Here is a 115,343-nt window from a genome sequence, read left to right as displayed (position 1 = left end):
ACGAACACCGCCGGGCGCACCAGGCTCCGCGCGTGCGGCCGCAGGCGTGCGACGACGCGTTCGGGCGGGGGCTCGGCGGTCATGGCGTCATGCATACCGCAGGTGGGTGACGTCCCCCACGGCGACGCCCCTGGTCGAGCCGTCCTGATCCCGGATCGTGATGCGGCCCTCGTCGTCGATGCCGGTGGCGTCGGCCTCGACCACGGAGCCGTCCGGCAGCTCCAGGCGCACCCGCGCGCCGATCGTGCCGCAGTCTGCGCGGACGTGCGACCGGACCGCCTCGGCAGCCGCGCCGCCGCTGGCGAGGGCGACCACCGCCTCCCGGACGCCCGTCCAGAAGGCGGACAGGACCGCGTCTGCCAGCGTGCTCGCGTCGCCGGTCGCGCCGGACGCGAGCAGCGAGGTCGACGTGGGGGTCGGCAGATCGGCTTCGGGGATCGTCAGGTTGACGCCGGCGCCGACGACGACGGAGCCGTCGGCGGCGACCTGGCAGAGGATGCCGCAGATCTTCCGACCGTCGACCAGGACGTCGTTGGGCCACTTCACGGTCGTCCTGGAGGCTCGGCTCGTGTCCGCGGCGTCGGGCACGTCGTCCGGTGCCTGGTCGGGCACGTCGTCCTGTACCTGGTCGGGCACGTCGTCCGGCACCGGCTCGAGTGCCGCGCGCACCGCGTCCCGCATCGCCGCGCCCGCCACGAGCGGCAGCCAGCCGCGGTCCCGGTCGTCGAGCGGCGCACGGACCAGCAGGCTCGCCGCGAGGGTCTGCCCGGCCGGCGCCGTCCACGTGCGGTCGAGGCGGCCGCGCCCCGCGGTCTGGTCGAGCGTCACGACCACGCTGCCGTCCGGCAGGGTCGGGGCCGCGTCCAGCAGGTCCGCGTTCGTCGATCCGGTGGTCGGCCGGAGATCGAACACGGCGCCGGTGGACTCGACTGCGGCGCGCGAGGCCGGGAACGCGGGTGTGGACATGCACGCAAATGTACGGGCAGGAACCGTGGGGGTCCTCCAACCGGCGGGCACAGCCGCCCCGGTAGGGTGAGCGGGTGACTTCAGGCGACACCCCCGATCTCTCCACGACGGCCGGCCGGCTCGCCGACCTCCGCGTCCGGTACCACGAAGCCGTGACCGCCGCGGGCGAAACCGCGATCGCGAAGCAGCATGCCAAGGGCAAGATGACCGCGCGCGAACGCATCGAGCTGCTCCTCGACGAGAACTCCTTCGTCGAGCTCGACGAGTTCGTCCGGCACCGCACGCACGCCTTCGGCATGGAGTCGAAGCGGCCCTACGGTGACGCGGTCGTCACCGGGCTCGGCACGATCCACGGCCGGCAGGTCGCGGTCTACGCGCAGGACTTCACCGTCTTCGGCGGCTCCCTCGGCGAAGTCGCCGGCGAGAAGATCGTCAAGGTGATGGAGCACGCGCTGAAGACCGGCGTGCCGATCATCGGGATCCTCGACTCCGGCGGCGCCCGCATCCAGGAAGGCGTGGTCGCGCTCGGCAAGTACGGCGAGATCTTCCGCCTCAACACGCAGGCGTCCGGGGTCATCCCGCAGATCTCCATCGTGATGGGCCCGGCAGCCGGCGGTGCGGTGTACTCCCCCGCCCTGACGGACTTCGTGATCATGGTCGACAAGACCAGCCACATGTTCGTCACCGGCCCCGACGTCATCAAGACCGTCACCGGTGAAGACGTCGGCTTCGAAGAGCTCGGCGGCGCGCAGACCCACAACGCGGTCTCCGGTGTCGCGCACTACCTCGCCGACGACGAGAACGACGCGCTCGACTACGCCCGCTCGCTGATCGGGTTCCTGCCGGACAACAACCTCTCCGACGCCCCGGCCTACGACGTCGCTCCCGAGCTCGAGACCACCGACGCCGACCGCGAGCTCGACGTCGTCATCCCGGACTCCACGAACCAGCCGTACGACGTCACCCAGATCATCGAGCACATCGTCGACGACGGTGACTTCCTGGAGGTGCAGCCGCTCTTCGCGCCGAACATCCTCATCGGGTTCGGCCGGGTCGAGGGCCGCACCGTCGGCATCATCGCGAACCAGCCCCAGGCCATGGCCGGCACGCTGAACATCGACGCCGGCGAGAAGGCCGCGCGCTTCGTGCGGTTCTGCGACGCCTTCGGGATCCCGATCCTGACGCTCGTCGACGTCCCCGGCTACCTTCCAGGCACCGACCAGGAGTGGACCGGGGTCATCCGCCGCGGCGCGAAGCTCCTCTACGCCTACGCCGAGGCCACCGTGCCGCTCGTCACCGTCATCACGCGCAAGGCCTACGGCGGCGCGTACATCGTGATGGGCTCGAAGCAACTCGGCGCGGACATCAACCTGGCGTGGCCGACCGCGGAGATCGCCGTGATGGGCGGCCAGGGCGCCGTGAACATCCTGTACCGCTCGGAGATCAAGCGCGCCGAAGAGGCCGGCGAGGACGTCGCCGCGGTCCGCTCCCGGCTCGCGAACGAGTACACGTACAACGTCGCCTCGCCGTACCTCGCCGCGGAGCGCGGGGAGCTCGACGGGATCATCCAGCCGCACGCCACCCGTGTCTCGGTGATCAAGGCGCTGCGGGCACTGCGCGGCAAGCGGGCGACGCTGCCGCCGAAGAAGCACGGGAACATCCCGCTGTGAGCGGCCGTCACGCCGCAGCGGTCCCCGCGGGGGCGCCCACCCCGGTCGCCGACGTGCAGGTCGTCTCCGGTGACCCCACCCCTGAGGAACTCGCGGCGGTCGTCGCCGTGCTGCAGCGGCAGGCCGACGAGGCCGCGGCTGCCGGGCGTGCCCAGGTCGAGGTCTCGCCGCGCGTCGGGTGGGAGACCTCCGCTCGTGGGCTGCGGAAGCCGCTGCCGCACGGGCCCGGCGCCTGGTCGCGTTCGCTGCGCTGAGCCGCTTGCGTCCCGGCGCGCGCGCTCCCCTGGTGGGACCCGTCCCCCGATGTACCCCTGAACTGGTGGACCGCATCGCCGTTGCAGGGTGCACTTCCTGGTCGGTCTCCCCTCACACGGGGGGCACAGTTTCTGGATGGGGACCGAAAAGGTCAGAATTGTCCCCCATAATGACGACTGACACGAGGCTTGGTAGTCGGCATAGTTACTGGTGTTCGGTGTCCTTCAACGAAAGACATCGCCGGACGGTGACCGACTAGGGTACGACGTCACTGTCCGCTGCGAGCCAGGGCGATATTCGGGTTGTCGCTCTGCCTCGGGTCGTGAACGGGCCGGTCGGGTTTCCTGACCGGCCCGTTCCCCCGTTTCCGGGCGCTCGCGCTGCCGCCGCTGCGTGCCGCCGCCGCGGCTGCGTGCCGCCGCCGCGTGGTGCTGCCGCTGCCGCCGCCGCGTGGTGCTGCCGCTGCCCCGCCCGCCCCGTGGTGCTGCCGACGCGGAACGACACCGTCGCTGTCGTACGACAGCGGTCCTGTCGCTCCCGCGCGTCCGCAACAGTTGCGCACGCCCGACACCGACGAGCTCGCTGTCGTACGACACCCGCGATGTCGCTCCTTGCGCACGCAACGATCGACACGGCGCCAGTCGATCGACTTCTGCGGTGTCGGAACATGCGGACGGATCAGCTGCGTCCGCATGCATCGACATCGCGCCAGTCGATCGACCGTTGCCGTGTCGGAATCTGCGCACGCAAGCACACGCAAGCACGGCAGACGGGCACCCGGGCGCGCCCGGCGCGGGCTACGCGGGCTCGTGCCGCGGGATCTCGAGCCAGAGCGCCACGGAGTCGTCCTCGTCGCCGTCGTCCTCGTCGTCGTGGAGTCCGGCGCCGAGCGCTGCCGACTCGCTCGCCTCGCCGTCGAGCCGCAGCCCGACGACGGTGACCGCGGCGCCCGAGCCCTCGGGGACCGTGCGCACGATGACGTTGTCGGCGTCGTGCGCCTGCCGGAGCGCGTCCGCCAGGCGCCCGTGGATGCGACGGATGTCGTCGACCTCGAGCTCGTCGAGCCCGCCGTCGTCGTGCAGCTGGACGACGGCCCCGCGACGGCGCAGGCGCATCACCTCGTCGCGGACGTCGTCGGAGAGCAGGGAGCGTCCGCGGATCTCGTCGCGGATGGCCTGTTCGAGGTGCAGGCACTCGGTCCGCTCGGCCTCGCTGAGGTCGCCGCAGGAGTCGATGATCCGCTGCAGCATCGGCAGCGCCATCCGGGTGGTCTGGCTGAGACGGAACTGGCGCTCGAACACGTGGGCGTCCTGCGCGGCCTGCCAGTCGGCGGTCTCCTGTTCGGCACGGACGAAGTCCCGGGTGATCCGGGTGGCGCGGTTCATGGCCGCGGCGAACGCCGTCGCGACGAGGACCCAGGAGATGCTGCCCAGCACGCCGAGGGAGCCGAGCGCGCCGACGCCGGCCCAGGCGACGGTGTGCAGCGCGAGGAAGCCCACGCCGACCCAGGCGAACGGCCCACGCCCCCGGACGACGAGGATGACCATCAGCGTGCCGACCGCGGCGATCCACCACGTGGCGTACCCGGGTGCGTCGCCGAGCTCCACGACGGGTGCGGCGACGACGGGCATGACGACGGCCGTGGCCAGTGAGAAGCACGCGGCCCACACCGGCAGCGCACGGCCCTTGACGAACAGCACGACGCCCGTCGCGGCCGCGTAGAGCGCCATGCACGCGACGACCGGCCCGGCGTCGGACACGCGCGTCAGCGTCGTCGCGGCGAGGACGAGGTGGTAGACCGAGAACAGCGCCGCCAGGCCGGTGGCGATGCCGGCCGGGATGGAGACCTTCACGCGGACACCCCCGGCGCACCCGACGAACCGGACGACGTCGACGCCGCCCCTGACAAGGGCGCGGACGCTTCCGGTGCCGGCCAGGTCAGCGTGATCCGGGTACCGGCTCCGGGCGCGGTGGTGATCTCCGCGAGGCCGCCCGCCGTCGCGACCCGCTCGATGATGGAGCGGCGGACGCCGAGCCGCTCCGCGGGGATCGCCGCGACGTCGAAGCCGGCGCCGTCGTCCCCGATCTCGACGCGGACGACACCGCTGCGGTCCTGCTCGACGGTCACCCACCGGGCGACGTCCGCTCCGGCGTGCTGCACGCTGTTCACCGCGGCCTGCAGCGCGGCGGAGGCCATCGCGTCCGCGACTGCCGCCGGCAACCGTCGGGAGCCGAGCACCCCACTGCGGACCGTCACCGGGGCGGCGAGCGCCGACACCGCCGAGGTGATGCGCTGCCGCAGTTCGACGAGGGGGACGGGAGGGACCTCGCCCGGGCCGTCGGACGCCGCAGCGGCGAGGTGGTCGATCGCGTTCCGGGCCATCCGGGCGGAGAGCGTCTTCGCCTCCACGGTGTCGGCACGCGCGGCGGAGAGCAGCGTCGTGAGGACGCTGTCGTGCACGATGGCGTCGACCTGCACCCGCTCGACCTCGGTCGCGTGCTCACGGATCGCCCGGGAGTACCGCCGCACCGCCGTCGCCTGCGCGGTGTCGACGGCGGCGGCAGCACGTCGGAGCACGACGATGAGCACGAGCGCCGCACCGCCGAGGATCGCCGTGTACACGCCGTCGAGGAGCGCGCGGGTGATGCCGACCTCGCCGCCAGCCGGCGTCAGACGGATCACGATGTAGACCGCCGGCACGAGCGCGTTGTACACGGTCGCCCGCCACGTGGCGAACCCCATGGCGGCGGCGATCGTGCCGACGTTGCACAGCCACCACGGCCACGGCAGCTGCGTCGACGGCAGCGCGTCGCGCACCGTGGACGGCCACGTGACCAGCACGACGAGGAACAGGACGGCGCAGATGATCTGCGCCGGCTGCGCGAGCCGCTGCACGAAGGCGGAGACGCCGACGAGCAGGAAGGACGCCCCGACGGCAAGTGCGGAGACGGGTCCCCACACCGGGTCGAGGTACGGCAGCTGCGCGACCACCGACGGCGCGAAGGCCGCGCCGAACCCGATCGCCGCGACGGCGAGCAGGATCGCGAAGGCGCGCTCGGTGGACCCCTGCGTGATCGTCGCCCGGACGCTCCGCGCGGGGTCGGCACCGAACGGCGAGACCTCGGTCGTCATGGTCGTGACCGCGTCAGCGCCCGTCGCCGTCCGGGTCGATCCCGGAGTCGAGGCCCGGCAGGATGCCGTCCTCCACAGCGCGACGGAGCAGGTCGACCTTGGTCGGTGCGGGACGCCCGACCTCGACGTACTTCACGCGGATGCGGTCGAGGTACTCGCGCGCCGTCGAGTAGCCGATGCCGAGCTGCTGTGCGGCGAGCTTCAGCGGGAGTCCCGATGCGTAGAGGTGCAGGATCTCGCGCTCACGGCGCCCGAGCTGGGCCTTCGCGAAGTCCCGGTCGGCGTCGATCGCGCTCGCCCACTCGAGGTTGTTGAGCACGTCCCCGCGCGCGACGGTCGCGACGGCGGCCATCACGGTCTTCGTCGCGGAGGACTTCGGGATGACGCCGGCGGCCCCCGCCGCCAGTGCCTCTCGCACGTTCGCGACGCGGTCGGCGATGCTGTGCACGAGCACGGCCGAGCCGGTCCCCTGCACGCCCTTGACGTTCTCGGTCACGGTCGAGCCGTCTCCGAGGGACAGGTCGAGGACGACGACGTCGACTTCCCGCCCGTCGAGGTTCGCGATGTACTCCGGCACGCTCGCGGCGGTCAGCACGACCTCGAAGCCCTCGTTCTGGCATGCGGCCTGGATGCCGAGCCGGACGGACTCGTGGTCGTCGACGATCGCGACGCGAACCGGCCTCGTGGTGAGTCCGGTCGTCCCTGGTGTTGTGGTCGTGTCTGCTGGCACGGTGACCTCTCGTTCCGACGCGCCCGGCCCCTGAAACCGGACTGCCGTCAGAGGCAAGGATACCCAGGTCGGACCCAGGTTCCGTCCCCGCCGCACAAGTGGCCGCTACGCGATCGGCACCAGGCGCGCGACGGCCTCCACGTGGTGGGTGTGCGGGAAGAGGTCGAAGGCCCGCAGCGCCTCGAGCCGGTAGCCGAGATCGGCGAACGTGGCGACGTCCCGGGCGAGGGCGACGGGGTCGCAGGCGACGTACACGACCTGCGCTGGCTGGAGTGCGGCGATCTGCACCACGACCTCTCGCCCGGCACCGGCGCGCGGCGGGTCGAGCACGATCGTGCCCGCGCGGTACCGCTGCTTCTCGGCGGCGGTCGCGGCGGACACGGTGCGGGCGAGCCAGCGGTCGACCCGTCCGGTCTCGGCGCGGGCACCGATCCACTCGGCGAGGTTCTCCTGCGCGTGCTCGGTGGCGCGCCCGGAGCTCTCCACGCTCGTGATGCGGGCCTTCGGGCCGACCAGGTCGCCGAGCGCCGCCGCGAGCAGCCCGACACCGCCGTAGAGGTCCAGGTGCGTGCCGTCGGCGTCGAGACGGTCGCGGTCGACGAGGTCCTGCACGGCTCCGGTCAGCACCTCGGCGGCACGGTGGTGCACCTGCCAGAAGCCGTTGTCGTCCACCTGGAACGTCCGTTCGCCGACGGTCTCGGTCACGATCGTGGGGGTCTGCGTGTCGATGACGAGGCGCGCGCCCTCGGAGTCCGACGGCGCGACGACGTCGACGACGGACGCGCCGGGCATCGAGCCGCGACCGAGCGGGGCGCTCGCCTGCACGGCGGCGGTCGCGAGCGGGAGCGCGGTCACCGGGACGACGTCGTGGGAGCGGGCCGCGAACGGTCCGGGGGTGCCGTCCTCGGCGACGTGCAGGCGGACGCGGGTGCGCCAGCCGAGGCCGTTCGCCTCGTCGTCGCCGGGTGCCGCCTCGACGATGACGTCGTGCCCGAGCACCTCCGCGAGGTCGATGTGCCCGAAGCGTGCGAACGAGTCCACGAGCACGTCGTGCTTCAGGGTGCGCTGGTGGGCGAGTGCGATGTGGCCGAACTCGGCGCCGCCGGGTCGCTCCGCCGGGTCGCGGTCGAGACCGGCTTCCGGCCAGACGTGGTCGACGCGGTGCTCGCTCGGCGTGATGACGCTGACCGTGTCGGCGCGCCAGAACGACTTCTTCCGGTCCTCCGTCACCCGCGCGACGACACGCTCCCCCGGGATCGCGTCCGAGACGAACACCACCCGCCCGTCGTGTCGTGCCACCGAGATCCCGCCGTGGGCGATCCCGGTGACGTCGAGCTCGAGCAGCGTTCCGACCGATTCACCCATGGTTCGATGTTCCCATGCGTCTGTACCTCGCGAGTACCTCCCCCGCCCGCCGGGCCCTCCTCGCCCAGTCCGGGATCGAGCCGGTGCTCGTGTCACCGGGGGTCGACGAGGACGCCGTCGGGGCGGCCGCCGCGGCGGAGCTCGGCCGTGACCTCACCGGTCCGGAGCTCGTCTCGCTGCTGGCGGTCGCGAAGGCCTCCGCCGTCGCGGACGCCTCCGTCGCCGGGTCACCGGTCGACGGCTTCGTGTTCGGCGGGGACTCCGCGTTCGAGGTCGACGGGCACCTGTACGGCAAGCCGCACGACCCGGCCGTCGCGCGGGACCGGTGGCGGCAGATGCTGGCCGCCGGCGGCGGCACGCTCTGGAGCGGCCACTGTGTGCTCGACCGGCGCCGGGACCTGGACCCGACCACACACCGGCCTGGAGGCTCGGATCCGGCCCGCACCGAGCCTCCCGTCCGGCACGTTGTCGGCCCCGTGGCCACCGTGCCGCTCCTGGGGGACGTCGCGCCCGGCGGATCCGCCCTGGCCGTCGACGGCGACCGCGTGGTCGCGGTCGACAGCGCGGTGCTCACCTTCGCCGACGACGTGTCCGCGGACGAGATCGACGCGTACGTGGCGACCGGCGAGCCGCTCGAGGTCGCCGGTGCGTTCACCATCGACGGGCGCGCCGCGGCGTACATCACCCGCATCGACGGTGCACCGTCCGCCGTCGTCGGGCTGTCGCTGCCCGTGCTGCGGTCGATGCTGCTGCGCGGCTTCGGCGTCTCCTGGCACGACCTCTGGGCGCTGTAGACATCCACCTGCATTTGCCCGGCTTTCTTGTCGATGCCGGTCAATTCGACCTGCTCCGGCGCGAATACGCTGATGTGTCATGCCCCGTATCAGCAAGGTCCTCATCGCGAACCGCGGCGAGATCGCCGTCCGCATCATCCGTGCGGCCCGCGATGCTGGCAAGGCCTCGGTCGCGGTCTACGCCGACCAGGACCGTGACGCCCTGCACGCCCGCCTCGCTGACGAGGCGTACGCGCTCAACGGCACCACGAGCGCCGACACGTACCTGGTGATCGACAAGATCATCTCGGTCGCCCGCCGCTCCGGTGCCGACGCCGTGCACCCCGGCTACGGCTTCCTCGCCGAGAACGCCGACTTCGCCCGCGCCGTCATCGACGCCGGGCTGACCTGGATCGGGCCGTCGCCCGAGTCCATCGAGCGTCTCGGTGACAAGGTCTCCGCGCGCCACGTCGCCGAGAAGGTCGGCGCGCCGCTCGCACCCGGCACCATCGAGCCCGTGCAGGACGTGTCCGAGGTCTTCGACTTCGTCGACCAGGTCGGCCTGCCCGTCGCGATCAAGGCCGCGTTCGGCGGTGGCGGCCGTGGGCTCAAGGTCGTGCGCGACCGGTCCTCGGTCGAGGAGCTCTTCGAGTCGGCGACGCGCGAGGCGATCGCGGCCTTCGGTCGTGGCGAGTGCTTCGTCGAGAAGTACCTCGACAAGCCGCGCCACGTCGAGACCCAGTGCCTGGCGGACGAGCACGGCAACGTCGTCGTGGTCTCCACGCGCGACTGCTCGCTGCAGCGCCGCCACCAGAAGCTCGTCGAGGAAGCCCCCGCGCCCTACCTGACGCCCGCACAGGAGTCCGCGCTGTACTCGGCGTCGAAGGCGATCCTGCGCGAGGTCGGCTACGTCGGTGCCGGCACCTGCGAGTTCCTCATCGGGGCCGACGGCACGGTGTCCTTCCTCGAGGTGAACACCCGCCTGCAGGTCGAGCACTGCGTGTCCGAAGAGGTCACCGGCATCGACCTGGTGCGCGAGCAGTTCCGCATCGCCGAGGGCGGCGTGCTCGACTACTCCGACCCGATCCCGCGCGGTCACTCGTTCGAGTTCCGCATCAACGGCGAGGACCCGGGTCGCAACTTCTTCCCGGCACCCGGCCCCGTGCACGTGTTCCACGCGCCGTCCGGCCCCGGCGTCCGCGTCGACTCGGGCGTCGTGTCCGGCGACGTCGTGTCCGGCTCGTTCGACTCGATGCTCGCGAAGCTCATCGTCACCGGCGCCACGCGTGCCGAGGCGCTCGAACGCTCGCGGCGCGCACTCGCTGAGTTCGAGGTCGCCGGACTCCCGACGGTCATCCCGTTCCACCGCGCGGTCGTGTCGGACCCGGCGTTCGCCACTCCCGACGACGTCCCGTTCAGCGTGTACACGCAGTGGATCGAGACCGACTTCGACAACGACATCCCGGCGTGGAGCGGTTCCCCCGAGGAGCTGCCGGCGCCCGCGTCCCGCGACACCGTCGTGGTCGAGGTGCAGGGCAAGCGCATCGAGGTCACCATGCCGTCGATCGTCGGCGGCGGTGCCGGCGCGGCCGCAGGTCGTCGTCCGGCCGGACCGTCCGCTCCCCCGCGTCGCCGCACCTCGGCCGTCCGCGGTGGCCGCACCGTCTCCGGGTCGTCCGTGGCGTCGCCGATGCAGGCCACCGTCGTGAAGCTCGCGGTCGCCGAGGGCGACACCGTCGTGAAGGGCGACCTGCTCGTGGTGCTCGAGGCCATGAAGATGGAGCAGCCCGTGCAGGCCCACAAGGACGGCGTCGTCACCGGGCTGAACGCCCCCGTCGGCCAGACGATCTCGTCCGGCCACGTGCTGCTCGAGCTCGCGTAGCGCGCCGCGCGCCGCGCGCCGCGGGCGCCGGGCGCTGCGCGCGCTACGCGCCGCGCTGCGCCGCGGGGCGCTGCGCGCGCTGCGCGCCGCCGCGCGCGCTGCGCGCCGCGGCGCGCCGCGGCGCCCCGTGGTGCCGTTCGGCAGCGCACCACCGAAACCGGTTCGAACCGCGGATGTCCGTGGTTCGAACCGGTTTCCGTTGTGCGGTGACGATCGACATCGTTCAGCGCACCGTGCGGAACGAGCGTTCGACCATCGGGACCCCGCACGAGCGGAGCAGAGCGCGGAGGAGTTCTGCGTCGTTCGCCTCAGTCCAGCCGAAGCGTCCGATGCCGTTCACCCCCGGAACCCGACGGAGTCGGTCCTCGCGCCGCTTCTCGGCGTAGACGACATCGGCCGCAGTGGTGCCCGCGTCGCGCATCGACGCGTCGGTGTACTTCGCTCGGCCGTCGAACTCGAGCACGACGCCCTGCTCCGGGAACCAGAAGTCGACGCGCGCGACGAACCCCGCATCGTCGTGGAACTCGCGCTGGAGCTCGGGCCGCGGCGCCCCGACCTCATCGAGCGCGACCCGGGCGACCGACTCCCCGGGAGAACCGCTCAGTGCGTCCGCGAGCTCGATCGCGGCGGTGGCGCGAGCACGACCGTGCACCGCCGATCGCCCTGCGAGCTCCGTGGTGAGCGCAGCCCGATCGACGCCGCGTCGGAGAACCACGTCGAGGATCGGGACGGACAACCGCAGTTCGTGCGCGATGGCGATGTCGATCGCCGTCACCACGATGTCGGTCACGCGCCGCCCCGTCGTCGTCATCCTGACGGTCTGTAACGAGCGGTTCTGTCCGGGATGTTTCCGGACGGACCGGAGTGACTGGGTCGTGGTCCGCTGCGTGTCGATCACCTCCACCACATCCGGGAACTCACCCCGCCAGGGGAGCCCGTGGAGCGCGGCCGCCGAGGCGTGCGACACGATCAGTCGTTCGGAGAGTCGACCGTGGACCGCTCGGACCCGCGCGACGTGTCTCGTGCCCGGGTCCGCTCGACGCCAGGCGTCAGCGTCGACATAGCGCGCAGGTGCCAGGCGGAGCAGCCGGCCGGTGTCCGCCGCGGCGCTCAGCCGTGCACCGCGGCGCCCGGTCGTGTCCGCAGCCCCACCCACGAGGATCTCGAGACGTTCCATCCCCGCATCGTCTCGGGGACCGCTCAAGACGGGTGCTCGCGCGCCCGATCTGTGCACAACCTCGGCCGGCCGACCCCTTGTGGAGGACTCCCCCACGCGTCCTCCGCGCGGAGCTCGCACAACCGAAAACGGCTCGAACCGCGAATGACCGTGGTTCGAGCCGGTTTCGGTTGTGCGCTGCCAAGACGCACCGCGGCCGGCACGTCAGCGCCGGGCGCGGCGCGCGGCAGCGGCGCGCGGCAGCAGCGCGCGCAGCGCGCTACGAGACGCGGGGGCGGATGCCGGCGGCGAGGGCGTCGACGAGCGACTGGGCCTCGGCGGGGGTGGCCGCGACCGTGTCGATGTAGACCTTCACCTTGGGCTCGGTGCCGCTCGGGCGGACGATGACCCGCGCCTCCCCGGCGAGGTCGTATCGCAGGATGTCGGACGGCGGGAAGCCCTCCACGCCGGACTGGTAGTCCGTCGTGGCGAGGACCTCGATGCCGCCGAGCGACGTCGGCGGTGCGTCCCGGAGCGCGGACATGATCGCGCCGATGCGGGACAGGTCGTCGACGCGGGTCGCCACCTGCCCGGACGCGAACGCGCCGAACTCCGCCGCGAACGCCTCCAGCTGCCCGGCGATGCTCGACCCCGATGCCGCCAGCGACGTGGCGAGCGAGAGCAGCTCGAGCGCCGCGGAGATGCCGTCCTTGTCGCGGACCACCTGCGGGTCGACGAGGTAGCCGAGCGCTTCCTCGTACCCGAAGAGCAGGTCGGGCACGCGGGAGACCCACTTGAACCCGGTCAGGGTGTCCCGGTACCCGAGGCCGTGCCGGGCCGCGACCCGGGACAGCGCCGGCGACGACACGATCGACGCCGCGAGGACCCCGGACCGCCCGGCCTCGACCGCCCGCGACGCAGCACGCCAGCCGAGCAGCCAGCCCACCTCGTTGCCGGACAACCGCCGGTACTCGCGCGGACCGGACCCGGGGGCACCCACCGGGATCGCCAGGGCGAGCCGGTCGGCGTCGGGGTCGTTCGCGATCACCAGGTCCGCGCCGACCGCGACACCGCGGGCGATCGCGAGGTCCATCGCGCCCGGCTCCTCCGGGTTCGGGAACGACACCGTCGGGAACGCCCCGTCCGGCTCGATCTGTTCCGGCACGACGGCCGGCTCGGCGAACCCGGCCGCGGCGAACACCGCCCGGGCGGTCTCCCACCCGACGCCGTGCATGGCCGTGTAGACGACGGACGGCTGCGATGCGACCGGGAGGGCCGGTGCGGGCACGATCGCGGCCGTGGCGGCCACGTAGGCGTCGAGGACGGCAGCCGGGGCGACCGTGTAGTCCGTCGCGCGCGGCAGGGCGGCGATGGACCCCGCGGCGACTGCGTCGATCGCGGCCGCGATGGCGCCGTCGACCGGCGGCACGATCTGCGATCCGTCGTCGTCCCCGCCGAGGTACACCTTGTAGCCGTTGTCCCGCGGCGGGTTGTGGCTCGCGGTCACCATCACGCCGGCACCGACGTCGAGGTGCCGGACGGCGAACGCCAGCACGGGTGTCGGGAGCGCGGACGGCAGCAGCGTGACGTCGAGGCCGAGGCCCCGCATCACCTCGGCCGAGTCCCGGGCGAAGACGTCCGAGTTCACCCGGCCGTCGTACCCGATGACGACGCTCCGCTGCCGGCCGGTGTCGATGAGGAACCGCGCGAGACCGGCGGCCGCCTGGGTCACCACGACCCGGTTCATCCGGAGCGGACCCCAGCCGAGCTCGGCGCGGAGCCCGGCGGTGCCGAACTCCAGACGCCCGGCGAACCGTTCGGCAAGGACCGACATGGCTTCCTCGTCGCCCGACGACGCGCGCGCGACCACGGCGTCGAGCGAGCCCTGTGTTTCGAGGTCCGGGTCCTGCGCGAGCCACGCCCGCGCGACGTCGAGCACGTCCGAGGTCACAGCGCCGCCACCACGCGTGCGAGCAGGTCCGCGATCACCGGCTCGGCATCCCGCCCGGCCTCGAGCACCTCGGTGTGGGACAGCGGGGTCTTCTGGATGCCGGCGGCGAGGTTCGTGATGAGCGAGAACCCGAGGATCTCCATGCCGGCCTGGCGGGCGGCGATGGCCTCGAGCGCGGTGGACATGCCGACGATGTGGCCGCCGATGGTCTTCGCCATCTGGACCTCCGCCGGGGTCTCGTAGTGCGGACCGCGGAACTGCGTGTAGACGCCTTCGTCGAGGGACGGGTCGATCGTGCGGGCGACGGCGCGGAGCCGCGCCGAGTACAGGTCGGTGAGGTCGATGAAGGTCGCGCCCTCGAGCGGGCTGTCCGCGGTGAGGTTGATGTGGTCGCTGATGAGCACGGGCGTGCCCGGCTTCCAGTGCTCCTTGATGCCGCCGGCACCGTTCGTCAGCACCATCGTGGTGGCACCGGTCGCGGCGGCGGTGCGGACGCTGTGCACGACACGACGGACCCCGTGGCCCTCGTAGTAGTGCGTCCGGGCCCCGATCACGAGCGCGTGGCGCCCGTCGGGCAGGCGGATCGAGCGCACCGTGCCGGAGTGCCCGGGGACGGCGGAGGCGCTGAACCCGGGGACCTCGGCGGCGGGGATCTCGGAGACGGTCTCGCCGACGAGGTCGGCGGCCTTCCCCCACCCGGATCCGAGTGTCAGAGCGATGTCGTGCCGCTCGATGCCGGACTTCGCTGCGATGACGGCTGCGGCATCACGGGCGACGTCGAACGGGTCGACGGCGGGGTCGTTGAGCGGGTTGGAGTCGGTGGTCGTGCTGGCCATGGGCCAATGCTACGGGTCACCGAGCGCAGCGCCGTGCGCCCCGCTCCGGGGCACCCAGCGCAGGTCCGTGCGCCCCGCTACGGCGCCGGTGCCTCGCCCAAGGACCGCTCGACGGCGGCCGTGATCTCGCTCTGGTCGAAGTGGTTCCGGATCACGATGACCTCGGCGTAGGTGTCCCCGATCGCCTCGACGAACTCCTGCGAGGTGAGGATCACGTTCGCGTCGTCGGACACCGCGCGCACCGAGGCGACGTCGGCCGCCACGACCTCTGCCGTGAGCCCGAGCGCCGACAGGGCCTTCTCGGCGTTCACCTTGAGGATCGCGCTCGACCCGATGCCCGCACCGCAGATGGTCACGATCTTCATGCCGACACCCCCATGATCGAGCGGATCTCCGCTGCGGACCCGGCCGCGGCGAGCCGGGACGTCACCGAGGCGTCGTTGAACAGGTTCGCGATCTCGCCGATGGACTCGAGGTGCGTCCCGACCCCGGCGACGGCGAGCCCGAGCACCACCGAGACGGGGTCGTTGTGCGGGTGCCCGAACGACACGGGCGTGGACAGCGTCACGACGGCGAGGCCGTCTCGGAGCACCGACGATCCCGGCCGTGCGTGCGCGAACGCCAGCCCGGGCGAGATCACGATGTACGGCCCGTGTTCCTCCACCATGGCGATCATGGCGTCGGTGTAGGCGTCCGTCGCCGCTCCCGACGCGACGAGGGCGCCACCGGCGAGCCGGAGCGCGTCACGCCACGTCGGCGCGGACGCACCGAGCACGACGGCGTCGTCGGAGAGCGGCGGCAGACCCATGCGATCAGGCCTCCGCGTAGCCGGACGTGATCAGCGCGATGATCTCCTCGCGGTCCTCGAGCGGCAGGAACGAGCCGAGGGCGGCGTTGATCTGGAACGCGGCGAGGTCGTCGAGGTCGTACCCGAACGTGCCGGCGAGGAGTGCCAGCTCCTTGGTGAGCGTGGTGTTGCTCATCAGGCGGTTGTCGGTGTTCACGGTGACCCGGAAGCCGAGCTGGTAGAGCACGTCGAACGGGTGGTCGGCGAGGTCGTCGCCCCACGCGGCGATCGCGCCGGTCTGCAGGTTCGAGGACGGCGAGAGCTCGAGCGGGATCTCGCGGTCACGGACCCACGAGGCGATCTCCCCGAGGGACGCCAGCGTGGAGCCGTCACCGGCGTCGGAGAGGGTGACGTCCTCGAACAGGCGGACACCGTGGCCGAGGCGGAGCGCGCGACCGTCGACGAGGGCCGAGCGGATCGAGGCGAGCCCGTCGGCTTCACCCGCGTGCACGGTGACGGGGAAGAGCTCGGAGGCGAGGTAGTCGAACGCGGCGCGGTGGTTCGAGGCGGGGAACCCGGCTTCGGCCCCGGCGATGTCGAACCCGACGACGCCACGGTCACGGTGGCGGACGGCGAGCTCGGCGATCTCGAGCGCGCGGTCGGCGTGGCGCATCGCGGTGACGAGCTGTCCGACGCGGATCGCTCCGCCGGCGGCGTCGACCGCTTCCTCGATGCCGGCCTGCACGGCCTCGACCGTCTCGTCGAGGGTCAGCCCGCCCTGCAGGTGCTGCTCGGGCGCCCACCGGATCTCGCCGTACACGACACCGTCGGCGACGAGGTCCTCGACGAACTCCCGCGCGACGCGGGTCAGGCCGTGCGCCGTCTGCATCACGCTCGTGGTGACGTCGAACGTCTTGAGGTACTCGACGAGCGACCCGGAGTTCGACTGGTCCGCGAACCACTGGCCGAGCTCGGCGGCGTCGGTGGTGGGGAGCGCGATGCCCGCCGCGTCGGCGAGCTCGATGATCGTCGCGGGGCGGAGGCCACCGTCGAGGTGGTCGTGCAGCGAGACCTTGGGCAGGTCGTTGATCACGGCGCCCGCGTCGGGCAGTCGGTACGTGGGTGCGGCGTCGGCGCTCATGTCCACCAGGCTATCGGTGGTCACCCCCGCCTCGCAGGCGACGTCCCACAGGTTCGTGGAGAACTGCCTGGAGGCTCCCTACATGTGGACAGACGACCTCACGTCAGGCGTTCACGCACGATCGGCCCCCGCGCCGGAGCGGACGATCCGATCGACCAGGCCCCGTCGAGCACCTCGAGCGCACGCGGGATCCGCGATTCCTCGTCGGTGTGCAGCGTCCAGAGCGGCTGCCCCTCGGTCACGGTGTCGCCGGGCTTGACGTGCAGCTCGATGCCGGCCCCGGCCTGCACCGGGTCCTGCGCACGGGCACGACCGGCGCCGAGCCGCCAGGCGGAGACACCGAACGGCAGCGCCTGCTGCTCGACGAGCACGCCGGACGACGGCGCCGTGACGACGTGCTGCTCGCGGGCGACGGGCAGCGCGGCGGCCGGGTCCCCGCCCTGCGCCCCGATCATCCGGCGCCAGGTGTCCATCGCGCGGCCGTCGGCCAGCGCCGCAGCCGGGTCGGCGTCCGGCAGCCCCGCCAGGCGGAGCATCTCGGAAGCGAGCGAGAGCGTCAGGGACACCACGTCCGCCGGGCCGCCGCCCTCGAGGACCTCGATCGACTCCCGCACTTCGAGCGCGTTGCCGATCGTCAGCCCGAGCGGGACCTCCATGTCGGTCAGCAGCGCCGAGGTCGCGACCCCGGCGTCCTTGCCGAGGTCGACCATCGTCTGCGCGAGCTCCCGGGACGCTTCGTACGTGGGCATGAACGCCCCCGACCCGAACTTCACGTCGAGCACGAGCGCACCGGTGCCCTCGGCGATCTTCTTCGACATGATGCTCGACGCGATGAGCGGGATGCACTCGACGGTCCCGGTGATGTCGCGGAGCGCGTAGAGCTTCTTGTCCGCGGGTGCCAGGCCCGAGCCGGCCGCGCAGATCACGGCCCCGACGTCGTCCAGGATCTCGAGGAGCCGGTCGTTCGACAGCGATGCCTGCCACCCCGGGATCGACTCGAGCTTGTCGAGCGTGCCGCCGGTGTGGCCGAGCCCGCGCCCGGAGAGCTGCGGCACGGCGACCCCGAACGACGCCACGAGCGGCGCGAGCGGCAGGGTGATCTTGTCGCCGACCCCACCGGTGGAGTGCTTGTCCACGGTCGTCTTGCCGAGCGAGGAGAACGACATCCGCTCCCCCGACGCGATCATCGCGAGCGTCAGGTCCTTGATCTCCCGGCGCTCCATCCCGTTCAGGAAGATCGCCATCGCGAGTGCGGCCATCTGCGGGTCCTCGACGTACCCGCGGGTGTACGCGTCGACGAGCCAGTCGATCTCCGGCGTGCTCAGCGCGGAGCCCGACCGCTTGGTGCGGATGAGGTCGACGGTGTCGAACGGTTCGACGGCCATGGTTCAGTGCTCCTGCTGGTACGTGACGAGGGTGCGGGGCCCGAAGGCATCCGGCAGGACCTCGTCGATGGTGCGGATGCCGGAGACGGTCTCCAGCAGCATGCCCTCGGCCGAGTGCTCGAACAGCAGCTGCCGGCAGCGGCCGCACGGCATCAGGGTGGCCCCGTCGCCGTCCACGCACGTGAACGCGACGAGCTTGCCGCCGCCGGTCATGTGCAGCTGCGAGACGAGCGAGCACTCCGCGCAGAGCGTCACGCCGTAGGACGCGTTCTCCACGTTGCAGCCGGACACGATCCGGCCGTCGTCGGTGAGCGCAGCTGCCCCCACCGGGAACGACGAGTACGGCGCGTAGGCGTGCCGCATGGCAGCCGTGGCCGCGTCGCGGAGCGACGCCCAGTCGCGTTCGGACGGGAGGCTCGTGGCGGGGTCCTCCCCGGCGGTGGCGGCGACCGCGTGGTCGGCCGCAGGGCCCGTTTCGGTCATGTGCCGTGCCTCCCGGCTAGCTCTTGGTGTACGGCTTGCCGGACGCGGCGGGACCACGCGACTGCCCGACCAGGCCGGCCACCGCGAAGATCGTCACCACGTAGGGCAGCATCAGCAGGAACTCGCTCGGGACGGGCGAGTTGATCGACCCGAGGACGTTCTGCAGGTTCGACGCGAAGCCGAACAGCAGCGCCGCGAGCGTCGCCTTGATCGGGTCCCAGCGGCCGAAGATGACGGCGGCGAGGGCGATGTAGCCCGCGCCGGCGGTCATGTCCTTGGCGAACGGTCCGACGGAGCCGAGCGTGAAGTACGCGCCGCCGAGGCCGGCGATCGCGCCTGCCAGGGAGACGTTCCAGAAGCGCGTGCTGAGCACGTTGATGCCGACCGTGTCCGCGGCCTGCGGGTGCTCGCCGACCGCACGGAGGCGCAGGCCCCAGCGCGTCTTGAAGAGCGCGAAGGTGACGACGGCCACTGCGACGTAGGCGATGTACACGATGACGTTCTGCTCGAAGAACACCGGGCCGATGACCGGGATCTGGTGCAGCACCGGGATCGGCAGCACCGGGAACCGGATGCCGACGTTGAGCGTCTGCTCGGCGGGCGAGAGCACCTGCGAGTAGAGGAAGCCGGTCAGGCCGGACACGAACGCGTTGATGACGACGCCGACGATGACCTGGTCGACGAGGTACTTGATGCTGAACGCTGCGAGGACGAACGACACGAGCACCCCCGCGACGAGGGCACCGATGAGGCCCACCCACGCCGAGCCGGTGAGCGAGCCGATCATCGCGGAGACGAACGCGCCGGCGAGGAACTGGCCCTCGATCGCGATGTTGACCACACCGACGCGCTCCGAGATCACGCCGCCGAGGGCACCGAACACCAGCGGGACGCTGAGCCCGAGGGCACCGACGAGGAGCCCGGGCACCGGGATCGTCGCACCGGCCGCGGCCCATGCGAGGAACCCGACCACGAAGAACAGCGCGAACAGCGAGGTCACCCAGAGCGGGGTCTTCTCGTAACGGCTGGCCTGGACGAACGCGTACACGGTGGCCAGGGCGAGCACCACGATGACGACGATGCCGGTGCCGGTGGCGGGCAGCGGCACGTCGGGCAGCTGCACGAAGTCGCCGGCGTTCGCGAGCCGGAACGTGGCGTCGCCGGCACGGTGCAGGAACCCGAAGAACACGAGTGCGACGACCGTGAACACGGCGAACGCGATCGGGAGCTTCCAGCTGCGGGTGGACTCGACGGCGCGGTCGGCCGTCGGGGCGGGCATGGCCGCTGTGGGGCTGAGGGTGCTCACGCGGCGACTGCCTTCCGCTCGGACTTCTTGGAGCTCTTGCGGCGCGCGCCCGGCTGCGGGATCCGGAAGATCGCGCGGACGAGCGGCGGGGCCGCGATGAACAGGACGATGAGGGCCTGGATGACACCGACGATGTCGATCGGGATGCCGTTCGCGGCCTGCATGGCGTAGCCGCCGTTCTTCAGGACGCCGAACAGGATCGCCGCCCAGAAGGTGCCCCACGGCTTCGAGCGGCCGAGGAGCGCGACCGTGATCGCGTCGAAGCCGATGCCGGCGTCGATGTTCGAGGTGAAGCCGCTCGTGACGGCACCCTGCACCTGGTACGCCCCGGCGATGCCGACGAGCGCACCGGAGATGACGAGCACCCAGATGGTCAGCGACGGCACGCTCATGCCGGCGACCCGAGCCGCACGCGGGTTCTCACCGATGGTGCGGAAGCGGAAGCCGAGCGAGGACTTGTTCACGAGCCACCACACGACGACCACGGCGATGAGCGCAACGACGAAGCCGAGGTCGATGCCGAAGCGCGGGCCGAACAGTGCCGGGAGCACCGCGGAGTCCTTCATGGCGGGTGAGATCGGGTTCGGGCTGCCCGGTGCCTGCAGCAGACCGGGGGTCCGGAGGAGGTAGCTGACGAGGTAGAGCGCGACGTAGTTGAGCATGATCGTCAGGACGACCTCGTTCGCGCCCGTCCGCGCCTTCAGCACACCGACGATGCCACCCCAGACCGCGCCGCCGACGATGCCGGCGATGATCGTGAGCGGGATGTGGATCGCCGCGGGCAGGTCGACCGCGAAGCCGACCCAGCCGGCCGCGGCCGCGCCCATCAGGATCTGTCCCTGGCCGCCGATGTTGAACAGGCCGGCGCGGAACGAGATGGCGATGCCGAGACCCGCTGCGATGAGCGGCACGGCGTAGTCGATCGAGCGGGTGATCGGGGCGATCGCCTGCGCGAAGGAGCTCGCACCGAAGTTGATGACCGAGCCCTGGAAGAGCGAGGCGTACGAGCCGCCGACCGCGGTCCAGATCGCGCGGAACGTGTCGCCGGGGCGGGCGAAGAAGTAGCCGGCCGCCTGCTGCACGGCGGGGTCCGTGATGGCGATGAGGATGCCGCACGCGACGAGTGCGAGCACGATCGCCAGGACCGTGACGAGCACGGAGCCGTTCATGATGCCCTGCAGGGCGGCCTGCATGCGCGCGGTGCCGGTGCGGTCGCCCGCGCGGCGCTCGGTGTCGTCCGCGGAGTCGGTCATCAGGCGGGGGCCGCCCTCGACGTCCTGGATGCGGTCGTCGGTGGGCAGGGTGTTCTCTTCGGGGGGCGTGGGGGTGCTCACGCTGCCAGCTCCGTTCCTTCGGGCAGTTCTCCGGCCATCATCAGGCCGAGGACGTCGCGCGGGGTGTCCGCGGGGACGATGCCGATGATCGCGCCGCGGTACATCACCGCGATCCGGTCGGCGAGCGCCACGACCTCGTCGAGCTCCGTGGAGACGACGATGACCGGGACGCCGGAGTCGCGGGTGGCGACGATGCGCTTGTGCACGAACTCGATCGACCCGACGTCGATGCCGCGGGTGGGCTGCGCCGCGACGAAGAGGCGCAGGTCGCGGCTGAGTTCGCGGGCGAGGACGATCTTCTGCTGGTTGCCGCCGGACAGCCGGCCGGCCGCGGTGGTGCGGCCGGGGGTACGGATGTCGAACTCGGCGATCTTCTCGTCGGCGAAGGCGTCGCGTTCCGCGGCCCGGATCGTGCCGGCGCGGACGAACTCGCTGTGGTCGGCGCGGTCGAGCATCAGGTTCTCGGCGATGGTGAACTCGCCGACGAGCCCGTCTTCCTTGCGGTCCTCGGGGACGAAGCCGACACCGGCGTCGAGCACCTGCTTGACGCTCCGGCCGGTGAGCTCCTTGCCGTCGAGCGTGACGTGCCCGGTGCGGATCGGCTCGAGTCCGATGATCGCCTCGGTGAGCTCGGTCTGGCCGTTGCCCTGCACGCCGGCGATGGCGAGGACCTCGCCGCGCCGGACGGTGAAGGAGACGTCGTCGACGAGCACGATGCCGGACGGGTCGGTGACGGTGACGTTCTGGACGACGAGCGCGTCCTCCCCACCGGCGGAGGGCTCCTTGTCCACGACGAGGGAGACCGCGCGGCCGACCATGAGGGCGGCGAGCTCGTTGTTCGTCGCGGTCGGGGATGCCTCTCCGACGACCTTGCCGAGCCGGATCACCGTGATGCGGTCGGCGACTTCGCGGACTTCACGGAGCTTGTGGGTGATGAAGACGATGGCGGTGCCGGCTTCGCGGAGCTGGCGCATGATGCCCATCAGCTCGTCGGTCTCCTGCGGGGTGAGGACGGCCGTCGGCTCGTCGAACACGAGCACGGAGGCGTCGCGGGAGAGTGCCTTGATGATCTCCACGCGCTGCTGCACGCCGACGGGCAGGTCCTCGACCCGGGCGTCGGGGTCGACGTCGAACCCGAAGCGCTCGGAGATCTCGCGGACGCGCTTGCGGGCGCCGGCGAGGTCGAGTCGGCCGCCGAACGTGGTCTGCTCCTGGCCGAGCATCACGTTCTCGGCGACGGTGAACACGGGCACGAGCATGAAGTGCTGGTGCACCATGCCGATGCCGGCGCGCATCGCGTCGCCGGGGCCGTCGAAGTCCTGGACGACGTCGTCCAGGAGGATCTCGCCCTCTTCGGCCTGGTACATGCCGTAGAGCACGTTCATCAGGGTGGACTTGCCCGCACCGTTCTCACCGAGGAGGCAGTGCACCTCGCCCGGTTCGACGGTGAGGGAGATGTGGTCGTTCGCGACCAGGGGGCCGAACCGCTTGGTGATGCCGCGGAGTTCCAGCTTCATGTCGGGAGTCTATTTCTGTCGTGGTGCTGCGGAGCGCATGGGAATGCGGGCGGAGGAGAACTCCCCCGCCCGCATCGGTGGTGCTACTTGACGGTCGCCTTGGTCTCGACCTTGATCGAGCCGTCGATGATGCCGGCCTTGATCGTGTCGAGCTCCTTGGACAGGCCCGAGTCGACCTTCGACGCGTAGTCGTGGAACGGCGCGATGCCGACGCCGTCGTTCTTCAGCGTGCCGACGTACGGGGTCTTCGAGAAGTCGCCCTTGGCAGCCTGCTCGACGACGTCCTTGGTCGCGGGGCGCATGCCCTTCTCGACGGACGTCAGTGCGATGTCCTTGTAGCGCGGGTCGGCCTCGTAGAGGTCGCTGTCCGCACCGATCAGGACGGAGCCGTTGTCGGCGTCCTTGATGGCTTCCGCGGCGCTCTGGTAGATCGGGCCACCGACGGGCAGGATCACGTCGGCGTTCTGGTCGAGGAGGGTCTGCGCGACCGACTTCGCCTGGGTGCCGGCCTCGAAGCCACCGGTGAAGGAGCCCTTCTGGCTGTCGACGTCCCAGCCCTTGACCTGGACGTCCTTGCCCTTCTTCTCGTTGTAGTACTTCACGCCGTCCGCGAAGCCGTCCATGAAGATGGTGACGGTCGGGATCTGCATGCCGCCGAAGGTGCCGACGACGCCGGACTTCGAGTAGGACGCCGCCGCGTAGCCGGCGAGGAACGCCGCCTGCGAGGTGTCGAACGTGATCGGCTTGACGTTCTTGGCGTCGATCGAGTTGTCGTCGATGATCGCGAAGTCGGTGTCGGGGTTCGCAGCGGCCTGCTTCTTCGTGGCGTCGGCGAGGTTGAAGCCGACCGTCACGATGAGCTTGCAGTTCTGGTTGACGAGCTGCTCGATGTTGGAGTCGTAGACCGTGGAGTCCTTCGACTCGGCCGACTTGTAGGTCGCGCCGAGGTCCTTGGCGGCGTCCTTCAGGCCCTCGTAGCCGAGCTGGTTGAAGGACTTGTCGTCGAAGCCGCCGGAGTCCGACACCATGCAGGGGCGGAAGCTGGTGGTCTTCGCCGACGAGGTGTCGGACGGAGCGGCGGAGCAGCCGGCCAGGACGGCGACGGTGCCGAGGAGCGCGAGGCCGCTGAGTGCGATCTGACGGGTACGAGATGACACGGGTTGGTTCCTCCGGGGAGCAGGGCCCGGTCACTGCGCACCGGGCGATCGTGGCGACAGTACACGACCGCCTGGTCGGTACAGAACGCCCTCGGAGCCGCCTGTGGATCAGTTACGAGATCGCGACCGCGCCGTAACGCGGCCGTAACGCGACGACGTGCTCAGGACCCCAGTTGTGGGGGTTTGGCGATGGAGCGCTACAGGACGTCGTCCCGGCCACTGATCTTCAGTGCATCCACCACACCCTTGACCCGCTGGGCGTTCGCGCTGGTCGTCACGAGCAGTGCGTCCGGGGTGTCCACGACCACGATGTCCTCGACCCCGATGAGCGAGATCAGGCGCTGGCTGTGCGACACCACGATCCCGCTCGAGGAGTCCGCCAGGATCCGGGCGCCGTCGCCGAGCACCGCGAGGTTGTTCGTCCGGCCGCCGGACTGCAACTTCGCGAGGGACGCGAAGTCGCCGACGTCGTCCCAGTCGAAGTCGCCGGGCACCACGGCCATCCGGCCGGCAGCCGCCGCGGGCTCCGCCACGGTGTAGTCGATCGCGATCTTCTTCAGCGCGGGCCAGATCCGGTCCACCACGACGCCGCGCGCCGAGGTGTCCCACGCGGCGGCGAGCTCTTCGAGGCCGGCGAGCAGCTCCGGCTCGGCCCGGCCGATCTCCGCGAGGATGACGTCCGCCCGGGCGATGAACATGCCGGCGTTCCAGAGGTAGGAGCCGTCCTCCAGGTACCCGCGGGCCGTGTCCAGGTCGGGCTTCTCGACGAAGGACCGCACCGAGTGGGCGTTCGGGGCACCATCGACCCCCAGGCCCTCACCGTCGGCGTGGATGTAGCCGAAGCCGATCGCCGGCTCGGTCGGGGTGATGCCGATCGTGGTGACGTACCCGGCACGGGCGACCGCCACGGCCTCGCGCACCGACCGGCGGAACCCGCGGGCGTCGCCGATGACGTGGTCGGCCGCGAACGACCCGATGACGACGTCGGGCTCCCGACGACGGAGGATCGCGGCCGCGAGACCGATCGCCGCGGTGGAGTCCTTCGGCTCGCTCTCGAGCACGACGTTGTGGTCGTCGATGCCCGGCAGCTGCGACTCGACCGCGACGCGGTGCGCGCGGCCGGTGACCACCATGATCCGCGACTCCCCCGCGAGCGGTGCGAGCCGGTCCCACGTCTGCCGGAGGAGCGAGGTGCCCGATCCGGTCAGGTCGTGCAGGAACTTCGGGGCGTCGGCGCGCGAGAGCGGCCAGAGGCGCGATCCGATCCCGCCGGCGGGGATGATCGCGTAGAAGTCTTCGAGGGGGGCTGCCACCCGCTCACCGTACCGGTCGGGGGTCGTCCTTCCTGGGTGCGCACGACGGGATCGCCCGACGGGTGCGCGCCCGGTGCGGCAAACCGCACGGTGAGTTCACCCGCGCCCACCGTCCCGTTCACCGTCGGGTCCCCCGCAGCGTCACGTGGCGCGCGGAGCATGGGCACCGCCATGAACGCACGCAGCGTGGAGCGCGGCTCGGCCCAGAGGACCGTCGCCGTCGTGACCGAGAGCTTCCTGCCCACCCTCAACGGCGTGACCACGAGTGTCCTGGCGGTCCTGGACCACCTCGAGCGCCGGGGCCACCGCGCGGTCGTGATCGCGCCGGACACCCCGTGGCTCGCGAGCCGTCGTTCCCGGACCGAGCTGGAGCGGTACCGCGGGTTCGACGTCCACCGGATCCCCGCCGTCGCGTACCGGCAGTTCCCGGTCGCGCTCCCCCACCCCGTCCTCGACACCATCCTCGCCGCCTCCGGCGCCGACGTGCTGCACGCCGCGAGTCCGTTCCTGTTGGGTGGGCGCGCGATCACGGCAGCCGGGAGGCTCGGCATCCCCTCCGTCGCCGTCTTCCAGACCGACGTGGCCGGGTTCGCCCGCCGCAACGGCCTGGCAGCGACCACGCCCCTCGTCCGCCGGGTGCTCGGGCGCATCCACGCCGGGGCGTCGCTGACGCTCGCCCCGTCGTCCGCGACCGCGGCGATGCTCGCCGCGGACGGCGTGCCGCGCGTCGCCAGGTGGGGTCGTGGCGTCGACACCGTCCTCTTCCACCCGGACCGACGGCGGTCCGGCCCGGTGCGCGCCCTGCGGCGGCGACTCGCTCCGCACGGGGAGACCATCGTGGGCTACGTGGGCCGGCTCGCACCGGAGAAGGAGGTCGAACGGCTCGCCGAACTCGGTGGCATCCCCGGGATCAGGGTCGTGGTCGCAGGAGGGGGACCCTCCCGTCCGGCGCTGGAGCGACGGCTCCGTCACCTGGACGCGACCTTCACCGGTCCACTGCGCGGCGACGCGCTGGCCGACGTGTACGCGGCGCTCGACGTGTTCGTGCACACGGGTCCCGCCGAGACGTTCGGGCAGACCCTGCAGGAGGCGCACGCATCCGGGCTCCCGGTCGTCGCCCCGGCGGCCGGCGGTCCGCTCGACCTCGTCGCGCCGGGACTCGACGGCGAGCTCTACGACCCGGACGTGCCGCAGGCGCTCCGGGCGGCCGTGCTCGGGCTGCACCTCGACCGTGCTCGGGCCGATCGGATGGGATCCGCCGGCCGGCTCCGCGTCGAGGGCACCACGTGGGAGGCGATCGGCGACGAACTGCTCGCACACCACGACACCGCCAGGACCATCGGCGCGCCGCCCGCGGGGCGTGGGATTCTCACGGGGTGGAACGAGAACGTCAGTGCGCGGTCGTAGGATGGACGTGTTCCACACGAACATGACGGCAACGGCTCGCCGATCGGCGGGCCTGTCCTACGGGAAGGCGAGCTCATGGCCGAGCAGACCGCAGGGGGTACGGCGACAGCCGCCCCGCAGGTGACGATCGATGCGCCGCGCGCATCACGGACGCCACAGGGCACCCTGTACCGCGGCAGCACCGGGATGTGGTCCTGGGTCCTGCACCGCGTGACCGGTGTCGCGATCTACTTCTTCCTGCTCGTGCACATCCTCGACACGGCCCTCGTCCGCCTCTCCCCAGAGGCGTACAACGCCGTCATCTCGACGTACAAGACGCCGATCATGAACCTCGGCGAGATCGCCCTCGTGATGGCGATCGTCTTCCACGCGTTCAACGGGCTGCGCATCATCCTGATCGACTTCTGGTCCAAGGGGCCGAAGTACCAGCGGGCGATGTTCTGGATCGTCATCGTGCTCTGGGCCGTGGCGATCGCGGGCTTCCTGCCGCGCCAGCTCATGAACCTCGTCGCCGACTTCCACTGATCAGGGGCTGACCATGACCACGCAGACCATCGCGCCCCCTCGCAGTGCCGAGGCCGCACGCCGCACCACCAACTGGGAGAAGTGGGGCTGGATCTACATGCGCGGCTCGGGCGTCCTGCTCGTCGTGCTGATCTTCGGCCACCTCTTCGTCAACATGGTGGCGGGCGAAGGCGTCAAGCAGATCGACTTCGCGTTCGTCGCCGGCAAGTGGGCGAGCCCCTTCTGGCAGGTGTGGGACACCCTGATGCTGTGGCTCGCGCTGATCCACGGCTCGAACGGCATGCGCACCATCGTCAACGACTACGTGTCGAAGCCGGCCGTCCGGAAGACCCTGCTCATCGCGATCCTCGTCGCGTGCGTGCTGCTCATCGTCCTCGGCACCCTGGTGTGCTGGACCTTCGACCCGTGCCCCGCCGGCGCCGCCGCCGCGGACCTGCCGTCGTTCTGCCCCGCGCAGTAGCCCCGGCCCAGCACCGCAGCCCGCACCCGCTCCCCAACGGAAAGACACCGTGACCGACATCACCGTCCATCACCACCAGTTCGACATCGTCATCATCGGCGCGGGAGGCGCCGGCATGCGGGCCGCGATCGAAGCGGGGCCGAAGGCGAACACCGCCGTCATCTCGAAGCTGTACCCGACGCGCTCCCACACGGGTGCGGCGCAGGGCGGCATGGCGGCAGCGCTCGCGAACGTCGAAGAGGACTCGTGGGAGTGGCACACGTTCGACACGATCAAGGGCGGCGACTACCTGGTCGACCAGGACGCCGCCGAGATCCTCGCGAAGGAAGCGATCGACGCGGTCATCGACCTCGAGAACATGGGGCTGCCGTTCAACCGCACGCCAGAGGGCAAGATCGACCAGCGTCGCTTCGGCGGCCATACCCGTGACCACGGCAAGGCCCCGGTGCGCCGGGCCTGCTACGCCGCGGACCGCACCGGCCACATGATCCTGCAGACGCTGTTCCAGAACTGCGTGAAGCTCGGCGTGAACTTCTTCAACGAGTTCTACGCCCTCGACCTCATCATGGTGGACGTCGTCGGCGACGACGGCGTCACCCGCAAGCAGCCGGCGGGCGTCGTGGCGTTCGAGCTCGCGACCGGCGAGCTGCACGTGTTCCACGCGAAGGCGATGATCTTCGCGACCGGCGGCTTCGGCAAGATGTACAAGACGACCTCGAACGCGCACACCCTCACCGGTGACGGCGTCGGGATCGTCTGGCGCACCGGCCTCCCGCTCGAGGACATGGAGTTCTTCCAGTTCCACCCGACCGGGCTCGCGGGCCTCGGCATCCTCCTCACCGAGGGCGCCCGTGGTGAGGGCGCGATCCTCCGCAACGCCTCTGGCGAGCGCTTCATGGAGCGGTACGCCCCCACCATCAAGGACCTCGCACCGCGTGACATCGTCGCCCGGTGCATGGTGCAGGAAGTGGCCGAGGGCCGGGGTGCCGGTCCGAACAAGGACTACGTGCTCCTCGACTGCACGCACCTGGGTGCCGAGGTCCTCGAGACCAAGCTCCCCGACATCACCGAGTTCGCGCGCACCTACCTCGGCGTCGACCCGGTGGTCGAGCCCGTTCCGGTGATGCCGACCGCGCACTACGCGATGGGTGGCATCCCGACGAACACCAACGCCGAGGTCCTCTCCGACAACGACACCGTCGTCCCCGGCATGTACGCCGCCGGCGAGTGCGCATGCGTCTCGGTGCACGGGTCGAACCGCCTCGGCACGAACTCGCTGCTCGACATCAACGTCTTCGGGAAGCGCTCCGGCAACAACGCCGCCGAGTGGGTGCAGACCGCCGAGTTCCTCCCCCTCCCCGAGGACCCCGCCGCGAACGTCCGCGGGATGCTCGAGCAGCTGCGTGCCTCGACCGGCACCGAGCGGGTCGCCGCCCTCCGCAAGGAACTGCAGGAGGAGATGGACAAGAACGCGCAGGTGTTCCGCACCGACGAGTCCCTCGCCCGCGTCACGGAGACGATCCACACGCTCCGCAACCGGTTCATGAACGTCTCGGTGCAGGACAAGGGCAAGCGGTTCAACACCGACCTGCTCGAAGCCGTCGAGCTCGGGTTCCTGCTCGACCTCGCCGAGGTCGTCGTCTACTCCGCCCGGAACCGCAAGGAGTCCCGCGGCGGCCACATGCGCGACGACTACCCGAAGCGCGACGACGAGAACTACATGCAGCACACCATGGCGTACCTGACGGGCGATCCGCACTCGTCACTCGCCGACGACCACATCACACTCGACTGGAAGCCGGTCGTCGTGACGCGGTACGAGCCGATGGAGAGGAAGTACTGATGACCGACACCCTGGTCTCCGACGCACCCCGCACCGATGCGGTGGACGCCCCTCCCGGCTCGTTCCCCGTCACCGTGATCATCCGGCGTTTCGACCCGGACGTCGACGACGAGCCGCGCTGGCAGGACTTCGACGTCATGATGCTGCCGACCGACCGCATCCTCGACGCCCTGCACAAGATCAAGTGGGAGCAGGACGGGTCGCTGACCTTCCGTCGCTCCTGCGCGCACGGTGTCTGCGGTTCGGACGCGATGCGCATCAACGGCCGCAACCGTCTGGCGTGCAAGACGCTGATCAAGGACCTCGACGTGTCGAAGCCGATCTACGTCGAGGCGATCAAGGGCCTGCCGCTCGAGAAGGACCTCGTCGTCGACATGGAGCCCTTCTTCAAGTCCTACCGCGAGGTCCAGCCGTTCCTCCAGCCCGCGAAGGCGCCGGAGCCCGGCAAGGAGCGCGTGCAGTCCGTCGCCGACCGTGCCCGCTTCGACGACACCACGAAGTGCATCCTGTGCGCCGCGTGCACGTCCTCGTGCCCGGTGTTCTGGACCGACGGGCAGTACTTCGGTCCGGCCGCGATCGTCAACGCGCACCGCTTCATCTTCGACTCGCGCGACGACGCCGCGAACGTGCGCCTCGACATCCTCAACGACAAGGAAGGCGTGTGGCGCTGCCGCACGACCTTCAACTGCACCGACGCGTGCCCGCGTGGGATCCAGGTCACGAAGGCCATCGCCGAGGTCAAGCAGGCCGTCATGCGCGGTCGGGCATAGACGGCCAGGAGACCAGGAACGGCATAGGTCCGACCACTAGGCTCCCGCTCATGACGTTCGCGGACACGCGCCCCATCCTCGACCAGCTCGGCTACACGATCCGGTACGTGCAGCTCCCCGGAGAGACCCTGCACGAGCCGCCGGTGGAAGGTGCGCTCCGCATCGTCCCCGCCGACGCCCCGGACACCTTCGCGCTCGAGGTCGTCGACTACGGCACGGCCCGTCGTCTCGCGACCGCGCGCGGGGAAGCCGACGCCGTCGAGATGCTCCGCCGCTTCCTGAACCGGCCGTTCCCGGCGCCGCGGGACATCCAGCGGTACGAGCTCGACGGGCTCCGCGACCGCGCCGCCTCGACGTACCCGCAGCTCGCGCAGCAGGTCGCGCAGGCCGGCCCCGACGGACTGACGATCCAGATCCCGGCCGGTGTCCCGGTGGACCGCATCGGTGGCCCGGACGGCTACCTGCTGCACCCGCTCGACACCCCGATGCCGTCGCGCTCGCTCCCGCCGCACGTCGCCGCTGCACCCGAGGTGCACCGCTACGTCGTCGACCGCCCGTTCCTCGTGACGGTGCGGTTCGTGCAGCCGTGGTTCGACCAGCCCGGTGGTGCGCTGCGGTTCCAGATCGCGGACCCCTCGCTCACGGTGCGCGACCTGGTCGTCGACGGCGCCCTGGTCCGCGTCCGCGCGGTCTGACCTTCCCGCGCAGGCGCAGCCCGCGCAGGCGCGGCCCGCGCAGCCCGCGCCGCCGCGCGACCCGCGCGCCCGCGCGCCCGCCCGATTCGTGCGAGGGAAGTCGAAACGCGCGTCGGCAGTCGAACGTTCCGACTGCCGACGCGCGTTCTCGCTTCCCATCGCGCGCGTTGTGGGTGCTTCCGCTCAGCCGCGGCCGGGCTGGTCGAAGCGCTGCCCCTCCGGCTTCGGCGGCAGGAGCGAGAAGACGAGCAGGATGATCCCGCCGACACCGGGGACGAACCCGAGGAACCAGAACGGCCCCGCGAGGTTCGCGTCGTGCAGCCGTCGCCAGTACAGGGCGATGCCCGGCACCAGGACCGCCAGACCCCAGATCGCGAAGAGGATCGCGGCGATGATGTACAGCGCCGACGGTCGGTCGATCACCGTCGAGACGCTGTACCCGGTCGAGACCGTCGTGCGGTCGGAGGTCGCGATGCCGATCCCCAGCAGGATCCCGAGCACGATGTAGACGATGGCGTTCGCGAGCGCCCACCACCAGAACTCACTGCGGCTGGCACGCCCGTCGAACCGGGCGTACTTCTTGAAGAAGCGCCGGACGGCGTTGCCGAACGAGATCCCGTACCACGGTGCCCAGAGCGGCGGCTCGCCTCCGGGCCCGGTCGGCGCAGGCGCGCCGTACTGCGGCGTGTGCCCCGGTTCGGGCTGCTGCCCGTACGGGTTCTGGGACGGATACTGATCGCTCACGGTGACCCCCTGCTCGTCGACTGATACTCCTTGCAGAGTCAATCAGAACGGGGTCCCGGTGGACCGCTCGAGTCTTCCGGCTACCCGAGGTCCGGTCGGTCGTAGCGCTGGCCCTGCTGGTTCGAGGGCATCAGCGACAGGATCACGCACGCGATCCACCCGAGCACCGGGATGATGAGCAGCAGGGCGAGCAGGCCGCTGTAGTTCGCGTCGTGGAGCCGGCGCACCAGGAGCGCGATCCAGCCGACCAGCGTCGCGAGGGCCCAGGCTCCGGTGAACAGCCCGTCGAACAGGCCGTCGTCGCCGACGTTGCCCGTGCCCGCGATGCCGTCGAACGCGCCGCCGACGATGCCGAGCGCAGCGTTGCCGATGACCCACCACAGGGACCAGAACCAGAACTCGCTGCGGCTCGCGCGTCCGTCGAAGCGGACGTACTTCTTCCAGAACCGGACGAAGGCCTTCGGGAACGCGATGCCGTACCAGGGCGCCCAGAGCGGCGGTTCACCCTGCGGCGGACGCGGCTGCTGCCCGTACGGGTTCTGCGCGTACGGGTTCTGGCCGTTCGGCTGCGCGTACGGGTTCTGGCCGTTCGGCTGCGCGTACGGGTTCTGTCCGTTCGGCTGCCCGTACGGGTTCTGTCCGTTCGGCTGCCCGTACGGGTTCTGGCCGTTCGGCTGCCCGGACGGGTTCTGTCCGCCATACTGGTTCGGTCCGCCGTACTGGTCGCTCACGGGGAAGCCCTTCGTCGATCACCTGATGAGACGCACAGAGTCAACCACACCCCTGCCGCCCCGATCGTCATCCCTGCGGACGATCGAACCGCTGCCCGTTCGGGTTCGGCGACAGCATCGCCATCACCCAGAGCACGATCCAGCCGAGGGTGTTCACGAAGAAGAACGCGAAGAACCCGCTGAGGTTCACGTCGTGCAGCCGACGGACCATCAGCGCGATGTTGCCGACCGCCGTGCCGAGGAACCAGGCGGCCCAGAGCCAGATCGGGATGAGCCACCAGATCGAATCCGTGTGGAGCTGACTGGTCGTCCGGCCGTACACGTCGGTGCTCATCTCGCGGGTGCCCGTCGTCGTGACGATGACCGCCACCGCGGCGCCGAGGATCGCGGCGATGATCGCGTTCGTCAGGAACCACCACCAGAACTCGCTGCGGCTGGCACGCCCGTCGAAGCGGGCGTACTTCCGGAAGAACCGGCCGATCGCGTCGCCGATGCCTGCGCCGTACCAGGGTGCCCAGAGCGGCGGGACGCCGGCCTCGTCGAGCGGGATCGGACGCGGCGGCTGCCACCCGGGCTGCTGCTGCCACCCGGGGCCCTGCTGCCACGCGGGCGCCTGCTGCTGCTGCGGCCACCCCGGCGCCTGCGTGCCGCCCGGTGCCTGCTGCCCACCCGGCGCCTGCTGCGGCCAGCCCTGCTGCCCGGACCACTGCGGCTGCGGCGGCTGCTGCCCGTTCGGCCGGCCGTTGCCCCAGCCCTGGTTGGTCCCGTCGTCGCTCATCAGCGCCTCCCCCGATCGTCGGCGTCCAGTCTGGCAGGTCGGGCGTCAGGGGATGAGCGCGAGCTTCCCGCCGGGGTGTCCGGACTCCAGGAGCTCGGCGGCATCGCGGGCGTCCGCGAGCGGGAACGTCCGGGCGACCGGCACCTCGAGCTGCCCCGCCGCCGCCAGGTCGATCAGCCGCTGCCGCACCGAGTCGCGGAACGCCTTGCTCTCCGGCTGCACTCCCCCGACGGCGGCGAAGCCGTCGGCCGCGGCCCGGCCCGGTCCGGCGATCGTGACGATCCGGTCGCGGTCCGCCACGAGTGCCAACGAGACGTCGACCGCCTCGTCCGTGCCGACGGCGTCGATGGCCACGTCGATGCCGTGGGGTGCGAGATCACGGAGACGAGCCTCCAGTCCGTCGCCGTAGGCGATCCACTCGCCCCCGTACCGGCGGACGGTGTCCGCACCACGTTCCGAAGCCGTGCCGATCACGCGCGCGCCCAGCGGGCGCAGCTGCTGCAGGACACTCACGCCGACCGCGCCGGATGCGCCGTGCAGGAGCACGGTGTCCCGTCCGGAGGCTCGGGTCACCCGGATCACGTCAGCTGCGGTCGTGCCTGCCAGCAGCAGGTTCGCCGCCTCTGGGAAGCCGAGGGAGGCCGGCTTGGCGAACACGTCGGCGGCAGGCACCGTGAGTTCCTCGGTCCAGCCGCCGGGGACGCGGAATGCGAGGACCTCGTCGCCGACGGCTCCGCCGCCGGACGCGATCTGCGTGTCCGGGCCGATCGCCGAGATGACCCCGGCGATCTCGTAGCCGATCGACATCGGGTACGCGTCCGCCTGCGCTGCCCGGGTGTGCTTCGTGTCGGCGGGGTTCATCCCGGCAGCTCGGACCGCGATCGTGACCTCGCCCGGGCCGGGCGGACGGACGTCGGTGTCGATGTACTCGAGGACCTCGCTGCCGCCGGGACGCGGCGCCACCCACTGCTTCGTCATGGACCGGACGGTAGTCCCGCTCACCGCCAATCCCACGAGAACTTCCAGCCGAGGGCCGCGAGCGCCTCCAGGCTGCGGTCGGTGACGTGCTCCCAGGACTCGGCCGGGACGGCGCTCCGGCCCTTTGCGGTGTCCGGCCGAAGCGCTGAGGGTTGGGCACTCGCCGTCAGCAACGACCGCGACCAGGCTGGCCACCGATAGCCTGGAAGCGTGACCTTCGCTTCGCTTCGCGCCGATCTCGATCGGTCCGGATTCTCCACACAATTCGTGTCGCTTCCGGGCGACGAGCGTCCGCTCCCGCCGCTCGAGGGGGCTCTCCGGGTCCAGCCGGTCGAAACCGGTTTCGAGCTCCAGAGCGTCGACTACGGACAAGCCCGGACGATCGGTCACGCGTCCGACGAGCTCGGCGCCGCCGAACTCGTGCGGGCGTTCCTCAGGCGTCCCGTTCCTGCTCCGCGCATCTTCGAGCGGGACGAGTTCGACCGCCTCGTGAGCAATTCGGAGCGGTACCTGCCAGAGCTCACGGACCGGATCCGCTCGTCCGGTGGACGCGTCCTGATCCAGATCCCCCCGATGATCCCCGTCGACCGGATCGGTGGTCCGGACGGTTGGCTGCTCAATCCGTTCGGTGCCTCGTTCGAGTCGAGGTCGTTGCCACCGACCGCGCTCTCGGCTCCGTCGACGGTCCACCAGTTCGTCACTGAATATGACGTCCTCGTCGGGGCACAGCTCACGCTGCCCTGGTTCGGCCAGCCCGGCGGTGCGATCCGGTTCACCATCGCAGACGAGGGCGCCACCATCCGTGATCTCCTGGTCGATGGCTCCCTCCGGAAGATCCAGATCGGCTCAGACCGGAACTGACGTCGAAGCCGAGCGGACGCTCGGGCGGCCGGACCGGGCCGGTCGGCCGGATCCGGTTCAGGCGGACAGCGAGGCGGCAGCGAACGCGCCGCGGGAGTCCTCGTCGAGGGCACACGGTTCGATCCGGTCGATCGGTACGCGCGCGACGGTTGCGAACTGCACCGCTCGGGCCATGGGGAGCGCCCCACCGAACCGAGCGCGGTGTTCTTCCCCGCGGACAGTCCAGCGCACGAGCACGGTGCGCCCCTCGGGCACCGCGGTGAACCCCGCCGGGAGTTCGCGCTCCCGGTTCAACAACCAGTCCCCGAGCCCGAGCCCCGATCGGGCCCGGAGCGCCTCGGCTGCAACCGTCACGATCCACCGTTCCGCATCGGAGACGTCGTCGAAGACCGTGCCCGTGTCGCGGCCGGCGCCACGGTCGCCTCTCCACTCGACCACGCCGTCAGGAGTGAGGGTGTATCGGTCGAGCGTCTCGAGGTCACCGAACTCGACCCGGTCGGGCTCGACCTGGACTCGATCGAAGTCGGCTCGCGACAGGACGTCGCGCATGAGATCGAGTTGCGAGAACTCGACGAGGGCAGATTCGGTCACAGGAGGATCTTCAGTCGCTTGAGTTCGGAGACGGAGACGAACGTCGGCGGGTCCCCGGGCGTGAAGAAGCGGACCTGGAGGCCACCTCCCGGGTGTCCGAACGCCGGTGCGATCTCGCTGACCTCGATCTTCAGACCATGGCCCTCGAACGCAGCAGCGTCGAAGTCGAACTTCGAGTACGCGTCGCTGAGGTTCGACGGTGGCAGCGCACGTTCTTCGAACGAGTTCCCGGGGAACGACAGGAAGTCGCCGGAGTCCTTGCCGAGGCGATCGAGCTGTGATCCGTACTGCTGCACGAACGCGTCCGGATCGGTCCAGTCGACACGGTGGCCCGCGACGGCACCGCCGTTGCCCGGGTACTCCGGAGCGTAGGAGTTCCAGTCGTCGTTCCAGTCGACGTAGCGGTCCTCCCAGTCCTCTCGCGTGAGGTAGTTGCCGTCGGCGTCCTTGCCGTAGAGGCCGTTCGGGTTGCCCCAGTCATCGACGAGTGCGCGGACGTCGTCGCTCATCCCTGCACCGGTGTAGGTCGGGTCGTCCGGCGCCCGGTACTTCGAGCCGAGATCATCGAGGTGCAGGTGCGGATCGCCGTAGTCCGCCCGCTCCGGGTTGCCGCGGACCGACTCGTCGCGCTCCCAGCCGGGACCGCTCGCGTCGTCGGAGAACACCGGGTCGGTCGACCGGTCGTAGTGGTGCGCGGGAGGAGCCGTGGGGTCGCCGTGGGCGCCCGTGCCGTCGCCCGTGCCGTCGCCCGTGCCGTCGCCCGTGCCGTCGCCCGTGCCGTCGCCCGTGCCGGGATCGTGGTCCTGTCCCGTTCCACTGTCCGCGTCCGAGCCGTGCCCGGCGCCGCCGTCGGCATCGGAACCGTGTCCAGTGCCAACACCGTCGCCATCGGCCCCGTGACCGCCGCCGCCGTGCTCCGCATCCGTCCCGTGCCCCGAACCACCACTGCTGCCCGAGTCACCCCCGTGCCCGTGCCCACCGGACGAGCCCGATCCGGACCCGGACCCGGACCCGGAGTCCGACCCGCCGCCGTGCTCCGTCGCGGTCCCCGACTCCCCGTGCCCACCGGCCCCCACGAGCTCCGGCTCCCGCACCGGCGGGGCCTCGACCGTGGACCCACCGTTGTGGGCGTTCACCGGCGCCTCGACGCTCGGCTCCGACCGCACCGGCGGCACCTCGGCGTCGCTGCCGTGGTGCCCGTGCAGGAAGTCCCCGAGTCCGGTCTTGAAGTCCGCGATCTTGCCCGTGAAGCCGGACATGTCGCCGAGCCCGGACGACACCAGGCCCTTGAGGTCGCCGAGCTTCGGCAGCACCGATGTGAGCCCCTTCGACGCCCAGGCGCCCGCGTCGACGAGGTCGAGGAACTTGCCCGCCTTGCCGACGGTGCCGGCGACTTCGCCCACCTTGCCGAGCGCACCGACCTTGCCGACCTCGCCCGCGACGGGGATGAGCAGGGAGCCGATGCCCCACACGGCCTGTCCCGCAGCGCGGCCCGGGTCGTCCGCCCAGGCGTCCCACCCGACGGTGGCCTTGCCGAGGCCCTTCCAGGCGTCACCGGCGTTGCCCCAGCTCCACGAGTTGTCCGCGGCGCTGTAGCCGATGAGCGAGCCCATGCCCTTCCAGGCGCTGGTGAGGGTGTCGAGGTGCCACCCGGTGCCGTCGATGCCGACGAGCTGTCCGAGGCCCTGGACCGTGCCCCAGATCCCGTCGACGACGACGCCCTGCAGCAGGTGCGGGACGAAGTACAGCGTCTTCTCGCCGCAGCTCTCCTTCCGGGCCTCGGCGGTCCCCCACGGCAGCTCCGTGCCCATCGGGAGTTCCTTGTACCCGTAGCCGAGCTCGTCGTCGGGGTCGTTGCCCGTCATCGCGTGCAGCGCGGCCAGGCCGGAGAGTCCGCGGATCGTGTTCGCGCAGGTGCGCTCAGCCGCCTGGTAGGCGACGACCTGGTTCGCGACGCCGTTGATGATGTCGTTGTTCTCGCCGTTGAGGGTCTCGTCCTCGTCCCAGGCGCCGTCGTGCTGCTTGACGTCGGCGTGCAGCTGGTTGCCCCGCGTGACGTAGGTCTTGAGCTTCGCGACGATCGGGGTGACCTCGGTCACGAAGTCGTCGAGGGCCTTCGCCACGGTGTCCAGGTCGTCGCCGAACGCGGTGCCCTGCGGCACGATCGGGTTCATCGCGTCGAAGAGCTGCTGGTCAGCCGGCCCCTCGTACGACTGCGAGATCGGCGTCCACGCACTGTGGATGTCGGCCGTGCCGTCGCGCACCGCCGACGCGACGGTCCGCAGGTTCCCGGCTCCCGCCGTGATCCCGGAGAGGTCGACGTCGGTGTACGGGATCTCCCCGACCTTGACGAGTCCGCTCATCGCGCTGTGGTTCCCCCTGCTAGTTCGCGCCCGGAGCGCCGTCGAACGCGGAGAAGTCCCCGTTCGACGCCGCGGACACGGCGTTCGACTGCGTCGTGGCCGCCATGGCCTCGTCGCCCTCGTTGATGGCGGCGGTCGCCCCGGAAGCCCCGAGGAGCGATGCGCGCACCCGGTTCTGGATGCCGGTGAGCGTGGCCTTGCGGTGCTCGAAGAACCCCGCGATGGCCTCGCCGATCACCTGCGACTGCGCGGCTGTCGCCGCCGCCTGCACGACCGTGTCGACGCCCTTGACCGATCCGTCCTCGGAGCCGCCGAGCGCGGTCGACATCGTCGTCGTCCGGTCGGCGACCGCGGTGAGGACACGCTCGACCCCCGCGGGGTCGACCCGCCATCCGTTCGCCATCGTCAGCCGATGTTGCCGACGGCGGACTTCGCCTTGCTGATCGCCGACTGCGCCGACTCGTCGTTCGACTGCAGCGAGCTGCGGAGCGTCGCGATGATCGACTTGACCTCGTTCGCGACGGAGTTCCAGCGCTGTTCCTTCGCGTGGTACTCGTCCGAGACGCCGTCGGCCTGGTAGTCGGCCATCGCGGCCTTCACGTCGCTGTCGCGCTGGGCGATCAGCGACTCGAGCTGCGACGCGACCGCGTTGAAGTTGTCCTGGGCGTTCTGCGATGCGGCGACGTCGTAGTCACGACGGTCTGCCTGGTTGCCACCGTTGCTCATGATCTGTTTCCCCTCGTGAGATCAGGCGCGGCCGCTGAAGCGGGCCGCGTCGAAGTTGGCACTGCCCTCGGCCGACGTCGTCGACTGGGCCATGTCCTGGTCGCCTTCCTGGAAGGAACGGTCCATGCCGGACACACCCTGCAGGACGCTCGCGAGCGCGCCGTTCAGCTCGTTCGCGATCGAGTCGGTCTGCCCCTTGAAGCGGTCGAAGGCGGCGCGACCGGCACCGTTGAACCGGCCCTGGAGCGGCTCGGCGGAATCCGCGAGCCGGTGCACGAGCGTGCCCAGGTCGCCGGATGCGTTGGACGTCTGCTTGGTCAGGTTGGTGAGCACCTGAGCCCCCATCGCGAACTTCATCGCATGCCTCTTTCTGTCGTTCCCCACCCCCGGTCCGGGGGACGCCGGATGCAACGCAGCCTAGACCAACACCGGGCGTGTTGCACCCGACACCGTTCTCGATCCCGGAGGTCGCCGGTCTCTGCCATGATCGGACGAGCCGATGGGAGGTGGGGGCGATGTCGACGATCGTGGTGGAGACCGTGGTACCGGTCCTCACGTGCGGCCGGTGCGGGGCGGCGACGACGCACGGGCAGCGGTTCTGCACGGACTGCGGCGTGCTGATCGGCCGGACCGTCGGGTCGGTCGAGTTCGACCCGTTCCGCGGTGTGGTCCCCGCGTCCGCCGGCGCGGTCACGGCGGCGCGCGGCCTCGACGTGCTCGTCTGCCTGATCGGGGCGGCGCTCGGCGCCGGCCTCTTCCTCCTCGCCCACACGGCGGTCCCCCGCTCGGACGCGGTCGGCACCTCGATCGCCGGAGCCGTCCTCGGCTTCGTCGTGACGGCCGTCGCGGTGGTGATCCGAGCCTCCAGGACGGGTCGTGGACCCGGCGGACTCGTGATGGCGACCCGCGTCGTCGACGGTGACGACGCGCTCGCATGCGGCCCGGCTGCCGCCGTCGGACGGCTGCGCGGTCGGCACCGACCCCGCGACGGGGGCCCGTGGGCCCGCGCCACGGGCACCGTCACCGCGTCGCTCCGTGCGGGTCGCGACCCGCTGTCGCCGGCCCTCGACCAGCTCGGCATGACGTACGGGGCAGCGGCGGCTGCGGGGGTCCGGCCCCACACGCCCACCCCGACGGGAGGACCGGTGCCGGTCGGTCTCGACGCCACACGTCTCGCGGGCGGTCCCGTCCCGTCCGTGCCCACCTCCGGCGTCGACGCCGACCCCGTCCCGCTGGACGCCACCGTGCTCACCTTCGACACCGGTGCCGTGCACTGGTTCCGCACCACCTGCGTCGTCGGCCGGAACCCCGAGGCAGAAGCGGGCGTGACGACGATCGCGGTGCCCGACCTGTCCCGCACGCTCTCGAAGACCCACACCGCGCTCGTGCAGGAGAACGGTGTCGTCCGCATCCGTGACCTGGCGTCCACCAACGGCACCACCGTCGTGCACACGGACGGCTCGTTCGACGACCTCGTCCCCGGAGCGGACGTCGTGCTGGAACCCGGCGCGACCGTCCGGATCGGTGACCACGCGTTCCGGCTCGACCGGGTCGGTGGTGCCGCATGAGCCGGTCACGCGGGCACGACCCGGACGCGCACCTGGTCGCGAAGCACCCCCTCGCCGACTCGGTCGGGGACGGCTCGGTGCGCATCGAGAGCCGCGCGGCGGTCGTGCACCTCGGCGTCGGGCGGCTCGACCTGCTCGGCCGGGCGGCGGCCGAGGGCGCTCGCCCGATCCTCGTCACCGACGGACTCTCCCGGCTCACCGAACCGTTCCGGCAGTACCTCGTCGACACCGGCGGTGCCTGGGTGGTGCGCGGGCAGGACGGGCTGCGCAACGGCCTCGACGGTCGGCGGCTCGACGCCTTCACCGACGCCGTCGTCCTCGGACCGCCGACGTCGGTCGACGACGTCGCCGTGCCGTACCTCCGGCCGGAACCGGCGGACGCGGAACAGCTCGTCGTCTCGGTGTCCGTGCGGCACCGTGCGGCAGCGGAGACGATCCTCGGCAGCACGGCCGAGCTCGTCGCGACGGAGCTCGCCGGCGCAGCGCCCACCGGCTGGGGCACGCACGAACCGGCCGGTCGCCCGTGGAGCCGGCACGACCTGACCGCGGCGGCGCGCGACCGGATGCCGACCTCGACGCGCTTCGTCGTGATCGGCCCCGGCTCGGCGTCGACGGTGACCGCGCAGCGCACCGACCACGGGGTCGAGGAACTGACGACCGGGCTGGTGTCCGCGGGGCCGATCGGCGACCCGGTGACAGCGATGCGGATCGCCGCGGTCCCGCAGGTGCTCGGGCGCCTCGCGGCGACGCAGCTCCCGCTGTTCGCACTCGTGATGCGGCGACCCGGACGCTCCGACCTGCTGCAGTCCCCCGTCCTGCAGGCGCCGCCGGCTCCGGTCGCGATGCTCCTCGGCGCGCCGGCCGTCCGCGACCTCGGCCTCGACCCCGCTGCGATGGCGGAGCGCTTCGGCGCCGTCGTCGCCGGACGCCCGCGGATCCCGGCGCTCGTGCTGCCGTTCGGCCGGCGCTCCGACCGCGACCCGGTGCGCGAGCTGGCCGACGTGCTCGACGACATCGGGTTCAGCCGGGTGGCGGACGCGACCGAGATGGACCAGACGACACGAGAGCGGGTGCACCGTGCCACGGAACAGTGACGCCGTCCTGCTGGAGAGCGTCGCGACCCACCGTCGGCGACTCCGGCAGGCCTTCGTGCTCGGGCGGCTCGCGGACCGCCGGCAGGTCAACGACAACGTCCGGCGGTTCATCGGCAGCGTGGTGCTCGCCGCGGTGGTGGGGGTCGGGTGCCTCGGGTACTCCTTCGTGACCACCGCCCTCGCGAAGCAGGCCGCGCAGCAGGCGACGACGAGCGGCATCGTCAGCTCGACCGCCCCGTCGACGTCGACCAGCACCGGCTCGACCAGCACCGACCCGACCAGCACCGACGCCCCGGAGGCACCGTGACCGACTTCACCCGAGTGACCGTGGTCGGGGCCGCTCGCCGTGCCGACGTCGTCGTCGCGTCCGACGAGCCCTTCGCGGGGCTGCTCCCCCGGTTCGTCGACATCCTCGACGAGCCGGTGGCGGACAGCGCGCACCCGGTCACCCTGGTGCGCATCACCGGCGAGGAACTCTCGCTCGGCGCCGGCGCATCCGACCAGTCGGTGGCCGACGGTGAGGTCCTGCACCTGGTCCGTCGCGCCGACGCACCGCCGCCACCCGAGGTGAGCGACGTCACCGACGTGGTCGCGGAGTCGCTCGGTCGCCGGGACGACACCTGGGGCGACGCCGCACGGCAGTCCGTCGCCGCGGCCGCCGTCGGCACGGCATCGAGTCTCCTGGGGTCGCTGGCGGTCATCGCGCTGAGCGCGCGGTGGGTGCTGCGTGCCGCACAGGACCAGGCCCCGTCGCCCGTCGTCCTGCCCGCGGTCGTCCTCGGTGCCGCGCTCGTGCTCGCGCTCGCGGCCGTCGTCGCCGGGCGTGCCGGTGCCCGGTGGACGGGGATCGTCCTGACCGCAGCGTCCGCGGGCATGGCGCTGCCCGTCGGCCTCGCCGGTGCGCCGCTGATGGCCCGCGCCGCCGACAGCGCGGCGATGCTCGCGGCGTTCGTGGTCATCTGGGCGTGGATCGCGCTCGGCATCGGCCTCGGGATCGGACAGCGGATGCGCACCGTCGGGCTCGCCGCGGTCGTCGGCGTGGTCCTCCCCGCCGTCGGTGTCCTCACGTGGCTCACCCCGGCCGTGCCCGCGGCCGGCTGGGGCGTCGTCGCCGTGGCCTCCCTCGTCGCCTGCGGCCTGCTGCCGTCCGCCGCGATGTCCTCCGCCGGGCTCACCGGGCTCGACGACCAGGTCGGCGCCGGCGGGCTCGTCGGTCGCCCGCGCGTCGTCTCCGCGCTCGACGACGCCTACCGCTCGCTCGACTGGGTGACCGCCGCCGTCGCCGCACCGCTCGCGATGGCGGGTGCCGCACTCCTCGGCGCCGAGGACCCGTGGGCGATCGCGCTCGGTGTCGTCACGGTCGTCGTGACCGCGCTCCGCACCCGGGCGTTCCCGCTCGCACTGCAGGGTGTGCTGCTCTGGTCCGCGGTCACCGTCGCCGCGGTCGTGGGGCTCCTCGACCACGCGACGGCGTCCCCGACGATCGTCGTGCTGGTGCTCGCGGGGCTGGCCGTCGTGGCCGCGCTCCTCGCCGGCATCCGGCCCGCCGCACACCAGCGCGCACGGCTCCGCTCCATCGGCAACGCGCTCGAGACCATCGCCGTCGTGGTGGCGCTCCCGCTGCTGCTCGGGACCTTCGGGCTGTTCGCCGCACTCCTGGAGACGTTCTGAGCATGGTCGACCTCCGCGACGCCGGCCCCGCACTCGTCCGGGCGTTCTTCGGCAGCACCGCCGGGGGCGCCCGCGAACTCGACGACGCGCACCGGGCCATCCGGCAGGGTGTTCCCACCAGCCGCCGGATCGCGTTCACCTCCCTCGCCGGCGGGACGGGGTGCTCGGCGACCGCGGCCGCCGTCGCCACGGTGCTCGCACGGCGGCGTCCCGGGCGGGTGCTCGGGGTCGACGGTGCCGCCGGCAACCGGTCGCTCGCCCGGTACGCGGGGACACCGCTCGAGGGCGCGACGCCGCCGTCTGCGCTCCGGGCCGGGGCCCGTGCGTCGTGGGAGGCCACCGACGGGCTGGCGCTCGCGCCGTCCGGACTGCACGTGCTGCGGGTCGGCGGCGTGGGGCCGGAGCACGGTTCCTTCCCCGACCGGGCGGCCTCGCCCGACGAGTGGGCCGACGCCGTCGACCCGATCGCCCGGTTCTTCGACGTCGTCGTCGGTGACTGGGGCCGACGGTCGCCGTTCGTCGACCTCGGCGCCGTGGCCGAGGACGCACACGTCGTCGCACTCGTCTGCGCCGCCGACCGTGCTGCGATCGAGGCCGCGGTGTCCCACGCGGACGCCGTCCGCGCCCACGCCACGGGGACCGAGGTCGTCGTCGTCCCGGTCGACGTCACCGGCGAGGGACAGCGCGCCGCCCGCACCGCGGAGACCTGGGACCACGTCCGTGTGCTCCCCGTGCCGCACGACCCGGCCGTGACCGACCCGCGCCGGGTCCGGTCCGCCGCGCTCCGCACCGGTCTCGTCCACCTGACGGCCGCACTCGTCGACGCGGCCGTCGACGCCACCCGACGCCCGACGGGAGCACCTCGGTGAACCGCATCGTCCACCGCCCGGCGCGGATCACGACGCCGCTCGTCCGCCCCGACGCCGAACAGCTCGCACCGCCGCCCCAGCTCCCCGAGGGTCCGAGCGGCGGGCTGCCGCTGCAGTCCCTGTTGCCGGTGGTCGGCGCGGTGTCCTCCGTCGTCATGATGGTCGTGCTCCGCGGGAACAACCCGGTGCTCATGGTCGTCGCAGCACTGGTCTTCGTCGTGGCGCTCGTCGGCGGCCTCGGCATGGCGTTCACCCAGCGCGGGAACGCCGTGCGCAACCGTCGCACCCAGCGCGAGCGCTACCTGGACTACCTCGAAGAGCTGCGGAGCGACCTCCGGGACCGCGCCCGCGAGGTCCGCGAACGCGCCGAGCACGTCGACCCCGCGCCGGAGACCCTCACCCGCCTGGTGCGCGACCCCGCCCGGCTCTGGGAACGCCGACGGCAGCACGGGGACTTCCTGCGTGCCCGCGTCGGCACCGGCGACGTGCGGTGGCTCGACCTCACCGTGCCCGCCGACCAGAACCCCGTCCAGCCGCTCGACCCGCTGATGCTCGTCGAGCTCGAGCAGGTCGCCGAGCACTACGGCACCGTCCGCGCGATGCCGGTGTCGGTCGCGCTCGACGACGCCGGGGACGTCTCGGTCGTGGGTGACCGGGCCGCCGTGCTCGACGTCGCCCGCGCCCTCGCCGCCCAACTGGCCGCGATGCACTCCCCCGACGACCTCCAGCTCGCCGCCGCGTTCCCCGCCGACCGCGACGAGGACTGGGCGTGGTTCGACCTCTTGCCCCACACCCGGATGGACCGCACCTTCGACGGCCCGCTGCACGCGCGCCGCGTCGCTCCGGACGTCACGGCGCTCGCCCGGGTGCTCGGCGCCGAGCTCGGCGAACGCGCCCGGACCGCCGCGATGTGGCGCCGCTCCGGCGAGTCCGCCAAGCGGAGCGACATGCCGCGCCTGGTCGTCTTCGCCGACGAGCACGGTGACGTCGCGGTCCCGCTGCCCCTGCCGGAGGGCGAGTCCCGCCCGGAGGACCTCCGGACCACCGTCGTGCACCTGGTGTCGGACCGCCTGCACGAACCCTCCGACGTGCGGGTGCGCATCACCGCGACGAGCACCGAGGACGGTCGGACCGACCTTCTCGTGGTCGATGCCCGCGACGTCGCCGAGGGCGAGCCCGCACCGGTGCAGTCCGCCGTGTGCGACCGCGTCGAGCCCACGGTGATGACCGCCGTCGCACGCGGGCTCGCACCACTCCGGCTGTCCGCCGACGCCGAGGAGCGGACCGAGTCCTCGGCCGCCATCGGCATCGCCGAGCTCATCGGCACCGACGACGTCACCGCGCTCGACACCGCCAGGACCTGGCGTCCGCGGGCGCCGCGCGACTTCCTGCGGGTGCCGATCGGCGTCGACGACTTCGGTGCGCCGCTCCTGCTCGACCTCAAGGAGTCCGCGCAGCTCGGCATGGGACCGCACGGCATCTGCATCGGCGCGACCGGCTCCGGCAAGAGCGAGATGCTCCGGACGCTCGTCCTCGGGCTCGCGGTCTCGCACCCGCCCGAGGACCTCACGATGATCCTCGTCGACTACAAGGGCGGTGCGGCGTTCGCCCCGTTCGCCCGGCTGCCGCACGTCGCCGGGCTCATCGACAACCTCGCCGACGACCCACAGCTGACCCGGCGCGCACGCTCGAGCATCGCGGGCGAGGTCCGTCGCCGTCAGGAGCTCCTCCGTGACGCCGGGTCGTCGCCGTCGATCACGCACTACCGCGAGCTGCGCACGCGCCGCCCGGAGCTGCCGCCGATGCCGCACCTGGTGCTCGTGATCGACGAGTTCGGCGAACTGCTCACCGCGGAGCCCGACTTCGTCGACCTGCTGCTCACCATCGGCCGCATCGGGCGCTCGATCGGCATCCACCTGCTGCTCTCCAGCCAGCGCATCGAGGCGGGAAAGCTCCGCGGACTCGACACCTACCTGTCCTACCGACTCGGCCTCCGCACCTTCTCCGAGGCGGAGAGCCAGGTCGTGCTCGACACCGGCGACGCGTTCCACCTGCCGGCGGTCCCCGGGTACGGCTACCTCAAGGTCGACACCAGCGTCTACACGCGCTTCCGCGCCGGCTACGTGTCGGGTCCCGTGGAGGACGCCGCGCCGTCGCCGAACGACGTCGAGACGACGCCGGAGCCGTTCGAGCTGCCGGTCTACAACACGCTCACGGTCGAGGACGACTCACCGGCCGAGGCCACCCTGGACTCCCCCGACGTCGGGCGCAGCGTCGTCGACGAAGCGGTCGAGCGGCTCGGTGAGGGCGAGGGCAGCACCACGCCCGTGTGGCTCCCGCCGCTGCCGACCCGGCTGGCGCTCGGTGCGGTGCTCGACGCCAACGCGCCGGCGGACACGACCGGCCTCCGGCTCCCCCTCGGGCTGCTCGACGACCCGGTCCGGCAGCGGCAGGCGGCCTGGCAGGTCGACCTGACGCTCGGCGGTGGGCACGCCGCCGTGATCGGGGCGCCGGGTTCCGGTCGGACCACGTTCCTCCGGACCGTCGCGACGTCGATCGCCCTGACGAAGACCCCGCGGCAGGTGAGCGTCTACGGCATGGACCTCGCCGGCGGCGGGCTCTCCCGCATCGAGGGCTTCCCGCACGTCGGTGGCGTCGCGACCCGGTCGGACCGCAACCGGCTGCTGCGGCTCATCGAGGAACTGCAGGCGATGATCCGGCAGCGCGAGACCGTGTTCCGCGTGCACGGGATCGACTCGCTGCCGATGCTCCGTGCGCGCCACGCCGAAGGCCGCGTCCCCGAGCTCGGCTCCGCGGACGTCGTCCTGCTCGTCGACGGCTTCTCCGCGATGCGCACCGAGTTCGAGGAGCTCGAGGACGCCTTCGGGGACCTCCTGCAGCGCGGCGGCAGCTTCGGCATCCACGTCGTCGTCGCGCTCACCCGCTGGAACGAGCTGCGGCTCGCCGTCCAGCCGCTCATCGGGCAGCGGTTCGAGCTGCGGCTGAACGACCCCGCCGACTCGACGATCGCCCGTGCGGCGGCGGCGACGCTCAAGGCCGGCGAGCCGGGCCGTGCGCTCACCGGCGACGAGCTGTTCGCCCAGATCGCGCTCCCGCTCCTCGACGACGTGGACGACGACGACATCGGGGACGAGCTCGACGCCCTCGCCCGCCGTGCTGCCACGTCGTGGGAGGGCCCGGCCGCAGCGCCGATCCGGCTGCTCCCCGAGTCGTTCGACCCCGCCGAACTGCCCGATCCGCTGGACACCCCGGACACCGTGCCGTTCGCGCTGCGGCAGGACACGATGGGCATCGTCGCGTTCGACCCGGCGCTCGACCAGCACCTGCTCGTGTTCGGCGACACCGCCAGCGGCAAGACGGCGCTCCTCCGTGGTCTCGCCGCGGGGTTCATGGACCGCGCGACACCGGACGAACTCGTCCTGGCGTTCATGGACGTGCGCGGCGGCGCTGCGGCCGGGACCCCGGACGAGTACCTCGGCGGCCACGCCGCGAACGGCCGGGACGCCCGGGCCCTCGCGACCGCGATCGCCGGCGAGCTCGAGGCCCGCGCGGCCGGCACCACCACGGGTCCACGTCCCCGGATCGTCGTGCTCGTGGACGACTACGACATCGTCGCGTCCGCCGGCACGGACCCGCTCTCGCCGCTGCTGCCCTACCTGCCGTCGGCCAGGGACCTCGGGCTGCACGTGGTGCTCACCCGCCCGGTGGCCGGCGCCGCACGTGCGATGTACGACACCGTCCTGCAGTCCGTCCGGGACGCCGGCGCGACGGGGCTCGTGATGAGCGGCGAACGCTCGGAGGGCCAGATCTACCCGAAGGTGTACGCCGAGCAGTTCCCCGCCGGCCGCGGCCGCCTGGTCCGCCGTGGCACCGCGCCGCGCATCATCCAGGTGGCGCACTTCCCGACGGCCGACCAGAGAGGCGGCTCCGATGCCCCGTGACCTCGTGATCGTCTCGCACGCGGCGCCCGACCTGGCGGCGTTCGTCGTGGCCGGTGCCGACATCGCCCCCGACCTGCGACTGCGCACCCTCGACGGCGCCGCGGTGACCGAGATCGTCGACCGGTCCGGCACCGCCGTGCTGAGCATCGCGCTCCCGGAGCTGCTCGAGGCCCCAGGCGAACCCGCCCGGCTCCTCCCCGCGACCACCGACGGCCCGGTGTGGTGGACCGAAGCGTGGGCGCCGTGGGGACCGAGCGGCGACGTCGGTGTCCGGGTCGCACGCGCCTTCGCCGACGCGATCGGCGGCCGCTGCGTCGTGGAGGACGGCTCGTGAGCGACCTGCCCCCGACCTCCGCGCCGCTGCCCCCGATGCCCGGCTCCCGGCGCGCCGCAGCGGCCCGGTCGCGCACGATGATCGTCACCGGTGCCGCCGGCGGGGTCGGCACCACCACGGTCGCGGCGCTCCTCGTCGACGCGATCGGTGGTCGGATCGGCGCCGTGGTGCAGGCGAGCGACCACGCCACCGGCGACCTCGCGGCCCGGATCGCGACGCTCGACCAGGCGACGTCGCGGCACGGCGTCCACGACATCGGGGTGCACCCCGCCGCGGCAGCCGCACTCGCCGCACCGTCCGAGAACGCGGTCGTCGTGGTGATGGCCGCCACGCCGGACGGCATCGAGACCGGCCTCGAGGCACTCGCCGCCGCGGGGTCGCCGGCGTCGCAGCCCGTGGTCGTGGTCGTCGACCGTGCTCCCCGTGCCGCCGGCGTCGACGACCGGGTCCTCCGCGACGCCGGTGCGTCCGTCGTGGTCCTGCGTCGCGACGAGCACCTCGCGCGCCCGGGCCGGGTGTCCGCACAGCGGCTCGCCCCGGCCACGACGGCGGCAGTCCGCGACCTGTTGACGCTCCTGGGCTGGTAGCGCCGGCAGCGTGCGCGAGACGCCGCAGCCTGTGTGAGACGCCGCCGAGGACCGCGGCATCTCGCGTGGCGAGCGGCGTCTCGCGGCGGTGGACGCCACCACCACGACGGACGGGAGGCCCGGTGCCAGCTGGCACCGGGCCTCCCGTCCGGAGGGGTGGACGCTACGAGCGCGCGGAACGCACCCGCTCGGCGAACGCCGCGTGCAGCGGGTGCTCCGCACCCAGACCGGTGATCTCGGTCACGACGTCCGCGTCGGACTTGTCGGAGCCGAGCAGCGCCTGCAGCTCGACGCTCTGCTCGTCGTCCGCGACGTCGAAGCGGAGCGCCGCGCCCATCGCGTCGAGGAGCGCGATCGGCTCGGTGCCGTCCTCGGCGAGGGCGGCAGCGGGCGAGACGAAGCGCTCGTCGCGGGAGAGCTTGCGGAGCGGCTGCCGGCCGACGCGCGTGACGGTGTCGGGGAGGTGCACGTTCTCGAACCGGGCGATGATCGCCTGGACGTACGCGCGGTGCACCTCGGGGTCGAGCTCGTGCCGACGGATCAGCAGGTCGCTCGTCTCGGCGAGCACGGACTCGAGCTCGGACCGGACCGCGGGGATCGCGATGGCGTCGGAGATCTTCTCCGCCCCGGCGACGAAGCCGTGGTACGCGACGGTGGCGTGCCCGGTGTTCACCGTGAAGAGCTTGCGCTCGATGGACGCGGCGAGCCCGTCGACGTAGTGCGCGCCGGGGAGCTCCGGCTCGGTCCCGCCGAACGGGGTGCGGTCGATCGCCCACTCGAAGTAGGTCTCGACGGTGACGTCGAGGCCGGCGCCCTCGGGCTGGGCGGGGACGATGCGGTCAACGGCGGTGTTCGCGAACACGGCCTTGGCCAGCGCGGCGTCACGGACGTCGGCGGGCAGCGCGTCGACGATGAACTCGCGGAGGCGGTCCGTCGCGTTCAGCGCGTTCTCGCACGCCATCACGGCGATCGGGGCCGCGTCGGCGTCGCGCTGCTGGAGCGCTGCGGCGATCACCGGGGCGATGAACTTCAGGACGTTCGGTCCGACGGCGCACGTGACGATGTCGGCGGCGGCGATCTCGGCGACGACGGCCGGCTCGTCCTGCGCGCTGTTCAGGGCGCGGAAGTTCGAGACCACGTGGTCCTGCGCGCCGGCACCGACCTCGTGCACGGTGTACGAGTCGGCGGCAGCCAACGCGTCGATGAGGGGCGCCGCGACGTCCGCGAACACGACCTCGTAGCCCGCCTCGTGCAGGAGCAGTCCGACGAAGCCGCGGCCGATGTTGCCGGCGCCGAAGTGGACGGCGGTGCGGTGGTCGGTGGAGGTCACTCGTTGACCTCGCCGAGGATCGCCAGGATCGCGGCGGTGTCGGGGGCGTCGGTGAGCTTCTGGACCTCGTCCTCGTCGGAGAACACGATCGCGATCTTCGAGAGGATGTCGAGGTGCTCGTTGTTCACGCCGGCGATGCCGACGACGAAGCGGACCTCGTTGCCGTCCCAGTCGATCGGGGACGCGTACCGGATGAACGACAGCGCCGAGGACTTGATCGCGTCCTTGGCGTCGTTCGTGCCGTGCGGGATGGCGAGGAAGTTGCCCATGTACGTCGAGACGCTCTTCTCACGCTCGAGCATCGCCGGGTAGTACTCGCCGGTGACCGCGCCTGCTGCCTCGAGGATCTCGGCGGCCTCCTTCATCGCTTCCGACTTGGTCGGCGCGGTGTCCTCGGTGTGGATCCGGATCTGGCTCTCCTGCAGGACGGGCATCGGTGTTCTCCTTGGTTCGTGGACGTGGTGGAGGGGGCGGGCCTTCGCCCGCCCCCTCCGATACTGCACTTCGTTACTGGTTCTTGAGCTGGTCGACGACCTGGTCGTACTGCGGCGCGTTCATGAAGTTGCCGACCGACACGTGCTGTGCGTTCGGGTTCTTCTGCTTGGCGCGGTCCGTCAGTTCTTCCTGCGTGATGATGAGGTCCTCGTCACCCGACAGGTTCGCGATGGCCTTGTTGACGACGGTGACGCCCTCGATGCCGGCCTTCTTGATCTTGTTGCGGAGGACGCTCGCACCCATGGCGCTCGAGCCCATGCCCGCGTCGCAGGCGAACACGACGTTCTCCACGCGGGTCGTCGTCGCGGTGCCGGCGCCGACACCGCCCAGGGCGGCCTCGGACTCCTGCTCGTTGGCGGGGCTGTTGTTGCCGAACAGGCCGGCGGTCGCGGCGTTGGCGTCGCGGCCCTTGGTGGCCTGCATCTTGTCGAACGCGGCGGTCATGTCGCCGCCACCGGTCGCCAGGTCGCGCTTGCGGGTCGCGATGAGGAAGAAGGACGCCACCGCGAAGGAGACGGCCGCCGAGAAGATCACGGACAGGATGACGCCGACGAAGCTGTCCTTCGCCGTCGCACCGAGCACCGCGAAGATCGAACCGGGGGAAGCCGGGGCGACGAGGCCGGAGTGGAACGCGACGTTCGTCGCGACACCGGTCGCACCACCGAGGATGACGGCGATGAAGAGGATCGGCTTCTGCAGCACGTACGGGAAGTAGATCTCGTGGATGCCGCCGAGGAACTGGATGATGATCGCGCCGGGAGCGGTCGAGCGGGCGATGCCGACACCGAAGAAGGTGAAGGCGAGGAGGATGCCGAGACCCGGGCCGGGGTTCGCCTCGAGCAGGAACAGGATCGACTTGCCGGACTCCTGGACCTGCTGCGCACCGAGCTGGTCGAGCACGCCGTGGTTGATCGCGTTGTTGAGGAAGAAGACCTTCGCCGGCTCGATGATGACGCTGGCGAGGGGCAGGAGCGAGTGCTGCACGAGGAAGTTCACCGCGTCGCCGAGGCCCTCGGCGATGAGCTTGAACAGCGGCGCGAGCCAGAAGAACCCGATCATCGCGAGCACGAAGCCGAGGATGCCGGCCGCGTAGTTGTTCACGAGCATCTCGAAGCCGGGCTTGATCTTGCCGTCCCAGATGCGGTCGATCTGCTTGATGAGGTACGCGCCGAGCGGCCCGCAGATCATCGCGCCGAGGATCATCGTGGTGCCCGAGGCGCCGATGATGACACCCATGGTCATGATCGACCCGACGACGGCGCCGCGGGTCTCGTAGACCATCCGGCCACCCTGGATCGCGATCGCGAGCGGGATGAGGTAGGTCAGGATCGGGCCGACGAGGCCGACGTTCGCGACGCCGCCCGTCTCACCGAAGCCGCCGAGGATGCCGACAGGCGTCCACCCGGTCTCGATGAAGAAGGCGGTGATGATGCCCCACGCGATGAAGATCGCGATGTTGGGCATGACCATGCCGGAGAGGAACGTGCCGAACTTCTGAACGGCGACGCGTGCGCCACCCCGCGACTTGGCGGGGGCGTCGGGCGCTGCAACGGACGACGTTGTCATGTGCGGTGACTTTCTGTGTGGTGGTGCTGCTGCGTGGAGGGGACGGGTTGTGGAGCAGGGGGCCTAGGCGGCGTGCGCGGCCGCGGCGGCGGACTTGGCGGCCGCCGCCGTGGACGCGGCGAGTGCCGCCCGGGCCATCTCGCGGGCTTCTTCGAGGGTGTGCTTGCCGAGTTCGGCACGCACGTCGGCGAGGGCCGCGGGGGTCATGGAGAGGGTGGTGGCGCCGAGGCCGACGAGCACGACCGCGAGGAGCGGGTCGGCCGCGGCCTCACCGCAGATCCCGACGGGCTTGCCGGCGTCGGCACCGGCGCTGCCGAGCTGCGCGACGAGGCGCAGGACGGCCGGGTGCCACGGGTCCTGGTAGGACGCGACGGTGCCGAGCATGCGGTCGGCGGCCATCGTGTACTGGGTCAGGTCGTTCGTGCCGATGGACACGAAGTCGGCGGACTGGAACACCTGCTCGGCCATCAGCGCGAGGGAGGGGACCTCGGCCATCACGCCGGCGGTCCGGATCCCGAGCTCCCGCGCGAGGTCGACGAAGTACTCGGTCTCCTCGGCGTCGGCGACCATCGGGGCCATCACCCAGAGGTCCGCCTCGGTCTCGGCGTCCGCCCGGGCGAGCGCCGTGAGCTGGTCGCGGAGCACCTCGGGGTGGTTCCGCAGGGCGCGGAGTCCGCGGCGACCGAGCGCCGGGTTCTCCTCGTCCTTGTCGGTGAGGAAGGGCAGCGGCTTGTCGGCACCGGCGTCGAGCGCGCGGACGACGACCTTCTTGCCCGGGAACGCGGCGAGGAGCTGCCGGTAGGACTCCTGCTGCTCGTCCACCGTCGGGGCCTTCGGGGAGTCGAGGAAGAGGAACTCGGTGCGGAAGAGCCCCACGCCCTCCGCACCGAGAGCGACGGCGCCGCCGGCGTCGGCCGGGCTGCCGAGGTTCGCCAGGAGCGGCACGACGTGGCCGTCCGCGAGGGCACCGGCGGTGAGCGGTGCGGCGGCTGCGGCGAGGCGGTCGGCGATGCGCTGTTCGACGTCCGTGACGAGCGATGCGGACGGGTCGGTGACGACGGTGCCCGCTGCGGCGTCCACCACGACGGCGACGCCGTCGGTGAGGTCGTCGGCACCGGTGACACCGACGATCGCGGTGATGCCCTTGGCGCGGGCGAGGATCGCGGTGTGCGAGGTCGGGCCGCCGTCACGGGTGACGAGGGCCAGGACCTTGTCGAGGTCGAGGAGTGCGGTGTCGGCCGGCGCGAGGTCGCGGGCGACGAGCACGAAGGGGGTGTCCGACTCGGGGACGCCGGGTGCGTGGACGCCGCGGAGCTTCGCGATGATGCGCTGGGCGACGTCGTCGAGGTCGGCCGCACGCTCCCCCATGTAGCCGCCCATCGAGACGAGCAGGTCGCGGAACTGGGCGAACGCTTCGTACACGGCACGCTCGGCGTTGGTGCCGCCGTCGATGCGTGCGTGCACGTCGTCGAGGAGCGTCGGGTCCTGCGCCATCAGCGCCTGCGCTTCGAGCACGGCCTGGGCGTCACCGCCGGCGAGCTGTCCGCGCTTGTTGAGGTCCTCTGCCACCGCGGCGAGCGCGGCGTGCACCGCCTGCTTCGCGTCGTCCGCCGAGCCTTCGAGCGCCGCGGTCGACGGTTCGCCGAGCGGGTCCGCCATCCGGAGCACGGGGCCGTGGGCGACGCCGCGGCCGACGCCGGTTCCGAGCAGTTCGGACATTCGAGACTCCTTCATCTCACGCGCGCTTGCGGTGGGGTGGTTCGGTTCGGTGCAGATGCGACACGAAACGGACCACGTCCGTGCGGCTGAGCAGCACACTACATCGATCCGCGTTGACAAACAAACACATCCGGGGATAAAAATGCACGAACGGATGCCCGTTTTCGTCTGACCGGCCCCCACTTCGGGCGTCGACCGACCGGTTCTCCTCCGTCCATGTCCGTTCGGTTCCGAGTACACCTGCGGACAGCACCCCACACGACACCCCTCCGAGACACCGAGGTCCGATGTACGCACCAGAGCGCCACCAGCGCATCGTCGAGCAGGCGCGCGCCGCCGGCCGGGTCGACGTCAAGGACCTCGCCGAGCTCCTCGAGGTCACCCCGGAGACGATCCGCCGCGACCTCACCTCGCTCGAGCGTCGCGGACTCGTCCGTCGCGCCCACGGCGGCGCCATCCCGGTCGAGCGGATCACGCTGCACCCGGGCGTCGGCGACCGCGGCGGGATCAACCAGGCCGAGAAGATGGTGATCGCCGAGGCCGCGCTCGAGGAACTGCCGGAGAACGGCTCGATCATGATCGACGCCGGCACGTCCACGATCTGCCTCGCCGAGATGCTCCCGCCGGACCGTGGCCTCACCGTGGTCACCCACTCGCTCCCGGTCGCGATGGCCGTCGCGAACCGCCCGGGCATCGACCTGCACCTGCTCGGCGGCAACATCCGGAGCGACTCGCTCGCCGGCGTCGGCACGTGGACGCACCAGCTGATCGGCATGGTCAGCGTCGACGTCGCCTTCATCAGCATCAACGGCATCACGCCCGAGCGCGGCCTGACGACGCACAACATGGCCGAGGCCGCCGTGAAGTCCGCGATGATCAAGGCCGCGCGCCGGAGCATCCTGCTCGCCGACCACACGAAGTTCGGCCGCGAGGAGTTCGGCCGCGTCGCACCGCTCGCCGCGATCGACACGATCATCACCGATCCGGCGGTCAACCTGGACCTCGTCCGCGAGGTCGAGGCGGCCGGCACCGAGGTCTTCTGGCCCGGCCGACCCTGACCGTCCCGGTCCCCGTGACCACCCGCTCGCTACCATGAGCCAACCACCCCATCGAAGGAGTTCATCGATGTCCGAAGCCACCCGCACCGTCACCGTCGCCAGCGGATCCGGTCTGCACGCCCGTCCGGCGTCGCTGTTCGTCCAGACCGTCACCGCGTCCGGCCACCAGGTCACGATCGCCAAGGGCGACAAGTCGGCGAACGCCGGCAGCATCCTCGGGCTCCTCGGCCTGGGCGTCGAGAACGGCGACGAGGTGACGCTGACCGTCTCCGGCGACGACGCCGAGACCACGGCGGACAGCCTGGTCGACTTCCTGAAGACGGACCACGACGCGGCCTGAACGCACCGGTCGCGACCACGACCGGACGGGAGGCCCGGTGCCGGCTGGCACCGGGCCTCCCGTCCGTTCCGTGGCCGTGTCGACGGCCGCGCCCGGTCTGGTCCCGGGCCGCGCCCGGCCGGGTCGGGGCCTGTCGGCACCCGCCGATAGGGTGTTCTGCATGACTCGCCTGCGCCTCGCATCCGTGAACGTGAACGGCATCCGTGCCGCCTTCCGCAAGGGCATGGGCGACTGGCTGGCCACGCGCGACGTCGACGTCCTGGCCCTGCAGGAAGTCCGTGCATCGACCGACGACATCACCGCGCTCCTCGGCGACGAGTGGGACGTCGTGCACGACCCCGCCACGGCGAAGGGCCGCGCGGGCGTCGCGATCGCCTCGAAGCACAAGGCGCACATCCACCGCGTCGAGCTCGGTCCGACGGAGTTCGACTCCGCCGGCCGCTGGCTCGAAGCGGACTACGAGATCGGCGGCACCCTGGTGACCGTCGTCTCCACGTACGTGCACTCGGGCGAGGTCGGCACCGAGAAGCAGGACGAGAAGTGGAAGTTCCTCGACGCCATGACGGAACGCCTGCCGAAGGTCCGTGCGCACAACCCGCTCGCGGTCGTCGTCGGTGACCTCAACGTCGGCCACGACGAACGCGACATCAAGAACTGGAAGGGCAACGTCAAGCGTGCCGGCTTCCTGCCGCAGGAGCGCGCGTACTTCAGCCGCTTCTTCGGGGGGGACGGCGAGCCCGTGAGCGGTGCCGACGGTTCGACGGGCCCGGGCCTCGGCTGGGTCGACGTCGGCCGTGCGCAGGCGGGCGACGTGGACGGCCCGTACACGTGGTGGTCCTGGCGCGGACAGGCCTTCGACAACGACACCGGCTGGCGCATCGACTACCAGATGGCCACGCCCGACCTCGCCGCGAAGGTGAGCTCGTACACGGTCGACCGCGCAGCGGCGTACGACCAGCGATGGTCCGACCACGCCCCCGTGGTCGTCGACTACGAGCTCTGACCCTCCCCCACACGTCTCCTCCAGCAGTTCAGGACCACCTCATGACCAAGCCCCGCATCTTCTCGGGCATCCAGCCCTCCGCCGGATCCCTCCACCTCGGCAACTACATCGGCGCCCTCATGCAGTGGAGGGACCTGCAGGACGAGCACGACGCGATCTACTGCGTCGTCGACATGCACGCCATCACCTCCCCGCAGGACCCGGAAGCGCTCCGCGAGAACACCCGGCGCACCGCGGCGCAGTACATCGCGGCGGGGATCGACCCGACCAAGTCGACGCTGTTCGTCCAGTCGCACGTGCCGGCGCACGCGCAGCTCGCCTGGGTGCTCAACACCATCACCGGCTTCGGCGAGGCGAGCCGGATGACCCAGTTCAAGGACAAGTCGGCGCGGCAGGGTGCGGAGTCCGCCTCGGTCGGCCTCTTCACGTACCCGATGCTGATGGCGGCGGACATCCTGCTCTACGACGCGCAGGTGGTGCCCGTCGGGGACGACCAGCGCCAGCACGTCGAGCTGACCCGTGACCTCGCGAACCGCTTCAACTCCCGGTTCGGCGACACGTTCGTGGTCCCCGACGCCCGGATCCTCAGCGACACCGCGCGCATCTACGACCTGCAGGACCCGACCAGCAAGATGAGCAAGTCGGCCGCGTCCGACTCGGGTCTCGTGCTGCTGCTCGACGAGCCCAAGCGCACCACGAAGAAGATCAAGTCCGCGGTGACCGACACCGAGCGGGAGATCCGCGCCGACCGCGCGGAGAAGCCCGGCGTCACGAACCTGCTCTCGATCCTGTCCGCGTTCACCCGGACGCCCGTCACCACGCTCGAGACCTCGTTCGCGGGCAAGGGCTACGGCGACCTCAAGGGCGAGGTGGCGGACGCCGTCGTCGCCGAGCTCGAGCCGGTCCGCGCCCGCACGCTCGAACTGCTCGACGACCCGGCCGAACTCGACCGGCTGCTCGCCGTCGGAGCCGACCGGGCGTCGGCGATCGCGGAGGACACGCTCGCCCGCGTTTACGACCGCATCGGCTTCGTGCCGCGTCCCCGGCGCTGACCGTGCTGCCCGTCACGCTCACCTCCGACCGGGTCCGCCTGGACGTCCCGACGCGCGCCGACACCGTGGCGATCACCGACGGGTGCCAGGACCCGGACGTCATCCGCTGGACGACCATCCCGACGCCGTACCGTCCGCAGGACGCCAACGCGTTCGTCGATGCGCTCGTCGGGCCGGGGTGGGCGTCCGACCGGGAGTACACGTGGGCGATCCGTCGCCACGGGTCCACCTGGCTCGAAGGGGTCGTGTCGTACCGCACCGAGCGGCGGGACATCGGCTTCTGGCTCGCGCCGTCCGCCCGCGGGCAGGGGCTCGTGCACGATGCGGTGTCGCTCGTCGTGGACTGGGCGTTCGCGCAAGGTGCTCCCGACGTGTACTGGGAGTGCTACGTGGGGAACGCCGCGTCGGCGAACGTCGCACGGCGGGCGGGGTTCGCGTACACCGGCACCGGGGACGCCAACATCCCGAACCGGGACGGCTCCCCGGCGACGGCGTGGAAGGGGCTCCGGCGTGCCGACGGCACCCCGGCGTCCGACCTGCCGTGGCCGGCGGAGTCGTATGCCGCGGGTGGGGGTCTCGCATGAGCTCCGCATCCGCGGCCGCTTCGGGCGATTCTGGCGCTTCGGGCGCTTCGGCCGCTGAAGTGCGGGCGATGCGACGCGGGCTCGAGCTCGCGGCGCTCGGTCCCGTGCTCGGTGACCACGCGCGCGTCGGCGCCGTCGTCCTCTCCCCCGACGGCGAGACCCTCGCCGAGGGCTGGCACAAGGGCGCGGGGACCCCGCACGCCGAGGTTGACGCGATGGCGAAGGTCGCCCCCGAGGAGCTCCGCGGCGCGACCGTCGTCGTGACCCTCGAGCCGTGCAACCACACCGGACGCACCGGCCCGTGCTCGGTCGCCCTCATCGAGGCCGGCGTCGGTCGGGTCGTCTACGCGATCGACGACCCGGGCCCGGCCGTGCACGGGGGCGCCGACCGGCTGCGCGCCGCCGGGGTCGACGTCGTCTCTGGTGTCCTCGCGGACCAGGCGGCCACGTTCCTCGAGCGCTGGCTCACCTCGGTCCGCCATGGGCGTCCGTGGGTCACCGTCAAGTGGGCCTCGAGCCTGGACGGCCGCGCCGCCGCGGCCGACGGTTCGAGCAAGTGGATCACCGGAGCCGCCGCTCGCCAGCACGTGCACGAACAGCGTGCCGCCCACGACGCGATCGTCGTCGGGACCGGGACCGTGCTCGCCGACGACGCCTCACTCACCGCACGCGGCGACGCCGGCGAGCTGCTCGCCGACCAGCCGCTCGCCGTCGTGCTCGGCGACCGCCCGGTGCCCGCCGACGCCGCGGTCCGCCGGCACCCACGCGGTTTCCTCCAGCTCCCGGGACACGACCTCCACGCCGCGCTCCGGGCGCTCGGCGAGCAGGGCATCCGGACCGTCTTCGTCGAGGGCGGCCCGACGGTCGCCTCGGCCTTCATCGCCGCCGGACTCGTCGACGAGGTCCTCGTCTACGTCGCACCCGTGCTCCTCGGCGGCCCCCGTGTTGCGCTCGGTGACATCGGCGTGGGAAGCATGAACGAGCGTCGGCGGTTGGACGTACTATCGACCACCAGCCTCGGCCCTGACCTGCTGGTGCGCGCACGACCCGTCCACGCCGACCCCGCTCGACGTCACGGCGAGCACGCTGACGACGGGGCCCGTAACGACCGGAGTACCCCATGACCGACGCGCTGACCTCCCCCACCCCGGGCAGTCCGGTCCAGTTCGAGGTGTCCACGAACGTGCCGACCACCCACGGCACGTTCGAGATGCGCGCCTACCGGGACCTCGTGACCGGGGCGGAGCACGTCGCCATCATCGGCGCGCTGCCCGACGGGTCCGCGCCCACCGACGGTGCGCTCGTGCGCGTGCACTCGGAGTGCCTCACCGGAGAAGCGTTCGGGTCGCTGAAGTGCGAGTGCGGCCCGCAGCTCGACGCCGCGCTCGACACCATCGCGACCGAGGGCGGGGTCGTCGTCTACCTCCGCGGGCAGGAAGGCCGGGGCATCGGCCTGATCAACAAGCTCAAGGCCTACCGCCTGCAGGAAGACGGGCTCGACACCCTCGACGCCAACCTCGCGCTCGGGCTCCCCGCCGACTCGCGTGCGTACGGCGGCGCAGCCGGCATCCTCGCCGACATCGGCATCGGGCGGGTCCGGCTGCTCTCCAACAACCCGGAGAAGCGTCGGCAGCTCGAGGAGCACGGCATCGTCGTGGACGCCCTCGTCCCGCTCGTCGTCGGCATCTCCGCGCAGAACGCGGCGTACCTGGACACCAAGCGCGACCGGATGGGCCACACGCTGCCGGCACACCTCGAAGCGGGCGCACACAACTGATTCGCAGGTTCGCGACATCCGTCGTACACTGTTGACCTCCCGTCACAAGCGGTCCACCACCAGCCGAACGCACCCGATCGACCCGTCGCGCCACCCCGCGAACCGAATCGGTGTCCGCAGTTCGGTACCGCTCGCGTCGTCCGACGACGCACTGTTCGGAGTCCTCCCCGCCTCATGTCCGCCTCACCGGCAGCACCCGCCTCAGCGCACGCCCCCGCCCCGAAGACGAACCCGCGCTCCCGCGTCGTCGTCGCGAGCCTCATCGGCACCTCGATCGAGTTCTACGACTTCTACGTCTACGCGACGGCCGCGGTCCTCGTCTTCCCGACGCTCTTCTTCCCGAACGAGGACCCCACCGCATCGCAGCTGTCGTCGTTCGTGACGTTCGCGCTCGCGTTCTTCGCCCGTCCCGTCGGGTCGGTCATCTTCGGCCACTTCGGTGACCGCATCGGTCGCAAGACCACCCTCGTCGCGTCGCTGCTCGTGATGGGCACCGCCACGTTCCTCATCGGCTGCCTGCCGACGTTCGACTCGATCGGCATCTGGGCCCCGGTCCTCCTCGCCGTGATGCGCTTCGCCCAGGGTGTCGGCCTCGGCGGCGAGTGGTCCGGCGCGGCGCTCCTCGCGACCGAGAACGCGCCGAAGGGCAAGCGCGGCGTCTTCGGTTCGATGCCGCAGCTCGGCGCCCCGATCGGCTTCCTCCTCGCCAACGGCCTGTTCATCGCGATCAACGCCGCGATGCCCGCCGGCGCCGACGGCACCCCGAACCCCGAGTTCCAGGCCTGGGGCTGGCGCCTGCCGTTCCTGCTCTCCGCCGTGCTCGTGCTCGTCGGCCTCTACGTGCGCTTCCGGCTCGTCGAGTCGACGGTGTTCCGTGGCGTCCAGGAGTCCGGCACCGTCGCGAAGGTCCCGCTCGGCCGCGTGTTCCGCACCTCGTGGAAGGCGCTCATCGTCGGCACCTTCGGCATGGTCGCCACCTACGTGCTCTTCTACTTCATGACCACGTTCACGCTGTCCTACGGCACCACCGGCTCCACCGCGTCGGCACTCGTCCCCAAGGTCGGGCTCGGCTACTCCCGCGGTGAGTTCTTGACGCTGCTCATGATCGGCGTCGTGTTCTTCGGCATCTTCACGCCGATCGCCGGCATCCTGGCCGACAAGTTCGGCCGCCGGAAGACCCTCATCCCGACCACGATCGGCATCGCGCTGTTCGGCCTGACGTTCCAGTTCTGGTTCGCCGCCTCCACCGGCCCGATCACCGTCGTGACGTTCCTCATCGTGGGGCTCTCGCTGATGGGCCTGACGTTCGGTCCGATGGGCGCCCTGCTCCCCGAGCTGTTCCCGACGAACGTCCGCTACACCGGTTCGGCGATCGCGTACAACGTCGCGTCGATCCTCGGTGCATCGCTCGCGCCGACGATCGCCCTGGCGCTGTGGAAGCCGGACGGGAACATCTTCCTCGTCGGGCTCTACCTCACCATCGCGGCGGTCGTCACCCTCGTCGCGCTCCTGTTCATCCGCGAGACCCGCGGCAGCGACTTCGGCGACACCGGTGCCGCACGCGCCGGTGTCCCCGCCGACGCCGCCGCGTCGGACGGTCACGTGCACACGTCCGGCAGCCTCGCGCCGTAGTCGCGCCCACCCCGCGGACGGGAGGCCCGGTGCCAGCTGGCACCGGGCCTCCCGTCCGTCTGCCCGCCGGCCGGCCTGCCGCGGCCTGCCCGCCTGCCGCGCCCGCCTGCCCGCGTTCCGTCCCGACTCGAAACGACAACGTCGCTGTCGTACGACAACGGTGCTGTCGTCCGTTGCTCGGGCGGTCTGTTGCGCGGTCCCCGCACCGACAGAGGCGCTGTCGTACGACAACGGTGCTGTCGTTCCGGGTCGGCATCTCCCGCCACCGCCGCCCGCCCCGCGCCGCGCCCGCAGCCCGCCCCGCGCCCGCCCCGCGCCCGCCCGCGCCCGCGCAGCGCCCCGCGCCCGCGCCCGCGCAGCGCCCCGCGCCCGCGCCCGCGTCCGCGCCACTCTTGCGACACCGCACCAGTCGATCGACTCCCATCGTGTCGAACCATGCGCACGCACACGCTGCTTCCGCATGATTCGACACCGCAGAAGTCGATCGACGCATGCCGTGTCGGAAAGCGCCCGCGAACCCGTCCGCGCCGCGCCGCGCCCGCGCCCACCCTGCGCGTCAACTCAGGTTGACAGACGTCGGCGCGTCAATGTAGGTTGACACGCATGGACCGGCCGACGATCACGAACCTCGCAGCAGGGGCGGCAGGAGACGACCCGTTCTCCGCGCTGGCCAGCGTGCGCGAACTGCGTCGTGAACTCGACCGGACCGAGGAACTCGCCGCCCGCCGCGCCCGGAACGCCGGCGCCTCGTGGCAGGAGATCGCGACGCTCCTCGGTGTCAGCCGACAGGCAGTGCACAAGAAGTACGGCAGAAACTAGGACACGATGAGCTCCCCCTTCGCCCGCCCGAAGAAGACCGACGGACCCCGCGCCACCTTCGGCCGCCTGCTGTCCTACCTGTTCGAGAACAAGCCCGCGATGGTCGTCATCATCGTGCTGAGCATCCTCGGCGCGGGCGCGTCCCTGGCGCAGCCGCTCCTCGTGAACCAGGTGGTCACGGCCGTGCAGCACGGCAACACGCTGAGCATGCTCGTGTGGGCGCTCGTGGTCCTGGTGATCGTGTCGGGTGTCCTCAACGGCGTGCAGCACTTCCTGCTCCAGCGTGCGGGTGAGGGCGTGGTGCTCTCCACGCGCCGCAAGCTCATCGCGCGGATCCTCAACCTGCCGATCTCCGAGTTCGACACGCGTCGCACCGGTGACCTGGTGTCCCGGGTCGGCAGCGACACGACGCTCCTCCGAGCGGTCCTCACGCAGGGGCTGATCGAGTCGATCGGCGGCATCCTCACCTTCCTCGGCGCGATCATCGCGATGGCGATCATCGACCCGCTGCTCCTCGGCATCACCGTCGCGATCGTCATCGTCGCGATCGTCGTCGTCGGCGGACTCAGCCGCCGCATCCGCATCGCCTCGAAGGCCGCGCAGGAGAAGGTCGGCGACCTCACCGCGGCCGTCGAGCGCGGCATCGGCGCCGTCCGCACCATCCGCGCCGCCGGTGCCACCGAGCGTGAGGTGCGCGAGGTCGACACCCACGCGACAGAGGCGTACAAGCGCGGCCTCGACATCGCGAAGATGTCCGCGTTCGTCGTCCCCGTCGCGAGCATCGTGATGCAGGTGGCGTTCATCGCGGTCCTCGGCGTCGGCGGCGCCCAGGTCGCGGCCGGCACCATCACGATCGCCACGCTGATCACGTTCATCCTGCTGCTCTTCATGATGATCATGCCGCTCGGCCAGGCGATGGGCGCTGCGGTCGCCGTGGCCCAGGCGCTCGGCGCGCTCGGCCGGATCGAGGAGATCCTGCACCTGCCGACCGAGGACCAGGACGACGCGGCCGTCCGACCGGCCGCAGCGGTCGCGACCGACGACGCCATCACGTTCGAACACGTGTCGTTCCGGTACGCCCGGTCCGGCGCGTCGGGCCCCGACGGTGCGGTCGCGTCGTCCTCGACCGACGAGCAGCCGGGAGGCCCTGGTCGCCTCGACGAAGCCGCTGACACCGAGCAGGCGGTGCTGCACGACGTGTCGTTCCGGGTCCCGCACGGCGCGCGTGTCGCACTCGTCGGCCCCTCCGGCGCCGGCAAGTCGACGACCTTGGCCCTCATCGAGCGCTTCTACGACCCGACGGACGGCGTGATCCGCCTCGGCGGCATCGATGTCCGCGGGCTCGACCGCGACGAGCTCCGTGCCCAGATCGGCTACGTCGAGCAGGACGCCCCCGTGCTCGCCGGCACCATCCGCGCGAACCTGCTGCTCGGGTCGCCGAACGCAACCGAGGACGACTGCGTCCGGGTGCTCGAGGCCGTCAACCTCGGTGAGGTCCTGCACCGCGACCCCCGCGGCCTCGACGCCCAGGTCGGCGAGGACGGCGTGATGCTCTCCGGCGGTGAGCGTCAGCGCATGGCCATCGCCCGGGCGCTGCTCGCCGCTCCCCCGATCCTGCTGCTCGACGAGTCCACGTCCTCCCTCGACGGGGTGAACGAGCAGAAGATGCGCCTGGCGATCGACGCCGTGGCCGAGGACCGCACCCTGCTCGTCATCGCGCACCGGCTGTCCACCGTCGTCGACTCGGACGTCATCGTCGTGCTCGAGCACGGACGGGTCGTCGGCATCGGCACCCACTCGGAGCTCGTCGAGTCGACGCCGCTCTACCGGGACCTGGCGAAGCACCAGCTCCTCGTCTGACACACACGAACACCGTCAGCCGCGACGGCCGTCCGCCGCTGCCGACCCGGTGCGCGCCCGGCTCAGAGCTGGGCGCCGCCGGGGTTCGCGAGTCCCTCGTCCATGTCGCTCGGTTCGACGTGTCCACCGGCTGCCCGGATCTCCTCGAGCGCGGCGGCACTCCGCGCAGGGTCGACCCCGACGACCAGGTCCGTGTACACGACGACGTCGAGTCCGGCACTGAGGCCGTCCTGCGCGGTCGCGAGCACGCAGTGGTCCGTGGCGATGCCGACGACCCCGATCTCGTGGACCTGGTGGTCGAAGAGGACGTCGGCGAGGTCTTCCCCGGACTCCGTCGTGCCCTCGAACGCGGAGTACGCGGGCTCGCCCTGCCCCTTCACCACGTGGACGTCGACCGACTCGGTGTCGAGGTCGGGGTGGTACTCCGCACCGGGGGTACCCGCGACGCAGTGCACCGGCCAGGTGGTCTCGAAGTCGGGGGCGTCGACCGTGGCGAAGTGTCCACCGTTGTCGTCGTCGCCGTGGTGCCAGTCGCGCGAGGCGACGATGAGGTCGTACTCCTCGGCGTGCCGGCCGAGGAAGGCGGTGATCCGTGCTGCCGTCGCGGCGCCGCCCGCCACGGCGAGCGCACCGCCCTCGGTGAAGTCGTTCTGCACGTCCACCACGATGAGTGCCCTGGTCATGCTCCGATCCAACCCCGGTCAGCTGTTGGTGAGCTTGGCTCCGCACGAGTACGTCGCCGCGGTGACGGCGTCGAGCGCGGGCAGTGCCGCCGCCCGGGAGGACCCGATGGCGTAGAACGCGAACGTCAGCTTGGTGCCGTCGGCGGCGTCGATGTACCCGCCGAGGGTGTTCGCGCTGTCGATCCACCCGGTCTTGGCGTGCACCTTGCCGCGGGCGACGGCGTTCGCGCCCGTGAACCGGCTCGCGAGCGTGCCGGACACCCCGGAGACCGGGAGCGCCTGCGCCAGGGTGCCGAGCCCCTTCGCGCCGGACGCGACCTGCACCATGAGGTGTGCGACGAAGTTCGGCGAGACCGCGTTCGACGCGCTCTCGCCCGAGCCGTCCTTGATCACGATGCCGGTGGGGTTCGTGCCGTAGGTGGCGAGGGCCTTCTGGTAGACGCCCGAGAGCGAGGCCGCCGACCCGTTCGAGCCGGACTCCTTGGACGAGATCCGCGCGAGCATCTCGGCGAGGGTGTTGTCCGAGTTCGGGATCATCTGCCCGATGAGCGTCGTGACCGGCTGCGAGGACACCTGCGCGATGGTGGTCTGGCTGGTGGTCGCACGCTTCACGATGGTGGCGTTGGCGGCGCCGACCACACCGGCGTTGGCGAGCGCCGTCCGGAAGGCCGTGCCGGCACGTCCGACCGGGTCTTCGGACCGGGGCGAGGTCGCAGCGGCGGGGTTCGCGCGGTCGCCGTCGACCATCAGCGCCGTGACCTCGGGCTGGTACCCGATCGTCCGCTCGCTGACGGGCCACGTCGGGTCCCAGGCGTCCGCGTCGTTCCAGTAGGTGTCGTCCGTGACGATGGACTTCACCGGCGTGCTGCCGAGCTTCGCCTTGACCTGCTGGGCGAGCTGGGCGAGGGTCGGCGCCCCCGGGTACACCGTGGCACCGCCGACGGACAGGGTGGCGTCACCGTGTCCGACGATGGCGATCGTGCCGTTGCCCTCGTCGGTGACGGTGGTCGGGATCGTGTGGCTGCCGCCGAGCACGGCCAGCGCGGTCGCCGTCGTGAGGGTCTTCATCACGCTGCCGGTCTGGGCCGCGGTGTCGCCGTTCCGGGAGAAGAGCATCTCCCCGGTGCTGGCGTTCATCACGTAGCCCTCGAACTTGCCGAGGCCCGCGGCCGACGCGGCGCCCGCGATCGAGCACGTGCGGAGCGCGGACGGCCCGGGGGCGTCGGTCGGCACGGCGCGTGCCGGTGCGGTCGCGGAGGGCGTGGCCTCCGGTGTCGCGCTGCGCGTGGCCGTGCTCGACGCACTCGGCGACGCGGCCGCGACGGGTGACTCAGTGGCGGTCGGGGCGGTGGCAGCGGCGACCGCGACCGCTCCCCCGGACCCGAGCACGAGGACGGCTGCGAGGGCGCCGATCGCCCACGGCATCGGCTTGCGCGCGATCGAGCCGCGGATCGCGGTGAACGCGCCGCGGAAGCGGTCGGGGAGGGACGGTTGCGGAGACATCGGAAGCGATCCTACGGAACTGCGGGAGGAGCCTCCAGGCCGGGTTGCCGACTGTGGAACCGCGACCCGCGCTACCGGGCTGTGGAGGAGTCGTCCGCCGCGTACCGGACGCCGACCTGGCGACGGGCCTCGTCCATGGCTGCCATCACCGCGATCGTCTGCGCGATCGGCATCGCACCGCCGGAGCGGTCGCCGGACACGATCATCGACTCGAACGCGCGGACCTCGTGGGCGTAGCCGGCGAGTTCCTCCCGGCTGTCGTACTCCTCGACGACGGCGCCGTCACGGTCGCGGAGCCGCCACGTGGTCGGGGTGTACCAGGTCGCGTCGATGTCGATCCGGCCGTCCTCACCGATGATCGACGCGGTGTTCGGGCTGCGGACGTCGAGCGCGAAGTGCACCGTCGACTGCGTCCCGCCCTCGTGCGTCATCACGATGCCCATCTGCGTGTCGACCCCCTGGTCGCTGAGCGTGCCCGCTGCGGCGACGGCGACCGGCGCACCGAGCACGTCGACCGCGAAGGAGACCGGGTAGACGCCGAGGTCGAGGATCGCCCCGCCGCCGAGCGCCGGGTCGTTCAGCCGGTGCGACGGGTCGCGCGGCAGGTCCTGGTGGTGGGTGGCCTCGACGACGCGGGGCCGACCGATGCGGCCCTCCGCGACGAGTTCGCGGATCATGGTCATCTGCGGGAGGAAGCGCGTCCACATCGCCTCCATCACGGCGACGTCGCGGTGGCGAGCGGCGTCGACGACGCGGCGGGCCTCCGCCGCGGTGATCGTGAACGCCTTCTCCACGAGCACGTGCTTGCCGGCCTCGATCGCGAGCAGGGCGTCGTCCGCGTGCCGCGCGTGCGGCGTCGCGACGTACACCGCGTCGACGTCGGGGTCGGCCACGAGGTCCTCGTAGCTGCCGTGCGCCCGCGGGATGCCGTACTCGGCGGCGAACGACTCGGCGCTCGCCTGCGTCCTGCTGCCGACGGCGACGAACGCGACGCCCGCCGCAGTGCAGTCGCCCACGAAGGAACGCGCGATGCCGCCCGTCCCGATGACTCCCCATCGAACCGTCATGTCCCCTGTCTACCAGCCCGCTCCTCCACAGCACTGCCGCACCGTCGTCTGTCCACATGCAGCGGTTCGCTATGGACTCCACTGCTGATTGCCAGCTAGCGTGCTGCCACGTCCCCCGACCGGGGGTCGCCGCTCCCAGATCAGGAAACCCATGCGCCGACTCGCGTCCACTTCCCGGTTCCTCTCCATCGCCGCCGCTGGCGCGGCCCTCGTCGTGACGTCGACCGTCGTCGGTGCCGCTCCCGCATCGGCACACGGGTGGGGCTCCCCCGGACACGGGCACGACCCGGATGCCGGGCTGACGCCGCGGACCTCGTTCACGATGGCGGCCGACGGCTCCTCCGGCACCACCCAGGGCGGTGAGGGCATCCCGAACATCGACTCCGTGAAGAAGACGATCGCGACGTACTACGGCGACCCGGGCACCGGCATCGCGAACACGACCGACTCCCCCTACATCCGCGAGATGCGGTCCATCGTGGACCGGCAGACGAAGCAGCTGCGGCAGATCCACGACCGTGCCGTGCGGCGCGGGGAGAAGCCGGCGATCGTCCTCGACGCCGACGACACCACCCTGTGGACGTACGACATGGAAGTCGCGGACATGCACTTCGTGTTCGACCCCGCGGAACAGGACGTCTGGGTGCAGGACCAGCGCTTCGCCGCCACCCCGTCCATGGTCGGCTTCGTGAACACCGCGGCGAAGATGGGCTTCACGGTGTTCGGGCTGACCGGCCGGAACGACGACCAGAAGGCCGCCACCGTCGCGAACCTGACCAAGGTCGGGTACCAGGGCTTCACGAGCGCAAACTTCTTCACCAAGTGGACCGGGGTCGGCGCGAGCACGCAGCCGTCCTACATCTCGTGCGCCGCCGCGTCGTGCACCACCGTCGAGTACAAGGCCCTCACGCGCAAGCACATCGAGCAGGACCTCGGCTACGACATCACGCTCAACGTCGGCGACCAGTGGAGCGACCTGCAGGGCGGGTACGCGGACCGGAACCTGAAGCTGCCGAACCCCACGTACTACCTCCCCTCGACGGACCTGCCGGGCGTCTCCGAGCCGTCGCTGTCCCCGCGGACGCACTTCAGCATGGCGGCCGACGGGTCATCGGGTGCGAACCAGGGCGGTGAGGGCATCCCGAACATCGACTCCGTGAAGAAGACGATCTCGACGTACTACGGCGACCCGGGCACCGGCATCGCGAACACGACCGACTCCCCCTACATCCGCGAACTGCGCTCGATCGTGGCACGCCAGGCGCCGGTCATCGCCGCGCAGTGCGCCGTCGGCCGGCACCAGCACCAGAACCCGGCGATCGTGCTCGACGCCGACGACACCACCCTCTGGACCTACGACATGGAGGTCGGCGACATGCACTTCGTGTTCGACACCGCCGAGCAGGACGTCTGGGTGCAGGACCAGCGCTTCCCCGCCACCCCGTCGATGACCTCGCTCGTGTCGATCGCCCAGCGCTCCGGTTGCACCGTCATCGGCCTGACCGGGCGGAACGACGACCAGAAGGCGGCGACCATCGCGAACCTGCAGAAGGTCGGGTACCCGCAGTTCGCCGCGGAACAGCACGGTACGCAGACGTACTACACGAAGTGGACGGGGGTCGGCACGAGCACGCAGCCGTCGTACGTCACCTGCGCCACGGCGAAGTGCACGACGGTCGAGTACAAGTCGCAGACCCGGGCGCACATCGAGTCCCGGAGCGGCGGACACTACGACGTCGTCGCCAACCTGGGCGACCAGTACAGCGACCTGCTCGGCGGCTCAGCGGACCGAGCCGTGAAACTGCCGAACCCGACGTACTACCTGCCCTGAGCAGTCGTAGCGTCGGACGAGACGGGGAGGGCGAGCGCGAGGAGGCGTCAGCAGTGAGTGGTCCAGAGCCGTGGTGGACGGACGCAGTGGTCTACCAGGTCTACCCGAGGAGCTTCGCCGACGGCAACGGCGACGGGGTCGGGGACCTCGCCGGGCTCCGGCAGCACCTCGACCACATCGCTGACCTCGGCGTCGACGTGATCTGGCTCTCCCCCGTCTACCGGTCCCCGCAGGCCGACAACGGGTACGACATCAGCGACTACGAGGACATCGATCCGCTGTTCGGCACGATCGACGAGTTCGACGCGCTGCTCGTCGAGGTGCACCGCCGCGGGATGAAGCTGGTGATGGACCTCGTCGTGAACCACTCGAGCGACCAGCACCCGTGGTTCCGCGCCGCCAAGCTGTCCCGCGCGTGCCCGAAGCACGACTGGTACATCTGGCGGGATCCCGTCGACGGCCACGAGCCGAACGAGTGGCGCGCCGCGTTCGGTGGCCCGGCGTGGAGCTGGGACCCCGGCACCGGGCAGTACTACCTGCACATGTTCACGCCCCAGCAGCCGGACCTGAACTGGGACAACCCGGACCTCCGCGCCGCGGTCTACGCCATGATGAACGGCTGGCTGGACCGCGGTGTGGACGGCTTCAGGATGGACGTCATCAACCACATCGCGAAGGACCCGGCGTCGCTGTCGGACGGCAGCGCCGGTTACGTCATGCAGCCCCGCATCCACGACCACCTGCAGGAGATGCACGAGCGGGTGTTCGCCGGGCGGGACGCGCTCCTCACCGTGGGCGAGATGCCCGGCGTCACCGTGGCGGACGCGGCACTGTTCACCGACCCGGAGCGCCGTGAACTCGACATGGTGTTCCAGTTCGAGCACGTCGGCCTCGACCACGGCCCGGACACGAAGTTCGACAACCGTCCGTTCGACCTGCCGGCGCTCAAGACCTCGCTGGCCCGCTGGCAGACCGGGCTGGCGGAGTCCGGCTGGAACTCGCTCTACCTCGCCAACCACGACCAGCCCCGCCCGGTCTCGCGGTTCGGTGCCGCCGCGGTCGCCGCCGCTGCCGGGTTCGACGCCGATCCGTTCACGCTCCGGTACGAGTCCGCGACCCTGCTCGCCACCGTCCTGCACCTGCACCGCGGCACCCCGTACGTGTACCAGGGCGACGAGATCGGCATGGTGAACGCGGGGTTCGAGCGGATCGAGGACTACCGGGACATCGAGTCGCTGAACTGGTTCCGCGGCGCCGTGGGGCGCGGGACGTCCATCCCGGACGCCCTCGACGCGCTCGCGTTCCGCAGTCGGGACAACGCGCGGACGCCGATCCCCTGGGACGACTCCGCGCCGGCAGGCGGCTTCTCGGCCGTCACCCCGTGGATCGGCATGGGGCAGGGCTGGCCGTCGATCACCGTCGCGGCCGACCGAGCCGCCGGCGACCGCTCGGTGTTCGACCACCACCGTCGGCTGATCGACCTCCGTCACGCGTCCCGGACGGTGCGGCTCGGCGAGTTCGAGCTGCTCGAGCCCGACCACCCGTCGCTCTGGGCGTTCACCCGGACGCTCGTCGACGAGTCCGAACCGCCGCTCGTCGTGGTCGCGAACCTGTCGTCGTCCGTGGTGATGCTGCCCGCCGCGATCGGCAGCCGGCTCGAGACGCTCGTGCTCGGCAACCTCGGCCGACCGGAGGTCGCCGACGAACTCCGGCCGTGGGAAGCCCGCGTGCACGAGTTCGGCCCGGCCTGACACCGCCGCGGGATCTCCATCCAGAGGGGGACGTGCGGCCCCGGCGGGCTGCCGTACCGTGGCCGCCGTGATCGAAGTCGACCATCTCACAAAACGCTACGGTCCGAAGCTCGCCGTCGACGACGTCTCGTTCGTCGTACGGCCGGGCAGCGTGACCGGCTTCCTCGGCCCGAACGGCGCCGGGAAGTCCACCACGATGCGCATGATCATGGGGCTGGACCGGCCGACCGCCGGTCGCGCCACCGTGAACGGGCGCCCCTACCGCGAGTTCCGTGACCCGCTCCGCCAGGTCGGGGCGCTGCTCGAGGCCAAGGCGGTGCACTCCGGACGGAGCGCGTACAACCACCTGCTCTCGCTCGCGGCGACGCACGGCATCCCGAAGTCCCGCGTGCACGAGGTGATCGACATGACCGGGCTGGACTCGGTCGCCCGCAAGCGCGTCGGCGGTTTCTCGCTCGGCATGGGGCAGCGACTCGGGATCGCCGCGGCGCTCCTCGGTGACCCGCGCACCCTCATCCTCGACGAGCCGGTGAACGGGCTCGACCCCGACGGTGTCGTGTGGGTCCGGCAGCTCGCCCGGCGCATGGCCGCCGACGGCCGCACGGTCTTCCTCTCGAGCCACCTGATGAGCGAGATGGCGCAGACCGCCGACCGCGTCGTCGTCCTCGGCCGCGGGCGGGTGCTCGCCGACGCCCCGATCGCGGAGTTCGTCGCCGGAGCCGGCACCGCCGGCGGTGGCGGGTCCCGCGTCGTGGTCCGCACCCCGATGCCGGACCAGCTGTTCGCGGCGATCGGCCCGGCCGCCTCCGCGGTCACCCCGCGTGACGACGGCTCGTTCCTCGTCGTCGGCCCGGACGCGGCCGCCGTCGGGACCATCGCCGCGCAGGCCGGCGTCGTCCTCCACGAGCTCACCCCGGTGGGCGCGAGCCTGGAAGAGGCGTACATGGCCCTCACCCGCGACGACGTCGAGTACCGATCGGAGGGCACCCGATGAGCGCCACCACCGCCACCACCACCCTGCCGGCGAACACCGGCCTGAGCTTCCCCCGCCTCGTCCGGAGCGAGTGGATCAAGCTCCGCAGCATCCGGTCGACGGTCTGGTGCTACGCCATCCTGGTCGTCCTGACCATCGCGATGGCGGTGCTCATCGGCACGTTCGTGAACCAGGACGGTGCCGCGATGCCGACCGACGCCGCGAACGCCACCACGGTGAGCGTCAACACCGCGAGTGTGTCGATCACGGCCCTGGTGGTCGGGGTCCTCGGCGTCCTCATCATCACCGGCGAGTACGGCACCGGACAGGTCCGTTCGACCTTCACGGCCGACCCGGGTCGGATCGGTGTGATCCTCGCGAAGGCGTTCGTGCTCGCGCTGGCGACCTTCGTCGTGAGCGTCGTGTCGACGTGGATCGGTGTGCTGATCGCGACACCACTGCAGGCGGCGAACGGGATCCGCCCGGACCTCGCCGACCCGGCGGTCTTCCTGCCGATCCTCGGCTCCTCGGTCTACGTCACGCTGCTCGCACTCCTCGCCTACGGCACCGGGCTGCTCGTCCGGTCGAGCGCCGGCGGCATCGCGATCACCCTCGGCATCCTCCTGGTGCTGCCCGTCATCCTGTCGATCTTCGCCGGGCTGACCGGTGCGCAGTGGATCGCCGACGTCGGCCGGTTCCTGCCGTCGGATGCCGGCGGACAGCTCTTCACGTACGCCTCGCCGGCCGCCGAGACCGGTGCCACGACGGGGCTCGTGCTGAACGGTTGGGGCGGGTTCGCCGTGCTGGCCGCGGAGGTCGTCGCCGTCGGCGCGGCCGCCATCGCGGTCGCGCGCGCTCGCGACGTCTGAGCACGCCGCGAGGAGCACCACCGGAAGGCGACAGTGGTCGGGAGCGCAGCGCTCGACCACTGTCGCTTTCGTGCACCAGTCCGTGGCCTGGTCGCGACCACCACCGGCCTGGAGGCTCGGGTCGGCCCCGCACCGCGCCTCCCGTCCGGTGGGTCGCCGGACGCCGGACCGGGCTGGCGTCGGAAGGGGCTTGCGGGTGTGACCGAACGGGACGACCATCACCGCATGGACATCGATCCGGACGACCACCGCGCCGCACTCGCACGGGCCCAGGCGCACGCGCTCGCGTGGATCGAGAGCCTCCCCGATCGCCCGGTCGCCCCGTCGCAGGACGTCGACGCGATGACGGCGGCGTTCGGTCGTCCCCTGCCGGACGGCCCGACCGCGGCGGCCGACGTCGTCGACGAGCTCGCGACCCTCGCCGAGCCCGGACTGATGGCGATGCCGTCCGGCCGGTTCTTCGGATGGGTGATCGGCGGGACCCTCCCGGCGTCGATGGCCGCGGACTGGCTCGTCAGCGCGTGGGACCAGAACGCCGCGATGCGGTACCCGACTCCCGCGACCGCCGCCATCGAGGAGGTGGCCGGTGGATGGCTGCTCGACGTGCTCGGGCTGCCGGTGGGCTCGGACGTCGGGTTCACCACGGGGGCGACGATGGCGAACTGGACCGGCCTCGCCGCGGCCCGCGCAGCCGTCCTCGACGCGGTCGGCTGGGACGTCAACGTCGCCGGGCTGATCGGCGCTCCCCCGGTGACGGTGCTCGTCGGCGCGGAACGCCACACCTCGCTCGACCTCGCGCTCCGGTACCTGGGCTTCGGCGCGCCGACGCTCGTGGACGCGGACGACCAGGGCAGGATCCTCGTCCAGGCGCTCCGCGCACACCTGGAGTCAGTGGACGGACCGGTCATCGTGTGTCTCCAGGCCGGCAACCTGCACTCCGGCGCCTTCGACCCGATGCGCGAAGCCGTCGCCGTGGCGCACGACCACGGCGCCTGGGTGCACGTCGACGGAGCGTTCGGGCTGTGGGCCGCTGCGAGCCCCGCCCTGCGGCCGATGCTCGACGGCGTCGAGACGGCGGACTCCTGGGCGACCGACGCCCACAAGACGCTCAACGTGCCGTACGACTGCGGTCTGGCGATCGTCGCGCGGCCGTCGGTCACGCGTGCGGCGCTCGGGACGCAGACGGCCTACCTGATCCGCGACCCCTCCGACGCGTCGGAGCCCTTCGACCTGGTCCCGGAGATGTCCCGCCGCGCCCGCGGGGTGCCGGTGTGGGCGGCGCTCCGACAGCTCGGACGCAGCGGGGTCGTCGACCTGGTGGAGCGGCTCGTGGCGAACGCGCAGGCCCTCGCCGCCGGACTGTCCCGGCTGCCGGGCGTCGCGGTGCTGAACGACGTCGTCTTCACCCAGGTCTGCCTGACGTTCGGGTCCGACGAGCACACCCGGGCCGTCACGCAGGAACTCATCCGGGAGGGCGCGGTCTGGATGTCCGGATCGCATTGGCAGGGCAGGGACGTCCTGCGGATCTCGGTGAGCAACTGGTCCACCGATGACGACGACGTGGCGTTCTCGATCGCCGCGGTCGAGCGGGCGATGGCCGCCGCGACCTGACCACGAGAAAGGGCCCCGATCCGCTTCTGCAAGCGGATCGGGGCCCTTCTTCGTGGAGCCGCCTGTCGGAATCGAACCGACGACCTATTCATTACGAGTGAATCGGTGCCGTAGGCTGGGGGTACTCGGCGAGCGCTGGAATCGGCGTCACTAGCCCGTCAACACCGGTTCCCTCGGGATCCTGGTGGGGGTCTTTCGTCGTTGCTGGGTCAGTAGACGTTGAACTCTGTGACCATGGGTGTGTCGTTGGACCCGCCGACGGTGCATTCGGCGGTGCCGGATGCGGTGGCGTTGTACGCGTTGGTGACGTCTGCTTCGAACTTCACGAAGTAGTGGTCGCCTTGGTTCTCGTCTGCGATGACGCCGAGGAACACGTGTCCCTTCCAGCCGTACGGGAACTGCTGGTCGCCGTACCGATCGCAGGCGGTGAGGGCGTGCGCGGAGTCGAGCCCGGCGGTGGTCACGTCTGGGTCGGCAGTCGGTGACGCTGTCGCAGTGGGCGAGCTCGTAGCGGCCTTCTTCTTCTTCTTGACGGTAAGGGTGATCTTCTTGCCCTCCTTCACCTTCTTGCCAGCCTTCACGCTCTGCTTCGAGACCTTCCAGTTCGATTCGAGGAACACCGGGCCGTCGGCTTTCGGCTTCGCCTTGAGCTTCACCTTGAACCCGAGGTCCTCGAGCTTGTCGCGGGCGTCGTCAGCGGACTGCCCGGTCACCTTGGGCGTCTTCACCTTGTCAGCTGCGTGCGCGGTGGTTGCGCCGCCGAGAACCAGGCTGAGTCCGACGAAGATCGCGATGAGCGCTCGCAGCAGGCCGCGTGCGCGCGCCGGCTGCTGTGTGTACGTGAAGGTCCCCATGCGGCCATCATGCCGGACTGCTGCTGGCGTGCCGACACCCCTGTTCGCGTGGGGCTAGAACAGCCGGAAGCTGAACCCCTTGCCGAGAAGGATCGTCACGTGACCCTTCGAGGAGATCGAGACCGGACCCTTGCGCGCGGACACCGAGACGCCGCGCTGGGTGACGGTGGCGCTGACACCGCGGCCGAGCTTCTTGCTGCGGCGGAACAGAAGGCCCATCAGCGCTGCGCCCCTCGCTCGAGCACGCCGAGCGCCTCGTCGCACAGCCACGTCGCCGTGGACAGCCCGCGGCGCACAGCCACCAGGACTCGCGTCGCCTGGTCGGCGCGCGTCGGTCGGACCAGTTCCCTCGTCTCACTCATCGTCGTCTCCCTCGTGCTTGCTCGCTTCGATCCACGCGTCCAGCGTGCGCCGGGTGACGCGCGCATCCCTCGCGACATAGAACTTCGGGGACCCGTCCCGTACCGCCTCGACTGCGACGGGACGGATCTCCTCGGTGACGCGCTCGAGCTCGTCGAGCAGCTCACCGCGCCGGGTGCCAAGCTCGTGCAGGTCAGCCACGGAGCACCTCCTGCCGGACAGACAGGACGGATACCACGGCCCATCCCGCCCACAGCGCGAGCATGAGCGGCCAGTACCGGCCGGCGGCGACCGACGCGGCCGCCATGATGGCACCCACCGTGGCCGCGGTCTGCGCGGCACGGGTGCGCATGATCTTCTTCATCTCGTCCTCCTCTCTGGGAGGGGCTGCGCGTAGAATCCCGGGAGCGGGACCGGAGGCAATTGTTGTGCCTCCGGTCCCTTCTTCACTTCCGGTGTCGTGCGCTGCGGTTCTGCTTCATCCCCGTGAGCCACTGCGTGACCTGGACGATGAGCGACAGTGCCGCGATCACGACTGCTGCGATTCCAATCGCATCCCCCCTCTCTGTTGTTGTGTTCCCGGTATACACTACTTGCCCGAGAAGTCGACGGAGAATTCTGGCCGCGGAAAAGCGAAAGCCCCCACCGAGAGTCGATGGGGGCCTGCTGATCCCGCTAGCGTCGGCGCAGCGTAAGGATGTTCCACACCGCCAGTGCCGTCGGGATGAAGACCCAGTAAGCGGCACTCCCGTGGCGGGAGATCCCGATCAGCGTCAGGACGATGCACACGACGGATACAAGCAGGAGCGCTGCGCTCAGTAAATTGATGTCGTCGAGCCAGCCGTGGTCACGACGACCGTGCGGGGAGTGCATCTCCGTCATCAGAGCCTCGCTTCGTCCGCCTTGCGTTGGTGATGGACCAGTCTGTGGCAACTCGGCCGTTCGTGATCGTGCGCACTTCGCGGATGGTCACCTGGAAGATGTCGTTCTTGTGGAGGGCGATGCCCTCATCAAGACCGCGCAGGAACTCTTCGTCCTCAATCGTAGCAAGTCGAGTCCCATCAGTGGTGGCCACGCGCCACTTCTGGCCGGGGCGGAAGTCGATGCTCTGCAGGCGCGCTTCGGTCTCGAAGGTTTCGACTTCTTCCTCGACATCGTCGGCTTCGAAGGAGGCATCACGGAAGTCGCTCGGGGTGGCGACGAACTCGGGCTCCGCAGACGACAGCGCCTCCGAGGGCGTGTTCACGTCGCCGCCGCGAAGCTCAAGTACCTCGGCTTCGTTTGCGAGCGGCGCGAGCAGCTTTTGCACGGCCTTGCGCGTCGGGCGCTTCATGGCGTTGATGCGTCGCCAGGCGTCCTTCGGCACCGTGTTGACGCCGCCTCCCTTCCACGTGATGATCATGCCGCCGTCGCTCATCTCCTGGGCAGATTCCATCGGCGTACCCCGCAGGACCTTCACGGCGATCTCGGCAGCCTTGGTGATGACCACGCCCGCACCGCCGCTGAGGGCCGTCGCCACCTCGGGGTTGTCGCTCGCGAACTGCAGGATCGCGTCGATGATGAAGGATCCTTCGCGGACCGGCCGGACCTTCACTTCAGGCGGCATGCCGTCGCCGAACAGACCGTGCTTTGCCATGTCGCTGGTGAACTCGACGATGCCCTGCAGTACTTCAGCTACCTCGGCCGCGTTGAGCGCGTGTACGGAGTTGGAATCGTCAGCGAAACGAAGCTGCATCACGCCGTCGGTGATTTCGCTGTAGTCCGCGGATGCTGGCTCAGCCGTGCTCATAGTGTCCTCTCGCGTGCGACCCCCTGTGGGCACACAACCCTGCGAACATACCCAGTGGTCGGTTCTAGGTTCTATCCCCCGCTCAGGGGTCCGCGGTACGAATCGCGTCTCGCCAGACCCATGCGCAGTCACTCGCCTGCCCGAAGCCCCACTCCACGAGTACCGCGCGCTCCGTATAGGCAATCACCCGGCCCTCCACCTCGAGGATGCGGTCGGGGAACTGCAACCAGGCGAGGACTGGATCGGCCGTGTGAAGGTCGACCTCTGGCCCGCCACGCGCGGCCTCGGGTAGCGAGAACGCTGGCCCGAGCGCCCACCTGTCTCGCCTGCGGCGAGCCATTAGTCCCGCCGCGGCGCGAGCTTGCGCGTGGTGACCGATGTGCGTGGCACCCATGCGCGCTGCAGTCGACCCTGCCAGGCGATCTCGGCGAACACGGCTACGTCGGAGCGGGCGACCGCGAACGCCTTCACCTTGTCGAGCGTGCCGATCTGCTCGAACCGGAGCCGGTCGATCCAGACGGGCTGTGGCGGGTCAACGGACTCGGGGCTGCCGATCTGGTCGAGGGGCAGCGACTCGGCTGCGTAGATCGGGACGTCCTGATGTTCGGGCGGTGCCCACTTGTGCTCGGATACTGCCTCAGAACTGCTCGCCAGGCGAGACCAGCGTGCCGTCCGGCATCTCGACCCATCCGCACGCAGTTCGAGGCACGTCCCGGAACTGAGGTCGCCGCTCTCGGGGCCATCTCGATGATGGGTCGACGCCGATCGTGCACGGCTCGCAGAAGTTCACCGGCTGTGGTTCGTCCAGGATCGGCCCTCCACGGTCGTCGACGCCGAGCACAGTGCGGCCGAGGCCACGCTCGCGGCCACAGGCGGGGCAGGGGTTGGCTTCCATGCCCGCACAGTACGTCGGCCCGCCGACATCCCGCGCCGGCCCTTTCGCGGTTGTGTGTACTGCTGTGTGCACCAAGGCACGAAAAAGCCCCGGCCAAAGCTGCTCAGAGAGCGGACTTGACCGGGGCTTTTCGTGCGGAGCCGCCTGTCGGAATCGAACCGACGACCTATTCATTACGAGTGAATCGCTCTACCGACTGAGCTAAGGCGGCGGACGCTCCGTTCCCGGAGCGGCACGGGACACGACTATACAGGTTCAGACCAGCGAGCGCGAAACGAGCGCGCCGAGCTCGTCGAAGGACCGCTGGAGGTCGTCGACGAGGTGCGATTCGGCCGGTGACTCCGACCACTCCCACCACGCGTGCCGGAGGGTCGCGAGCGACACGAGGGACGCCAGCCGCGCCCGACGACGCAGTGCACGCTCGTCCGTGGCGAGGGTCGGGTCGTCGCGGGTGAGCCGCCGGGCGATGACGTCCTCGAGCTCCGCCTGGAACTCCTTCATCGACGCCATCCGCTGGCTGAACAGCTCCGGGTTGGCGCGGAGGACCTGCTGGCGTTCCTCGATCAGGCCGCGTTCCTCGATCAGTTCCTCGGTCGAGTGCACCAGGAGCGCACCGACGTCGGCGAGGAGGTTCCCCGAGGGACCACCGGCTGCGAAGGCATCGAGCGCGTCGTCGGCCGGCAGCGTCGGGTCGTCCCCGAGGATCGCCTGCTCCTTGCTCGGGAAGTAGTTGAAGAAGGTCCGCGGGGAGATGTCCGCGCGGCGCGAGATCTCGTCCACCGTGACGGCCGCGAGGCCCCCTTCGACCGCGATGCGGAGCGCAGCCTGCTGGATGGCGAGTCGGGTGGCGCGTCGCTTCCGTTCACGCAGGCCGGGTTCTGCATCGGGCATGGGGCGATTGTCGCACGCCGGCCCCGCAGCGCGCCCGGACCGCGTCGCTCAGCGCAGTGCGCGGCGCTGTGCCTGGGCGGCCCTGCTCAGCGCAGTGCGCGGACGATCGTGACGAGCAGCGCTTCGAGGGCGAGCAGTGCGGCGACGTTCGCGGCGATGCGGGTCCGCGCGAGGGCGACTGCGTCCAGCACCTCGAGCGCAGCGGCCGGCGGGACCGACCCGAGCGCCCGGTCGAGGTCGTCCTGCATCGCGAGGTTCACCGGTTCGCCCGGTGCGCCGAGCCCGAGCAGCAGGAGGTCGCGGTAGAGCGAGGAGACGTCGACGAGGATCCGGTCCAGCCCGTCGCGCAGGCTCCTGGTGGCGCGACGCTTCTGGTCCTCTTCCATCGCGCGCAGCTGGGACCGCAGGGCCGGCGGGATCGTGCCGCCCGGTTCGACGCCGAGCGACCGGAGTGCGGCGTCGCGTTCTTCCGAGTCGCGCTCCTGCGTGATCGCCTTGGCGTCTTCGTCGGCAACGGCGAGGAGCTCGGCTGCGGCCGTCACGGCTTCCCCGACGCTCCGGATGCGGAGCACGGTCTGCAGGGTGCGGCGTCGGCGGTCGCGTGCGTCGGAGCTCGTCGCCAGGCGCTGCGCCATGCCGATGTGGCTCTGGGCCTGTCGCGCGGCGTCGGTCGCGAGGGCGCGGTCGACCCCGGTGCGGGCGACGATGAGGTCGGCGACGGACTCGATGCCGGGTACCCGGAGGCGCACCGAACGGACGCGGGACCGGATCGTCGGGAGGAGGTCCGCTTCACTCGGCGCGCACAGGATCCACACCGTGCGCTCCGGCGGTTCCTCGAGCGCCTTGAGCAGCAGGTTCGAGGTGCGCTCGGTCATGCGGTCGGCGTCCTCGATGATCACCACACGCCACCGGCCCACCGACGGTGAGTAGTACGAGGAGGTGACGAGCTGCCGGATCTCGTCGATGGTGATGATGACGCGCTGCGTGGTCAGGACGGAGACGTCGGGGTGGGTGTGCGCGGTGATCTGGCGCAGCGTGTGGTCGTCGTCCGGGCCGGATCCGACGAGGGCCGCGGCGAACGCGGTCGCGACGTTGGAGCGTCCGGATCCGGGCGGTCCGGTGATCAGCCACGAGTGGGTCATCCCGCCGGTGCCGTCCGGTGATTCGGCGGCGTTCCGGAGCGCGGCGACCGCTTCTTCCTGCCCGGTCAGGCCGTCCCACACGCTCACGAGGACATCCTGTCAGGGACCACCGACGTGCCACGACCACGGTGCGGGCACGGACGCCGATCGGTCACGCGTCGATCCCGACGAGCGGTGCGAGGCCCGCGCGGATCGCCCGCTGGACGTCGTCCGCCGGGGCAGCCGCGTCCACGACGAGGAACCGCGACGGCTCTGCTTCGGCCATCCCGAGGAACGCCGAACGGACGGTCTCGTGGAACGCCGCCGCTTCGGACTCGAGCCGGTCGAACGTGTCGCCCCGGGCGGCGGCGACGCGGGCACGTCCCTCGGTCACGTCGAGGTCGAGCAGGACGGTGCGGTCGGGGACGAGTCCGTCCGCGGCCCAGTCGGAGACGCTGCGGATCTGCTCGGCACCGAGGCCGCGCGCGACCCCCTGGTACGCCACCGACGAGTCGATGTAGCGGTCCTGCAGCACGATGTCGCCGCGGGCGACGGCGGGTCGGACCACGGTCTCGATGTGGTGCGCCCGGTCGGCCGCGTAGAGCAGCGCCTCGGCACGCGGTGACACGTGGCCGCGCTCGTGCAGCACGATCTCGCGGATGCGGAGCCCGAGGTCGGTGCCACCGGGCTCACGCGTCCGCACCACGGTTCGGCCGTTCGCTTCGAGCCACGCCGTGAGCAGTTCGGCCTGGGTGGTCTTCCCAGCGCCGTCACCGCCCTCGAGCGTGATGAAGCGCCCGGTCACTTCTTCTTGGCCGGAGCGCGCCGGGTGGTCGTGGTCTTCTTCTTGACCGGGCCCTTGGCGCGCTTGTCCGCGAGCAGCTGGACCGCACGCTCGAAGTCCACCGTCTCGACCTCTTCACCACGCGGGATGGTGGCGTTGGTCTCACCGTCGGTCACGTACGGACCGAACCGGCCGTCCTTGACCTTGATCGGCTTGCCGGAGACGGGGTCGGCCTCGAACTCCTTGAGCGCGGCGCTCGCGGCACGCTTCGCGCCGTACTTCGGCTGTGCGAAGAGCTCGAGCGCGCCGGCGAGGTCGACGTCGAAGATCGCGTCTTCGCTCGGGAGCGTCCGGGTGTCGGTGCCCTTCTTGAGGTAGGGCCCGTACCGGCCGTTCTGCGCCGTGATCTCGGCGCCCGACTCCGGGTCGGTCCCGACGGTGCGGGGCAGGTCGAGGAGCTTCAGCGCGGTCTCGAGGTCGACGCTCTGCGGGTCCATCGACTTGAAGAGGGACGCGGTGCGCTCCTTCGGCGCCGCGGCCTTCTTCGTCGTCTTCTTCTTCGCGGGTGCGTCGGCCACGGCCGTGGCGGTCTTGCTCGTCGCCTTGGCCTTCGTCGTCGTCGCGGCGGGCTCGATGACCTCACCGGTGGACGGATCGGCCGTCGGCTCGGGCTCCGGGGTGCGCTCGGTCACGTACGGCCCGAAACGGCCGTCCTTCGCGAGGACTTCCTTGCCGGTCTCCGGGTTGATCCCGACGACGCGGTCGCTCACCACCGGTGCCTCGACGAGCTCGCGCGCCTTCTCGGCGGTGAGTTCGTCCGGTGCGAGGTCTTCCGGCACGTTGACGCGGCGCGGCTTCTCGGGGTCGTCGCTCGGCGTCTCGATGTAGGGCCCGTAGCGCCCGATGCGGAGCGTCAGGCCCGGGGAGAGCTCGACGGAGTTGATCTCGCGCGCATCGATCTCTCCGAGGTTGTCGATGACCGTGCGGAGCCCGCGCTGGTCGCCGCCACCGAAGTAGAACTCCTTGAGCCAGTCGACCCGGTCCTCTTCGCCGCTGGCGATGCGGTCGAGGTCGTTCTCCATCTCGGCGGTGAAGTCGTACTGCACCAGGTCGCCGAAGTAGTCCTCGAGCAGCCGGACCACGCTGAACGCGATCCAGTTCGGGACCAGCGAGGTGCCGCGCGGGGTGACGTAGCCGCGGTCGACGATCGTCGAGATGATCGCCGCGTACGTTGAGGGACGGCCGATGCCGAGCTCCTCGAGCGTCTTCACCAGGCTCGCCTCGGTGTAGCGCGGGGGCGCCGACGTGTCGTGGCCCTTCGCCTCGACCTCGTCGACACCGAGGTGGTCACCCTCGGTCATCGACGGGAGCTTGGTGTCCTTGGCGTCCGCAGCCGCCGATGCGCCCTCGTGACGCTCTTCGTCACGGCCTTCTTCATAGGCGTTGAGGAAGCCGCGAAAGGTGATGACGGTGCCGGACGCGGTGAACTCGACGTCGGTGCCGGCGGCGGTCGACGCGATGCCCTCGACGGACTCCGACGACGTGATGCCGAGCACGACCGAGGCGGTCGAGCCCTTGGCGTCGGCCATCTGCGACGCGACCGTGCGCTTCCAGATCAGGTCGTAGAGCTTCCAGTCGTTGCCGCGGAGCACCTTCTCCATCTGCGACGGCGTGCGGAACACGTCACCGGCGGGACGGATGGCCTCGTGGGCTTCCTGGGCGTTCTTGCTCTTGCCCGCGTAGCTGCGGGGCTTGTCCGGCACCGTGTCGGCGCCGTAGAGGTCCGCTGCCTGCTTCCGGGCGGCTGCGATCGCCTGCTGCGAGAGCGACGCGGAGTCGGTTCGCATGTAGGTGATGTGGCCGTTCTCGTAGAGCGACTGCGCGACGCTCATCGTCTGCCTGGCGGAGAACCGGAGCTTGCGCGCCGCTTCCTGCTGCAGGGTCGACGTGGTGAACGGTGCGGCGGGGCGACGCGTGTACGGCTTCGAGTCGACGCTGCGGACGACGGCGTCCCCGGCACGCTCGAGGACACCGGTCAGCGCGGTCGCCGACGGTTCGTCGAGGCGGACCGCCTCGGACGTGGTGTTGCCGCGGTCGTCGAAGTCACGACCGGACGCGACGCGGGTGCCGTGGATCCGGGCCAGGCGTGCCGGGAAGGCGCCCTCGCCGGTCTTCTCGAACCGGGCGGTCAGGTCCCAGTAGTTCGCGGAGACGAACGCCAGGCGCTCGCGCTCACGGTCGACGACGAGCCGCGTGGCGGCGGACTGCACGCGACCGGCGGAGAGGCCGGGACCGACCTTGCGCCAGAGGACCGGCGAGACCTCGAAGCCGTAGAGGCGGTCGAGGATGCGGCGGGTCTCCTGCGCGTCGACGAGCGCGGTGTCGAGCTCGCGCGTCGCTTCCTGCGCTCGCTGGATCGCTTCCTTGGTGATCTCGTGGAAGACCATCCGCTTGACGGGGACCTTCGGCTTCAGCACCTGCAGGAGGTGCCACGCGATGGCTTCGCCTTCGCGGTCCTCATCAGTTGCGAGGTAGAGCTCGTCGGCGTCCTTGAGGGCACGCTTGAGTTCCGCGACGGTCTTCTTCTTCGCGTCGGACACGACGTAGTACGGCTCGAACCCGTTGTCGACGTCGACGGAGAACTTGCCGAGCGAACCCTTCTTCAACTCGGCGGGGAGGTTCTTGGGCTCGATGAGGTCACGGATGTGCCCGACTGACGCCTGGACCTCGTATCCGTCACCGAGGTATTGCGCGATCGTCTTCGCCTTCGCGGGGCTCTCGACGATCACGAGCTTCTTCGTGCCTGGCACGTGACTCCTTGATCGATGGTGCTGTCGGCCCTGGGACGACGTGCATCCGGGTCGACCGGGACATCGATGACCGGCGGGCCGACAGGCACACCATACACACAGTGTCGGGGATGCCCGCGGGAAGACGGCCGTCCGGGCACCTGCGGTTCTGAGGAAGGACCGGCGACGGCGACCGCCCGGACGCCGAACGGACCGGAGCGGGCGACGACCGCGACGCGGACGACCGCCCCGGAGCGCTCGCACGCACCCGGGACCGCGCCGTTGCCGCGGGCCACACGGGCCGCGGCCACGCACACCTCGTCGGGGAGCAGCGCGGCCGCGGCCGCGGCACCGGCGAGCGCTGCCGCGTCGGCAGCGCCCTGAGCGCGCACCGACGCCGTCCGGACCCCCGCTGCGGCGAGCACCGACCCGAGGACCAGCGAGACGACCGCCACCAGCGCGACGACCACGACGGTCGCCGACCCGCGCTCGCGCGTCCCCGCCGACCCGCGCTCGCGCGCCCCCGCCGACCCGCGCTCGCGCGTCCCCGTCGTCGCCGTCGCCGCCGTCGCCGTCGCCGTCGCCGTGACCGTGACCGCGGCCGTCGTCCGCGCCACGGTCAGACCCCTCCATCGGCCGCGCAGCCGGTGCCGCGCAGCGTGAGCCCGGCGAACGGCCCCGACCCCGTGCCGCGCGTGACCGTCACGCAGACGAGCCCGTCGGCACGCGTCACCCCGACCACCGCCCCCGGTGCGAGGCGATCGACGGCTGATCGTCCGGCGGCGTCGTCGTCCCGTCCCCAGGCGCGCGCCGCGGTGGCGGCCGCGACCTGGAGCCGGCCCTGCGCGTCGACGAGGAGGACTCCGGCGACGGCGAGCGTGAGCACGACGGCCACCGCCGGCAGCGCGACCGCGAACTCGACCGTGACCGCGCCCCGGTCAGCGGCCCGGTCAGCGCCGCGGTCAGCGTCCCGGTGCGCGCCCCCGCGGCGCGACGGCGCCGAGCGGTCACGAGGTGAGCGCACCGCGGACGAGTTCGGTGAGGATCGACTGGACCTCTCCCGAGCGCATCACCGCGACGAGCACGCCGGCGAACGCGACGGCGGCCAGGATCACGACGGCGTACTCGGCGGTGGCGGACCCGCGGTCGTCCGAGAGCCGCGTGCGCAGCCGGTGCAGGAGGAGCGGAGGACGTGGTTGCAGTGCCATGGGTGGTGTCCCTTTCTCGTTCTTGTCGGTGCACACGAGCCTCGCGGTCGGCGCGCCGCCGGACCGGGCGGGAACGAGACCAGTGGAGAGGTCAGCCGAACCCCACGACGGTGGAGGAGAGGATGCCGATCACGACCGGCACCACCCCGACCAGGACGAACGCGGGCAGGACGCACACCCCGAGGGGAACGACGAGCCGCACGCCGAGCCGTTCCGCCGCGGCGAGCGCGTCCGCCGCGTCGTCGTCCCGCAGGTCCTCCGCCGCGGCACGGAGCAGGGCGGCCGCGGGGACACCGGCCCGTCGCGCCAGGCCGAGCGTCTCCGCGAGCCGCTGTCGTTCGGCGGCACCGAGCGGGCGGTCACCGAACGCGTCCTCGACGGCCGAGCGCGCCCCGGACCACGCGCCCCCGCCGGACAGCGCCACCGCCCACGCGTCGAGGACGACACCGGGGATGCGACCGTCGGGCTCGGCGGCGCGGACCAGGCGAGCGGACCAGACACGGCCGACGGCGACGAGTGCCGCGCCGGTGAGGAGGCAGGCCCACCCGACCGGGGACCCGAGGAGCACGGAGGCGGTGTCGATCCCCCACAGCGCGCCGAGCACGAGCCCCAGCAGGGGCAGCGCGAGGACGACGTTCGCGCTGGTGCGCGGGCCGGCGAGCGCCACCCGGACGGCGCGTTCCCCGGCGGCCGCGCGTCGGAGCGCCGCGGCGAGCGCACGGAGTGTCGGCGCGATCGGCGCACCGGTCCGCGCGGCGACCACCAACACCGCACGGACGTCCGCCCGAGCAGGATCCCCGGCACCCGCCCCCGGACCGGCAGCAGCAGCACCAACACCAACACCAACAACAGCAGCGGCACCAGCACCAGCACCAGCACCAGCACCGACCAGCACCCACGCCCGCGGCGGCGGCACCCCCGCCGCGACCAGCGTGGCCACGCGGTCGAGGACCCGCGCCGCACCGACCGCGTCGAACACCGGAGACCGAGCGGACCCCGCGCCCGTGCCCCTCACCCGTGCCGCGCCGCCGCGCCCCCGCCACCGCCCGCGACCCGGCCACCGCCCGCGGACCCCGCCACCCGCTCGACCGCCAGCTGCCCGGCCGGGTCGACCACGAGCCTCCCGGCCGCCACCAGCTGCCGCACCCCGCGCCGCCGCTCGACATGCAGCACGAGGTCGAACGCGCTCACCGCCTGCCGGGCGAGGGCGGACGGCTCGAGGCCGGCCAGCGCGCCGAGCGCCTCGAGCCGCGCTGGCACGTCCTCGATCCCGTTGGCGTGCAGCGTGCCGGCTCCCCCGTCGTGCCCGGTGTTCAGCGCGGACATGAGCTCGCGGACCTCGGCGCCGCGGCACTCCCCCACGACGACCCGGTCCGGCCGCATCCGCAGGGACTCCCGGACGAGCCGGTCGAGCCCGAGCGCGCCCGCCCCCTCGGTGTTGGCCTGCCGGGACTCGAGCGCGACGACGTGCGGGTGGTCGATCCGGAGCTCGGCGACGTCTTCCACGGTGACGATGCGCTCGTCGTGCGGCACGAGCGCGAGCATCGCCGCGAGCAGCGTCGTCTTCCCGCTGCCCGTCGCACCGGACACGAGCACGTTGTGGCGCTCACGCACGGCGTCCGCCACTATGCCCGGTCCGACCCGGTCGAAGGTCCCGGAGCGCTCGAGGTCGGCGATGGTCGGCCGCTCCGCGCGTGGGAGCCGGATCGAGATCGCGGTGCCACGGACGGCGATCGGCGCGAGGACGACGTGGACCCGGATGCCGTCGCCGTGCCGGACGTCCGCGATCGGTGTCGTCTCGTCGACGTGTCGGCCCCCGGATGCGACGAGCCGGCCGGCCAGCTCCCGCGTGCGTGCTTCGCCGAGGACGATCCCGCCGTCGACGAGCCCGTCGCCGCGGTCCGCCCAGACGCCGGCGCCACCCTGCACCAGGACATCCGTCACCGTGTCGTCGGCGACGAGGTGCGCGAGTTCCTCGAACTCGACGAGGTCGACGCCCGGCCGGATCCGGACGGCGGCACGGACACCCCGCGCGCCGCGCTCCCCGCGTGCGCTGCGCACCCCGTGCGGGATGCCGGGAACAGCCGGAACAGGGAGGAACGGCGACGACGACGCGCGGTGACGGTGCATCCGGAGCACGCTAGGGCGCAGCGCGAGCCGATCGACCGGGACGCCGTCTCTTGGGGACGAGGACCTCCCGTCCCCAGCAGTGCGCACTTTTGTCCCCCGATCGGAGCCGACGTACCCCGCTCCGCCAGACCGGGGCAACGTCCCGCCTGCGGTGTGGAACGGCCCGGACGGCAGCCGTACCGCCGGCCGATGCCGACTCCGAGCGTGCGCGATCCCCATACGAAAGCATGGACCGGTCTGTCCACCACAGGGCGGACACGGGGCCGCGCTGCCGCACGGACACGCGGATCGGACGCACAACGGGCCGGCCGCCGACGTCATGACGTCGGCGCGACCGGCCCGGGAAAACGAAGAGGCGGCACCGGTTGGGGGGAACAGGTGCCGCCAAGACAACGGAGGATTGGGGGGAATCCGATCCGATGCCACCGGAAACGAGTCCGGCGGGAACCACTGTACCCCACAACACGACCACCAGGGCAACCCCGGCGCGCCGGATCCGCCGTCCGCCCAGAGCGAATCCCGGCGGACCCGGAGGGGTAGTCTCCGACTGCAACGAAGGACGCAACGACGCGAAAGGACATCGATGTCCACTCCGACCACGGTCGACCCCAGCAACGACGGCGCAGCAGCAGAGGCCCCGACGTTCCCGCCACCCCCGGAGTTCGTGGCCGACGCCGTCGCGCACGAGGACCTCCACGACGCCGCGAGCACCGACCGCCCGGCCTTCTGGGGCGAGCAGGCGCGGACGCTCCTGGACTGGCGGACGCCGTTCACACAGACGCTCGACTGGTCGAACGCCCCGTTCGCGAGCTGGTTCGCCGACGGCGAGCTGAACGTGGCGGAGAACTGCCTCGACCGGCACGTCCGCGCGGGGAACGGCGACCGGGTCGCGATCCACTTCGAGGGCGCCCCTGGCGACACCCGGCGGATCACCTACGCCGAGCTGACCGCCGACGTCCAGCGTGCGGCGAACATGCTGCAGGACCTCGGCGTCACGCGGGGCGACCGTGTGGTCGTCTACATGCCCCTCATCCCCGAGGCCGTCGTGACGATGCTCGCCGTCGCCCGCATCGGCGCCGTGCACTCCGTCGTGTTCGGCGGGTTCAGTGCGGAGAGCCTCCGCGCCCGCATCGAGGACGCCGAGGCGAAGCTCGTGGTCACCGCGGACGGCGGCTGGCGCCGTGGGGCGGTGTCCCCGCTGAAGCCGGCGGTGGACGAGGCCCTGCAGGGCGAGGGCACCGACAGCGTCGAGCACGTGCTCGTCGTGAAGCGCGGCGGCAACGAGATCGCCTGGGACGACGAGCGCGACCTGTGGTGGCACGACGCCCTCCAGCAGGCGGACCCGCACCACGAGGCCGAGGCCTTCCCCGCGGAGAACCCCCTCTTCATCCTCTACACCTCGGGCACGACCGGGAAGCCGAAGGGCATCGTGCACACATCCGGCGGGTACCTCACGCAGGCCGCGTACACGCACAAGAACGTGTTCGACATGCACCCCGAGAAGGACGTCTACTGGTGCACCGCCGACATCGGCTGGATCACCGGGCACACCTACGTCGTCTACGGCCCCCTGGCCAACGGCGTCACCCAGGTCCTGTACGAGGGCACGCCGGACGAGCCGAAGCCCGGCCGCTGGTGGGACCTCGTCGATGCCTACGGGGTGACGGTCCTCTACACGGCACCGACCGCGGTGCGCGCGGCGATGAAGGCCGGTCGCAAGGTCCCGGACGAGCACAGCCTCGAGAGCCTCCGCCTGCTCGGCAGCGTCGGCGAGCCGATCAACCCCGAGGCGTGGCACTGGTTCCGCCAGGTGATCGGCCACGACCGCACGCCGATCGTCGACACGTGGTGGCAGACCGAGACCGGCGCGATCATGATCTCCGCCCTCCCGGGGGTGACGAAGCTGAAGCCCGGTGCCGCGCAGACGCCGCTGCCGGGGATCGTCGCCGAGATCGTCGACGAGGAGGGCAACCGCGCCGACCCGGGCGAGAGCGGCTACCTCACGATCACCGAGCCGTGGCCGTCGATGGCGCGCGGCATCTGGGGCGACCCGGACCGCTTCGTCGAGACGTACTGGTCCCGGTTCGATGGCCGCTACTTCGCCGGCGACGGCGCGCGGCTCGACGGTCAGGGCGACATCTGGGTGCAGGGCCGCGTCGACGACGTGATGAACGTGTCGGGTCACCGGCTCTCGACCGCCGAGATCGAGTCGGCGCTGGTCGGGCACGAGGGCGTCGCCGAGGCGGCCGTCGTCGGAGCCGCGGACGAGACCACCGGGCAGGCGATCGTCGCGTTCGCGATCCTCACGGCGGAGGCCGCGGAGGGCGTCGACCGTGACGCCGTGGCCGCGGAGCTCCGCTCGTGGGTGGGACAGCGGATCGGGGCGATCGCGAAGCCCCGGCAGATCGTGATCGTGCCGGAACTGCCGAAGACGCGGTCGGGCAAGATCATGCGCCGGCTGCTCCGCGACGCGGCGGAGGGCCGTCGCATCGGCGACACGACGACGCTGGCCGACCCGACGATCATGGCGACCATCGCGGATCTCATGTAGACCGCGGAACGCGAGTGGGGCCTCCCGTCCGATCCGGACTGGAGGCCCCACTCACGTGAGTGGGGCCTCCCGTCCGATCCGGAGGGAGGCCCCACTCACGTCACACGCGTTGCTGACGGTCCGTCAGGCGGTGAGCTCCACCACCAGCTCGACCTCCACGGGCGCGTCCAGCGGGAGCACCGCGACGCCCACCGCGCTCCGCGCGTGGATGCCGGCGTCGCCGAACACGTCGCCGACCAGGGTCGAGGCGCCGTTCGCGACGCCGGGCTGGCCGGTGAAGGACGGGTCGGACGCGACGAACACCGTCACCTTGACCACGCGGGCGACCAGGTCGAGCGAGCCCGCGACGGACTGCACGGCGGCGAGCCCGTTGAGCGCCGCCTGTCGGGCCTGTGCCGTGGCGGTCTCGGCGTCCACGGTCGCACCGACCTTGCCGGTGACGGGCAGCGCGCCGTCGACGAACGGCAGCTGGCCGGCCGTGTAGACGTACGAGCCGGTGACGACCGCGGGGACGTACGCGGCCACCGGGGCGGCGACGGCCGGGATCGTCAGGCCCAGTTCGGTCAGCCGGTCCGCGATGCTCACGCGTCTGCCGCCGGGCGCTTCAGGTAGGCGACGAGCCCGCCTTCGGGGCCGGTGACGACCTGGACGAGCTCCCACCCCTGTTCCCCGAAGTTGTTGAGGATGGCGGTGGTGTTGTGGATGATCAACGGGGTCGTGAGGTATTCCCAGCGCGTCATGCGGTTCCTTGCCAGCCTTCGAGTCAGGGGTGTCGTTTAGGCTGCATCCTATGTCTGCCCAGAAGACGTCTGCCTCGCGGACCAAGCCCGTCTCTGCAGTCGGCGCCTTCATCGGATTCGTCGGCTTCAGCGTGCTCGCCGGCCTGCTGGTCACGATCGGTGTCACCCCCGCGATCGCGGTCGCCGGTGTCACGACGACGTCGACCATCGGCGTGTTCGAGTCCCTGCCGGAGTACATCGAGATCGGTGACCTCCCGCAGCGCAACGAGCTGTACGCGTACCAGAACGGCAAGTCGGTGCGCCTGGCGACGGTCTACGACCAGAACCGCCAGGAACTCAAGTTCGACCAGATCAGCGACCAGCTGAAGAACGCCGCCATCGACGGCGAGGACAAGCGCTTCTACGACCACGGCGGGGTCGACATGACCTCGCTCGTCCGTGCCGGTGTGGGCAGCCTGGCCGGCGGGCTCGGCGAGTCGGGTGGTGGCTCCACCCTGACGATGCAGCTCGTCCGCAACATCAAGATGCAGCAGGCCCTCGAGCTCCCCACGCAGGAAGAGCGCGAGAAGGCCTACAACGACGCCGTTGAGCAGACCATCCCCCGCAAGCTCGAGGAGATGAAGCTCGCGATCGGCCTCGCGAAGAAGTACACGCACAAGGAGATCCTCACCGGGTACCTGAACATCGCGTTCTTCGGTGACGGGACCTACGGCGTGCAGGCCGCGGCGCAGCACTACTTCAACAAGGACGCCACGAACCTCTCCCCGCAGGAAGCCGCGTCGATCCTCGCGATCGTGCAGTCGCCGAACACCCGCAACCTGTCGGACCCGAAGTACTACGACGCCAACGTCGCGCGCCGCAACGTCATCCTCAAGTCGATGTACGCGCAGAAGCACCTGACGAAGGCGGAGTACGACGCGGCCATCGCCTCGAAGCCGGCGGACTACGTGCACCTCACCGAGCCGACGCAGGGCTGCAAGGCCGCCGTCGGTGACGGTGCCGGCTTCTTCTGCGACTACGCGGTCAAGGTCGTCAAGGAGATGTCCCAGCTCGGCGGTTCCGCGAAGGAACGCGCCACCGCGTGGCGCAACGGCGGCTACAAGATCCAGACCACGCTCGACGTCGGACTGAACGCGCAGCAGAAGCAGCTGCTCAACGTCCACGACCCGAAGACCGAGACGGCCTTCGCGCTCGGCTCGACGATGAACTCGGTCGAGGCGTCCACCGGGCGCATCCTCACGATGGCGCAGAACAAGGACTACGACCAGGCGCTGAAGTCCGCATCGACGTCGACCTCGATCAACTACGCGACGGACTACAAGTACGGCGGCTCCGGCGGCTTCCAGACCGGCTCGACGTACAAGGTCTTCACGCTGCTCGACTGGCTCAAGGAAGGCCACGGCCTCAACGAGAGCGTGAGCGGCGCACCGCGCCTGATGTCCTCCGGGTGGACGGAGTGCGGCCAGCCGTACTACGCCGGCGGGTACACGCCGAAGAACGACAGCCCGGGTGAGAACGGCAACTACACCGTCGCCCGCGCCACCGCGCTCTCCGTGAACGTCGCGTTCCTCAACATGGCGCAGAAGCTCGACCTCTGTGACATCAAGAAGACCGCCGAAGACCTCGGCGTGCACCGCGCCGACGGCGGCGAGCTGAAGTCGAACCCGACCTCGGTCCTCGGCATCAACGAGATCGCGCCGCTGACCATGGCGTCCGCCTACGCGACGATCTCCAACGGCGGCACCTACTGCAAGCCGATCGCGATCGACAACATCACCGACGCGAACGGCAAGAGCCTCGGCGGCCAGCCGAAGGAGTGCTCGCAGGTCCTCGACCCGACCGTCGCCGCGACCGCTGCCTACGCCATGCGCGGCACGATCCAGTACGGCACCGCGGTCGGTGCGCAGACGGCCGACGGCACGCAGATGTTCGCGAAGACGGGCACCACCGACGAAGCGGACCAGATCTGGCTCGTCGGCGGCAGCACCAAGGTCGCGACCGCGTACTGGCAGGGCAACACCGACGGTGGGAAGACCAACCTCCGCCACTACTACAGCGGCGCCGGCGGCTCCTACGCCAGCGCGCGTGCCGATGTCTGGCGACAGGCGATGACCCCGATCAACGCGCAGTACCCGGGCGAGGCCTTCCCGGCCCCGACGGCCAGCGCGATCCGCGGCAACAGCGTCGCGGTGCCGAACCTCGCGGGGAAGACCACGGACGAAGCACGCTCGCTCGTCGCGTCCGCCGGCTTCACCTACGTCGACGGCGGCACGCAGGCCGGTGCCGGAACGGCAGGGACCGTCTCCTCGACCTCCCCGGCGTCGGGCTCGCTCCTGTCCAAGGGATCGAGCGTGACGGTCTACACGACCGACGGCTCGCAGGCCGCGGTGCCGAACGTCGCCGGGAAGTCCGTCGAGGACGCCCGGTCGCAGCTCGGTGACGCTGGCTTCACGAACGTCGCGGTGTCCGACTCGTACCAGAAGGGCAACGGCAAGCAGGAGTGCCGCGTCGCCTCGGTCGACCCTGGTGTCGGCTCGAACGCCGCCAAGTCCGCCGAGGTCACCGTCACGCTCTTCGGCGACAAGGACGGCAAGGCACCGGAGAAGTGCCAGTGACCCGAGGCGGTCGCGCTGCAGCGGGGGTCCTCGCTGCAGGCGCGGTCACCGGTGCGGCCGCGGCCGCATGGGGGTCGCTCGTCGAACGCCGGCGTTTCGGGATCCGCTGGGAGACCGTTCCGGTCCTGCCGCCGGGTTCCCGCGACATCGTGGTCCTGCACCTCTCGGACATCCACATGGCCCCGTGGCAGGCGGACAAGCAGCAGTGGCTGCGGGACCTCAGCCTGGTCGAGCCGGACTTCGTGGTGAACACCGGGGACAACCTCGGGCACCCGACGGCGAACGCCGCGGTCGAGTACGCGCTCGAGCCGTTCCGCGGCGTCCCCGGTGCGTTCGTGTACGGCTCGAACGACTTCTACGGCCCCTCCCCCCGGAACCCGCTGAAGTACTTCGGCGGCCCGAGCAGCATGCACGCGAAGGCGAAGCCGGTCGACCTCGACGTCGAGCGGCAGACGGCGTACTTCGAGTCGCTCGGCTGGCTCGACCTCAACGACAAGGCGCACGCGATCGAGGTCCGCGGGTCCCGCTTCGAGCTCTTCGGCACGTCCGACGCGCACCGCGACTGGGACCGCCTCGACCTGCTCCCGACGAACGTCGACGAGATGCGCGGCGAGGTCCCCTGGTCCGAGGACGAGGACGGCCCCGCACCGGTGTCGATCGGCGTCACGCACGCCCCGTACCGCCGGGTGCTCGACGCCTTCGTGCGCCAGGGCGCCGACGTGGTCTTCGCCGGCCACACGCACGGCGGCCAGGTCGCCGTCCCGGGCTTCGGCGCGCTCGTCACGAACTGCGACCTCCCCCGCGAGTACGCCAGCGGACTGCACCGCTGGCAGAACCGGACGCACTGGTCCTGGCTCGAGGTCTCCGCGGGCCTCGGTACGTCGATCTACGCGCCGGTGCGGTTCGCCGTCCGTCCCGAGGCCGTCGTCGTCACGCTGACCGCCCGGACCGCCTGAGCCATCGGGCGCTCGGGCGCGGGGTTCGGGGGCGACTCGCCCGGCTGACGACGAAGTGGCGTGAGCACCCCCGAACATCCGCTAGACTTCTGCAGGTCGCTTCACGGAGTGGCCAACACACCTCGGGGTGTGGCGCAGCTTGGTAGCGCGCCTCGTTCGGGACGAGGAGGTCGCAGGTTCAAATCCTGTCACCCCGACAGATGAAGGCCCGGATCCACACGGATCCGGGCCTTCGCCGTTGCTGGGGTGCGGGTGTGACGTACGTCCGAGGACACACGGCACGGCGCCCGGACCTGCCGGGACGGCTCCCCCGCTAGCCTGGCAGCGCCATGCAGATCCCCGACCAGCTCACGCCCGTCCTCGTCCGGATCGGTGCGATGTTCCCCGAGCTCCGGGACGACCCCGTGATGGCCGCGAGCCTGTTCGAGAACGTCACGTCGATGCTCACCGACGCCCACCGCCGCTACGCCGCCGGGCAGGAGTCGTCCATCACGAGCGACCAGCTCCTCGCCGACGAACACCTGGCAACCGGCGCCCTGCACGCCGAGCACATGCAGCACCCCGCCGGCGCGATGCTCGCGGCCGAGGTGCTCTTCGACGAGTACCTGCCCGTCTTCGTCGACGAGGTCGGCGCGACGACCCCCGCCGAGCTGCTCCGTGCCTCCAGGGCGCTGCACGCGGGCATCTGGAGCCGTTTCCCGGCCGGAGCGGTCGCGTACACGGAGGCCCTCCGCCAACGCGTCACGACGGCGAACCTGGACTCCCGGGCGCACATCGCCCGCGACCTGCACGACCGGGTCGCGCACGGCATCCTCGCCGGCCTGCAGCGCATCGACCTCGCGCTCCTCACCGATCCCCCGGCGCCGCAGCGCACGGCGCAGCTCGAGGGGGCGGCCGCGCAGCTCCGGAGGGCGCTCGGGGACGTGCAGAACCTCGCCGTCGCGCTGCACGCCCGCGTCGGCGACGACCTGCTCGACGCCGCGCTGGCACGGCACGTCGCGGACCTGTTCCCGGACACCGAGCGCGTCACGATCGCATCGCACGGCACGCCGGGGGTCCTCGTGAACTGGCGGGCCGAGGAGTCGCTGACGATCCTCCTCGAGGCGCTCACGAACTGGTGGAAGCACGCACGTGACGCCGCGGCGCACGTCCGGTTCGACTGGCAGCCGGACAGGCTCACGGTCACCGTGCACGACGACGGCCCGGGCTTCGACGGCACCACGCACGCGGAGGGCCGCCTCGGTCAGTCCACGATGCGGGAGCGGGCGGCCCTCATCGGCGCCGGCCTCGACGTGGCGAGCGCGCCCGGCGCCGGCACCACGGTGACGCTCGTCGTCCCGCGGAGCACGCTGTGAGCGGTGCGGGTTCGATCACCCACGTGGCGATCGTCGACGACCACCGGCTCTTCCGCGAGGGCCTCGCCACGATCCTGGCGTCCGTCCCGACGATCCGGGTGGTCGCGCACGGGGAGCGCCCGTCCGACGTGCTGAACGGGGCCGAGGCCGCCGCCGTCGACGTGCTGCTCCTCGACGTCGAGCTCGACGGTCCCCCGGCCCGCACGACCATCGCGACCGTGCGGCGGAACCACCCGCGCATCGCCGTGGTCGTCCTGACCATGCACCGGGACGCGGTCCTCCGCCGTGCGCTCCTCGACGCCGGCGCGGTGGACTTCGTGACGAAGGACACCCCGAGCCGCGAACTCGTCGAGCGCATCGTCCGGGCGAGCACCGGACCGGCGGCCCCCGTGACGTTCCCCGTGGACGTGATCACCGACGCCCGTGCCGGGTCACCGCTCAGCGACCGGGAGGTCGAGGTCCTCCGCCTCGTCGCGGCGGCACGCTCGAACGCCGAGATCGCCGGCGACCTCGGCCTCGCGGTCGGGACGGTGAAGCGCCACGTCTACAACGTGTTCCGAAAGCTCGACGTCACCAGCCGGGTCGGGGCCGTGGCGACGGCCACGCGACTCGGCCTGCTCGGCTGAACCGAGCCTCCAGGCCGGATCGCCGGAAGGCCAGCGCGACGCCGCGTCCGCGACGCCGCGACCTCCGAGTGCGCAGACAACGCGGACTTGCGTCCCCGGACTCGACGTCTCCTGCGCACTCGATCCCGAACCAGTGCGAGCGCCGCCCGCGTCAGCCCCGGCGTCAGCCCACCGCGACCGACGGCCGCACGAGACGACCCGCCTCGTGCAGCGACGCGACCACGTCGAGCGCCTGGTGCCGGTACCGCGCCTGCGCTGCGCCCGGCGCCACGATGACGCCGTTCGCGCCCGTGGACTCCAGCAGCGCGTTGATCTTGTCCGCGACCTGGTCGGCCGAGCCGTACGCCTGTCGCTCGGTGCGGGCCGCGATGAACCGGCGCTCGAGGTCGGAGAACTGGTAGGCCCGCGCCTCCTCCATGGAGACCGGCTCGGGCTTCGCACCCTGGCGCATCCGGATGAAGGAGATCATCCCCGGGGCGCTCTGCTCCTCGATCACCGCGGGGTCCTCGTCCGTGACGACCTGCACGCCGATGAGCGCGTTCGGCTCCGAGCGGAAGCGGGAGGGCCGGAACGAGTCCCGGTAGAGCGCCAGCGCCGCCTCGGTGTTGTCGGACGCGAAGTGGTGCGCGAACGCGAACGAGATGCCGAGCGCACCCGCGACCTGCGCGCTGTAGCCGGAGGAGCCGAGCAGCCAGAACTCCGGGACGTCCCCGTAGCCGGGCACGGCACGGATGCGGGAGAGCGGGTTCTCCGCGTCCATCCCGGTGAAGAACCCGATCAGGTCCGCCAGCCGCTCGGGGAAGTCGTCGACGTCGAGCCGGTCGGTGCGGCGGAGTGCCATCGCGGTCGCGCCGTCGGTGCCCGGCGCACGGCCGAGTCCGAGGTCGACGCGGTCGCCGTAGAGCGCGCGGAGCGTGCCGAACTGCTCGGCGACGACGAGCGGCGCGTGGTTCGGGAGCATCACGCCGCCGGAGCCGATGCGGATCGTGTTCGTGGCGGCGCCCACGGCGCTCAGGAGCACGGCGGGAGCCGACGAGGTTATGCCCGGCATGCCGTGGTGCTCGGCGACCCAGAAGCGCTCGTAGCCGAGTTTCTCGGCGTGCACCGCCATGTCGATGGACCCCTGCAGGGCCTCGGTGTTGGACTGGCCGTACTCACGGGTGGCCAGGTCGAGGACGGACAGGTGCACGGATGCGTCGCTCATGTGGTCGCCAACGCCGCCCGGCCGGCGTTCATTCCGTGGTGCGTCGACCCGGACGGGAGGCCGGGGTCGGGCCCGTCAGGCCAGGTCGCCGTCGAGCCGGCCGCCGGACTCCGTCAGGTAGCAGTTCGCGCAGAGCGACTCGTACTCCACGTCCACGCCGTCGATCGCGACCTGCGATCCGTCGAACACGAACCGTCCGTCGACCTTCCGCGCGTTGAAGACCGCCTTGCGGCCGCAGCGGCAGATCGTCTTGAGCTCTTCGAGGGAGTGCGCGAGCTCGAGGAGCCGCCGGCTGCCCGGGAACGCCTCGGTCCGGAAGTCCGTGCGGATGCCGTACGCGATCACCGGGACCTCATCGAGGACCGCGATGCGGAGCAGGTCGTCGACCTGGCGCGGGCTGAGGAACTGGGCCTCGTCGACGAGCACGCAGCTCACCGAGCGGACCATGCCGTCGAGCCGCTCCGACTCGGGATCCCGGGCGCCCGCTGCCGTCACGGCCGCGCGGACGTCGTCCTCGGCGGCGAACACGATGTCGACCTGCCGCGTCACGCCGAGCCGGGACACGATCTCGCGGTCGCCCTTGGTGTCCACGGACGGCTTCGCGAGGAGCACCCGGTGCCCGCGCTCCTCGTAGTTGTACGCGGCCTGCAGCAGCCCGGTGCTCTTGCCGCTGTTCATCGCCCCGTAGCGGAAGTACAGCTTCGCCACTAGGAGAGGAAGCCGTCCTCCGCCGCACGACGGATCAGATCGGACTTCTTCGACGCCGGACGACCGACCTTGGCGTACTTCTCACGCACGCGCCGCAGGTAGGTCTTCGCGGTCTCGTACTGCACGTTCATCTGCGATGCCACTTCGTTCGTGGAGTAGCCCGAGACGTACAGGCGGAGCGCTTCTTCCTCGCCGTGGCTGAGCTTCGGCCGCTGGTGCGCCGTCGCACCGGTCGGGAGCGGGCGCCACTCGCGCTGCGACGGGGTCTCCCGCTCGACGCCCATGACGTCACGGGCGACGTCCATCACCTCACGCATGGGGAGGGACTTCGACAGGAACGCTGCAGCACCGGCCGCGAGGGCACGGTCGCGGGACTCGCGGGTGTCGAGGCTGGAGAGCACGATGACCTTCGCACCGGCGGCGCGGCAGGTGCGGACACGGGCTTCGATCGAGACGGGTTCCTTGAGCTGGAAGTCGAGGAACACCAGGTCGGTCGGGAAGCTGTCGCTGTGCACCATCTCGAGCCAGGAGTGCGCGGTCAGGGCCAGGTCGAAGTCGAACGCGTTCACGGCGATCCAGCTCGACAGGCTGTCCAGCAGCACTTCGTGGTCGTCGAGGATGGCCAGACGCACCCGGCGTGATCCGGGGTTCGGCAGGGCGGGCGAGCCCTCCGTCAGCCTGTTCGGGTCAGTGCTGGTCATACGAGAACCTTAGTGCGAGGGAGGATGGTCGGACGGAGACGTCGAGGTCGGGGAACGTGACGCGGAGGACGGCGAAGTAGGGGTCGAACGTCCGGTGGATGCCGATGTCGGAGTCCGCGACGGCGACGTCGAACGCGACCGAGACCCGGCGGCCGGCCGCGTCCCCTGGGCCGGTGTCGGCGCTCCGTGTGACCGCGGCGGAGAAGCCCGCCGGGTCGACGGTGGAGGCGCGGAGCACCGCCCGGACGAAGGTGCGGAGCACGGTGCGCTGGTCGGCGTCGAGCGTCGCGATGAGGCCGTCCGGGTCGTCGACCCTGGCGCTCGGGCCACCCTCGGCCCGGACCGCGTGCTCGAACCACGTCCGGTCGGCGTCGGCGACCATCACGCGCCGGATGCCGTCCGCGATCGCACGGGCACGGGCCCGGTCGGCGTCGGTGATGGTCTCACGGGTGCGGAGCTCGGCGAAGAACGGGGCGACGTCCCGCGCCAGGATCGTCGAGCGGTCCTGCTGCACGCTCGCCGCGATGCCGTCACGCTCTGCGCGCTCGACGGAGTACGAGCCGGCACGGATCTGCACACGCTCGGCCAGGCCGGCGAAGGTCCACGCGAACACACCGGACGCGGCGGTCAGGACGAGCGTCGGCGCCGCCGCGAGGAAGGCTGAGACCGACAGCGGGACGTCGTGCGGGAACACGGACGCCGCGAGCCCCCACGCCACACCGTCGACCACCGCGAGCACGACGCCGCCGACCACCAGGTCGCCCCACGGCCGGTACGGCGCGACCATGACGATGCCGGTCGCGGTGAGCAGGGACATGAAGTCGTTCAGGGCACTGCGGTCCGGGCCCCACTGCGCTGCGACGCTCGTGACGGCGGCCACCGCGAGCAGGGCGACGTGCGCGGCGAACGCCCATCGCGGGAACGGGGCGCGGAACGGGCTCGAGGCCGTGACGACCACCGCGGTCGAGGCGGCGAGCAACAGCACGGTGAGCGCGCTGAGCGTCGGGCTGCCGACGACGTCGCGGTCGAAGACGGACACGGCGATCGCCCAGACCAGGCCCACGGCGCCGAGGACGACGGCCAGCGGCCGGGACCCCATCACGCCGAGGGGGTCGTACTGCTGGGCGGTCCGCCCGGTCACGATGCCGCTCCGTCGCCGTGGCCGGCCGTCGGCACCGAACCGGTCAGCGCCGGGTACGGCACGGACATCATCACGCTGGTCCCGGTGCCGGGCGAGGACCACACCTGCACGTCACCGCCGACACGGCCGATGCGCTCCCGCACCGAGTTGCGGAGCCCCATCCGGTCCGCACCGGTCTCCTGCTCGTCGAACCCACGGCCGTCGTCCACCACCATCACGGTGCAGGCGACACCGTCGTCGAACACGCTCACCTCGGCCGAGTCGGTCCCGGCGTGCTTCCGGACGTTCGCCAGGCACTGCCCCACGGCGCGCACCAGTGCCGTCACCGCCGCGGGGTCGAGTCGTCCGACCGCGGCGGGGTCGCCGGTGACCGTGACGTCGAGGCCGAGTGCCCGGTGCTCCTCGACCACGTGCTCGAACGCGTGCACCGCGGCACCCGTGGCGCCGGCCGGTTCGGCGGCGAGCCACTCCTTGCCGGTGATCATCGCGACGTCGGCCTCGACCGTGCGGGCGAGCTGTTCGTCCATGGGACCGTCCGGGGCGAGCGCGATCGCGCCGAGGTGGTTGAGGACGGTGTCGTGCAGGATCGCGGCGGCCTCGGCTTCGACGCCGGCACGGTAGGCGGACACGTGCTCTTCCCGCGCGGAGCGCAGGAGCTCCGGCTGGACGCGCTGCGACCGCGCCGTGCTCCGTCCGGCCGCGAGCACGATGGCCGCCACGAACGCCAGGGTCACCCAGGCGAGCACGAGCGGGTGGTACGAGTCGCCGGACTGGATGTTCGCGATCGTCGTCGCGAGTCGCCCGACCCCGAAGCCGGCGATGGACCAGAGCACCACCCGTCCGGGCACCGCACCCGCACCGCCCACCAGGACCAGCGGCACGACGACCAGGGACATCAGGTACGACGTCGCCCACGGCTCGGGGATCTCCCGCGCGACCACGAGCGCGAACCACCAGGCGCACACCCCGCCGACGACGAGGAAGGCCACCGCGGACCGCCAGGTGCCGAACTGCACGTGCACGCCGATCATTCCGAGCATCGGGAGGAGCGCGGCGACGGCACCGATCACGTGCACGTCGGGGTCGGCGATCCGGAAGAGCAGGAGCGCGACGACCGCGGCGCCGAGCGAGCCGATCGCCGCCGCGTGGAACGCCCGGACCGTCGACCACGCGTTCACTCGCGGAGCGAGGTGCGTGGGGATGCCGAGCACGGTGGTGGTCCTTCCGGGGAGCCAGGAGGCGCCGCCCACGATCAAACCACCAACGGAGAGGCCGTGTACCCCGGATCGGGCACCAGGCGACGACAGAGTCGATGATACCGGCCACGGACGGGGTCCGGTGTCCCCCGAACGCGGACCGACGGGTCCTCAGAACAGCGTGGGCACGCCGTTCGTGATGCCCGCACGCGCGGCGGTCCGCAGGGCGGCGGTCCGTACGTCGTGGCGGGCGTCCCATGTCCGGTCTGCGCGCTTGAGCGGCGAGATGCCCGCGGCGCGATCGCTCCCGGGACCCGACGCAGGGTCCGTCCCGGGGCCGCTCCCCTCGCTGAACCCCATCGACCCCGTCGCGGGATCGACACGGCCGAGCCCGACCCCGTGCGCCCGCATGATCGGCCGCACCCGCTCCCCGAGCCAGCGCCGGTAGTCCTTCGGCGGGTACGTGTTGTCGAGGTACATCGCCCGGTACCGCGCGACGAGGTCCGGGTGGGTCCGCGCCAGCCAGTCCATGTACCAGGGCTTCACGCCCGGCTTGAGGTGGAGCGCCGAGTACATCACGCTCGTCGCACCGGCCGCAGCGGCGCGGCCGATGGCGTCGTCGAGGTGCGCCGTGGTGTCGGTGATGTAGGGCAGCACCGGCATCAGGAACACCGAGCACGACAGACCGGCGTCCCGCACGGCCCGGACCGTCGCCAGCCGCGCCGTCGTGGTCGGGGTACCCGGTTCGACGGACTGCTGGAGTTCGTCGTCGTAGACCGCGATCGACATCGCGAGGTCGACCGGCACCACCTTCGACGCTGCCACCAGCGCCGGGATGTCCCGCCGCAGGAGTGTCCCCTTGGTCAGGATGCTGAACGGCGTGCCGGACTCCGCCAGGGCCGCGATGATGCCCGGCATCAACCGGTACTTCCCCTCGGCCCGCTGGTACGGGTCGGTGTTGGTCCCGAGCGCGACGGGGTGCCGGTCCCAGCTCGGCTTCGCGAGCTCACGCCGCAGGACATCGGCGACGTTGGTCTTCACGACGATCTGCTGGTCGAAGTCCGAGCCGCCGTCGAACTCGAGGTAGGTGTGGGTCGGCCGTGCGAAGCAGTACACGCAGGCGTGCGAGCAGCCGCGGTACGGGTTGATCGTCATCCCCCACGTGCCACCGTCGATCGCGCCGACACGGTTCAGCGCCGACTTCGCGAGGACTTCGTGGAAGGTCACTCCGGCGAACTCCGGCGTCGTCACGCTCCGGACGAACCCGCTGTTCGACTCGAGCCCCGGGAGCATGTCCGCCCCCGACGCGTCGATCGCCTGCCCGTCCCATCGCATGCCACCATTCGAACACACGTTCGAACGGAGCGCAAGACGACCACGGGGTCAGTGGTGCAGGCCGAGCACCTTCGCCGTGCGCTCCAGCGTCGCGTCCGCCAGCGCTGCGTCCTCGCCGAGGTCCTGGCCGTAGGTCGGCACCATCACGCGGACGGCGTCTTCCCAGCGGTCCCACCGGTCCGGGAAGCACTTCCGCAGCAGCCCGAGCATGATCGGCACCGCGGTCGAGGCCCCCGGCGACGCGCCGAGCAGACCCGCGATGGACCCGTCCGCAGCCGTGATGACCTCTGTCCCGAACTGCAGGACCCCGCCCTTGTCCTTGTCCGGCTTGATGACCTGGACCCGCTGCCCGGCGATGATCTTGTGCCAGTTCTCCGGCTGCGCAGCGGGCATGAAGTCCCGGAGGGCGTCGAACTTCGTCGACTTCGAGGCGAGCAGCTGACCGACGAGGTACCGGACCAGGTCGAAGTTCGAGAACGCGACGCTGAGCATCGGGCGCAGGTTGTGCGGGCGGATCGAGCGGAACAGGTCGAGCATCGAGCCCTGCTTGAGGAACTTCGGGCTGAACCCCGCGTACGGACCGAACATCAGGGACGCGCTGCCGTCGACGATGCGGGTGTCGAGGTGCGGCACCGACATCGGCGGAGCGCCGACGCTGGCCTTGCCGTAGACCTTCGCGGAGTGCTTCTGCACCACCTCGGGGTCGTCGGTGCGCAGGAACTCGCCCGACACCGGGAAGCCGCCGTACCCGCGGATCTCCGGGATGCCGGACTTCTGCAGCAGCTGCAGGGCACCGCCACCGGCGCCCACGAACACGAACTTCGCCGCGATCTTCTGCTTCGACCGGCCGACCTCGTTGAGGACCTCGAGTGCCCAGCCGTCGAACTCCTTGCCACGCTTGATCGCGGTGACCTGGTGGTTCGGCTCGAACTCGACGCCGTCCACCTCGAGCTGGTCGAACAGCTGCCGCGTGAGGGACCCGAAGTCGACGTCCGAACCGGCTGCGGAGTACGTCGCCGCGATCGGCTGGTCCTTCTTGCGACCGGGGATGAGCGCCGGCGCCCACTTGCGGATCTGCTCGGCGTCGTCGCTGAACTCGAGGCCGGCGAAGAGCGGGTGGTCCTTCATCGCCTCGTACCGGGCACGCATGTACTCGACGTTCTCCGCACCCCAGACGAAGGAGATGTGCGGCGTCGGGTTGATGAAGCTCTTCGGGTCGGGCAGCGTGCCGGTCTCGACGAGGAACGACCAGAACTGGCGGGACACCTGGAACTGCTCGTTGACGTTGACGGCCTTGGTGATCTCGACGCGGCCGTCGGGCAGCTCCGGCGTGTAGTTCAGCTCGCAGAGGGCGGAGTGCCCGGTCCCCGCGTTGTTCCACGGGTTCGAGGATTCCTGCGCCACACTGCCGAGCCGCTCGTAGACGCGGATCTTCCAGCTCGGCTCGAGCCGGTGGATGATCGCACCGAGCGTCGCGCTCATGATCCCTCCCCCGACGAGGACGACGTCGATGGGGTCCACCTGCTTCACTGCCACCCGACGATCCTACTGGCGTCGCGTCGTCGACGCTCCCAACAAACGGACGGGAGGCCCGGTGCCAGCTGGCACCGGGCCTCCCGTCGGTCGGGTGGTTACGCCGCGACCGCGCGACGTGCGACGACGACCTCGGCGATCTGCACGGCGTTCAGCGCCGCACCCTTCCGCAGGTTGTCGTTGCTGACGAAGAGCGCCAGACCGTGCCCCTCGGGCGCGGACTGGTCGGCGCGGATCCGGCCGACGAAGGTCGGGTCCTGCCCGGCCGCCTGCAGCGGGGTCGGGACGTCGGAGAGCTCGACACCGGGGGCGCTCGCCAGGACCTCGGTGGCGCGCCGAGCGGACAACGGCTCGGCGAACTCGGCGTGCACCGAGATCGAGTGCCCCGTGAACACCGGCACGCGGACGCAGGTGCCGGCGACCAGCAGGTCCGGGAGCTCGAGGATCTTGCGGCTCTCGTTGCGGAGCTTCTTCTCCTCGTCGGTCTCGCCCAGGCCGTCCTCGACGATGCTGCCCGCGAGCGGGACGACGTCGAACGCGATCGGGCGGACGTACTTCACCGGGTCCGGGAAGGTCACCGCGGAACCGTCGTGGGTCAGCCGTGCCGTGTCCTGCTCGAGCGCGGCCCTGGCCTGTCCGAGGAGCTCGTCGACGCCGGCGAGACCGGAGCCCGAGACCGCCTGGTACGTGGTGGCGACGAGACGACGGAGACCGGCCTCGGCGTCGAGCACCTTCAGGACCGGCATGATCGCCATCGTCGTGCAGTTCGGGTTCGCGATGATCCCCTTGCCCGCCTGGTCGATGGCGTGCGGGTTGACCTCGCTGACGACGAGCGGGACCTCGGGGTCCATCCGCCAGGCGCTGGAGTTGTCGATGACGAGCGCACCGGCAGCGGCGAACTTCGGCGCCAGCGCACGGGACGCGGTGGCGCCGGCCGAGAACAGCGCGATGTCGATGCCCGCCGGGTCGGCGGTCTCGGAGTCCTCCACCACGATGTCCTGCCCGCGGAAGGACAGGGTCGTGCCGGCGGACCGGGCGCTCGCGAAGAAGCGGACCGTCGTGGCGGGGAACGCGCGCTCCTCGAGCAGACGGCGCATCACGGCGCCGACCTGGCCGGTGGCGCCGACGACGGCGATGGTGAGGTCGGACATGGGTGCTCCTGCTCTCGTCGGCTCAGCGGCCGGTGCCGGCGTACACGACGGCTTCGTTGTCGGCGTCGAGGCCGAACGCCTCGTGCACGACGCGCATCGCGTCGTTGAGGGTGTCGGCGCGGGTGACGACCGAGATGCGGATCTCCGACGTGGAGATCATCTCGATGTTGATCGACGCCTGGTGCAGCGCACGGAAGAGCTCGGCGGAGACACCGGCGTTCGTCCGCATGCCGGCACCGACCAGGGCGAGCTTGCCGATCTGGTCGTCGTACTGGATGCTCTCGAAGCCGATGTCCGCCTTCGCGACGCCGAGCGCGGTCAGGACGTTCTGGCCCTGGTCCTTCGGCAGCGTGAACGAGATGTCGGTGCGCCCGGTCGACGCCGCCGACACGTTCTGCACGATCATGTCGATGTTCGCGCCGGAGCGGGCCACGATCGTGAAGATCTCGGCCGCCTTGCCCGGCTGGTCGGGCACGCCGACCACGGTGATCTTGCCCTCGGAGAGGTCTCCGGCGATGCCGGTGATGATCGGTTCTTCCACGGTTTCCCCCTTCGCAGGGTTGTAGACGATGGTGCCCTCGGCGTTGCTGAACGACGAGCGGACGTGGAGGGTGACGCCGTGCCGACGGGCGTACTCGACGGCACGGATGTAGAGGACCTTGGCGCCGGACGCTGCGAGCTCGAGCATCTCCTCGCTCGTGATGCGGTCGATCTTGCGCGCCTTCGGCACCACGCGGGGGTCGGCGGAGAAGATGCCGTCGACGTCGGTGTAGATCTCGCAGATGTCGGCGTCGAGCGCGGCGGCGAGGGCGACGGCGGTCGTGTCGGAGCCACCACGGCCGAGCGTGGTGATCTCCCCCGTCGTGCGGTTGAAGCCCTGGAACCCGGCGACGATCGCGACGTGCCCGGCATCGAGTGCTTCACGGACGCGCTTCGGCGTGACGTCGACGATGCGCGCCTTGCCGTGCTGCGCGTCGGTGAGCATGCCCGCCTGGCTGCCCGTGTAGGACGAGGCTTCGACCCCGAGGCTCTTGATCGCCATCGCGAGCAGCGCCATCGAGATGCGCTCCCCCGCGGTGAGGAGCATGTCGAGCTCACGGCCAGCCGGGATCGGCGTGACGGAGTGCGCCAGGTCGACGAGTTCGTCGGTCGTGTCACCCATCGCGGAGACCGCCACGACGACGTCGTTGCCGGCCTTCTTCGTCTCCACGATCCGTTTGGCGACGCGCTTGATGCTCTCGGCGTCCGCGACGGACGATCCACCGAACTTCTGCACGATCAAGGCCACGGGCGGGTACTCCTGGAGGACGGGTCCGCGACCGAGCGCGGCTTCGACAATCGTAGACGGTGTTTCGGGGATGTTGCGTCTGAGCGGCCCTGCACGCAACGATCCTGCGTGGGGTCCTCGGCTCCGGTGTCGGCGCTGCCTCAGCCGCCGACGAGCCGGCGGCCCTCGAAGGCACGGCCGAGGGTGACCTCGTCCGCGTACTCCAGGTCGCCGCCCACCGGCAGGCCCGACGCGAGACGCGTGGTCCGGATGCCCATCGGGACGAGCAACCGGCTGAGGTAGGTCGCCGTGGCCTCCCCCTCGAGGTTCGGGTCGGTCGCGATGATCACCTCTTCCACGGTGCCGTCGGCCAGACGCGTCATGAGCTGCTGGATGCGGAGGTCGTCCGGGCCCACGCCGTCGATCGGGCTGATCGCGCCACCGAGCACGTGGTACAGCCCGCGGAACTCGCGGGTGCGCTCGATCGCGGCGACGTCCTTCGCTTCCTCGACCACGCAGATGGTGGCCGGCTGGCGGCGGGGATCGCGGCAGATGCTGCAGCGCTCCGACTCGGTCACGTTGCCGCAGATCTCGCAGAAGCGGACCCGCTCCTTGACGTCCGCGAGGAGCTCGGAGAGCCGGGACGGGTCGAACGACTCGTTCTGGAGGATGTGGAACGCGATGCGCTGCGCCGACTTCGGGCCGATGCCGGGGAGGCGGCCGAACTCGTCGATGAGGTCCTGGACGATGCCGTCGTACATCAGCTGCCCTCGCTCAGGGAGGTCTCCTCGATGAACTGCGCGCCGAGGATCTCACGCACCACGGCCTCGCCGTAGCGGCCGGGGACCGGGGCGCGGCGGACCTGCTGCTGCTGGGCCGGCGGCTGCTGCCGGGCTGGCTGCTGCTGCTGCTGCCGCTCGGCAGGCTGCTGCTGCTGCTGGGCAGGCTGCTGCTGCGCTGGCTGCGTCGGCGCGGGGGCGCCGCCGGGGCCGGGATCGGGGAACGGGGCGCCGTCGTCGAACGGTGCGTCGTCGAGCGGGTAGTCGTCGACCGGGACGGGAGGCTCGTCCCGCGCCGGCGGTGCAACCTGCGCCGGGCGCTTGCCGGCCTGCAGGGCGTCGATCGCCGCCTGCACGTCGGCCACCGGGCCCGAGGTCGGGACCGGGGTCTGGGCGGGTGCACCCGCGGGAGCGACGGTGTCGCCGGGGGCGGTCGACCCCATCGGTGCGGCCCAGGTGGGCTCCACGTCGTCCGGTACGGCGCCCGCGGTGGGGTCGGTCGCGGGGATCGTGGCGACGGCCCACTCGGTGACGGGACCCGAGGAGGTGCTCGGCGCGGGGGCCGGTGCTTCCGGTGCGGGCGCACGGTCCTGCTGGGGCGCAGGGTCCTCCTGCGGCGCGGCCTGGCTCGGCGCGGGCTGCTTCGGGACGTCCTGCTTCGGCGCGTCCTGCTTCGGGACGTCCTGCTTCGGCGCGTCCTGCTTCGGGGCGTCCTGCTTCGGCGCGTCCTGCTTCGGGGCGTCCTCGGGCGCGGTGGACTGGCGCGGCGGCGCCTGGTCTGCGGCTGCCGGCGTCGGCGTCGGCGCGGCTTGGTCCGGCGCGGCCGTCACCGGGGCGTCCTGGCTCGGCGCCGTCGTTGTCGGCGCGGTCGTCGTCGGCGCGGCCTGCTGCGGCGCGGGCTGGCTCGGGGCGTCGTTCTGCGGGACGGCCGGACGCTGCTGGCCTGCTCCCCCCGGACCACCGGGGCCGCGCGCGACGAACTTCACCCGGAAGCCGAGGAGGTCCTGGATCGCGGCGCGCACCAGTTCGCTGACGCTCGTGGTCGGGTCGGACATCTCCTTGAAGGAGGCGACGTCCTGCTGGCTCGGGAACGTCAGCGTGAGCACGTCGTCGCGGAGCGCGGTGACCTGCGCCGTCACGACCACGGTCCACGCGGAGCGCTTGGCACGCTGGACGTGTTCGAGCACCTGCGGCCAGGTGTCCCGCATCTGCTGCAGCCCGACTGCGGCGATCGGCTGCACGACGGGCTCGGAACCGATGACGGTGCCCTGCCCGGTCGAGGACGCCGCCGCGTGCTCGCTCGGCTCGGACGTCGTCCGTTCCGGAGCCGGCTGCTGGCGTTCCGGGCTCTCCGGGGCTTCGGGAGCGCTCGGCGCGACGGCCGCCCAGGAGGCTGCTGCGTCCTGCGCGGCGTTCTTCGTGGGGGCGTTCGTCGCCGGCGCGTTCGTGACCGGGGCGTTCGTGGCCGGGGCGTTGACCGTCGGCGCGGGCGTCACCGGTGCCTGGGCCGCCGGAACCTGCGCGGACGTCGTCTGCGCCGGGGTTCGCGGTGCCGTGGCTGCGATCGGCGACGGTGCCTGCGCCGCAGGAGCCGTGCGCGCCGACTGCGTCGACTCGACTGGACGAGACGGCGCCGTCTCGTGGTGCCCACCGGCGTCGCCGACGCCCACGCGGCGTTCGAGCCGCTCGACCCGGGCGAGTGCGCCGCGCTGGGTGTCGTCCGCTTCGGGGACGAGCATCCGCGCGATCATCAGCTCGAGGTGCAGCCGGGGCGAGGTCGCTCCGGTCATGTCGGTGAGGGCACGGTTCGCGATGTCGGCACCGCGGGAGAGCCCGTTCGCGCCGAAGACCCCGGCCTGCCGCGTCATCGTGTCGAGCTCTTCCGGGGACACACCACGCAGGACCGCGCCGGCGCTCTCGTTCGTGGCGGCGACGACGATGAGGTCGCGGAGACGCTCGAGCAGGTCCTCGACGAAGCGCCGCGGGTCCTGGCCGGTCTGCACGACACGGTCGATCGCCGCGAACGCGGAACCCGGGTCGGCCACGGCGAGCGCGTCGACGACGTCGTCGAGGAGCGCGCTGTCCGTGTAGCCGAGGAGCGCGACGGCACGGTCGTACGCGATCGCGCCGTCTTCGCTGCCCGCGATGAGCTGGTCGAGCAGGGACAGGGTGTCGCGGACGGACCCGCCGCCGGCACGGACGACGAGCGGCAGCACACCCGGTGCGACGGACACGGACTCCTGCCCGCAGAGCTGCTCGACGTACTCGAGCATCACGGCCGGCGGGACGAGCCGGAACGGGTAGTGGTGGGTGCGCGACCGGATCGTGCCGATGACCTTCTCGGGCTCGGTCGTCGCGAAGATGAACTTGACGTGCTCCGGCGGTTCCTCGACCAGCTTGAGCAGCGCGTTGAAGCCCTGCGGCGTGACCATGTGCGCTTCGTCGAGGATGAAGATCTTGTAGCGGTCGCGCGCCGGGGCGAACACGGCGCGGTCGCGGAGGTCACGCGCGTCGTCCACGCCGTTGTGGCTGGCGGCGTCGATCTCGATGACGTCGAGCGAGCCGCTGCCGCCGCGCGCGAGTTCGACGCAGCTCGGGCAGACGCCGCACGGGGTGTCGGTCGGTCCCTCTGCGCAGTTCAGGCAGCGCGCGAGGATGCGCGCCGAGGTCGTCTTGCCACAGCCGCGCGGCCCGCTGAACAGGTACGCGTGGTTGACCCGGTTGGTCCGGAGGGCGGTGCGGAGCGGGTCGGTGACCTGCGACTGCCCGATGAGCTCGGCGAAGTTCTCAGGCCGGTAACGGCGATACAGGGCGGTGACCACGCGACAAGGGTAGCCGGGACCGCCGACACCGCCGTCCGGAACTCTCCCGCAGCGGAACCGGTTACCCGCACAACGAAAAGACTCCTCACGCACCCCGCGTGGATCAGCGCTGCCCCGGTTACCCGCACAACGAAAAGACTCCTCACGCACCCGCCAGAGCCCGGTTACCCTTGCTGCGTTTCCGCCCTGGGGGAGTTGGCCTGGATGGCGTCACGTGAGGAGCCGCGGAAGAGTCTACCGGACACGAGGAGCATCATCGAACACATGAAGATCGCCATCGCCGGAGGACACGGCCAGATCGCCCTCCTCCTCGCCCGTCTCATCGTCGACGCCGGACACGAAGCCGTCGGCATCGTCCGGAACCCCGCCCACGTCTCCGACGTGGAGCAGACCGGTGCGACCGCGATCGTCGCCGACCTCGAGCAGCTCGACGACGACCAGCTCGCGCTCCGGCTGCGTGGCGTCGACGCCGTGGTGTTCGCCGCCGGGGCCGGCCCGAACAGCGGCGCCGAGCGGAAGCTCTCGGTGGACCGGGACGCGGCGATCCTGCTCGCCGACGCCGCCGTGCGCCTCGGCATCGACCGCTACGTGATGATCTCCGCGATGGGTGCGGACGCGTACGACCCGGAGCTCGCCGTCGTCCCGGCGAAGAACGACGCCGCCGTGTTCCAGGTGTACCTGCGTGCCAAGGCCGAAGCGGACGCCAGCATCCGGTCGCGGCGGTTCCGGTGGACGATCGTCCGCCCGGGTGGCCTCCTCGACACCCCGCCGCAGGGCACCGTCACCGTCGGCACGACCGTCCCGCGCGGTTCGATCCCCCGCGCCGACGTGGCGGCGGTCGTGATGCACGCGCTCCTCGACGAGACCGCGCTCAGCGCGCAGTTCGAGGTGACGAGCGGCAACACCCCGATCCCGGCGGCCCTCGGCGCCCTCGGCTGACCAGCGCGCGGGAAGTACTCGGCGAAAGCGACAGTTCGCGGCGGTCAGACGTCGCAGCACTGTCGCTTTCCGGGACCTCTCCGCGCAAGCGCCAGCCCGCCCCGCCCTGCTACAGCGCGACCGCGGCGGACTGCCGGGCGATCTCGAGTTCCTCGTTGGTGGGGATGACGAGCACCGCGACCCGGGACGAGTCCGTCGAGATGAGCCGGGCGTCCTTCGAGTGCAGCTCGTTGCGGTCGTTGTCGACCTCGATCCCGAGGTGCCCGAGGCCCGCCAGGACCCGTCGTCGCAGCAGCGCGTTGTTCTCCCCCACGCCCGCGGTGAACACGACGGCGTCGAGCCCGCCGAGCTGCGCGGTGTACGCCCCGACGTAGCGACGGATCCGGTGCCGGTACACGGCGAGCGCCGCTTCCGCCGTCTCGTCGCCGTCGATCGCGTTCGCCTGGACGTCCCGCATGTCGCCGTTGCCGGTCAGCCCGAGGAGCCCTGACTGCTTGTTGAGCATGTCGTCGAGCTCGTCGAACGAGAGTCCGGCTTCGCGGTGCAGGTGGATGAGGACGGCCGGGTCGAGGTCGCCGGAGCGGGTCCCCATCACGAGGCCTTCGAGCGGGGTCAGTCCCATCGAGGTCTCGATCGAGCGACCGCCGTCGATCGCCGCGGCGGACGCACCGTTGCCGAGGTGCAGCACGATCGTCTTCAGCTCGGACAACGGACGCTGGAGGAACACCGCGGCCTGCTCCGAGACGTACTTGTGGCTGGTGCCGTGCATGCCGTACCGGCGGACGCCGTACTTCGCGGCGAGGTCCGCAGGGATCGCGTAGGTGTACGCGTGCGGCGGCATCGTCTGGTGGAACGCGGTGTCGAACACGGCCACGTGCGGCACGTCGGAGAAGACCTGCTTCGCCGCGCGGATCCCCTCGAGGTTCGCCGGGTTGTGCAGCGGCGCGAGGCTCGACAGGTCGTCGATCTGCTGCTCGACCTGGTCGGTGACGACGGTGGCCGTGTCGAAGGTGGTCCCGCCGTGCACGACGCGGTGTCCGACGACCGCCGGCGGGTGCTCGTCGAAGGACGGCCCGACCTTCGCGAACGCGTCGATCATCGCCTGGAACCCGGCAGCGTGGTCCGGCACCGATGCGGCGTCGTTCGACGACGACTCCCCCGTCAGCGCGTTCGTGTGCTTCCAGGCGCCGTTCGACTCACCGATCCGCTCGACGAGTCCGGACGCCAGGGTGCGCTCCCCCTCGAGTTCGATGAGCTGGTACTTGAACGAACTCGATCCGGAGTTCACGACGAGTGCGGCGGTCACGGTGGCTCGCTTTCTGTGGATGGCTCGGGAGAGCCGGTCTGGAGGCTCGGGGTGCGTCCGGCGGTCAGGCCGCGTCGGACGCGGTGCCGGCCTGGATGGCCGTGATCGCGACGGTGTTCACGATGTCGCTGACGAGCGCCCCGCGGGACAGGTCGTTGATCGGCTTGCGGAGGCCCTGCAGGACGGGGCCGATCGCGACCGCGCCGGCGGAGCGCTGCACGGCCTTGTAGGTGTTGTTGCCGGTGTTGAGGTCCGGGAAGATGAACACCGTCGCGTGCCCGGCGACCGGCGAGTCCGGCATCTTCGTGCTCGCCACGGTCGGGTCGGCGGCGGCGTCGTACTGGATCGGGCCCTCGACGAGCAGGTCGGGGCGACGCTCGCGGACGAACGCGGTGCCGGCACGGACCTTGTCCACGTCGGCGCCGGAGCCGCTGTCGCCGGTCGAGTAGCTGAGCATCGCGACGCGGGGGTCGATGCCGAACTGTGTCGCGGTCTCGGCGGAGGAGATGGCGATGTCGGCGAGCTGCTCGCTCGTCGGGTCCGGGATGACCGCGCAGTCTCCGTAGACCAGGACGCGGTCGGCGAGTGCCATCAGGAACACGCTCGACACGATCGACGTGTCCGGACGGGTCTTGATGATCTCGAACGACGGTCGGATGGTGTGCGCGGTCGTGTGCTTCGCGCCGGAGACCATGCCGTCCGCGAGCCCGAGCTGGACCATCATCGTCCCGAAGTAGGAGACGTCGGTGACGGTGTCGCGGGCGAGCTCGATGCTCATCCCCTTGTGGGCGCGGAGCTTCGTGTACTCCTCGGCGAAGCGCTCCCGCAGGTCCGAGTCGAACGGCGAGACGAGCTGTGCGGCGTCGAGGTCGAGGCCGAGCTCGGTCGCCCGGGCGCGGATGGCGGCCGGGTCGCCGAGGATCGTGAGCTCGCAGACCTGCCGCTGCAGCAGCGTCGACGCGGCACGGAGGATGCGGTCGTCGTCGCCTTCGGGCAGGACGATGCGCTTGCCGTACTCGCGCGCCCGGTCGAGCAGCCCGTGCTCGAACATCAGTGGCGTGACGACGCCGGACGGGGTGACCTGCAGGCGTGCGAGGAGCTCGTCGGCCTGCACGTGCCGCTCGAACAGCGACAGCGCGAGGTCGGCCTTCCGCGGGGAGTCCGCCGCGAGCCGACCGCGCGTCTGGGTGATGCGGAGCGCGGTGTCGTACGTGCCGAGGTGGTTCGTCGCGATCGGGAGCGAGCTCGACAGCCCCTCGAGCAGGCGGGTGATCTGCGGCGCGGTCTCGAACCCGCCGTTCAGGATGACGCCCGCCAGGCTCGGGAAGGTCTCCGACTGGTTGGCGAGGAGCGTGGCGATGAGGACGTCGTTGCGGTCACCGGGGACCACGACGATCCCGCCTTCGATCAGCCGCGGGAGCACGTTCTCCATGCTCATGCCGGCGACGACGGTGCCCAGGGCTTCACGGTCGAGCAGTGCTTCGTCGCCGCGGACGAACGTGGCGTCCGTGGCCTGGAGCAGCGCCCGCACGGTCGGTGCGACGAGCACGGCGTCTTCGGGGATGGCCCACACCGGGGTGTCCGGGTGGTCGTCCTGCACCGCGGCGGAGACGCTGGCGCAGATGGCGGGCATCGCGTCCGGGTCGGCACGGTTCACCACGATGCCGAGCAGCTGGGCGTGCGCGCTCCGGAGTTCGCTCGTGGTGACGTCGGCGACCTGGCCCATCTCCTCCGCGCTGCGGGCGGCGCGGTCGGCGGCGTTCCGACCGCCGAGCACCAGCAGCACCGGCGCACCGAGGTTCGTGGCGACCTTGGCGTTGAACGAGAGCTCGGTGGGGCTGCCCACGTCGGTGTAGTCCGAACCGAGCACCACGACCGCGTCGTACTGCCGCTCGACCTGGGCGAAGCGGCTCACGATCGTGGCGAGTGCTGCCTCGGCGTCCGCGTGCACGTCGTCGTAGGTCACCCCGACGGCGTCGTCGTAGGACTGGTTCGCGCCGGTGTGCTGGAGCAGCAGCTCGAGCACGTAGTCGGGTTCTTCCACGGAGCGGGCGACGGGGCGGAACACGCCGACGCGTCCGACCGTGCGGGCGAGGGTCTCGAGGACACCGAGCGCGACCGTGCTCTTGCCCGTGTGTCCTTCTGCTGACGTGATGTAGATGCGGGTCGACACGGTTCCAGGGTAGCCACGGCCACGTCGCGCCCACTGGGAACGGACACACCTGTGGACGACCGTGGTCATCCACACCCGCGAAGACCTGTACCATGGGGTGTCGTCATCGAGAGATGGCACCAGGAGAATTCGCCTAGTGGCCTATGGCGCACGCTTGGAAAGCGTGTTGGGTGCAAGCCCTCGGGGGTTCGAATCCCCCATTCTCCGCGTACCGATCGAAACCCAGCACAACGGCCCGATCGAAACCAGCACCACCCGAAAGCGCACGAGTCCCCCGGACTGTGCGCTTTCGCCGTTCCTGAGCGGATCCGCCGGGTTGACACGTCACCGGTCCCCCACCCTGCGGACCCGTCTGCACCCCGTTCGCCGTGGACGGACCCGAAAGGGTGGACAGACCTGTCGCGATCGCCCCGAGGTCCCCTATGCTGACCGCACGGCACGCCCGAACGACGGTCGAGCCGAGTGCATCGACGGCAGGGGCGCCGTCCTGTGGGACGTCCTTCGGCGTGCCCGGGCACCCGAGGGGACGAGGAGACGGCCGTGGGGGAAGCGACCGCGCCGGCGACGGCGAGGAGTGATCGGATGACGTACGACGTCGTCCTGCGCCCTCGTGCCGCGCTGGTCCGCTCCACCGCGCTGAGCATCGTCTTCTCCGCCGTGCCGCTCGCCGTCGCCCTCGTCTGGATGTCGTTCCCGCTGCGGCTGTGGGCGCTCGTCGCGTCCGTGGTGGTCGTCATCGCGATCGTCGTCGGCCTAGTGTTCGTCCGGCTCCGGTCGGCCTTCGTCGGCCTCGGCCCGGACGGCGTCACGGTGCGCGGTGTCGTCGCGGCACGCCGGACCTTCTCCCGCGAGCAGGTGTCGAGCATCGTCCTCGCGACCACGTTCGGCAGCTCCGTGGACCGCACCGCCCGCGAGCTCGTGGCCTTCGACGCCGATGAGCACGTGCTCTTCCGGATGCGCGGCGACGTCTGGGGCGACCAGGGGCTCGACCGTGTCGTCGACGCGCTCGGCGTCCAGGTCACCGAGATCACCCGGCCGATGCCGGCGCGGGACTTCGCCCGCCGGTACCTGCCGGGCCGCCGCACCCACTAGCCGTCGCACCCACTAGGTGTAGTTCCCCGTGAGGTTATGAACGCGATCTGATGGGGTTTGGCCGCCGAGGCCGGTGTGTGGTCGGTGGTGATTGTAGTGATGCAGCCAGTCC

Annotated in this window: 107 protein-coding genes, 4 tRNA genes, 1 other RNA gene and 1 pseudogene (1 of these 113 running past the window's edge); 43 read left to right on the top strand and 70 right to left on the bottom strand. The window is 71.3% G+C overall.

Features of this window, described 5'->3' with window-relative positions:
* On the bottom strand, positions 1-83 hold the start of the coding sequence (locus tag EDF55_RS16780) for a PH domain-containing protein (RefSeq protein WP_165931557.1). The gene continues 466 nt to the left of window position 1, outside the view; 83 of the gene's 549 nt are visible here — the first part of the coding sequence; the start codon lies at positions 81-83; the stop codon falls past the left edge of the window.
* 4 nt (positions 84-87) lie between these two features.
* Positions 88-966 carry a biotin--[acetyl-CoA-carboxylase] ligase gene (locus EDF55_RS16775; protein WP_123656126.1) on the bottom strand — a complete coding sequence of 293 codons (879 nt, stop codon included), beginning with the start codon at positions 964-966 and terminating at the stop codon, positions 88-90.
* A gap of 74 nt (positions 967-1,040) precedes the next feature.
* On the opposite strand from EDF55_RS16775, the gene EDF55_RS16770 reads away from it, so the two are divergent.
* Positions 1,041-2,636 carry an acyl-CoA carboxylase subunit beta gene (locus EDF55_RS16770; RefSeq protein WP_123656125.1) on the top strand — a complete coding sequence of 532 codons (1,596 nt, stop codon included), beginning with the start codon at positions 1,041-1,043 and terminating at the stop codon, positions 2,634-2,636.
* Complete coding sequence (locus EDF55_RS16765; protein WP_243698413.1) at positions 2,633-2,890, top strand: acyl-CoA carboxylase subunit epsilon; 258 nt, start codon at positions 2,633-2,635, stop codon at positions 2,888-2,890. The genes EDF55_RS16770 and EDF55_RS16765 overlap by 4 nt, the downstream gene beginning before the upstream one ends.
* A gap of 798 nt (positions 2,891-3,688) precedes the next feature.
* On the opposite strand, the gene EDF55_RS16760 is transcribed toward EDF55_RS16765, so the two are convergent.
* The 4 genes from EDF55_RS16760 to EDF55_RS16745 form a co-directional block, all read right to left on the bottom strand.
* Entirely contained in the window at positions 3,689-4,744 is a 1,056-nt protein-coding gene (locus EDF55_RS16760) for a hypothetical protein (RefSeq protein ID WP_260233401.1), read from the bottom strand.
* Positions 4,741-6,024: a sensor histidine kinase gene (locus EDF55_RS16755; protein ID WP_123656124.1), complete on the bottom strand. Its 1,284-nt coding sequence runs from the start codon at positions 6,022-6,024 to the stop codon at positions 4,741-4,743. The genes EDF55_RS16760 and EDF55_RS16755 overlap by 4 nt, the downstream gene beginning before the upstream one ends.
* A gap of 13 nt (positions 6,025-6,037) precedes the next feature.
* A complete protein-coding gene (locus EDF55_RS16750; RefSeq protein WP_123656123.1) occupies positions 6,038-6,754 on the bottom strand; it encodes a response regulator transcription factor in 717 nt (238 codons plus the stop codon).
* A gap of 105 nt (positions 6,755-6,859) precedes the next feature.
* The gene (locus EDF55_RS16745; RefSeq protein ID WP_123656122.1) at positions 6,860-8,119 is read right to left on the bottom strand and encodes a class I SAM-dependent RNA methyltransferase; all 1,260 of its coding nucleotides are present in this window, start codon (positions 8,117-8,119) and stop codon (positions 6,860-6,862) included.
* A gap of 14 nt (positions 8,120-8,133) precedes the next feature.
* Between EDF55_RS16745 and EDF55_RS16740 the strand changes: the two genes are divergently transcribed.
* Both EDF55_RS16740 and EDF55_RS16735 read left to right on the top strand, forming a co-directional pair.
* A complete protein-coding gene (locus EDF55_RS16740) occupies positions 8,134-8,913 on the top strand; it encodes a nucleoside triphosphate pyrophosphatase (RefSeq protein WP_123656121.1) in 780 nt (259 codons plus the stop codon).
* A 79-nt stretch (positions 8,914-8,992) separates the two neighbouring features.
* On the top strand, positions 8,993-10,774 hold the full coding sequence (locus tag EDF55_RS16735) for a biotin carboxylase N-terminal domain-containing protein (protein WP_123656120.1): 1,782 nt from the start codon (positions 8,993-8,995) through the stop codon (positions 10,772-10,774).
* Between the two features lie 223 nt (positions 10,775-10,997).
* Here the strand turns inward: EDF55_RS16735 and EDF55_RS16730 are convergent, their stop codons facing one another.
* The 13 genes from EDF55_RS16730 to EDF55_RS16670 all read right to left on the bottom strand — a co-directional run bounded on the left by EDF55_RS16730 (position 10,998) and on the right by EDF55_RS16670 (position 25,140).
* A complete protein-coding gene (locus EDF55_RS16730) occupies positions 10,998-11,564 on the bottom strand; it encodes a hypothetical protein (RefSeq protein WP_123656119.1) in 567 nt (188 codons plus the stop codon).
* 646 nt (positions 11,565-12,210) lie between these two features.
* Positions 12,211-13,881 (bottom strand): phospho-sugar mutase, encoded by a 1,671-nt coding sequence (locus tag EDF55_RS16725; protein WP_123656118.1) that lies wholly within the window; start codon positions 13,879-13,881, stop codon positions 12,211-12,213.
* Positions 13,878-14,717 carry a purine-nucleoside phosphorylase gene (locus EDF55_RS16720; protein ID WP_123656117.1) on the bottom strand — a complete coding sequence of 280 codons (840 nt, stop codon included), beginning with the start codon at positions 14,715-14,717 and terminating at the stop codon, positions 13,878-13,880. The genes EDF55_RS16725 and EDF55_RS16720 overlap by 4 nt, the downstream gene beginning before the upstream one ends.
* A 77-nt stretch (positions 14,718-14,794) precedes the next feature.
* Positions 14,795-15,082, bottom strand: coding sequence for a PTS sugar transporter subunit IIB (locus EDF55_RS16715; RefSeq protein ID WP_123656116.1), 288 nt, complete (start codon positions 15,080-15,082; stop codon positions 14,795-14,797).
* Positions 15,079-15,525, bottom strand: coding sequence for a PTS sugar transporter subunit IIA (locus EDF55_RS16710; protein ID WP_123656115.1), 447 nt, complete (start codon positions 15,523-15,525; stop codon positions 15,079-15,081). Before EDF55_RS16710 ends, EDF55_RS16715 begins: the two co-directional genes overlap by 4 nt.
* 4 nt (positions 15,526-15,529) lie before the next feature.
* Complete coding sequence (locus EDF55_RS16705; RefSeq protein ID WP_123656114.1) at positions 15,530-16,645, bottom strand: adenosine deaminase; 1,116 nt, start codon at positions 16,643-16,645, stop codon at positions 15,530-15,532.
* Positions 16,646-16,743: 98 nt separating this feature from the next.
* Positions 16,744-18,030 carry a thymidine phosphorylase gene (locus EDF55_RS16700; protein ID WP_123656113.1) on the bottom strand — a complete coding sequence of 429 codons (1,287 nt, stop codon included), beginning with the start codon at positions 18,028-18,030 and terminating at the stop codon, positions 16,744-16,746.
* 3 nt (positions 18,031-18,033) lie between these two features.
* A complete protein-coding gene (locus tag EDF55_RS16695; protein ID WP_123656112.1) occupies positions 18,034-18,513 on the bottom strand; it encodes a cytidine deaminase in 480 nt (159 codons plus the stop codon).
* Positions 18,514-18,529: 16 nt separating this feature from the next.
* On the bottom strand, positions 18,530-19,819 hold the full coding sequence (locus tag EDF55_RS16690; RefSeq protein WP_395867757.1) for an ABC transporter permease: 1,290 nt from the start codon (positions 19,817-19,819) through the stop codon (positions 18,530-18,532).
* A complete protein-coding gene (locus EDF55_RS16685) occupies positions 19,816-21,153 on the bottom strand; it encodes an ABC transporter permease (RefSeq protein ID WP_260236093.1) in 1,338 nt (445 codons plus the stop codon). Before EDF55_RS16685 ends, EDF55_RS16690 begins: the two co-directional genes overlap by 4 nt.
* Complete coding sequence (locus EDF55_RS16680; protein ID WP_123656111.1) at positions 21,150-22,670, bottom strand: ABC transporter ATP-binding protein; 1,521 nt, start codon at positions 22,668-22,670, stop codon at positions 21,150-21,152. The genes EDF55_RS16685 and EDF55_RS16680 overlap by 4 nt, the downstream gene beginning before the upstream one ends.
* 83 nt (positions 22,671-22,753) lie before the next feature.
* The gene (locus tag EDF55_RS16675; protein WP_123656110.1) at positions 22,754-23,827 is read right to left on the bottom strand and encodes a BMP family protein; all 1,074 of its coding nucleotides are present in this window, start codon (positions 23,825-23,827) and stop codon (positions 22,754-22,756) included.
* A gap of 197 nt (positions 23,828-24,024) precedes the next feature.
* Positions 24,025-25,140: a mannose-1-phosphate guanylyltransferase gene (locus tag EDF55_RS16670; protein ID WP_123656109.1), complete on the bottom strand. Its 1,116-nt coding sequence runs from the start codon at positions 25,138-25,140 to the stop codon at positions 24,025-24,027.
* Between the two features lie 171 nt (positions 25,141-25,311).
* Here EDF55_RS16670 and EDF55_RS16665 point away from each other — a divergent pair, with 171 nt between their 5' ends.
* From EDF55_RS16665 to EDF55_RS16640, 6 genes are all read left to right on the top strand, one after another.
* Positions 25,312-26,547: a glycosyltransferase family 1 protein gene (locus tag EDF55_RS16665; RefSeq protein WP_260236092.1), complete on the top strand. Its 1,236-nt coding sequence runs from the start codon at positions 25,312-25,314 to the stop codon at positions 26,545-26,547.
* 75 nt (positions 26,548-26,622) lie between these two features.
* Positions 26,623-27,072: a succinate dehydrogenase, cytochrome b556 subunit gene (gene sdhC, locus EDF55_RS16660; RefSeq protein WP_123656107.1), complete on the top strand. Its 450-nt coding sequence runs from the start codon at positions 26,623-26,625 to the stop codon at positions 27,070-27,072.
* A 13-nt stretch (positions 27,073-27,085) separates the two neighbouring features.
* Complete coding sequence (sdhD, locus tag EDF55_RS16655) at positions 27,086-27,532, top strand: succinate dehydrogenase, hydrophobic membrane anchor protein (protein WP_123656106.1); 447 nt, start codon at positions 27,086-27,088, stop codon at positions 27,530-27,532.
* A gap of 49 nt (positions 27,533-27,581) precedes the next feature.
* The gene (gene sdhA / locus EDF55_RS16650; protein ID WP_123656105.1) at positions 27,582-29,375 is read left to right on the top strand and encodes a succinate dehydrogenase flavoprotein subunit; all 1,794 of its coding nucleotides are present in this window, start codon (positions 27,582-27,584) and stop codon (positions 29,373-29,375) included.
* The gene (locus tag EDF55_RS16645) at positions 29,375-30,145 is read left to right on the top strand and encodes a succinate dehydrogenase iron-sulfur subunit (protein WP_123656104.1); all 771 of its coding nucleotides are present in this window, start codon (positions 29,375-29,377) and stop codon (positions 30,143-30,145) included. The genes sdhA and EDF55_RS16645 overlap by 1 nt, the downstream gene beginning before the upstream one ends.
* A 50-nt stretch (positions 30,146-30,195) precedes the next feature.
* A complete protein-coding gene (locus EDF55_RS16640; RefSeq protein WP_123656103.1) occupies positions 30,196-30,840 on the top strand; it encodes a TNT domain-containing protein in 645 nt (214 codons plus the stop codon).
* 183 nt (positions 30,841-31,023) lie between these two features.
* Here EDF55_RS16640 and EDF55_RS16635 read toward each other — a convergent pair whose 3' ends face one another.
* From EDF55_RS16635 to EDF55_RS16620, 4 genes are all read right to left on the bottom strand, one after another.
* Entirely contained in the window at positions 31,024-31,584 is a 561-nt protein-coding gene (locus EDF55_RS16635) for a DUF805 domain-containing protein (RefSeq protein ID WP_123656102.1), read from the bottom strand.
* Between the two features lie 80 nt (positions 31,585-31,664).
* Complete coding sequence (locus EDF55_RS16630; RefSeq protein WP_123656101.1) at positions 31,665-32,315, bottom strand: DUF805 domain-containing protein; 651 nt, start codon at positions 32,313-32,315, stop codon at positions 31,665-31,667.
* A 67-nt stretch (positions 32,316-32,382) separates the two neighbouring features.
* A complete protein-coding gene (locus EDF55_RS16625) occupies positions 32,383-33,093 on the bottom strand; it encodes a DUF805 domain-containing protein (RefSeq protein WP_123656100.1) in 711 nt (236 codons plus the stop codon).
* 45 nt (positions 33,094-33,138) lie between these two features.
* Positions 33,139-34,071 carry an NADP-dependent oxidoreductase gene (locus EDF55_RS16620; protein WP_123656099.1) on the bottom strand — a complete coding sequence of 311 codons (933 nt, stop codon included), beginning with the start codon at positions 34,069-34,071 and terminating at the stop codon, positions 33,139-33,141.
* A 267-nt stretch (positions 34,072-34,338) separates the two neighbouring features.
* On the opposite strand from EDF55_RS16620, the gene EDF55_RS16615 reads away from it, so the two are divergent.
* Entirely contained in the window at positions 34,339-34,932 is a 594-nt protein-coding gene (locus tag EDF55_RS16615; protein ID WP_123656098.1) for a TNT domain-containing protein, read from the top strand.
* Between the two features lie 57 nt (positions 34,933-34,989).
* Here EDF55_RS16615 and EDF55_RS16610 read toward each other — a convergent pair whose 3' ends face one another.
* From EDF55_RS16610 to EDF55_RS16590, 5 genes are read right to left on the bottom strand one after another with little or no spacing between them, the layout of a single operon-like run.
* A complete protein-coding gene (locus EDF55_RS16610; RefSeq protein WP_123656097.1) occupies positions 34,990-35,523 on the bottom strand; it encodes a hypothetical protein in 534 nt (177 codons plus the stop codon).
* A complete protein-coding gene (locus EDF55_RS16605) occupies positions 35,520-37,886 on the bottom strand; it encodes a TNT domain-containing protein (protein ID WP_123656096.1) in 2,367 nt (788 codons plus the stop codon). Before EDF55_RS16605 ends, EDF55_RS16610 begins: the two co-directional genes overlap by 4 nt.
* Before the next feature lie 19 nt (positions 37,887-37,905).
* Positions 37,906-38,289 carry a DUF6507 family protein gene (locus EDF55_RS16600; protein ID WP_123656095.1) on the bottom strand — a complete coding sequence of 128 codons (384 nt, stop codon included), beginning with the start codon at positions 38,287-38,289 and terminating at the stop codon, positions 37,906-37,908.
* Between the two features lie 2 nt (positions 38,290-38,291).
* Positions 38,292-38,612, bottom strand: coding sequence for a pore-forming ESAT-6 family protein (locus tag EDF55_RS16595; RefSeq protein WP_123656094.1), 321 nt, complete (start codon positions 38,610-38,612; stop codon positions 38,292-38,294).
* A gap of 21 nt (positions 38,613-38,633) precedes the next feature.
* The gene (locus EDF55_RS16590; protein ID WP_123656093.1) at positions 38,634-38,969 is read right to left on the bottom strand and encodes a WXG100 family type VII secretion target; all 336 of its coding nucleotides are present in this window, start codon (positions 38,967-38,969) and stop codon (positions 38,634-38,636) included.
* Between the two features lie 158 nt (positions 38,970-39,127).
* Here EDF55_RS16590 and EDF55_RS16585 point away from each other — a divergent pair, with 158 nt between their 5' ends.
* From EDF55_RS16585 to EDF55_RS16555, 8 genes are read left to right on the top strand one after another with little or no spacing between them, the layout of a single operon-like run.
* Positions 39,128-40,180 carry an FHA domain-containing protein gene (locus EDF55_RS16585; RefSeq protein ID WP_123656092.1) on the top strand — a complete coding sequence of 351 codons (1,053 nt, stop codon included), beginning with the start codon at positions 39,128-39,130 and terminating at the stop codon, positions 40,178-40,180.
* Positions 40,177-41,274: a DUF6177 family protein gene (locus EDF55_RS16580; protein ID WP_123656091.1), complete on the top strand. Its 1,098-nt coding sequence runs from the start codon at positions 40,177-40,179 to the stop codon at positions 41,272-41,274. Before EDF55_RS16585 ends, EDF55_RS16580 begins: the two co-directional genes overlap by 4 nt.
* Positions 41,258-41,581: a hypothetical protein gene (locus EDF55_RS18940; RefSeq protein WP_165931556.1), complete on the top strand. Its 324-nt coding sequence runs from the start codon at positions 41,258-41,260 to the stop codon at positions 41,579-41,581. The genes EDF55_RS16580 and EDF55_RS18940 overlap by 17 nt, the downstream gene beginning before the upstream one ends.
* Positions 41,578-42,945: an EsaB/YukD family protein gene (locus tag EDF55_RS16575; protein WP_185017499.1), complete on the top strand. Its 1,368-nt coding sequence runs from the start codon at positions 41,578-41,580 to the stop codon at positions 42,943-42,945. Before EDF55_RS18940 ends, EDF55_RS16575 begins: the two co-directional genes overlap by 4 nt.
* Positions 42,946-42,947: 2 nt before the next feature.
* Positions 42,948-43,814 carry a hypothetical protein gene (locus tag EDF55_RS16570; protein ID WP_123656089.1) on the top strand — a complete coding sequence of 289 codons (867 nt, stop codon included), beginning with the start codon at positions 42,948-42,950 and terminating at the stop codon, positions 43,812-43,814.
* Complete coding sequence (gene eccCa / locus EDF55_RS16565) at positions 43,811-47,776, top strand: type VII secretion protein EccCa (protein ID WP_123656088.1); 3,966 nt, start codon at positions 43,811-43,813, stop codon at positions 47,774-47,776. The genes EDF55_RS16570 and eccCa overlap by 4 nt, the downstream gene beginning before the upstream one ends.
* Positions 47,766-48,110, top strand: a complete 345-nt coding sequence (locus EDF55_RS16560) for a hypothetical protein (RefSeq protein WP_123656087.1) — start codon at positions 47,766-47,768, stop codon at positions 48,108-48,110. The genes eccCa and EDF55_RS16560 overlap by 11 nt, the downstream gene beginning before the upstream one ends.
* Positions 48,107-48,697, top strand: a complete 591-nt coding sequence (locus tag EDF55_RS16555; protein WP_123656086.1) for a hypothetical protein — start codon at positions 48,107-48,109, stop codon at positions 48,695-48,697. The genes EDF55_RS16560 and EDF55_RS16555 overlap by 4 nt, the downstream gene beginning before the upstream one ends.
* Positions 48,698-48,860: 163 nt before the next feature.
* On the opposite strand, the gene EDF55_RS16550 is transcribed toward EDF55_RS16555, so the two are convergent.
* The 4 genes from EDF55_RS16550 to ptsP all read right to left on the bottom strand — a co-directional run bounded on the left by EDF55_RS16550 (position 48,861) and on the right by ptsP (position 53,807).
* Positions 48,861-50,027 carry a mannitol-1-phosphate 5-dehydrogenase gene (locus tag EDF55_RS16550; protein ID WP_123656085.1) on the bottom strand — a complete coding sequence of 389 codons (1,167 nt, stop codon included), beginning with the start codon at positions 50,025-50,027 and terminating at the stop codon, positions 48,861-48,863.
* A complete protein-coding gene (locus tag EDF55_RS16545; RefSeq protein WP_123656084.1) occupies positions 50,024-50,461 on the bottom strand; it encodes a PTS sugar transporter subunit IIA in 438 nt (145 codons plus the stop codon). The genes EDF55_RS16550 and EDF55_RS16545 overlap by 4 nt, the downstream gene beginning before the upstream one ends.
* Before the next feature lie 73 nt (positions 50,462-50,534).
* Positions 50,535-52,088, bottom strand: coding sequence for a PTS mannitol transporter subunit IICB (locus EDF55_RS16540; RefSeq protein ID WP_165931554.1), 1,554 nt, complete (start codon positions 52,086-52,088; stop codon positions 50,535-50,537).
* A 63-nt stretch (positions 52,089-52,151) separates the two neighbouring features.
* On the bottom strand, positions 52,152-53,807 hold the full coding sequence (ptsP, locus tag EDF55_RS16535) for a phosphoenolpyruvate--protein phosphotransferase (RefSeq protein ID WP_123656083.1): 1,656 nt from the start codon (positions 53,805-53,807) through the stop codon (positions 52,152-52,154).
* Between the two features lie 287 nt (positions 53,808-54,094).
* On the opposite strand from ptsP, the gene EDF55_RS16530 reads away from it, so the two are divergent.
* The 10 genes and pseudogenes from EDF55_RS16530 to EDF55_RS16480 all read left to right on the top strand — a co-directional run bounded on the left by EDF55_RS16530 (position 54,095) and on the right by EDF55_RS16480 (position 63,932).
* On the top strand, positions 54,095-54,865 hold the full coding sequence (locus tag EDF55_RS16530; protein WP_123656082.1) for a DeoR/GlpR family DNA-binding transcription regulator: 771 nt from the start codon (positions 54,095-54,097) through the stop codon (positions 54,863-54,865).
* Positions 54,866-54,932: 67 nt separating this feature from the next.
* A complete protein-coding gene (locus EDF55_RS16525) occupies positions 54,933-55,205 on the top strand; it encodes an HPr family phosphocarrier protein (protein ID WP_123656081.1) in 273 nt (90 codons plus the stop codon).
* 160 nt (positions 55,206-55,365) lie between these two features.
* Complete coding sequence (locus tag EDF55_RS16520; protein ID WP_123656080.1) at positions 55,366-56,208, top strand: exodeoxyribonuclease III; 843 nt, start codon at positions 55,366-55,368, stop codon at positions 56,206-56,208.
* A gap of 41 nt (positions 56,209-56,249) precedes the next feature.
* Positions 56,250-57,260, top strand: coding sequence for a tryptophan--tRNA ligase (trpS, locus tag EDF55_RS16515; RefSeq protein WP_123656079.1), 1,011 nt, complete (start codon positions 56,250-56,252; stop codon positions 57,258-57,260).
* A 2-nt stretch (positions 57,261-57,262) separates the two neighbouring features.
* Positions 57,263-57,844 carry a GNAT family N-acetyltransferase gene (locus EDF55_RS16510; protein ID WP_185017497.1) on the top strand — a complete coding sequence of 194 codons (582 nt, stop codon included), beginning with the start codon at positions 57,263-57,265 and terminating at the stop codon, positions 57,842-57,844.
* A gap of 68 nt (positions 57,845-57,912) precedes the next feature.
* Positions 57,913-58,968, top strand: a complete 1,056-nt coding sequence (gene ribD, locus EDF55_RS16505; RefSeq protein ID WP_185017495.1) for a bifunctional diaminohydroxyphosphoribosylaminopyrimidine deaminase/5-amino-6-(5-phosphoribosylamino)uracil reductase RibD — start codon at positions 57,913-57,915, stop codon at positions 58,966-58,968.
* A gap of 11 nt (positions 58,969-58,979) precedes the next feature.
* Positions 58,980-59,621, top strand: a pseudogene (gene ribA / locus EDF55_RS16500) (GTP cyclohydrolase II); the annotation flags it as partial.
* Between the two features lie 174 nt (positions 59,622-59,795).
* Positions 59,796-61,253, top strand: coding sequence for an MFS transporter (locus EDF55_RS16495; protein ID WP_123656075.1), 1,458 nt, complete (start codon positions 59,796-59,798; stop codon positions 61,251-61,253).
* Positions 61,254-61,856: 603 nt separating this feature from the next.
* Positions 61,857-62,072: a hypothetical protein gene (locus tag EDF55_RS16485; protein WP_123656074.1), complete on the top strand. Its 216-nt coding sequence runs from the start codon at positions 61,857-61,859 to the stop codon at positions 62,070-62,072.
* Between the two features lie 6 nt (positions 62,073-62,078).
* Positions 62,079-63,932 (top strand): ABC transporter ATP-binding protein, encoded by a 1,854-nt coding sequence (locus tag EDF55_RS16480; RefSeq protein WP_123656073.1) that lies wholly within the window; start codon positions 62,079-62,081, stop codon positions 63,930-63,932.
* A 62-nt stretch (positions 63,933-63,994) separates the two neighbouring features.
* Here EDF55_RS16480 and EDF55_RS16475 read toward each other — a convergent pair whose 3' ends face one another.
* From EDF55_RS16475 to EDF55_RS16465, 3 genes are all read right to left on the bottom strand, one after another.
* Positions 63,995-64,615 (bottom strand): isochorismatase family protein, encoded by a 621-nt coding sequence (locus tag EDF55_RS16475; protein WP_123656072.1) that lies wholly within the window; start codon positions 64,613-64,615, stop codon positions 63,995-63,997.
* Positions 64,616-64,633: 18 nt separating this feature from the next.
* On the bottom strand, positions 64,634-66,118 hold the full coding sequence (locus EDF55_RS16470; protein WP_123656071.1) for a D-alanyl-D-alanine carboxypeptidase/D-alanyl-D-alanine-endopeptidase: 1,485 nt from the start codon (positions 66,116-66,118) through the stop codon (positions 64,634-64,636).
* 71 nt (positions 66,119-66,189) lie between these two features.
* The gene (locus EDF55_RS16465; RefSeq protein WP_123656070.1) at positions 66,190-67,185 is read right to left on the bottom strand and encodes a Gfo/Idh/MocA family protein; all 996 of its coding nucleotides are present in this window, start codon (positions 67,183-67,185) and stop codon (positions 66,190-66,192) included.
* Positions 67,186-67,336: 151 nt separating this feature from the next.
* On the opposite strand from EDF55_RS16465, the gene EDF55_RS16460 reads away from it, so the two are divergent.
* From EDF55_RS16460 to EDF55_RS16440, 5 genes are all read left to right on the top strand, one after another.
* Positions 67,337-69,016 (top strand): HAD family acid phosphatase, encoded by a 1,680-nt coding sequence (locus EDF55_RS16460; RefSeq protein ID WP_123656069.1) that lies wholly within the window; start codon positions 67,337-67,339, stop codon positions 69,014-69,016.
* 53 nt (positions 69,017-69,069) lie between these two features.
* On the top strand, positions 69,070-70,767 hold the full coding sequence (locus EDF55_RS16455; RefSeq protein ID WP_260236091.1) for an alpha-glucosidase: 1,698 nt from the start codon (positions 69,070-69,072) through the stop codon (positions 70,765-70,767).
* A 67-nt stretch (positions 70,768-70,834) separates the two neighbouring features.
* A complete protein-coding gene (locus tag EDF55_RS16450) occupies positions 70,835-71,761 on the top strand; it encodes an ABC transporter ATP-binding protein (protein ID WP_123656068.1) in 927 nt (308 codons plus the stop codon).
* Positions 71,758-72,609, top strand: coding sequence for an ABC transporter permease (locus tag EDF55_RS16445; RefSeq protein WP_123656067.1), 852 nt, complete (start codon positions 71,758-71,760; stop codon positions 72,607-72,609). Before EDF55_RS16450 ends, EDF55_RS16445 begins: the two co-directional genes overlap by 4 nt.
* 225 nt (positions 72,610-72,834) lie before the next feature.
* Positions 72,835-74,220 carry an aminotransferase class V-fold PLP-dependent enzyme gene (locus tag EDF55_RS16440; RefSeq protein WP_123656066.1) on the top strand — a complete coding sequence of 462 codons (1,386 nt, stop codon included), beginning with the start codon at positions 72,835-72,837 and terminating at the stop codon, positions 74,218-74,220.
* 53 nt (positions 74,221-74,273) lie between these two features.
* Here the strand turns inward: EDF55_RS16440 and EDF55_RS16435 are convergent.
* From EDF55_RS16435 to EDF55_RS16360, 18 genes are all read right to left on the bottom strand, one after another.
* Positions 74,274-74,350, bottom strand: a tRNA-Thr gene (locus EDF55_RS16435).
* Positions 74,351-74,429: 79 nt separating this feature from the next.
* Positions 74,430-75,074, bottom strand: coding sequence for a PASTA domain-containing protein (locus tag EDF55_RS16430; protein WP_123656065.1), 645 nt, complete (start codon positions 75,072-75,074; stop codon positions 74,430-74,432).
* A 54-nt stretch (positions 75,075-75,128) separates the two neighbouring features.
* Entirely contained in the window at positions 75,129-75,293 is a 165-nt protein-coding gene (locus EDF55_RS16425) for a DUF4236 domain-containing protein (protein ID WP_123656064.1), read from the bottom strand.
* On the bottom strand, positions 75,293-75,436 hold the full coding sequence (locus tag EDF55_RS18935) for a hypothetical protein (protein WP_185017493.1): 144 nt from the start codon (positions 75,434-75,436) through the stop codon (positions 75,293-75,295). The genes EDF55_RS16425 and EDF55_RS18935 overlap by 1 nt, the downstream gene beginning before the upstream one ends.
* Complete coding sequence (locus EDF55_RS16420) at positions 75,429-75,635, bottom strand: hypothetical protein (protein WP_123656063.1); 207 nt, start codon at positions 75,633-75,635, stop codon at positions 75,429-75,431. The genes EDF55_RS18935 and EDF55_RS16420 overlap by 8 nt, the downstream gene beginning before the upstream one ends.
* Complete coding sequence (locus EDF55_RS18930) at positions 75,628-75,798, bottom strand: hypothetical protein (protein WP_185017491.1); 171 nt, start codon at positions 75,796-75,798, stop codon at positions 75,628-75,630. Before EDF55_RS18930 ends, EDF55_RS16420 begins: the two co-directional genes overlap by 8 nt.
* Positions 75,799-76,109: 311 nt before the next feature.
* Complete coding sequence (locus EDF55_RS16415; protein ID WP_123656062.1) at positions 76,110-76,316, bottom strand: hypothetical protein; 207 nt, start codon at positions 76,314-76,316, stop codon at positions 76,110-76,112.
* On the bottom strand, positions 76,282-77,223 hold the full coding sequence (locus EDF55_RS16410) for a hypothetical protein (protein ID WP_123656061.1): 942 nt from the start codon (positions 77,221-77,223) through the stop codon (positions 76,282-76,284). The genes EDF55_RS16415 and EDF55_RS16410 overlap by 35 nt, the downstream gene beginning before the upstream one ends.
* Before the next feature lie 1,033 nt (positions 77,224-78,256).
* A tRNA-Thr gene (locus EDF55_RS16405) sits at positions 78,257-78,329 on the bottom strand.
* A gap of 44 nt (positions 78,330-78,373) precedes the next feature.
* Positions 78,374-79,009 (bottom strand): TetR/AcrR family transcriptional regulator, encoded by a 636-nt coding sequence (locus EDF55_RS16400; protein ID WP_123656060.1) that lies wholly within the window; start codon positions 79,007-79,009, stop codon positions 78,374-78,376.
* Positions 79,010-79,095: 86 nt separating this feature from the next.
* Positions 79,096-80,238, bottom strand: coding sequence for a DNA polymerase III subunit delta' (locus EDF55_RS16395; protein WP_123656059.1), 1,143 nt, complete (start codon positions 80,236-80,238; stop codon positions 79,096-79,098).
* Positions 80,239-80,302: 64 nt separating this feature from the next.
* Positions 80,303-80,935: a dTMP kinase gene (gene tmk, locus EDF55_RS16390; RefSeq protein ID WP_123656058.1), complete on the bottom strand. Its 633-nt coding sequence runs from the start codon at positions 80,933-80,935 to the stop codon at positions 80,303-80,305.
* Entirely contained in the window at positions 80,932-83,724 is a 2,793-nt protein-coding gene (gene topA / locus EDF55_RS16385) for a type I DNA topoisomerase (RefSeq protein WP_123656057.1), read from the bottom strand. Before topA ends, tmk begins: the two co-directional genes overlap by 4 nt.
* Positions 83,700-84,320 carry a hypothetical protein gene (locus EDF55_RS16380; protein WP_123656056.1) on the bottom strand — a complete coding sequence of 207 codons (621 nt, stop codon included), beginning with the start codon at positions 84,318-84,320 and terminating at the stop codon, positions 83,700-83,702. Before EDF55_RS16380 ends, topA begins: the two co-directional genes overlap by 25 nt.
* Before the next feature lie 2 nt (positions 84,321-84,322).
* Positions 84,323-84,727: a TadE family type IV pilus minor pilin gene (locus tag EDF55_RS16375; protein WP_311317154.1), complete on the bottom strand. Its 405-nt coding sequence runs from the start codon at positions 84,725-84,727 to the stop codon at positions 84,323-84,325.
* A complete protein-coding gene (locus tag EDF55_RS16370) occupies positions 84,711-84,911 on the bottom strand; it encodes a DUF4244 domain-containing protein (protein WP_123656054.1) in 201 nt (66 codons plus the stop codon). The genes EDF55_RS16375 and EDF55_RS16370 overlap by 17 nt, the downstream gene beginning before the upstream one ends.
* A 91-nt stretch (positions 84,912-85,002) precedes the next feature.
* Entirely contained in the window at positions 85,003-85,890 is an 888-nt protein-coding gene (locus tag EDF55_RS16365) for a hypothetical protein (RefSeq protein ID WP_123656053.1), read from the bottom strand.
* Between the two features lie 32 nt (positions 85,891-85,922).
* A complete protein-coding gene (locus EDF55_RS16360; protein WP_123656052.1) occupies positions 85,923-87,041 on the bottom strand; it encodes a TadA family conjugal transfer-associated ATPase in 1,119 nt (372 codons plus the stop codon).
* 583 nt (positions 87,042-87,624) lie between these two features.
* Between EDF55_RS16360 and acs the strand changes: the two genes are divergently transcribed.
* Positions 87,625-89,592, top strand: coding sequence for an acetate--CoA ligase (acs, locus tag EDF55_RS16355; RefSeq protein WP_123656051.1), 1,968 nt, complete (start codon positions 87,625-87,627; stop codon positions 89,590-89,592).
* Positions 89,593-89,715: 123 nt separating this feature from the next.
* On the opposite strand, the gene EDF55_RS16350 is transcribed toward acs, so the two are convergent.
* Together EDF55_RS16350 and EDF55_RS18925 are read right to left on the bottom strand one after the other, a co-directional pair.
* Positions 89,716-90,177, bottom strand: coding sequence for a RidA family protein (locus EDF55_RS16350; protein ID WP_123656050.1), 462 nt, complete (start codon positions 90,175-90,177; stop codon positions 89,716-89,718).
* Positions 90,174-90,332, bottom strand: a complete 159-nt coding sequence (locus tag EDF55_RS18925; RefSeq protein ID WP_165931552.1) for a hypothetical protein — start codon at positions 90,330-90,332, stop codon at positions 90,174-90,176. Before EDF55_RS18925 ends, EDF55_RS16350 begins: the two co-directional genes overlap by 4 nt.
* 50 nt (positions 90,333-90,382) lie before the next feature.
* Here EDF55_RS18925 and EDF55_RS16345 point away from each other — a divergent pair, with 50 nt between their 5' ends.
* The 5 genes from EDF55_RS16345 (at position 90,383) to EDF55_RS16325 (ending at position 95,884) form a co-directional block, all read left to right on the top strand.
* Positions 90,383-92,947 (top strand): transglycosylase domain-containing protein, encoded by a 2,565-nt coding sequence (locus EDF55_RS16345; RefSeq protein WP_123656049.1) that lies wholly within the window; start codon positions 90,383-90,385, stop codon positions 92,945-92,947.
* Positions 92,944-93,903 carry a metallophosphoesterase gene (locus tag EDF55_RS16340; RefSeq protein WP_123656204.1) on the top strand — a complete coding sequence of 320 codons (960 nt, stop codon included), beginning with the start codon at positions 92,944-92,946 and terminating at the stop codon, positions 93,901-93,903. The genes EDF55_RS16345 and EDF55_RS16340 overlap by 4 nt, the downstream gene beginning before the upstream one ends.
* Positions 93,904-94,026: 123 nt before the next feature.
* Positions 94,027-94,100, top strand: a tRNA-Pro gene (locus EDF55_RS16335).
* Positions 94,101-94,232: 132 nt separating this feature from the next.
* Positions 94,233-95,258, top strand: a complete 1,026-nt coding sequence (locus tag EDF55_RS16330) for a sensor histidine kinase (protein WP_123656048.1) — start codon at positions 94,233-94,235, stop codon at positions 95,256-95,258.
* 23 nt (positions 95,259-95,281) lie between these two features.
* Positions 95,282-95,884, top strand: a complete 603-nt coding sequence (locus EDF55_RS16325) for a response regulator (protein WP_185017489.1) — start codon at positions 95,282-95,284, stop codon at positions 95,882-95,884.
* Positions 95,885-96,047: 163 nt separating this feature from the next.
* Here the strand turns inward: EDF55_RS16325 and EDF55_RS16320 are convergent, their stop codons facing one another.
* The 12 genes from EDF55_RS16320 to ffs form a co-directional block, all read right to left on the bottom strand.
* On the bottom strand, positions 96,048-97,088 hold the full coding sequence (locus tag EDF55_RS16320; RefSeq protein WP_123656046.1) for an LLM class flavin-dependent oxidoreductase: 1,041 nt from the start codon (positions 97,086-97,088) through the stop codon (positions 96,048-96,050).
* Positions 97,089-97,163: 75 nt separating this feature from the next.
* Positions 97,164-97,796 (bottom strand): thymidine kinase, encoded by a 633-nt coding sequence (locus EDF55_RS16315; protein ID WP_123656045.1) that lies wholly within the window; start codon positions 97,794-97,796, stop codon positions 97,164-97,166.
* Positions 97,796-98,497, bottom strand: a complete 702-nt coding sequence (locus EDF55_RS16310) for a response regulator (RefSeq protein WP_243698407.1) — start codon at positions 98,495-98,497, stop codon at positions 97,796-97,798. Before EDF55_RS16310 ends, EDF55_RS16315 begins: the two co-directional genes overlap by 1 nt.
* Positions 98,484-99,638 (bottom strand): hypothetical protein, encoded by a 1,155-nt coding sequence (locus EDF55_RS16305; protein WP_123656044.1) that lies wholly within the window; start codon positions 99,636-99,638, stop codon positions 98,484-98,486. The genes EDF55_RS16310 and EDF55_RS16305 overlap by 14 nt, the downstream gene beginning before the upstream one ends.
* Positions 99,635-100,849, bottom strand: a complete 1,215-nt coding sequence (locus EDF55_RS16300) for a sensor histidine kinase (RefSeq protein ID WP_123656043.1) — start codon at positions 100,847-100,849, stop codon at positions 99,635-99,637. The genes EDF55_RS16305 and EDF55_RS16300 overlap by 4 nt, the downstream gene beginning before the upstream one ends.
* A gap of 156 nt (positions 100,850-101,005) precedes the next feature.
* Entirely contained in the window at positions 101,006-102,169 is a 1,164-nt protein-coding gene (locus tag EDF55_RS16295) for an Rv2578c family radical SAM protein (protein ID WP_123656042.1), read from the bottom strand.
* A gap of 48 nt (positions 102,170-102,217) precedes the next feature.
* Complete coding sequence (locus tag EDF55_RS16290; protein WP_123656041.1) at positions 102,218-103,705, bottom strand: malate:quinone oxidoreductase; 1,488 nt, start codon at positions 103,703-103,705, stop codon at positions 102,218-102,220.
* Positions 103,706-103,800: 95 nt separating this feature from the next.
* Positions 103,801-104,853 carry an aspartate-semialdehyde dehydrogenase gene (locus tag EDF55_RS16285; RefSeq protein ID WP_123656040.1) on the bottom strand — a complete coding sequence of 351 codons (1,053 nt, stop codon included), beginning with the start codon at positions 104,851-104,853 and terminating at the stop codon, positions 103,801-103,803.
* A 22-nt stretch (positions 104,854-104,875) separates the two neighbouring features.
* Positions 104,876-106,141 (bottom strand): aspartate kinase, encoded by a 1,266-nt coding sequence (locus EDF55_RS16280; RefSeq protein WP_123656039.1) that lies wholly within the window; start codon positions 106,139-106,141, stop codon positions 104,876-104,878.
* A 140-nt stretch (positions 106,142-106,281) separates the two neighbouring features.
* Entirely contained in the window at positions 106,282-106,881 is a 600-nt protein-coding gene (recR, locus tag EDF55_RS16275; protein ID WP_123656038.1) for a recombination mediator RecR, read from the bottom strand.
* Positions 106,881-109,721, bottom strand: coding sequence for a DNA polymerase III subunit gamma and tau (locus tag EDF55_RS16270; protein WP_123656037.1), 2,841 nt, complete (start codon positions 109,719-109,721; stop codon positions 106,881-106,883). The genes recR and EDF55_RS16270 overlap by 1 nt, the downstream gene beginning before the upstream one ends.
* Before the next feature lie 130 nt (positions 109,722-109,851).
* Positions 109,852-109,948: signal recognition particle sRNA small type (ffs, locus tag EDF55_RS16265), an RNA gene on the bottom strand.
* Between the two features lie 37 nt (positions 109,949-109,985).
* Here ffs and EDF55_RS16260 point away from each other — a divergent pair.
* Positions 109,986-110,660: an NAD(P)H-binding protein gene (locus EDF55_RS16260; RefSeq protein ID WP_123656036.1), complete on the top strand. Its 675-nt coding sequence runs from the start codon at positions 109,986-109,988 to the stop codon at positions 110,658-110,660.
* Between the two features lie 109 nt (positions 110,661-110,769).
* On the opposite strand, the gene EDF55_RS16255 is transcribed toward EDF55_RS16260, so the two are convergent.
* Complete coding sequence (locus EDF55_RS16255) at positions 110,770-111,966, bottom strand: acetate/propionate family kinase (RefSeq protein ID WP_123656035.1); 1,197 nt, start codon at positions 111,964-111,966, stop codon at positions 110,770-110,772.
* A 64-nt stretch (positions 111,967-112,030) separates the two neighbouring features.
* Positions 112,031-114,139, bottom strand: coding sequence for a phosphate acetyltransferase (pta, locus tag EDF55_RS16250; RefSeq protein WP_123656034.1), 2,109 nt, complete (start codon positions 114,137-114,139; stop codon positions 112,031-112,033).
* A gap of 122 nt (positions 114,140-114,261) precedes the next feature.
* On the opposite strand from pta, the gene EDF55_RS16245 reads away from it, so the two are divergent.
* Together EDF55_RS16245 and EDF55_RS16240 are read left to right on the top strand one after the other, a co-directional pair.
* Positions 114,262-114,346 (top strand) — tRNA-Ser (locus EDF55_RS16245).
* 375 nt (positions 114,347-114,721) lie between these two features.
* Positions 114,722-115,231: a hypothetical protein gene (locus EDF55_RS16240; RefSeq protein WP_123656033.1), complete on the top strand. Its 510-nt coding sequence runs from the start codon at positions 114,722-114,724 to the stop codon at positions 115,229-115,231.
* 12 nt (positions 115,232-115,243) lie between these two features.
* On the opposite strand, the gene EDF55_RS16235 is transcribed toward EDF55_RS16240, so the two are convergent.
* On the bottom strand, positions 115,244-115,343 hold a 100-nt coding region (locus tag EDF55_RS16235; RefSeq protein ID WP_132050129.1), incomplete at its 5' end, for an integrase core domain-containing protein.

The sequence above is a fragment of the Curtobacterium sp. ZW137 genome (assembly GCF_003762905.1).
Taxonomy (GTDB): domain Bacteria; phylum Actinomycetota; class Actinomycetes; order Actinomycetales; family Microbacteriaceae; genus Curtobacterium.
Note: the sequence above shows the minus strand (reverse complement) of the source record. Positions and strands in the feature narration are given on the sequence as shown.

Coding starts and splice junctions, on each gene's coding strand:
- EDF55_RS16775 (WP_123656126.1), bottom strand. CDS start 966: ATGTCCACACCCGCGTTCCCGGCCTCGCGCGCCGCAGTCGAGTCCACC.
- EDF55_RS16755 (WP_123656124.1), bottom strand. CDS start 6,024: ATGACGACCGAGGTCTCGCCGTTCGGTGCCGACCCCGCGCGGAGCGTC.
- EDF55_RS16745 (WP_123656122.1), bottom strand. CDS start 8,119: ATGGGTGAATCGGTCGGAACGCTGCTCGAGCTCGACGTCACCGGGATC.
- EDF55_RS16740 (WP_123656121.1), top strand. CDS start 8,134: ATGCGTCTGTACCTCGCGAGTACCTCCCCCGCCCGCCGGGCCCTCCTC.
- EDF55_RS16735 (WP_123656120.1), top strand. CDS start 8,993: ATGCCCCGTATCAGCAAGGTCCTCATCGCGAACCGCGGCGAGATCGCC.
- EDF55_RS16720 (WP_123656117.1), bottom strand. CDS start 14,717: ATGGCCAGCACGACCACCGACTCCAACCCGCTCAACGACCCCGCCGTC.
- EDF55_RS16715 (WP_123656116.1), bottom strand. CDS start 15,082: ATGAAGATCGTGACCATCTGCGGTGCGGGCATCGGGTCGAGCGCGATC.
- EDF55_RS16710 (WP_123656115.1), bottom strand. CDS start 15,525: ATGGGTCTGCCGCCGCTCTCCGACGACGCCGTCGTGCTCGGTGCGTCC.
- EDF55_RS16705 (WP_123656114.1), bottom strand. CDS start 16,645: ATGAGCGCCGACGCCGCACCCACGTACCGACTGCCCGACGCGGGCGCC.
- EDF55_RS16700 (WP_123656113.1), bottom strand. CDS start 18,030: ATGGCCGTCGAACCGTTCGACACCGTCGACCTCATCCGCACCAAGCGG.
- EDF55_RS16695 (WP_123656112.1), bottom strand. CDS start 18,513: ATGACCGAAACGGGCCCTGCGGCCGACCACGCGGTCGCCGCCACCGCC.
- EDF55_RS16680 (WP_123656111.1), bottom strand. CDS start 22,670: ATGAAGCTGGAACTCCGCGGCATCACCAAGCGGTTCGGCCCCCTGGTC.
- EDF55_RS16665 (WP_260236092.1), top strand. CDS start 25,312: ATGAACGCACGCAGCGTGGAGCGCGGCTCGGCCCAGAGGACCGTCGCC.
- sdhC (WP_123656107.1), top strand. CDS start 26,623: ATGGCCGAGCAGACCGCAGGGGGTACGGCGACAGCCGCCCCGCAGGTG.
- sdhD (WP_123656106.1), top strand. CDS start 27,086: ATGACCACGCAGACCATCGCGCCCCCTCGCAGTGCCGAGGCCGCACGC.
- EDF55_RS16645 (WP_123656104.1), top strand. CDS start 29,375: ATGACCGACACCCTGGTCTCCGACGCACCCCGCACCGATGCGGTGGAC.
- EDF55_RS16640 (WP_123656103.1), top strand. CDS start 30,196: ATGACGTTCGCGGACACGCGCCCCATCCTCGACCAGCTCGGCTACACG.
- EDF55_RS16625 (WP_123656100.1), bottom strand. CDS start 33,093: ATGAGCGACGACGGGACCAACCAGGGCTGGGGCAACGGCCGGCCGAAC.
- EDF55_RS16620 (WP_123656099.1), bottom strand. CDS start 34,071: ATGACGAAGCAGTGGGTGGCGCCGCGTCCCGGCGGCAGCGAGGTCCTC.
- EDF55_RS16605 (WP_123656096.1), bottom strand. CDS start 37,886: ATGAGCGGACTCGTCAAGGTCGGGGAGATCCCGTACACCGACGTCGAC.
- EDF55_RS16600 (WP_123656095.1), bottom strand. CDS start 38,289: ATGGCGAACGGATGGCGGGTCGACCCCGCGGGGGTCGAGCGTGTCCTC.
- EDF55_RS16595 (WP_123656094.1), bottom strand. CDS start 38,612: ATGAGCAACGGTGGCAACCAGGCAGACCGTCGTGACTACGACGTCGCC.
- EDF55_RS16590 (WP_123656093.1), bottom strand. CDS start 38,969: ATGAAGTTCGCGATGGGGGCTCAGGTGCTCACCAACCTGACCAAGCAG.
- EDF55_RS16585 (WP_123656092.1), top strand. CDS start 39,128: ATGTCGACGATCGTGGTGGAGACCGTGGTACCGGTCCTCACGTGCGGC.
- EDF55_RS16580 (WP_123656091.1), top strand. CDS start 40,177: ATGAGCCGGTCACGCGGGCACGACCCGGACGCGCACCTGGTCGCGAAG.
- EDF55_RS16570 (WP_123656089.1), top strand. CDS start 42,948: ATGGTCGACCTCCGCGACGCCGGCCCCGCACTCGTCCGGGCGTTCTTC.
- EDF55_RS16560 (WP_123656087.1), top strand. CDS start 47,766: ATGCCCCGTGACCTCGTGATCGTCTCGCACGCGGCGCCCGACCTGGCG.
- EDF55_RS16545 (WP_123656084.1), bottom strand. CDS start 50,461: ATGCCCGTCCTGCAGGAGAGCCAGATCCGGATCCACACCGAGGACACC.
- EDF55_RS16540 (WP_165931554.1), bottom strand. CDS start 52,088: ATGACAACGTCGTCCGTTGCAGCGCCCGACGCCCCCGCCAAGTCGCGG.
- ptsP (WP_123656083.1), bottom strand. CDS start 53,807: ATGTCCGAACTGCTCGGAACCGGCGTCGGCCGCGGCGTCGCCCACGGC.
- EDF55_RS16530 (WP_123656082.1), top strand. CDS start 54,095: ATGTACGCACCAGAGCGCCACCAGCGCATCGTCGAGCAGGCGCGCGCC.
- EDF55_RS16525 (WP_123656081.1), top strand. CDS start 54,933: ATGTCCGAAGCCACCCGCACCGTCACCGTCGCCAGCGGATCCGGTCTG.
- EDF55_RS16520 (WP_123656080.1), top strand. CDS start 55,366: ATGACTCGCCTGCGCCTCGCATCCGTGAACGTGAACGGCATCCGTGCC.
- trpS (WP_123656079.1), top strand. CDS start 56,250: ATGACCAAGCCCCGCATCTTCTCGGGCATCCAGCCCTCCGCCGGATCC.
- ribD (WP_185017495.1), top strand. CDS start 57,913: ATGCGACGCGGGCTCGAGCTCGCGGCGCTCGGTCCCGTGCTCGGTGAC.
- EDF55_RS16495 (WP_123656075.1), top strand. CDS start 59,796: ATGTCCGCCTCACCGGCAGCACCCGCCTCAGCGCACGCCCCCGCCCCG.
- EDF55_RS16485 (WP_123656074.1), top strand. CDS start 61,857: ATGGACCGGCCGACGATCACGAACCTCGCAGCAGGGGCGGCAGGAGAC.
- EDF55_RS16480 (WP_123656073.1), top strand. CDS start 62,079: ATGAGCTCCCCCTTCGCCCGCCCGAAGAAGACCGACGGACCCCGCGCC.
- EDF55_RS16475 (WP_123656072.1), bottom strand. CDS start 64,615: ATGACCAGGGCACTCATCGTGGTGGACGTGCAGAACGACTTCACCGAG.
- EDF55_RS16470 (WP_123656071.1), bottom strand. CDS start 66,118: ATGTCTCCGCAACCGTCCCTCCCCGACCGCTTCCGCGGCGCGTTCACC.
- EDF55_RS16465 (WP_123656070.1), bottom strand. CDS start 67,185: ATGACGGTTCGATGGGGAGTCATCGGGACGGGCGGCATCGCGCGTTCC.
- EDF55_RS16460 (WP_123656069.1), top strand. CDS start 67,337: ATGCGCCGACTCGCGTCCACTTCCCGGTTCCTCTCCATCGCCGCCGCT.
- EDF55_RS16445 (WP_123656067.1), top strand. CDS start 71,758: ATGAGCGCCACCACCGCCACCACCACCCTGCCGGCGAACACCGGCCTG.
- EDF55_RS16440 (WP_123656066.1), top strand. CDS start 72,835: ATGGACATCGATCCGGACGACCACCGCGCCGCACTCGCACGGGCCCAG.
- EDF55_RS16430 (WP_123656065.1), bottom strand. CDS start 75,074: ATGGGGACCTTCACGTACACACAGCAGCCGGCGCGCGCACGCGGCCTG.
- EDF55_RS16425 (WP_123656064.1), bottom strand. CDS start 75,293: ATGGGCCTTCTGTTCCGCCGCAGCAAGAAGCTCGGCCGCGGTGTCAGC.
- EDF55_RS18935 (WP_185017493.1), bottom strand. CDS start 75,436: ATGAGTGAGACGAGGGAACTGGTCCGACCGACGCGCGCCGACCAGGCG.
- EDF55_RS18930 (WP_185017491.1), bottom strand. CDS start 75,798: ATGAAGAAGATCATGCGCACCCGTGCCGCGCAGACCGCGGCCACGGTG.
- EDF55_RS16415 (WP_123656062.1), bottom strand. CDS start 76,316: ATGACGGAGATGCACTCCCCGCACGGTCGTCGTGACCACGGCTGGCTC.
- EDF55_RS16410 (WP_123656061.1), bottom strand. CDS start 77,223: ATGAGCACGGCTGAGCCAGCATCCGCGGACTACAGCGAAATCACCGAC.
- EDF55_RS16400 (WP_123656060.1), bottom strand. CDS start 79,009: ATGCCCGATGCAGAACCCGGCCTGCGTGAACGGAAGCGACGCGCCACC.
- EDF55_RS16370 (WP_123656054.1), bottom strand. CDS start 84,911: ATGGCACTGCAACCACGTCCTCCGCTCCTCCTGCACCGGCTGCGCACG.
- EDF55_RS16360 (WP_123656052.1), bottom strand. CDS start 87,041: ATGCACCGTCACCGCGCGTCGTCGTCGCCGTTCCTCCCTGTTCCGGCT.
- acs (WP_123656051.1), top strand. CDS start 87,625: ATGTCCACTCCGACCACGGTCGACCCCAGCAACGACGGCGCAGCAGCA.
- EDF55_RS18925 (WP_165931552.1), bottom strand. CDS start 90,332: ATGACGCGCTGGGAATACCTCACGACCCCGTTGATCATCCACAACACC.
- EDF55_RS16345 (WP_123656049.1), top strand. CDS start 90,383: ATGTCTGCCCAGAAGACGTCTGCCTCGCGGACCAAGCCCGTCTCTGCA.
- EDF55_RS16330 (WP_123656048.1), top strand. CDS start 94,233: ATGCAGATCCCCGACCAGCTCACGCCCGTCCTCGTCCGGATCGGTGCG.
- EDF55_RS16320 (WP_123656046.1), bottom strand. CDS start 97,088: ATGAGCGACGCATCCGTGCACCTGTCCGTCCTCGACCTGGCCACCCGT.
- EDF55_RS16310 (WP_243698407.1), bottom strand. CDS start 98,497: ATGACCAGCACTGACCCGAACAGGCTGACGGAGGGCTCGCCCGCCCTG.
- EDF55_RS16295 (WP_123656042.1), bottom strand. CDS start 102,169: ATGCGATGGGACGGGCAGGCGATCGACGCGTCGGGGGCGGACATGCTC.
- EDF55_RS16285 (WP_123656040.1), bottom strand. CDS start 104,853: ATGTCCGACCTCACCATCGCCGTCGTCGGCGCCACCGGCCAGGTCGGC.
- recR (WP_123656038.1), bottom strand. CDS start 106,881: ATGTACGACGGCATCGTCCAGGACCTCATCGACGAGTTCGGCCGCCTC.
- EDF55_RS16260 (WP_123656036.1), top strand. CDS start 109,986: ATGAAGATCGCCATCGCCGGAGGACACGGCCAGATCGCCCTCCTCCTC.
- EDF55_RS16240 (WP_123656033.1), top strand. CDS start 114,722: ATGACGTACGACGTCGTCCTGCGCCCTCGTGCCGCGCTGGTCCGCTCC.